The organism is Enterobacter asburiae, assembly GCF_007035645.1.
Classification (GTDB): Bacteria; Pseudomonadota; Gammaproteobacteria; order Enterobacterales; family Enterobacteriaceae; genus Enterobacter; species Enterobacter asburiae_B.
The window spans coordinates 3209519-3324152 of record NZ_AP019632.1 but is presented as its reverse complement, the minus strand read 5'-3'; the positions used below and the strand labels follow the sequence as shown (position 1 = coordinate 3324152).

The following is a 114634-nucleotide window of genomic DNA, read 5'->3' as shown; positions in this document are numbered from 1 at the left end:
GATTATGCGTCCGACCCTGACCATGCCTGCGTTAACCAAATTCATCGACGGTACCGGCCCGGTCTGGACCGGTAACCTGTTCCCGTTCCTGTTTATCACCATCGCCTGCGGCGCGGTGTCGGGCTTCCACGCGCTGATCGCATCCGGAACCACGCCGAAGATGCTGGCGAATGAAAATCAGGCCTGCCTGATCGGCTACGGCGGCATGCTGATGGAATCCTTTGTCGCCATTATGGCGCTGGTCTCGGCCTGTATCATCGACCCGGGCGTGTACTTCGCGATGAACAGCCCGATGGCGGTACTGGCACCGGCTGGCACCGTTGACGTGGTGGCGTCCGCCGCGCAGGTGGTGAGCGGCTGGGGCTTTGCGATTACCCCTGATACGTTGACGAGCATCGCCAGTGAAGTGGGCGAGCAGTCGATTATCTCCCGTGCGGGCGGAGCGCCGACGCTGGCGGTCGGCATGGCGTATATTCTTCACGGCGCGCTGGGCGGGCTGATGGACGTGTCGTTCTGGTATCACTTCGCCATCCTGTTCGAGGCGCTGTTTATCCTGACGGCGGTGGATGCGGGAACTCGTGCGGCGCGCTTTATGCTGCAGGACCTGCTGGGGGTGATCTCCCCGAACCTGAAGCGTACCGATTCGCTCCCGGCTAACCTGCTGGCGACGGCGCTGTGCGTGCTGGCGTGGGGCTACTTCCTGCACCAGGGCGTGGTCGATCCGCTCGGCGGGATTAACACCCTGTGGCCGCTGTTTGGTATCGCCAACCAGATGCTGGCGGGCATGGCGCTGATGCTCTGCGCGGTGGTGCTGTTCAAGATGAAGCGCCAGCGTTACGCCTGGGTGGCACTGGTGCCAACCGCCTGGCTGCTGATCTGTACTCTGACGGCGGGCTGGCAGAAAGCCTTCAGCCCGGACAACAAGGTGGGCTTCCTGGCGATCGCCAACAAGTTCCAGGCGATGATCGACAGCGGCAAGATCCCGGCGCAGTACACCGAGTCGCAGCTGTCCCAGCTGGTGTTTAACAACCGTCTGGATGCCGGGCTGACCATCTTCTTTATGGTGGTGGTCGTGGTGCTGGCGTTGTATTCTCTCAAGACCGCGCTGGCGGCGTTGAAAAACGATCAGCCAACGGCGAAAGAGACGCCGTACGAGCCGATGCCTGAAAACCTGGAAGAGATTGTGACCCAGGCGAAAGGGGCGCACTAACCTTTGTGCCGGGTGGCGGCTTCGCCTTACCCGGCCTACATTTCTTCTCCGCCCTCTCCCCCCGGGAGAGGGCCGGAAACAAACGAGAAACTGATTATGTTCGACACCCTTTCCAAAGCAGGTAAGTACCTGGGCCAGGCCGCCAAAATGATGATTGGCGTGCCGGACTACGACAACTACGTCGAGCATATGCGCGTCAACCATCCGGACCAGACGCCCATGACCTACGAAGAATTTTTCCGCGACCGCCAGGACGCCCGCTACGGCGGCAAGGGCGGGGCGAAGTGCTGTTAACCCTCTTTCGGTAAATAGAGGCTGATCTGTTCCTGCCTGCAGCCGTAGATCGCTGCCAGCTTTTCACGGGTGCGCTTTTGCGGACGGGAGTCGAGCGCTTCCAGCTGCGACACGGCGGACTGGGCGATGCCGAGTTTTTCCGCCACCTCCTGCTGGGACATGCCGCGCAGGATACGCCACGCGGCCTGCAGGCTGACGTTCTCGTTATGCATGACGTCGCACACTTCACCAGGTAATCCTACGTCATCATAACAATCGTGTTCGACTTCAATATCCTCTAGATCATCATCGGTTTCGTCGTCGATTTCTGCCATCTGTAAGCACATACGAAAGTATTCATCATAGGGAATAACGACGTACTGCGCTTTTCCGTCATCGTCCTTAATTAGCTGAACAGCCATAGGGGGCTTTCTCCTCGTGAAGGTAGGTCGTTGATGTTCTGCGCTTGACGGCCAAAACATAACAATGGTTATCGGGATCGTTCCGAAGTGTAATCAGAATGCGGTAATCGCCAACGCGTAGCCGGAAATGATTTTCTGTTGCCGATATTTTTTTGATATCGGGCCGGGGAGCTGAGCGATCGTCCAGCTCAGCAAGTTTTGCTTTGATTCTTCGCTGATATCGGCCATCGATTTTGGAAAACTCTTTCTTTGCATTCTTTGACCAGACAATCTTCATCCGTACCTCCACTGTACGCCCACACAAAGTATAAGGAAATAATAAGGCTATTAGATAAATTCCGAATTTCTAATGGGGTACTGTAGAGCGGGGAAATAACCGGAGAAAGCGGCAAAACGCGAACCGTCGAGGGCGCTCGGAAACGCCTCTGTCGGACGACAGAGGCTTGCAGTGAGATTGCGATCAGGCGTTCAAACCGCCGTCCACGTCCAGGCCGGTACCGGAGATCTGCCCGGCCGCCGGACTGGCAAGAAACGTGACCGCCGCCGCGACGTCTTCCGGCTGACCGTAATGACCCAAAGCAATAAGCTGACGCTGAGAGTCAGCCTGTTCCCCGTCTTCCGGGTTCATATCGCTGTTGGTGGGCCCGGGATGTACCAGGTTAACGGTAATGCCGCGCGGCCCTAAATCACGAGCCAGCCCGCGGGTGAGGGAATTCAGCGCCGATTTGGTCATCGAGTAAACGGCAATGCCCGGCTGCGCCACGCGGTTTGCCAGACAGCTGCCGATGTTGATAATGCGCCCGCCGTCGGACATGTGCACCAGCGCTTCCTGAATGGCGATCACCACGCCGCGAATGTTGACGTTGATTAGGGCGTCAATGTCCGCCAGCGTCATGGACTCCAGCGGGCCGCCGCGCGCGATCCCGGCGTTGTTGACCAGAATGTCCAGCCCGCCAAGGGAACGCGCCGCATGGGTGACGGCATCCTGAATCGCCTGCGCGCTGGCGCTGTCGGCCTGCACGGCTTCGCTGTGTCGCCCCAGCGCCTTAATCTCATCGGCGACCGCCTGGGCTTTATCGGCAGATTTTTCATACGTAATAATCACATCCGCACCGGCGCGCGCCAGCGACAGGGCAATCGCACGACCCAATCCGCGGCTGGCGCCGGTAACCAGCGCCTTTTTACCTGTTAAATCGATCTGCATGATGACCTCGTTACGAGAGTGGTAAGAATCATCATTAGGTATAGCCTGTCGGCGCGATCAACGGCTGAAGGATTCTACTTTCTCAAACGCGGCGCGCAGAACGTCAGGCGTTAACGTAACAGGTAAATAGTGAATCGACTCCACCGGGCGCAGGGTGTGGGCGATGACCCGATCCAGCTCGTCGCGGTTATTGATGTCGACGTCCAGCTCGCGAAGCGTGGTCGGCAGGTTAAAACGCTGGTAAGCCGTCACCAGCTGCGCCAGCACGTCGTCCTGGCCGAGCAGGGCGCTCTGCACCAGAATGCCGTAGGCCACCTTGGTGCCGTGCAGGTATTTCTCCGTCTGCGGCAGCACGGTTAAGCCGTTGTGTACCGCATGCGCCGCCGCCACGCGCGTATAGCGTTCGCCCAGGCCGCCGACCATCCCGCCGCCGGCGATGATTGCATCCACCACGTCCCGGAACGCCTGCGTCTGTTCGCCGCGCTGCTGGTCGGCCAGCGCCTCTTCGCTGCGCGCCAGCAGCACGTCGCGGATCGCCAGCGCGCCGTTAATGCCCAGCCGCACGGTCAGCGGCAGGTTCTCCGGCTCAGGTGCCAATACCACCGCTTCGTACCACTTCGCCAGCGTATCGCCGATGCCCGCCAGCAGATACTCCGCCGGAGCGTTAAGGACGATCTGCGGCTCCACCAGCACCAGGAAGTTGGCGTCGTCGAAGATCTCAAAATGCAGCGCCTGACCGGCATCGTTGTACCAGACGGAGAGCGGAGTCCACGCCGCGCAGGTGGCGGCAATGGTGGGGATGCCCACAAACGGCACCCCTAAGCGGCGCGCCACGGCCTTGACGGTATCCATCACCGCGCCGCCGCCGACGCCAATCACCACGCTGGCGTCGCTGCCGGATTCATTCACCAGATGGGTGACGTCGCGCTCGCTGCAGTGGCCTTTAAACAGCAGGCGTTTCGCTCCCGGCGCGTTAAAGCTCTCGGGCAGGAAAGGGCGCGCGCCTTCGATAGCGCGCTCGCCGTAAATCCACACCGCGCGGGAGAGCTGCTGCGGGGTAAAGAAGTTATCCAGCTGCGCAAGGCTTCCGGGATGAGAGAAGTAGTTCGCCGGGCCAGGCACGACGCGGATATCGGTGTTGCTCATGATGGTGTCCTTTTTGCGGAAGCGCTAACCCGATGTTATGTCTGGACATCCGGATGGCTAATAATATTTCGCTTTAACTTATGCCTTTTCCGTCGTTGTCAGTCAACCAGAGCTGTGAAAAATTCGATAAATCAGAAGAGTAATGAAGGATTTACGCGGATGGTTTCCAGTCGCCTTGAGATGCGCGGTATCAGCCTGGCCTTTTCCGGCTTTCAGGCGCTGTCGCGCGTGAATTTCACCTTAACCGGCGGATCCGTACACGCGCTGACCGGTGCCAACGGCGCGGGAAAATCGACCCTGATGGCGGTGCTGTGCGGGACGCACGACCACTATGAGGGCGAGATCAGCATCAACAACCAGCCGGTGAGCATCCGCGAACCGCTCGATGCCAAACGGCTGGGGATCCACCTTGTGCAGCAGGAAGTGGACGTAGCGCTGATCCCGGGGTTAAGCATTGCCGAAAACATCATGCTCGACCAGCTGGCGCTGCCGGGGCATCGCTTCAGCTGGCGCGCGATCCGCCAGCAGGCGAGACAGGCGCTGGCGCAGCTCGACGTGACGCTGGACGTTCGCCGTTCCATCGACGGCTGTTCGCTGGCCGAAAAGCAGCAGATTTTGCTGGCGCGGGCGCTGTCCCATCACTGCCGTTTTTTGATTCTTGATGAACCCACCGCGCCGCTGGACGCGCATGAGAGCGAGCGCCTGTTTGCGGTAGTGAGACGTTTAAAGCAGCAGGGCATCGGCGTGGTGTTTATCTCTCACCGCATTCACGAGCTGAAGGCCATCTGCGACACCCTGACGGTGCTGCGCGACGGCAAGCTGATCGAGTCCGGCCCGATGGCCGATCTTAGCGGCGAAGCGATCGTCGAGAAGATGCTCGGCCACGTGCTGAGCGATATCTATCCGCCCGCGCGGCCGCCGCACGGCGACGAAACGCTGTTACGCGTTGAGGGGCTTCACGACGACGCGCTGCTGAAAGATATCTCCCTGCACCTGCGCAAAGGCGAAATTCTCGGGATTGCCGGGCTGGCGGGGGCGGGGAAAACCGAACTCTGCAAGGCGCTGTTTGGCGCCACCAAGAGCCGCGTGGCGCGCGGTGAGCTGAATCATCAATCCTGGCAGCCGCGCGACCCGGCCGACTCCGTGCTGCGCGGTCTGGCGCTGGTGCCGGAGGAGAGGCGGAAAGAGGGCATTTTTATCGACGAGCCGGTGAGCATGAACCTCGCCGTGTGCGCCGATAACAGCTTTTCGCGCTGGAGCCTGTTTGGCCATCGTCAGGCGTGGCGCTGGGCGGAAGAGGTCATCGCCCGCGTCGGCGTGCGCGCGCGTGGGCCGGGGCAGGTGCTGCGCCGTCTCTCCGGCGGCAACCAGCAGAAGGTCGCCATCGGTAAATGGCTGCGGAATGACGCCAGCGTGCTGATATTCGACGAGCCGACCAAAGGCGTGGACGTGAAGGCCAAAACCGACCTGTTCCAGCTGATTGACGGCCTGGCGCGCGAGGGCAAAGGGGTGATTTACGCCTCGGGCGAGTTTGCCGAACTGGTCGGGCTGTGCGACCGCATCTGCGTGCTGTGGGACGGGCGCATCGTGGCGGAAATCGCCGGGGCCGAGGCCCGCGAAGAGACACTACTTTATTATTCAACCGGAGGAACGGCGTCGTGAGCAAGGCCCTTTCAGTGAACGCGGCGGCGTCTGGCCGCCAGCAGATTTTCGATTTTCTCTACAGGTGGGGCATGCTGTTAACCGTCGTCGCGCTGGTGGCCGTCTTTGGCCTGGCGTCGGACAGCTTCCTCGATCCGAACAACATCATCAATATTCTGCGCTCGATTGCCATCGTGACGGTGATTGCCATTGGCGTGTCGATCTCGTTGACCATCGGCGGGTTCGATCTCTCCGTGGGATCCACCGCCTCGCTGGCGAACGCGCTGGTGATTTCCCTTTTCGTCTGGCACGGCTTTGGCACCACCGAGTCGATTTTGATCACCCTCGCGCTCTGCACGCTGGTGGGGCTGTTTAACGCTTTTCTCATTGTCATCCTGCGTATTCCGGACATGCTGGCGACGCTTGCCAGCCTGTTTGTGATCCAGGGCGTGGCGATGACCTACAGCTACGGCGGGTCGATTACCGAGAACATGGTGCTGCCGAGCGGCGACATGGCGGAAGGGACCATTCCGGCGGCGTTCAGCCTGCTGGGGCAGGTGCCGACCATCGTGATCGTCATGCTGGTGGTGACCGTGCTGGCGCAGCTTGGCCTGTCGCTCACTACGCATGGCCGACGCATGTACGCCATCGGCGGCAACCCCGAAGCGGCGCGCCTCTCCGGCATTCGCACCACGCGCTACAAGGTGGCGGCCTACGTGATTGCCTCGCTGCTGGCGGGTCTGGGCGGGATTTTGCTGGCTTCACGCATCGGCTCGTCGCAGGTGAATGCGGGCGGCGGATACCTGATGGATGCGGTGGCGGCGGCGTGGATTGGCTTCTCGCTGGCCGGATCCGGCAAGCCGAACGCGCTGGGAACCCTGGTTGGGGCGGTCATTCTCGGCGTGCTGTCGAACGGGCTGGTGATGCTCTCCGTACCGTATTACGCCATGGACATTATAAAAGGGCTGGTGCTCGCGGTAGCGCTGGCGATTACCTACATACAAAAACGCTGACAACACAACGGGATAAAAAATGAAAAAGATTGCACTCTCTTTGGTGGCACTTGGGTTGCTCACGGCTCTGCCAGGCTTCGCGGCCACGCCCGCGCCGCTTCCGGCAGCCATTGCGAACCATGACGGCCCGATCCGCATCGCGGTGATCCGTAACCTCGGCTCAGATGACAACACCACGCAGTTTATTGCTGGCGCAATTCAGGAAGGGAAAAAGCTCGGCTTTAAGGTCAGCACCTTTTTAAGCAACGGGGACGACGCCAAATTCCAGGACTTTGTGAACCAGGCCATCAGCCAGAAGTACGACGGGATTATTCTCTCTCAGGGGCGCGATCCGTACTCCACCGCGCTGGTGAAGAAAGCGGTGGATGCCGGGATCAAAGTCTCCGTCTTTGATACGGCGGTTAACGGCGAGATCCCTGGCGTGACCGTCACCCAGCAGGACGATGCCTCCCTGACGAACCTCTCCTTCGGCCAGCTGGCGAAAGATTTCAACGGCAAGGCCAATATCGTCAAGCTGTGGGTGGCGGGCTTCCCGCCGATGGAGCGTCGTCAGGCGGCCTATAAAGAGCTGCAAAAGCAGTATCCGGACATCAAAGAGCTGGAGTCTATCGGCGCCGTGTCCTCTGACGTGCAGGGCGATACCGCCAACAAGGTGGGCGCGATCCTGGCGAAATACCCGAAAGGCAAAATTGACGCCATCTGGGGAACCTGGGACGCCTTCAGCCAGGGCGCGTATAAGGCGCTGAAAGAGAACGGCCGCACCGAGATTAAGCTCTACAGCATCGACATCTCTAACCAGGATCTGCAGCTGATGCGCGAGCCGGGCAGCGCGTGGAAGGTGAGCGTGGCGGTGGATCCGAAGCTGATTGGCGCGACTAACGTGCGTCTGGTGGCGAACAAGATTGCCGGGGAAGCCACGCCTGCGACCTACGATTTCAAAGCGGCGGCCATTCCTCAGGCGCTGCTGACCGCCCAGCCGGGCCCGGTGAACGTGGCGTCGCTGGGGAAAATCATTCCGGGCTGGGGCCAGACGGAAGATTTTATCGCGCCGTGGTTTGCGACGCTGGAAGCGAAGAATAAATAAAACCAGGCCGGGTGGCGTCAGGTGCGGCCTGATGCCCTCATCCCGGCCCTCTCCCACAGGGAGAGGGGGAAAACCCAAAGGAGCTAACGGTGACGCAAGTACCCCTTCCAGAATACAGCCGCAATATGCGGCTGATTGGCCATAGCGATCAGGGCGGTCGCCCGGACGGCGTGCAGCTGATGGTCCATCGCGGTTTCGCCTATATCGGCCATATGGTGTCGCAGGGATTTTCGATTGTCGACGTGCGCGACCCGAAAAACCCGAAAGCGGCGGGCTACGTGCCCGCGCCGCCCGGCACCTGGAACGTGCATCTGCAGGCGCATGACGACCTGCTGCTGGTGATTAACGCCCGGGATCTGTTTGCCGATGCCCGCTTTGCCGACGAGAAGGTCTACTACACCCGCCAGGTGGGGGAGACCGTCAGCGACGTGCAGGACAAAGGCTGGAGCGCCGGGCTGCGGGTGTTTGATATCTCCACGCCCGACAGGCCGCGCGAAATCGGCTTTCTGTCGCTGAGCGGCATCGGCATCCACCGCATCTGGTACGTCGGCGGCCGCTGGGCGTATGTGTCAGCGCTGATCGACGGCTTTACCGACTACATCTTCCTGACCATCGATCTGGCCGATCCGCGTAAGCCTGAAGTGGCGGGGCGCTGGTGGCTGCCGGGGATGAACCAGGCCGAAGGGGAGAAGCCGAACTGGCCGGAAGGGAAACGCTACGCGCTGCATCACGCGATTATCGCGGGCGATACCGCCTACGGCAGCTGGCGCGACGGCGGCCTGACGCTGCTGGACGTGAAGGACCGCACCCGGCCGAAGCTGATTAGCCACCGCAACTGGAGTCCGCCGTTTGGCGGCGGGACGCACACCGCGCTGCCGCTGCCGGACCGCGATTTGCTGGTGGTGCTGGACGAAGCGGTGCTGGATAACCAGGAGGACGGCGAAAAGCTGATCTGGCTGTTTGATATCCGCGAGCCGTCGAACCCGGTCAGCATCTCGACCTTCCCGCAGCCGGATGAAACCGACTACGTGGCGAAAGGGGCGCATTTTGGCCCGCATAACCTGCACGAGAACCGGCCGGGGAGCTTTGTCAGCTCGACGCTGATTTTTGCGACCTATCAGAACGCGGGGGTGCGTGCATATGACATTTCCAATCCGTATCGACCGGTGGAAACCGGTGCGCTGGTGCCCGCCGCGCCGGAGAGAATGATGGACACGCGGCCAAATCGCCCGCAGGTGATCCAGTCGTGCGACGTGTTTGTGGATGCGCAGGGGATAATTTACAGCACGGATTATAACGGCGGGCTGTCGGTGATTGAGTATCTGGGATGAGTGCGGTTTGATGCCCTCACCCCGGCCCTCTCCCACAGGGAGAGGGAGAAAACCAAATGTAATCAGCTGTACTGACGCACCCGTGCCACCAGATCTTCGGCGCTGTCGATGCGGTCGGCAATGACTATCAGCGCTTTACCGAGCGTTATCGCGTGGCGCAGGCACTCGTGGCGCATCGCCTCGTCCTGGATGGTGTCGATATCCGCGACGTGGGAAAGCCCGACGCTGCGGCGAATGAGCTCGGTGCCGCAGAAGCCGATGGCGTCATGCCAGACCTTTTTCAGGAACGCGGAGGCATAGTCCGGCGCGCCGAGCGCGGCGTCGCGCGTTTTCTCGTTTGCCAGCGCCTGGAAGCGTTCCGCGAAGGTGTTCCACAGCTCCTGAATATCGGTCAGGCGCTGCTCGCGCGCGGCGGCGGCATCGCGAATGCCCAGATGCCCCGGCAGGCCGCAGAAGTTCAGCAGCAGGTTGCCGATGGCGGTACCGACGTCAAAGCCAATCGGGCCAAAGTAGCCGAACTCGGCGTCGATGGCCTTCAGGCTGCCGTCAGCCACAAAAATCGAGCCGCTGTGAATATCGCCGTGCAGGAGCGCTTCGGCGTGCGAGAAGAAGCGGTGCTTCAGGGAAGCTACGGCAATTTTAAGCTGAGCGTCGTCGCGCAGGTCCGCTACGTCATTTTCCAGCTCGGCCGGGTAGCTGTTGCGTTCGTGGATCTGGTACGGATCGTTGAAGAACAGATCTTCGGTGATCTCGCACATCTCCGGGTTGATGAATTTCGCCACCTGCGCTTTTTTCGCGTGCGGGTGCAGGTAGAAATCGCTGGTGTGGAACAGCGCGTGCGCGAGGTATTCGCCCAGCTGACGGGCCGCCTGCGGGTAGTAATTGTTTTTAATCAGCTCGCCGCGCCAGATGCGATGGCTGGAGAGATCTTCCATCACCATCACCGCCAGCTCCGGGTCAAAGTGGTGGATTTTCACGGTGTGCTGCGGGCTGTGCTGGTAGTGCTCGACCAGCGTTTGCGCTTCAAGGCGGGCGCGGTCCAGCGTCAGCGGCCATGACTCGCCGACGCAGCGGACGTAGGGCAGCGCCTGCTTAACGACGATGCGGCTCACGCCCGCGCCGTCGAAAATTTTGAATACCAGATTGAGGTTGCCGTCGCCTACTTCCTGCGCCTCTACCAGCGATGAAGGATCGTCAAGTCCGCCAAACTGCCTGGCATACTCCACGGCGTCCTGAGCGGTAAAGGTACGGTATTGCGACATGGCCTGCTCCTCACGAGTTTTCTAATTAAGACATGTAGACGTCTATACATCTGGATTTCATCCTGACACAATGTGCTACAACAACGCAACAGGGAATTAACGACATGCAGACATTACAGACGACCAGCCTGCGGGTGGCGGATAATCAGCTCTTTATTCTCGACCAGCAGGCGCTTCCGCAGGAGAAACGCTGGCTGGATGCCTCGACGGTAGAGGCGCTGGTCGGGCATATCCACGCCCTGCGCGTGCGCGGCGCGCCGCTGATTGGTCTCTCTGCAAGCCTGCTGCTGGCGCTGCTGGCGGAAAACGGCAAAAGCCGCGACGAGCTGGCGGCGGCGCTGGAAACCCTGCGCGCATCCCGCCCGACGGCGGTGAACCTGATGAACAATCTCGACCGCATGAAGCTCGCCCTGTGGCAGGAAGATTTTGTACCGGCGCTGGTGGCCGAAGCGCTGCGCCTGATTGACGAAGACAAACGTCTTTGCGACGCGATTGCCAAAGCCGGCAGCGCGCTGGTGAAGCCCGAAAGCCGTCTGCTGACCCACTGCAACACCGGCGGGCTGGCAACGGCGGGCGTTGGCACCGCATTGGGCGTGATTGCCCGTGCGCATCAGGAGGGTAACGTCAGCAACGTCTGGGTGGATGAAACCCGTCCGCTGCTGCAGGGCGGCAGATTGACCGCGTGGGAGCTTGGCGAGCTGGGCGTGCCGTATCAGCTGATTACCGATTCCATGGCCGCCAGCCTGATGGCAAAAGGGCTGGTGGACGCCGTGTGGGTGGGCGCAGACCGCATTGCCGCCAACGGGGACGTGGCGAACAAGATCGGCACCTATTCCCTGGCGGTGCTGGCGAAGTTCCACGGCATTCCGTTCTACGTTGCCGCCCCGCAAACGACCCTCGATCCGGACTGCCCGAACGGGGACGCGATCCCGATTGAGCAGCGCGCCGCCAGCGAGGTGACGGGCGTGGCCGGAAGCTTTGGCGCGGTGCAGTGGGCGCCGGAAAACGCGCAGGTCTATAACCCGGCGTTTGACGTCACACCTGCCTCGCTGATCAGCGGCTGGGTGCTGGATACGGGCGTAGTCACGCCGGAAGCGGTGGCAAACGGGAAATTCGCCTGAGTCCGGCTATCCTTTAAGGGGTTCCCTTGAGAGGACAATATCGTGACGCTGGATCCTGAAACTGACTTAAAACTGGAGCGCGTGGTGGATGCACCGCGCGACCTGCTGTGGCTGTGCTGGACCACGCCGGAACACATCAAAAACTTCTTCATTCCTGCTCCCCATAAGGTGACCGAATGCGATCTCGATCTCCGCGTGGGCGGGCGGTTCAACACCGTGTTTGAGGTGGACGGTCAGCGGATGGATAACCGGGGCGTATTTCTTGAAATCGACCCGGGTAAAAAGCTGGTCTTTACCGACGGCTATACCGAAGGCTGGAAACCGGCCGAAAAGCCGTTTATGACGGCGATCCTGCTGCTGGAGGATGTGGGCGAGGGCAAGACCCGCTACACGGCGATTGCGCGTCATCCGACGAAGGAAATCCGCGAGCAGCATGAGCAGATGGGCTTCCACGAAGGGTGGGGGATTGTGCTGGATCAGCTGGTGGGGTATGTGAAAGGACTGGAGCGTTGAAGCTCGAGCGGCCTGATGCCCTCACCCCGACCCTCTCCCACAGGGAGAGGGAGCAAACACTAAAAACGGCAGCTCTAGCTGCCGTTTTGCTTTTACCTATGCCAACCGTGGATACGCATCCGCGATGGCATCGCCCGTAAACTGCGCCACCCAGCCTTCCGGATTGTCGAAAATACGAATGGCGGTAAAGTTCGGCTCTGAGCCCATATCAAACCAGTGCGGCGTGCCCGCGGGTACGGAAATCAGATCGTTTTTCTCGCACAGTACCTGATATACCTCATCGCCAATGTGCAGGCAGAACAGCCCCGCGCCTTCCACGAAGAAGCGCACTTCGTCTTCGCCGTGGGTGTGTTCGTTCAGGAACTTCGCGCGCAGCGCCTCTTTCTGCGGGTTGTCGGCGCGCAGGCTGATCACGTCCCAGCTCTGATAGCCTTTTTCCGCCACCAGCTTGTCGATCGCATGCTGATACGCCGCGATCACGGCTTCGGGCGCGGGATCGTGTCCTAAATCGCGATCCGCAGCCCAGCGTTCAAACCGCACGCCTTTGGCGTTGAGCTGCTGGGCGATCTCGGCGGCGTCGGTGCTGTACCACTGGTGTTGACTGGCGTCTTTATCGGAATAAATGGTCAATGCGCTCATGAAGGGATCTGCTCCGGATTAATCTCGTCAAACTGGTGGACCTGATGGTGATGGCTTGCGCCGTCATCATCACCGCGAATCAGCTGCAGGGTGCGAAAACCTGCCTGTTCAGCCGCGTCCAGCTCCTGATGAATATCGGACAGGAACAGGATCTGCGACGGGGAGATGCCCGTTTGTGCCGCAATGTTCTGATAGGACTGCACCTCGCGCTTGGCGCCGATGTGGGTATCAAAATAGCCGCTGAACAGATGAGTAATATCACCTTCGTCGCTGTAGCCAAATAACAGTTTCTGCGCGGCGACGGAGCCAGAGGAATAAACATAGAGATCAATCCCTTGCGCTTTCCACTTTTCCAGCGCAGGCAGTACGTCCGGGTAGAGGTGGCCGGTAAAGTCGCCGTTCACGTAGCCGTCATGCCAGATGATCCCCTGCAGGGCTTTGAGCGCCGTGGATTTGCGGTCTTCATCCATAAAGGCAAACAGGGCGTCGATAAGCTCGCTGACGCTGGCGTGCGGGTTACCGATTTCATCACGCAGGTTGTCCAGAATGGATTTGACCGGCTCGGCGTACTGCTGCGCGGTCACGAAGGCCGCCAGCCGCTCACGCGCGTAGGGGAACAAAACGTCATGGACAAAACGGATATCGCTGGTGGTCCCTTCAATATCCGTCACAATCGCGCGAATCATACTCTCTCCAGTTGTCGTAAACGCATTTCGCATTCAAATAAGAATTCTAGTCCTTCCAGATGACGGCGGGCCTCGGCCACGTCGCGTCCCCAGCAGGTTAAGCCATGACCGCGCAGAAGAAAACCATAATTAAGCGGGCGTTCCTGTGCGTAATGGGCGATTCGGGAGGCGAGGGCGTCAATATCCTGGTCGTTATCGAAGACCGGGATAGCCACCGTATCCAGATGCGTGGTCTGCCCGGTGAGGGATTTTTGCATCTCAAAGCCGCTGATGTTGAGCTCGGCTTCTTTGACCAGACGCGACAGCACCGTGGCGTTGACGGTATGAACGTGCAGGACGGCGTTGGCTTCCGGGAACAGGCGATAAATCAGCGTGTGAAGACCGGTTTCCGCCGACGGCCTGCGGCCAGACGGCGCGCGGTTGGTGGCAATTTCAACCTGCAGAAAATCCGCCGTTGTCAGGCTGCCTTTGTCTTTGCCGGATTCGCTGAGCCAGCAGAGGCGCTCGTCCTGACGCACCGACATGTTGCCGCCGGTGGCGGGTGCCCAGCCTTTGGCGCCAATCCAGCGGCAGGCGTCGACAAGATGTGTGAGTTGCAGGTTGTCTGTCATTTCCTTTTACCCTCGCGGCCAGGAATATTCATATGGTTTAGACGTCTAAGCGTCTTGATTGCCAAAGACTAACATCGTGTTATAGTGGCAGCAACATAAGTATTACAAGCAGGCACGACACAATGAGCAATAACGCATTGATTCCTCAGAGTAAACTTCCCAATCTCGGTACTACCATCTTTACGCAGATGAGCGCTCTGGCGCAGCAGCACAACGCCATTAACCTTTCTCAGGGATTCCCGGATTTCGACGGCCCGACCTATCTGCAGGAGCGCCTGGCGTACCACGTGGCGCAGGGGGCGAATCAGTATGCGCCGATGACGGGCGTGCAGGCGCTGCGGGAAGCCATTGCGGATAAAACGGCGGAGCTGTACGGCCATAAGCCCGATGCGAACAGCGATATTACGGTGACGGCAGGGGCGACCGAAGCGCTCTATGCGGCCATCACCGCGCTGGTGCGTACGGGCGATGAAGTTATCTGCTTTGATCCGAGCTACGACAGCTATGCGCCTGCGGTTGAACTCTCCGGCGGCGTGGTGAAACGCGTGGCGCTCCAGCCGCCGCATTTTCGCCCTGACTGGCAGGCGTTTGCTGCGCTGCTGAGCGACAAAACCCGCCTGGTGATCCTGAATACCCCGCACAACCCGTCGGCGACGGTGTGGCAAAAGGCCGATTTCGCCGCGCTGTGGCAGGCGATTGCGGAACGTGAAATTTACGTGCTGAGCGATGAAGTCTACGAGCACATCTGCTTTGCAGAAGAAGGACACGCCAGCGTGCTGGCCCATCCGCAGCTTCGCGAGCGTGCTATCGCCGTCTCGTCATTCGGTAAGACTTACCATATGACCGGCTGGAAAGTGGGCTACTGCGTCGCACCGGCGGCTATTAGCGCCGAGCTGCGCAAGGTGCACCAGTACCTGACCTTTGCAGTGAACACGCCGGCTCAGCTGGCGCTGGCGGATATGCTGCGCGCCGAGCCGGAGCACTATCGCGAGCTGCCGCATTTCTATCGTGAACGTCGGGATCTGTTTGTGACGGCGCTCAGCAAAAGCCGTCTGGAGATTTTGCCCTCAGAAGGGACCTATTTCCTGCTCGCCGACTACAGCGCGATATCGGATCTGGACGACGTGAGTTTCTGCCAGTGGCTGACGAAAGAGGTGGGCGTAGCCGCCATTCCGCTGTCGGTATTCTGCGCCGATCCCTTCCCGCATAAGCTGATTCGTCTTTGCTTTGCGAAGCAGGAATCGACGCTGCTGGCGGCGGCAGAGCGCCTGAACACGCTCTGATTATTTCACCGTCCAGGCTTCTGAGTAACGACGGTCTGCAAACAGCTCCAGCAGACCGTTGATTTGCTTGAGGCGCAAGACTTCATCGCCGTCCATTCCCAGCTCCTTGCTTATTCTCTCGTCATTCCAGCCAAGCTGCACCAGCTCGCGAACGATCTCCGACATAGCGTTAATCTGGTGTCGACCCCGCGCCCGGTTGTGACGAATAGTGGCAGCCATACGGTCATGTTTATCCTGTCGGTCCTGGCGCAGGAAGGTCACAGGGAGATAACCCTTGAGCTGGTGCTTCAGTGCCGCCCGATTTGTACCGATTTCATGGCGATGAAAACCATCCACAATTTCGTAGTGTTGCGGTTCACTTTCTGTCACAACGATAGGTTGGGTGAATCCATCGAGTTCCAGCGACTTACTGAGCAGCCTTTTTTCTGGCGGGGCAACATTATTGGGGTTGTAGTCGTTAGCGGTAATAGCGTCCTGTCTGATCCAGAGGACGCAGTCTATCGGTTGCGCACGAAACGGACTGTGTTTATGGATCGCTTCACGAAAAGCATTTATGGCGTTAATGCGTTCCTCTTCGGGAAGTGACTGAAGGTACGTTTCCATCTCGTTGATTAGTTTTTGTCGCATAATATGCCCCACTCCTTGCGTTTCGCCTTCACTCTGTCGCTGTAGCGCTGATAATGTTTGGGTTTATTTGGGCTGAACGATAGCGCCCTGCACCAGTAGTCGTTATTCAGGAGAACCTTACAAATACGGCGCCATGAGGGAACATCTTTGGCACCGATATCACCGTCCTGCGTATCGGGAATCTCCTCTGTGCCTCTCTTCTGATACCAGTGCAGATAAATGGCGATTTTATTGCGGTAATGCTCAGCCGTATTTTGCGGCATGCTGTCGAGGAGCAGCATGGCATATTCGCGCCAGCACAGGTGTTCGGGTTTCAGAATTTTTCGGTGACCATAAAAATGGTTATCGTGTCCGGCGTACATCCCCCCGCTGCGCGCACCGCTCACGCGCTCACACATGGCCGCCCAGCGATCGGGCTCAACAACGTGGTAGAGCCATAATCCCTGGCGCTGTTCCGGACCAAAGGGTTCACAAATCCGCATGTAGCGTAGCGGCACGCCGGCCAGAAACATCAGGTCATAGAGTGGGTTATAGCAACACCCTGATTTGGCGAACCAGGTCCATATATCGGCGGTTTTCCAGTCGTAGAGAGGGTAGATATACCAGGCATGTCCTCCCGGTGCGACGGTTGTCCAGGGTTTATCGTCGGCAAACCGCTGTTTACGCGCCGACGCGACAGCCAGAAAACGGTTGTATGACTCATCGGCGCGGATGCCAATCAGTACCGCCGCCGGGCGATTGCGAGAGAACCAGTCGGAGAAACCGCGGACAAAGGTTTCAAACGTCATGCCTGGCTGGTAGAAGGGAAAAAAAGTGGGATCGGTTATCGCATCGTCAGGAGGCTTGCGGACCCATTGTGTGCCGGGTTCCCAGCATTGCCATTCCGGCTGGAATTGCGACAGTGAATTTTGCGTTGTCAGGGGGAGCGCGACCCACCAGAAATGGTCGATGACATCGCTGTACAACTCGCGCATATGTTCCACATGGATAATGGTATGGGAAAACTGCGCTTCCCAGTCGATAAAGAGCACATCTATTTTGATGTTCATCAGTCGCGCCTGCTGGGCAACCAGATGCAGCATGACGGTGGAGTCTTTACCTCCTGAAAAAGAAACACAGATTCTGGGTAAGTTTTCGAGCGTCCATTTTATTCGCTCCCGAGCAGCGGTAAGAACATCCTGATTTAAAGGGTATTTATAAATTGACATGCTTATTCTCATCCTGAGGAATAAATACCTGACTGTAGCGTCAATACTAATAAGAGGATTATATCAGTCAATAATTAATTGGATATGTAACGGTTATGCCGCGTAATTCTATAACGGTGGTGTATGTTTTAACGGTGTGGTTCCCATTTTGTGCGAGAACCACAGCAATATCTCACGGTAAGGATATTTCTTCAATAAAACTCGCGAATGCCGAGCTATTGAGCGCGGAACGATTGTACATCATGTAAATATCAATGCTGGGGAATTGAATGTCAGTTTCCACTTTTCGCAGGTTGAGGGCTGGCCCATATTGTTCGAAGGCCGGCGCGGGCACTAATCCTATGAGGTCGGACGAACCAATCACCGACAGAAGGGATATAAAAGAGTCGCTGCGATAGACGATATTTCTTTCGGTTAACAGGTTTTCGGCCTTTTCCTGATAGTCTTTGAAGCTGTTTTCATCGTTCAGGTAGGCGGTGAAGTTTTCATTCAGAATCTCTTCACGCGTGGGATTTTCACTGAGACGGGGATGGCCCTCCCGACAAACGAGGACGAAAGGAAGTTTATGGTAGAGGCTACAGGCGACAGAATGATTGGTAGAAGAAGAAAACGAAAATATCAGGTCGGCTCTTCTGTAGGCTAAGAGATCTTCTGCAGAATCAGACGAAAGAAAAACATCATGTAATTCAATTGAATAGTTATGATTTTCCATCAGCAGCTTTATAGGGTCAAGCGTTGCTTTCGTACTCATAAAATGCGGGCAATAAATGACAAAGTTCTTCTTCAACCCGCTGCTGTGCATGATATTGATAGTCTGCTCCAGCTGGTTCAGGTTCTGTTCCAGATGATGATGCAGATTGACGCCGACGGTCGTGGGCGTGATCCCTTTACCGGAACGGATAAACAGAGGATCGTTGAGTTGTCCTCTCAGACGCTGCAGTGACTGGCTCACGGCAGAGGGTGTGATATACAGCGTCTCGGCGGCTTTACTGATACTAAGGTGCTGGTAAATGCACTCGAAAATGACTAACAGATTAAGATCGAATTTTTTAAGGTCATACAGGTTTGCCATGTTTCGTCCTGAGGGTACTGCGTTTGCTGTGGTTATCATATAACTGATAACAATAGTTTAAGGCTAACCATTTATAACTCTATAGGTTAGCTCTCTTAGTTTTAAATTAAATCATCTTAATATATCACGGTGGCAGATTATTGAAATAGCGCTTCAAAAGCGATTAAGACAATTTTATCTTAAGAAAGGGAACAATGATTTTAAATAACAACTGTCATTTATATATTGCGATAGTTTTATAATAAAAATAAATTTATAACGCACCGTAATGATGTTCGGCACAACCTATCACAGCCATAGGCAGGAATGCCTCTCTTATGGATTGCTCAATCCCTGTGCGGGTGGTGTAATCAAACGGCTGTTACCGCCTTGATATAAAGGGTTGTAGAGCGCAACGCAACGCCAGTCTCGGCTGGCACTGAATGTACCTGCGGGGAATTCAGGTATCAGGGCCGCCCGTTGAGGCGGCCTTTTTACTTTCAGGCTTTCCTGTAAAAGGTTCACCTTGTTGTCTTGTCGACGTTGTAAGGTTTGGCTGATTGATTTGATAAAGCATACGCATTAGCCCCGATGAATAAAGTTGGTTACCTTACACCTCAACGAAAACACGGAGGAAGTACAGATGTCTTTGATTAACACCAAAATTAAACCTTTCAAAAACCAGGCGTTCAAAAACGGTGAGTTCATCGAAGTTACCGAGAAAGATACCGAAGGCCGCTGGAGCGTCTTCTTCTTCTATCCGGCTGACTTTACCTTCGTTTGCCCGACTGAACTGGGTGACGTTGCAGACCATTACGACGAACTGCAGAAGCTGGGCGTAGACGTTTACTCTGTCTCTACCGATACCCACTTCACCCACAAAGCATGGCACAGCAGCTCCGAAACCATCGCGAAAATCAAATACGCGATGATCGGCGACCCGACTGGCGCCCTGACCCGTAACTTCGACAACATGCGTGAAGATGAAGGCCTGGCTGACCGCGCCACCTTCGTTGTTGACCCGCAGGGCATTATCCAGGCTATCGAAGTTACCGCTGAAGGTATCGGCCGTGATGCTTCTGACCTGCTGCGTAAAGTGAAAGCCGCTCAGTACGTGGCTTCTCACCCAGGCGAAGTGTGCCCGGCGAAATGGAAAGAAGGCGAAGCGACGCTGGCTCCATCCTTAGATCTGGTTGGTAAAATCTAAGTTTTGCCCATTCGGTAATCAATGGGCGCACCCCGCGCCCATTTCATTCCAGCACCATGATGCAAGTTGCATTCAGGCCGCCCGTATAAGGCAGCTTGCATGATGACGTCTTAAGAGAGGGAAGAACAATGCTCGACACTAACATGAAAACCCAGCTCAAGGCCTACCTTGAGAAACTGACCAAACCCGTTGAGCTGATTGCCACGCTGGACGACAGCGCCAAATCGGCAGAGATCAAGGAACTGCTGGCGGAGATCGCCGAGCTGTCGCCGAAAGTGACCTTCAAAGAAGACAACGCGCTGCCGGTCCGTAAGCCCTCTTTCCTGATTACCAACCCAGGATCCGACCAGGGACCGCGCTTTGCCGGCTCGCCGCTGGGTCACGAATTTACCTCACTGGTGCTGGCGCTGCTGTGGACCGGTGGTCATCCGTCAAAAGAAGCGCAGGCGCTGCTGGAGCAGATCCGCGATATCGACGGTGATTTCGAATTTGAAACCTATTACTCGCTCTCCTGCCACAACTGCCCGGACGTGGTGCAGGCGCTGAACCTCATGTCGGTTCTGAACCCGCGCATCAAGCACACGGCGATTGACGGCGGTACCTTCCAGAATGAAATCACCGATCGCAACGTGATGGGCGTTCCGGCGGTCTACATGAACGGCAAAGAGTTCGGCCAGGGCCGCATGACGCTGACTGAAATCGTTGCCAAAGTGGATACCGGTGCTGAAAAACGTGCGGCGGAAGAGCTGAACAAACGCGATGCTTACGACGTGCTTATCGTCGGTTCCGGCCCTGCGGGCGCGGCGGCAGCGGTGTACTCCGCGCGTAAAGGTATTCGTACCGGCCTGATGGGCGAACGCTTCGGCGGCCAGGTGCTCGATACCGTGGACATCGAAAACTACATCTCCGTGCCGAAGACCGAAGGCCAGAAGCTGGCGGGGGCGCTGAAGGCGCACGTCAGCGACTATGACGTAGACGTGATCGACAGCCAGAGCGCCAGCAAGCTGGTTCCGGCAGCGGTCGAGGGTGGTTTACACCAGATTGAAACCGCGTCCGGCGCGGTGCTGAAAGCGCGCAGCATTATCATTGCCACCGGCGCGAAATGGCGCAACATGAACGTTCCGGGCGAAGATCAGTACCGTACCAAAGGCGTGACCTACTGTCCGCACTGCGACGGCCCGCTGTTTAAAGGTAAACGCGTGGCGGTGATCGGCGGCGGTAACTCCGGCGTTGAAGCGGCTATCGACCTGGCGGGGATTGTTGAGCACGTTACCCTTCTGGAGTTCGCTCCAGAGATGAAGGCCGACCAGGTTCTGCAGGATAAAGTTCGCAGCCTGAAAAACGTCGACATCGTACTGAACGCGCAGACCACGGAAGTGAAGGGCGACGGCAGCAAAGTGACCGGCCTGGAATACCGCGACCGCGTGAGCGGCGACGTGCACAGCGTTCAGCTGTCAGGGATCTTCGTGCAGATTGGTCTGCTGCCAAATACCACCTGGCTGGAAGGCGCGATTGAGCGCAACCGCATGGGCGAAATCATCATCGATGCGAAATGTGAAACCAGCGTGAAAGGCGTGTTTGCGGCGGGCGACTGCACCACCGTGCCGTACAAACAGATCATTATCGCCACGGGCGAAGGGGCGAAGGCGTCTCTGAGTTCCTTTGACTATCTGATTCGCACCAAAACCGCATAACAGAAGAAAGTAAGGCTACACCTGCAATAGCGAGAGGCCACCGGAAGGTGGCCTCTTTTTTTATCTTACGACCATCACCGGTATATGGGTGTGGCGGATCACGCTGGAGGCGTTAGAGCCCAGCAGATGCGTGGTAATGGATGGGTTGCGCGAACCGATGACCACCACGTCTGCTTTCAGTTCGTTCGCCAGTTCGTTTACCGCATCGCGAACGCTGCCGAATCTGACGTGCGTTTTGATGCGCGAAGGGTCGATGCTGAAGTGGCTGACCATGGTTTGCAGGCGAGTTTCCGCTTCATGCTGCAAATGCTCCTCGAAGCGACGCACGTCGGCGGCAAAGCGGTGCAGGCTCAGGCTGGCGGAGCCCGGCAGTACGTGTAAAAGATGGATAACACCGTCCTGCTGCGCCAGGAACTCCGCATGGCGTACGGCTTTGTCGCTCAGCTCCATCTCAAAAACATCAACCGGCATAATGATTCTCTGATACATACCCGTTTCTCCTTGTTTATAAACGCTGAACTCATTCAACCATAAAATAGATATGGTTTCTGTAAGCGCCCCGTCAGTTTTCTTAAGTTGCCAGGATAAATCTCAAAAGGCCCGTATTCCGGGGCAGACCCTCAGGGGTAGCTACCCTTATACACTTACCTGGAACCTTTCGGAGGTCGCATGAAAGCACTTACGTATCACGGTCCGCACCATGTACGCGTCGAGAATGTCCCCGATCCCATCATCGAACAGCCCGACGATATCATTCTGCGCGTCACGGCCACGGCTATCTGCGGCTCCGATTTGCATCTCTATCGCGGAAAGATCCCGAAGGTGCAGCACGGCGATATTTTTGGCCATGAGTTTATGGGGGAAATCGTCGAGTGCGGCGCAGAGGTGAAGAATTTGCAAAAAGGGGATCGGGTGGTGATCCCCTTTGTCATTGCCTGTGGGGACTGTTTCTTCTGTCGGTTGCAGCAATACGCGGCCTGTGAGAATACCAATGCCGGGCAGGGCGCCGCGCTGAACAAAAAGCAAATTCCCGCCCCGGCCGCGCTGTTTGGCTATAGCCATCTCTACGGCGGCGTGCCGGGGGGACAGGCGGAATATGTCCGCGTGCCAAAAGGCAACGTCGGGCCGTTTAAGGTCCCGCAACTCCTCTCTGATGATAAGGCACTGTTCCTGTCCGATATTTTGCCAACGGCCTGGCAGGCGGCAAAAAATGCGCAGATTGAAAAAGGCTCAAGCGTTGCGGTTTTCGGCGCCGGGCCGGTGGGGCTACTGACCATTGCCTGCGCGCGGCTGTTAGGGGCCGAGCAGATCTTTGTTATCGATCACCACCCGTACCGTTTGCGATTTGCCGAGGCGCGTTACGGCGCAATCCCCATCAACTTTGATGACGATAACGACGCAGCGGAAAAAATCATCGAGCAGACCGCTGGCCAGCGCGGCGTTGACGCCGTGATTGATGCGGTAGGGTTCGAAGCGAAAGGCAGCACCACGGAAACGATCCTCAGCAATCTTAAAATTGAAGGCAGCAGCGGCAAAGCGCTGCGGCAGTGCATTGCTGCCGTTCGACGCGGTGGCGTGGTTAGCGTACCCGGCGTGTACGCCGGATTTATTCATGGCTTCCTGTTTGGCGATGCCTTTGATAAGGGGCTGACGTTTAAGATGGGCCAAACGCACGTCCATGCCTGGCTGGGTGAGCTGCTGCCGCTGATCGAAAAAGGGCTGCTTACCCCGGAAGAGATCGTGACCCATTATCTTCCCCTTGCCGATGCGGAACGCGCCTATAAGGTATTCGAAAAACGGGAGGAGGAGTGCCGGAAGGTGATTCTGGTCCCTGGCGCAGAAACGCCCGAGGCCGCAGAGCAGAAAGTTAAGGGCCTGGTGAATGCTTTCCCCGGTGGGGTTGCATGAATACTCGCCTAGCTGTGGCGTTCAAGATAAAGCACGGCCAAGACGATAATCGCCGCAATAATCAGAAAAATAAGTGTGATAGCCAGTATCTCACTCATGACCGTCCCCACGGCACCAAAACAGATTAAGCGTGGATTAAGGGCTTTTTGCGCGATATAAGAAAATGGGGTGAATTTACGGAAAGAGGATGCAGCCGCATCCTCTGTGCAAAGCGGGGGCGCTTGTTCAGAAGTGGTTAACGCAGGTAATCGCCCGCGGCTTCTGGCTGGTAGAGCAACGCCAGCACTTCAAGATGGGCAGAGGCGCCGCCCGGCAATTCCCAGTGGATGGTATCGCCCGTGCGCAGGCCCAGCAGTGCGGCACCCACAGGCGCAAGAACAGAAAGCTGTGCGCTGCTGTCGGTCATCTGAGCCGGGTAAACCAGCGTGCGGGTCAGCTCTTCACCGGTGGTCAGGTTGCGGAATTTTACCTGGCTGTTCATGGTGACCACGTCATGCGGCATCGTCTCAGGCGTGCACATCTGCGCCCGGTCGAGCTCCTCATTCAGGGCGTCGGCCACGGGAAGTGAGGCAAACTCCGCTTTTTCCAGCAGCCTGTCGATACGTTCTGCGTCGAGCTCGTTGATGATAATTGTAGGTCTGGACATTTTTACTCCATGTCGTTAATGCTGCGCGTAACGCAGAAACCAATCCAAAAGAAAACCCTCGCCGTCTGGCAGCGAGGGTTTAACTCTCCCGATGATACTGGCTGAGCGCGCAAGTTTGAAGTGATGAAGGTCACATTCATGGTCCATATGAATTTTCGCTGAAATTTATTCAGTCTTCATTCCGGGCGGAATACGTTACGCTGAGTGTCCTGAACCCGGGCTTTGCGCGAAGCGCTATTCGCGTCAGCCCACCAACGAGAGAGAACTATGTACTTCTACCAACCGTCTCAGGGGCACGGCCTGCCGCACGATCCGCTGAACGCCATTATTGGTCCACGTCCGATCGGCTGGATCTCCTCATGCGACAAGGCCGGTCAGCTCAACCTCGCACCGTATAGCTTCTTTAACTGCTTTAACTATCGCCCGCCGATCATCGGCTTTTCCAGCAACGGCTGGAAGGACAGCGTGCGTAATATTACCGAAACAAAGGAGTTTGTCTGGAACCTGGCGACGCGCGATCTCGCGCAAGCGATGAACCAAACCTCTGCGATGCTTCCGCACGATCGGGATGAATTCAGCTTTGCCGGGCTAACACCAGCGGCGAGTCAGCTGGTCAAAGCGCCCCGCGTCGCCGAAAGCCCGGTGAACTTTGAGTGCCGCCTGTCGCAGTGCATTCAGCTTACCGGTGCTGACGGCACACCGGTCGATACGTGGCTGGTGCTGGGGGAGGTGGTCGGTATCCATATCGCCGAAACGCTGCTGGAAGAGGGGATTTACCAGACGGCGAAAGCGCAGCCCATCCTGCGTGCGGGTGGGCCGACGGCGTATTATGGCATCAGTGACGACAACCGGTTTGATATGGTGCGTCCGGGCGCGGATCAGTAGCCGGCTTTATCAATCACGAACTGTTTTCCGCAGTTACCCGGATGTGGCTGCGGGGCAAATGACGCCGCAGAAAGCGGGTTGTTAATGGTGTCCGCCTTCAGCGAAACCTGCATCTCGGTCAGATACGCCGGATTGCCGTTGCAGGTGAGCTTAATCGCTTTGATGTTTTCTTTTCCCCAGCTTTTGGCAACGGCACCGTCAAAGTCGCTGCGATTGACGGTTTTCCCGTAATTATCGGCGAGGAATTTACCGACCGCGCTGTCTTTAACTTCCTGATTCATCCGCACCATCGTGCCGAAATAGGCATCCGGATCGAAACCAAAGCAGACGCCATGTTTGGCATATTCATAACGTTCCAGGCAGGAATTACCGCCCGCGCCCGGCATCACGTCGTTGAGCTTTGCGGCTGCGGAAAGCGACAGTCCGGTTTCGGCGGCATCGCATTTGCGGCTGGCCTTCACTTCCGGCATGTTCGGAATGGGGCGCGTGGCGCAGCCAAAACGCATCCACCGACGTTCATCCACGCCGCGGGCGGCAATGGATTTTGGCAGGCCAGGCCATAGCCCGTGGACGGTCAGAAAATCGGCTTTATTATCGCGCTCTTTTTGCAGGCGACATTCGTCAGGTTCATTGCGGTTGCGTTCGACCATGCTCTGGCAAAACCCGGTTTGCCAGGACAGAGCCAGCACATAGCGATCGAAATCGCCATACTGTGTTGCCTTCAGCGGTTCCGCCTGTGCGGAGAAGAGACAGAGAGCAAGCGCCATTGCGCCAGACGGGATGACGATATCCTTCCTGAACATATGATTTCCTGATCGAATGAGCACGATTAATTTCTGGAAGTTATTAAAGCACAAAAAGCGCCCGCAGGCGCTTTTTGGATATCCCTATTTAGCTTAGGCCGCGCCGGGTACCAGCACTTCCGTGGCGATAATCACGATAATCAGACCAACTATAACGGGCACCGAGGTGCGTTTGACGACTTCGAATGGCGAGATTTTCGCCATCCCGGCAACGGCGACGACCACACCCGACACCGGCGAAATGGTACGGCCCAGGTTTGACGCCTGCAGCATGGGAATGGAAAGGTAGGCCGGGTTAATACCGGAGGAGTGAGCCAGTTTCGGGATCATCTCAACGAAAGCGTAGAAAGGCGCATTACCGGAACCGGTGGTCATCGCCGCCAGCATGGTGAGCACCACCAGAACCAGCATCAGGATAATACTGGCGGAGCCGAACGAGGTGGCGATAGAAATCAGGCTCTGGATAAAGCCGATCGTGCTCAGACCCTGGGCAAAAACGCCCGCTGCAACCAGCAGGATCACCACGCCAGCGAAGGCATCCGCCATACCGCGATACGCAACTTCCAGACCCGAGAAGACTTTTTGCGTGTTAAAACCGCGCACAAACTCCAGCACGGCGGCCAGCAGCATGCAGATGACCAGAATGGTGATGATGTGCAGCTGTGGACCCCATTTTCCGTCAAAAATCAGCACTCCGACGATCGGGGTGAAGGGCAGAATGGCATAGAACGCGGGAGCGGTCGTGGTGATTTCACTCACGTCCATCATTTCATGGCTGATGTTTTCTTTCTTATCGAGATAGCGCTGCCAGAAGAAATGCGCGATCCCCATGCCCATGATGGCAACAATTGAGATCGGTAACGTGGTTTTAAAGGCGAAGTCGATGAGTGACATCTCCGCCGCCTTTGCCGCCAGCACAACGTCGCCGGAGGTCGGGGAGAGAATAATCGCTGCCGGAGACGCGCAAATTGCCGCGGCCGCGCCACGGCTGATACCGACGTTCACCATGACCGGGAACAGCGTCGCCATGAGCAGTACGCCAAGCCCGGTAGCCGACGAAACGGCCAGTGACATCAGGCAGGCGAGGAAATAGGCGGCGACCATTAGCAGATACGGCGAGTTGATGTATTGCAGGGGTTTAGAGGCAAGCTTAACGACCATGTCGTTGGCGCCAATATGGGTCATGTAGGCTGCAAAACCGCACAGCATCATGATCATCATGCCCAGATCGCCGCCGCGGCTCATGAGCAATATTTTAATGTATTCAACAATATCTGTAGCCGTGTAACCGGTGCTGGTCGCGCTGGCAGGTAACACCTGGTGCCCCATTATTGCGCTGATAATCAGCAGCGTTAGACCGCCGACAAATAATACGCCCGTGGCCGAGTAGCCTTTAATGATGTAGCGTGCGACGCCGACAATGACGACGACTCCAATAAGGAGTTCGAATAACGTAAGCATGATTTCCCCTGTATCTCTGCTGCAATGGAGCACAAAAAATCAAAAAAAAGAAGGATGAAAATGTGCCGAATAATTGGCCTGTTCTTGCTGATTAAAATCAATAAACAGACGACTAAAGAACAGAACAACCGTCTTTTTGCCATGGCCCATACATTTATGTCATGAGGGTCTTGACCGTCAGAAATAGCGCAACATGTCCTAATAATGATAACAAATTGTTAATGTTTTGTGTGGTTTTACATATCACTGATTCAGAACATTAAATGGGTAAAGTCACACCCCTTGTGGGTTTATTTTGAACGCATCGCCGCCTTTCCTTAAGAATATTCCCGAAAAGAAGCTGAATAATTAGGAATAACGCCGATGTCGTTAAGCTTTGATTCAAGTACTTTATGGTAAACTTTGCCTCGAATACTAAGAATGGTAATTGCATTGTGATTGTACGTAATACATTTTTCTCTATTTTGTTGTTTATTTTTGGGCAGTTAACGTTTTGTTCTGTTGCACAGGCAGAAGGCAACGCGACGGATAAAGGCTGGTTCTCAACCTTTACGGATAATGTTTCCCAGACATGGACGGCACCTGAACATTATGATCTCTATGTCCCGGCAATAACGTGGCATGCGCGTTTTGCTTATGACAAAGAGAAAACCGATAAATACAACGAGCGTCCGTGGGGCGCGGGTTTTGGCCAGTCGCGCTGGGATGAAAAGGGAAACTGGCATGGCATCTATCTGATGGCCTTCAAAGACTCGTTTAATAAATGGGAGCCGATTGGTGGGTATGGCTGGGAAAAAACCTGGCGCCCCCTAGCGGACGAGAACTTCCACGTCGGTTTGGGCTATACCGCCGGGGTTACTGCACGTGATAACTGGAAATACATTCCAATCCCGGTGCTGCTGCCTTTAGCCTCTATTGGCTATGGCCCCGCAACGTTCCAGATGACCTACATTCCGGGTACGTACAACAACGGTAACGTTTACTTCGCCTGGATGCGTTTTCAGTTTTAACTGACAAAACGTTACATGCTGGTGAAAAAACGCGCAGACGTTGATTCATAAGCGATAAAAATCTGTCAGTGAAAATTAACGCGACTTTAGTCACTTTTTATCAAAGATCCGCTGGACAAAAGGTCCCACAATTGATGTACTGATAACCGACACAGCATTTGTGTCGTTTTTTAATGTAAAGGTAATTTTGATGTCTAAGATTAAAGGTAACGTTAAGTGGTTTAATGAGTCCAAAGGATTCGGTTTCATTACTCCTGAAGATGGCAGCAAAGACGTGTTCGTACACTTCTCTGCAATCCAGTCTAATGGTTTCAAAACTCTGGCTGAAGGTCAGCGTGTAGAGTTCGAAATCACTAACGGTGCCAAAGGCCCTTCTGCTGCTAACGTAATCGCTCTGTAATTCAGACGCGTCAGCAAGAATTTCAAAACCCGCTCACTGAGCGGGTTTTTTTCGTTTTGAATCAGCCAAGCAGATACATTTTCAGGAAGTTGGCAACGATCAGCACGCTCAACAACACCATTCCTGCGCTCATCAGACTCTGTTTCATTCTGTCACCCTCGTTCAGTACTGCATCCAGAGTGACAGAGAAAAATTAAGCCAACATTAACGGTTCGGCTGTTAATGCGCGCTTGCGGAAGAAAATAGCCAAAATGCGATCCCCGTCATCGCAAAGGAGCCGAGCATATTGATAGCCATATTCATCAGCGCCCAGCCGACACGGCCTTCCTGAAAGAGAAAAACCGTTTCCGCAGAAAAGGTTGAGAAGGTGGTCAAACCGCCGCAGAATCCGGTGGTAATCAATACTTTCCACATTGGGTCGATGTGCGTCATTCGGTTAAACCAGGCCAGCCCCATACCAATGATAAAGGCACCAATCAGGTTTGCGGCAAGTGTCCCCATAGGAATCGCCTGATGCAGGGGGTTAAACCGCATACTCAGAAACCATCGCGCAACGCTACCCGTTCCCCCACCAATAAAAACGGCTAAAAGTAGTTGTAACACGCTAAATACCTGCTATTTGATGTGTAAGAGTAGCGAGTTTAACGCCGTTTATGATGAGGGGACAAATATGTATGTAGCGGTAGGGCAATTTGTGGTCACGCCTGACTGGCATGAGAATGCGAGAACATGCGTCAACCTGATGATGCAGGCCCGGCAGAAAGGCGCGTCGCTGCTGGTTCTCCCCGAGGCGCTGCTGGCCAGAGATGATAACGACCCGGATTTATCCGTGAAGTCCGCGCAGCCGCTGGACGGTGAATTTGTGCAGCAGCTGCTTGACCAGAGCGCGGGCAATACGATGACTACGATCTTAACGATCCATGTTCCCTCCACGCCGGGTCGCGCGGTGAATACGCTCGTGGCGATTCGTGACGGGGCTATCGTGGCACGTTACGCCAAGCTTCACCTCTATGATGCGTTCAGCATCCAGGAGTCGCGACGCGTTGACCCCGGAGACAATATCCCACCGCTGCTGGAGATTGACGGATTTAAGATTGGACTGATGACCTGCTATGACCTGCGTTTTCCCGAGCTGGCGCTCCATCTGGCGCTGCAGGGGGCGGACGTACTGGTACTGCCTGCCGCGTGGGTCAAAGGGCAGTTAAAAGAGCATCACTGGGCAACGCTGCTTGCGGCACGCGCGCTGGATACAACCTGCTATGTCGTTGCCGCAGGGGAATGTGGCACGAAAAACATCGGGCAAAGCAGGGTGGTTGATCCGCTGGGGGTGACGATCGCCGCCGCCGCTGAAGCCCCGCATGTGCTGGTGGCGGAGATAAACTTAGAGAGAATTGCGCTTGCGCGTCAGCAATTACCCGTTCTTCGCAATCGTCGGTTTGCGCCACCGCAATTATTGTGATGTTTTTTTCAACAATACTTGATTCACCTTGTTACAGATTGCTATTGTGTGCACGCGCAAAATGACCGTTAATACAGTCAGGTTTTGGCGCTGAATGCAGCCTGTTTTAAGTAAAGAAGGTATCTATGGGTGAGATTAGTATTACCAAACTGCTGGTGGTTGCCGCACTGGTCGTCCTGCTGTTTGGTACCAAGAAGTTACGCACGCTGGGTGGTGACCTGGGGGCTGCCATCAAAGGCTTTAAGAAAGCGATGAACGATGATGATGCAGCGGCGAAGAAAAGCGCCGAGGATGACGTCCCGGCAGACAAGCTTTCTCACAAAGAGTGACAGCAACGCCTGAGTGCTTGCGAAAAAAAACCGGCTCATGAGGCCGGTTTTTTTGTATTACTGTAAATGAATATTACAGCATTATTTAACTTCTTCGCCTTTAGCCTGCATATCGGCATGGTATGAGGAGCGAACGAATGGGCCGCAGGCAGCGTGGGTGAAGCCCATCGCCATCGCTTCGGCTTTCATTTCATCGAACTCGTCCGGGCTCACGTAGCGCTGTACCGGCAGGTGGTGACGGCTTGGCTGCAGATACTGTCCCAGGGTCAGCATGGTCACACCGTGGCGGCGAAGATCGCGCATCACCTCGATGATTTCATCATTGGTTTCACCCAGGCCCACCATCAGACCAGACTTGGTCGGAATATGCGGATGCGCTTCTTTGAAACGCTCCAGCAGTTTCAGGGACCAGTTATAGTCAGCGCCCGGACGGACCTGACGGTAAAGACGCGGCACGTTCTCCAGGTTGTGGTTAAACACATCTGGCGGCGTCGCGGTCAGGATATCCAGCGCGCGGTCCATACGGCCGCGGAAGTCAGGCACCAGCGTCTCGATTTTGATGTTAGGGCTTTTCTCGCGAATGGCCGTAATACAGTCGGCGAAGTGCTGAGCACCACCATCACGCAGGTCGTCACGGTCAACGGATGTGATAACCACATAACGCAGCGCCATGTCAGCGATGGTCTGCGCTAGTTTCTGGGGTTCGTTAGCATCAGGCGCGACTGGACGGCCATGAGCAACATCGCAGAACGGGCAGCGGCGGGTACAGATAGCACCCAGAATCATAAACGTCGCGGTACCGTGATTGAAACATTCAGCAAGGTTCGGACAAGAGGCTTCTTCACACACGGAGTGAAGACCATTCTTGCGCATCGCCGCTTTGATCCCCTGGATACGCGAAGAGTCGGCCGGAAGTTTGATTTTCATCCATTCCGGTTTTCTTAACAGCGCCTCGCGCTCTGTAGCCACGTTTTTAACCGGGATAAGGGCCATTTTATCGGCATCGCGGTATTTAACACCGCGTTCCATCACAATGGGTTTACTCATAGCGTGCGTGTTCCAGTTGCGAATATCGAAGGAAAGCGTTCCAATTCAAGGGAATGTTGTATTTATCAACTATTTTTGAACGAACGACAGGCAGTATATCATTGAAACGGTCGTTAAAGCAGCCTGCCAGATCGCCAATTTGTAAAATAGTTGTTGTTTTGTGCCTTTTGCCCTGCGGGTTGCAGGGACTTGTGCTGGCTAAACCTGTCAGAAGGCCTGACGGATGATGCGGATGACGTTTTCCAGGACCGGATCGCGCAAACTCAGCTTGTTGTAATGCAGTGAAATCTCGATAGATTCCGCATTAAGCTGGCTGAGCGGGATGCTTTCCAGCGGCCAGCATTTTTGTAGCAGGCTGTACAGGCGTGATGGCATAACGCACAGCATATCGCTGCTGCCGATCAGGGATGCGGTGGTAAACATATTGTAACTGCTGAAGCTGATCTGGCGTTCCGGGAAAATTTCATCAATACGCTGACGAAGTGCATGATTAGATTGCCCTTCGGTCATGAAAGACGAGTGGTCGTAGTTGCGCAGGTTTTCGATGGTTAACGGCTGGCTAAGAGCAGGATGCTGCTGGCGGCAAACCAGCACCAGGTTATCCGCATAAAGCACATTTTGCCCCAGCGCTCTGGCACTGAAGCTGCCGCTTTCAATAATCAGGTCCGTCTGGAACTGGGCAAGCTGAATGTCAGGTTCATTGAGAGGCACATTGCGAAGCAGGAGCTGCGGAGCATGCTCTTTTACGGCCTGGAAGATCGCTGGCATCACCAGCACCCCGACAGAAGGGGAACAGCCGATGGTGATGGTTCGCTGCTTATCATAGCTCCCGGTTAAGTCCAGTGCGCCCAGAATCGACTCCAGCCCCTGGCTGATGTACTCGTGGAGATGCGTGGCGTAAGCCGTCGGCGTTACCCCCTGGCCCTTACGGATAAATAACGGGTCGGGAAATATAGCGCGTAGCTTTTGGATTGACTGGCTTATTGCTGATGGCGTGAGATTAAGAATTTTCGCAGCGTTAACGATACCCTTATGGACATATACCGCCTCAAAAATAGTCAGTAAATTGAGATCAATATTACGTAAAGTCCGAAAAATTTGCGGCTTGTCTTCGCCACCGGGTTCATTCAGTCGTTTGGCTGGTAAATTATTATACTCCACGCTTTCACTCCGTATACATTCACAATATGAATGATAGTTGAATTTATTTATTATGCTTGTAGAGATTCGTAAAGTGTTGGTTTTGTTTCACTTGTTTATCAATGGCAAACGGTTGTGTGATAATTGCTCACCTTACTTATGCCGTGTTTGCCATGCTTGCTGGAGGCTAAATAATATGTGGCGGTAATATTCGGGCGCTTCGAAAATATAGAATCTGTGGATTATTGTAAAGTGCAAAAGCTGTAAATAAACAGTGGCCCGCCAAATTATCGAGCCATGTTGTATGATGTATTAAGCAGGGATATATTCGTATGGGGGATTGTTAAGTAGCGCTAACATCTGCTTTAAAAGCACGGGACGAATATGTTCTGGCGTAGCGGTTTCAACCCACTGACGCATTTGCGTCATTTCCATGCCGGCGTAGCCGCAGGGGTTAATGCGCTGGAAAGGCGCAAGGTCCATATTAATATTCAAGGCCAGGCCATGGAATGAGCAGCCTTTACGAATACGCAGCCCCAGTGAGCAGATCTTCATTTCCCCAACGTAGACGCCCGGCGCATCGGCGCGCGGATGCGCGTCAATACCATATTCCGCCAGCGTGTTGACGACAGTTTGTTCCAGTAAGGTAACCAGTTCACGCACGCCCAGCTTTCTGCGCTTCAGATTGAGCAGGACGTACATCACCTGCTGACCGGGCCCATGATAAGTGACCTGACCGCCGCGATCGCTCTGAATAACCGGGATATCTCCCGTCATTAACAAATGCTCTGCTTTACCCGCCTGGCCCTGCGTAAATACCGGCAGGTGTTCGACCAGCCAGATCTCATCCGGGGTGCTGTCATCGCGTGAATCGGTGAAGTCATGCATAGCCTGGGAGACAGGCTCATAAGGTTGCAGCCCGAGGTGACGGACCAGAATTTTATCCTGATACAAAACTGCGTCTCCGAAGACGAGGGACAAAAGGTGTGGAGGAGTATATCACAGCGGGGGAGAGGGGTTACCCGGCAAACCGGGTAACCGCAAAGGGACTACAGCACCATACGAACAATTTCGATATTGCCGAGCTCTTCGTACAGCGTTTCAACCTGCTCAATGTGTGTCGCAGTGATGGTAATAGAAACCGAGTGGTAGTTGCCCTTGCTGCTTGGTTTTACTGACGGAGAGTAGTCACCCGGCGCATGGCGCTGTACCACTTCAACCACCTGATCAACCAGCTCAGGTTTCGCCAGACCCATTACTTTGTAGGTAAATGAGGTTGGGAATTCAAGCAGTTCGTTAAGTTTGGTTTTCATGTCAGCTCCGGCGTAACGTCAAAAAATAATAACTCCCACGTCAGGTGGGAGTTATCAGGATACTTAGTATATGGGGATCAAAATCACACTTTCAAGTGTTCAATTTTTAACCAAACCAGTGGTGGAACATCAATTTAATGTAATCAATGATTTTGCCGAAGAAATTGCCTTCAGGAATTTCTTGCAGGACAACCAGCGGACGCTGATCGATCGTTTTTCCATCCAGCTGGAAGTTGATCGTACCCACAACCTGGTTTTTCTGTAGCGGGGCATGCAGCTCGGTGCTGTTCAGCACGTAGCTGGCTTTCAGATCCTTCATGCGACCGCGTGGAATGGTCAGGTAGAGATCTTTATCAACGCCGAGTGAAGCACGGTCGTTGTCGCCGAACCAGACGGGTTCAGACGCAAACTCTTTGCCTGCTTTCAGTGGGTTCACGGTTTCGAAGAAGCGGAAGCCCCAGGTCAGCAGTTTCTTGCTTTCTGTTTCACGACCTTTAAAGGTACGGCCGCCCATCACGGCAGAGATCAGACGCATCTGACCTTCAGTGGCAGAGGCCACCAGGTTGTAGCCCGCTTTATCGGTGTGGCCAGTTTTGATGCCGTCAACGTTCAGGCTGTTATCCCACAGCAGGCCGTTACGGTTGGTCTGACGAATACCGTTGAAGGTGAACTCTTTCTCTTTATAGATAGAGTATTCATTCGGTACATCGCGGATCAGCGCCTGACCAATCAGGGCCATGTCACGTGCGGAGCTGTACTGACCGTCTGCGTCCAGTCCGTGTACGGTCTGGAAATGGCTGTTTTTCAGACCCAGTGCGTTAACGTAGCTGTTCATCAGGCCCACGAAGGCATCCTGGCTCCCGGCGGCGAAGTCGGCCATCGCCACGCAGGCATCGTTACCAGACTGCAGGTTGATACCGCGAATCAGCTGGGAAACAGGAACCTGCATACCCGGCTTCAGGAACATCAGAGAGGAACCTTTGAAAACAGGGTTCCCGGTTGCCCACGCATCGTTACCGATGGTGACCAGATCCGATTCTTTGAATTTACCTGCCTTCATCGCCTGGCCGATAACGTAGCTGGTCATCATTTTGGTCAGACTGGCCGGGTCACGGCGGGCATCGGCATTCTGTTCTGCCAGCACTTTGCCAGAGTTGTAATCGATCAGGATGTAGGATTCCGCGTCGATTTGCGGAACGCCAGGGATCATGGTCTTGATATTCAGGTCATCGGCGTGAGCTGCAGAGAGCGCAGCAGCGCAAAGGGCCGTGGTCAGCGCCATGCGCTGCACAAAACGAGCAGAAAAAGTGGTCTTCATGGTCAGAACTACGACATCCGTGATGGAATTAAAAAAAGTGCCTTACTATAGCAAATGCTATTCAGGCAGGCATCCGACTTTAAGCATGAGTTTGTGAATGTGTTTTACACTAACTGACAATTCGGATACCGCCGGTTAATTATTTCGCAACAGCGATAAATGACTGAAGTTGAGCTTCATTCTGCAGACGCTGCTGCAGGGACGCGGCCTGCGATTTGCTGGCAAACGGCCCCATCTGAATGCGCCAGACCGCGCCGTTCTGCTCAACGCGTCCCGGTACGCCAAACTGCTGGCTCAGACGCTGTTGATACTGCCTGGCCCGGGCCTGATCGCTCACTGCGCCTACCTGAACCACATAGCTGCCGCTGGCCGCTGCTGGAGCCGCTACCACCGCACTTTGCGTGGCTGCAGGCGCCGTTACGGGAGCCGGCTGGGTTACTGGTGCCGCAACGGGAGCAGGGGCTGGAGTCGGCTCACTGCCTTCCAGCACGCCCGAGGCTAAGGTCGTCGGTGCGCCAAGAAAGCCACTACTCTTTACCGGCGCGCCGGTAGAATCCTCGCTTTGCAGCGTGTCATTGCTGATCGGGCGTATTTCTCCCCCCGGCTGAGCAGGCTCTGCCGGAGACGAGACGCTTCCCATTCCGCCGTCAAGATTTGGGCGGTCAGGAAGGGCATAGGTCTGTTTTGCCACCGTCGTACACGCGGTACCCGGCCCGGAGAGCGAACCATCCTGTGCGACGATAATCGGATCAATACGGACTTTGGTGTTGTTCGAGGTGTTCAGGCGATCGGCAGACGCGCGCGACAGGGAAATCACCCGGTCATTTCCGTAAGGACCACGGTCGTTGATCCGCACGACGATCATACGGCCATTCGCCAGGTTGGTGATACGAGCGTAGCTCGGGATCGGCAGCGTCGGGTGTGCTGCCGTCAGCTGCATTGGGTCGAACGCTTCCCCGGAAGCCGTCAGGTTACTGCCCGGCTCGGCATCATAAATGGCGGCAAAGCCCGCCTGACTGAAACGGGAAGGATCCTGAACAATTTTATAGCTTTTGCCGTCGCGCTGGTAATCCTGATTGGCACTGGCATTCAGCGGTTCATAAACGGGATCGGCACCGCTGATTTCAACGATCGGGCCATTACACACCGCAGGCTGCGGCGGCGCGACGGTTGCCTGTTGCTGACCATCATCACTTGTGCAGGCCGCAAGTAAACTTGCCGCGATGCAGATCCCCAGCCACTGCTTACGCATTCCGATCCCCTTATTTTTATACGCTTTTTGACAACATTTTTCTGTGGGTATGGATCGACATCACGATACCAAACCCGGCCATCAACACGATCAGTGCCGAGCCTCCGTAACTCACCAGCGGCAGCGGTACGCCTACCACCGGCAGAATACCACTCACCATACCAATATTTACGAAGACATAAACGAATAAAATCAGCATCAACCCGCCAGCCATGACGCGACCAAAGGTGGTTTGCGCGCGTGCTGCAATCCACAATCCCCGCATGATCAGCAGTACGTACAGCGCCAGCAATATTAAGATGCCAACCAGCCCCAGCTCTTCCGCCAGTACGGCGAAGATAAAGTCGGTGTGGCGTTCCGGTAAAAATTCCAGCTGTGACTGCGTGCCGTGCAGCCAGCCTTTACCGCGCAGGCCGCCGGAGCCAATCGCAATCTTGGACTGAATAATATGATAGCCCGCGCCCAGCGGATCGGTTTCCGGATCGAGCAGCATCATGACGCGCTGGCGCTGGTAATCATGCATCAGGAAGAACCAGAGGATAGGAATGAACGCTGCAATCAGCACCACCGCGATGCCAATCAGGCGCCAGCTCAGTCCCGACAGGAAAAGGACAAACAGGCCGGAAAGGGCGATAAGAATTGAGGTGCCAAGGTCAGGCTGCGCCGCAACCAGCAGCGTCGGCAGGAAAATCAGCACCAGCGCGATGGCGGTGTTTTTCAGCGACGGCGGACAGACGTCGCGGTTGATAAAGCGTGCCACCATCAATGGAACGGCGATTTTGGCAATTTCCGAGGGCTGGAAGCGGACAACGCCCAGATCCAGCCAGCGCTGCGCCCCTTTTGAAATGGCGCCAAACGCATCTACCGCAACCAGCAAAATAATACAGAAGATGTAGAGATAGGGCGCCCAGCCTTCGTAGACGCGCGGCGGGATTTGCGCCATCACCACCATGATGATCAGACCCATGGCGATCTGGCCGATTTTGCGCTCCATCATGCCGATGTCCTGGCCGCTGGCGCTCCAGATAACCAGGGCGCTGTACACCAGCAGAGCCAGCAGGATCAGCAGCATGGCTGGGTCGATGTGGATTTTATCCCACAGCGATTTTTTATTTGGATTATCCGTCATGATTATTGGTCCTCCGCCGCAGCGGCGGCCGGGTTTTCAGCCGGCAGTTCGGTGTTGTTATCACCCAGCATAATGTGGTCAAGGATCTGGCGCATGATGGTACCTACTGCTGGCCCGGCACCGCCGTTCTCCAGAATCATCGCCACCGCGACCTGCGGGTTATCATAAGGGGCAAACGCCGTCATCAGCTTATGGTCACGAAGACGTTCAGCAATGCGGTGCGCGTTATAGGTTTCGTTGGCTTTCAGACCAAATACCTGCGCAGTACCGGATTTAGCGGCTACTTTGTACGGCGTACCGGCGAAGTATTTATGCGCGGTACCGTTCGGGCGGTTTGCCACGCCGTACATACCGTCTTTCGCAATTTCCCAGAAGCCGGAATGGATGTCACCCACCGGGGCCTCGTGCGGCTGGTTCCACGGTACTTTTTTGCCGTCTTCAACCGTGCTCTGTAGCAGATGCGGCACTTTTACCACGCCGTCATTGATGAGGATCATCATGGCCTTGTTCATCTGAAGCGGCGTTGCCGTCCAGTAGCCCTGACCGATACCTACCGGAATGGTGTCACCCTGATACCACGGTTTTTTAAAGCGCTTCAGCTTCCATTCACGCGTTGGCATGTTGCCAGAACGTTCTTCTGAAAGGTCCACGCCGGTGTAATGCCCGTAGCCGAATTTGCTCATCCACTCTGACAGGCGGTCGATACCCATGTCATACGCCACCTGATAGAAGAAGGTATCCGCAGATTCTTCCAGTGATTTGGTGACGTTCAGATGACCGTGACCCCATTTTTTCCAGTCACGATAGCGCTTATCTGAACCCGGCAGCTGCCACCAGCCCGGGTCAAACAGGCTGGTATTACGGTTGATGACGCCGGCACTCAGCGCAGAGACCGCCACGTACGGTTTAACCGTGGATGCCGGCGGGTAAACCCCTTGCGTCGCGCGGTTGACCAGCGGCGTGTTCGGGTCATTCAGCAGACCGGAATAGTCTTTACTCGAAATCCCATCAACAAAGAGGTTCGGGTCATAGCTAGGCATGGAGACCATTGCCAGGATGCCGCCGGTACGAGGATCGGTGACCACAACGGCTGCACGGCTGCCCGCCAGCAGGGTTTCGATATACTGCTGAAGCTTGAGGTCGAGCGTCAGATAGACGTCATGCCCCGCCTGAGGCGGCACTTCTTTCAGCTGACGGATCACGCGTCCACGGTTGTTAACCTCAACCTCTTCATAGCCGGTTTGCCCGTGCAGAACGTCTTCGTAGTAACGTTCGATCCCCAGCTTACCGATATCGTGCGTAGCAGCGTAGTTGGCCAGCTTGCCGTCTTTATCAAGGCGGTCGACGTCTTTGTCGTTAATCTTGGAAACGTAGCCAATCACATGCGTCAGCGCGGAGCCGTAGGGATAGTAGCGACGCTTATATCCCTTCACTTCCACGCCGGGGAAGCGGTACTGATTCACCGCAAAGCGGGCCACCTGGACTTCCGTCAAATTGGTTTTAACCGGAATCGAGGTGAAGCGGTGAGAGCGGGCGCGCTCCTTTTTGAAGGCCGCGATATCGTCATCGTTAAGATCGACAACGCTTTTCAGCGCTTCCAGCGTATCCTGAACATTATCGACTTTTTCCGGCATCATCTCGATTTGATAGATGGTTCGGTTCAACGCCAGTGGGGTGCCGTTACGATCGTAAATAATGCCGCGGCTGGGTGCGATAGGCACCAGCTTAATACGGTTTTCGTTTGAACGCGTCTGGTAGTCGGTAAAGCGGACAATTTGCAGATTATAGAGGTTGGCGATCAGCACGCCGGTAAGCAGCAAAATCCCGGTAAAGGCGACCAGCGCCCGGCGCACAAACAGCGCGGACTCAGCCGTATAGTCGCGAAAAGAATTCTGTAGTTTCATCCGCTGCTTAATCTACCCTGGTCAGTCATTACTCGCGGTGATAGGGGTGGTTGGTAGTAATGCTCCACGCGCGATACAGGCTTTCTGCCACCAGTACCCGAACGAGCGGGTGGGGAAGCGTCAGCGCGGAGAGGGACCAACTTTGTTCAGCCGCCGCTTTGCAGGCAGGGGATAACCCTTCTGGTCCGCCAATCAACAGACTGACGTCACGGCCATCCTGCTTCCAGCGCTCCAGTTCTTGTGCCAGCTGCGGCGTATCCCAGGGTTTACCTGGAATATCGAGGGTGACGATGCGGTTTTTGCCAGCGGCAGCCAGCATCAGTTCGCCCTCTTTATCGAGAATACGTTTGATATCCGCGTTCTTGCCGCGCTTCCCGGCGGGAATTTCCACCAGTTCGAACGGCATGTCTTTTGGAAAACGACGCAAATATTCAGTAAAACCGGTTTGTACCCAGTCCGGCATTTTGGTGCCGACGGCGACCAGCTGCAACTTCACGCATTAACCCCAGAGTTTTTCCAGCTCATACAGGCGACGGCTCTCGTCCTGCATGACGTGGACAATCACATCGCCGAGGTCGACTACCACCCAGTCAGCCGTCGCTTCACCTTCAACACCCAGCGGCAACAGCCCTGCTGCACGCGATTCCTGAACCACGTGATCGGCAATTGAAACAACATGACGCGTCGATGTACCGGTGCAGATGATCATGCAGTCGGTAATACTGGATTTACCCTTAACGTCGATAGCGATGATGTCCTGACCTTTCAGGTCATCAATTTTGTCAATAACAAAATCCTGGAGTGCTTTACCCTGCAAGTTTTCCCCCTGGGGTGAATGAGATTGTAAAACTTTGAATTCGTAGCCAGACAGTATACCTGAACTCACGCCTGCGTCGGGACAAATGTCTCCGGCCGGGCTTTTGAAGGCGGGTATCATCCCACCCTCCGCCTGAGATTGCATTGCCATTTTTGTAAAACAATTTCTGTAAAGCAATGATCGGCGGGAAAGTCTGGCAGCGGAGAATAACAGTATGGCTTACCCTGTCAAGGCGGGATAAACAATAAGCCGCTTTTTATGCTCTCCGGCTATTCATCTGCGCTTTTCTGATACAAACCGTGCGCATGGATATAGGCCAGCACCGGAGATGGCAGCAGATCGTCACACGCTAAACCCTGCTGTAAACGCTCGCGAATGAGGGTTGCAGAGATATCAAACCACGGCGTTTCCGCCAGATAGATCTTCCCGGCAGGCTGGTTGTGAAGATCTTCAACATTATCGGTGAGGTGGTCTTCCAGCCACTGCTGGTACTGCTCTTCGCGCATGGTCAGCGGATAGCCGGGACGGCGGCAGACGAGCAGGTGGCTGTTCTCCAGGATGGTTTCATACTGATGCCACGTAGGGAAATTCAGCAGAGAATCCTGGCCGATGATAAAGGCAAGCGGCTGGTCTGGCCCTTGTTCGGCGCGCCACTCCTGAAGCGTCTGAGACGTCCAGGAGGGCGTGTCGCGACGCAGCTCACGCTCGTCAAGTCGGAATAGCGGTTTATCTGCGATGGCAAGGGCAAGCATCTCTTTTCGCTGCTCGCTGGTCGCCTCGGGTTGTGGACGATGGGGCGGGACATTGTTGGGCATGATGGTGACGCGCTGAAGGCCGATCAGATTTGCCAGAATTTCAACTGGCTTCAGGTGCCCGTAATGTACCGGGTCGAAGGTGCCGCCATATAAGGCCTGTAAAGAATGCATGCTATCCATCAATAAAAACGTCTGCCAGCGCCTTGTGGCAGAGCAGGAGAGAAAGACTTTCCAGCTCCGCCCAGACCGACTGGCCATAATCTTGCTTTAACGTGAGCTCAGCGCGCATCAGAAGCTGCACTGCCTGACGAAGCTGTTCATGACTCAGGCGGTTGACGGCCTCGGTGATCAAAGCCCGGCGATTTTGCCACACGCGGTGTTTATCAAACAGCGAACGCAGCGGCGTATGGGCCGACTGACGCTTGAGCGTAATCAGCAGCAATAATTCGCGCTGCAGCGTACGCAGCAGAATAACCGGTTCGCTCCCTTCGAGACGCAGCTGTTGCAAAATATGCAGGGCGCGTTTGCTTTTCGCCGACAGCAGCGCGTCCACCCAGTGGAACGGCGTGAAGTGCGCCGCGTCGTTAACAGCCTGCTCGACGCGCGGTAAGGTCAGCTTGCCATCCGGCCAGAGCAGGGAGAGTCTGTCCAGCGCCTGCGCCAGGGCCAGCAGGTTACCTTCATAGCAGTAGCAGAGCAGTTGGTTCGCCGCATCATCCAGCTGAAGGTTGTTCTGCTTCGCTCTCGCTGCCACCCATTTGGGCAGATGCGCCTGTTCAGGTGTCTGACAGGTGACCTGCACCGCGTGGGCTGCGAGTTGGGTGAACCACGCCGCATTTTCCTGCGCTTTGGTGAGCTTGTTGCCGCGCACAATCAGCAGCAGATCGCTGTGAAGCAGGCTGACCAGCGTGGCCAGCTGTTCATTGATGGCCGCGTTAGGGCCGTTTTCCGGCAGCAGGATCTGAATAGTCTGGCGCGACGCAAAAAGGCTCATCGCCTGACAGAGTGAGAAGAGGGCATTCCAGTCGGTGCTGTTATCCAACTGGACAGTGTGGTGTTCATCGAAGCCCTGAGAGGCGGCTTCATGCCGCACGGCATCCAGGCTTTCCTGAAGCAATAACGGATCGTTTCCAAGAAGCAGATACGCCGCGCGCAGCCCTTCTTTGAGCTGCGCGCGGAGTTGTTCAGGATACAGCCTGATCATCATTTACCCAGAGAGTTAGCAGCAGGAAGCGTGCCGGCAACTGGTTTTTCAACAATGTCAGAGCCTTGTCGGGTAGACGCTGCAATACCTGGCAGTTTACGGATCAGCTGTTCCGCCGCCTTGTCGTACATTTCGTTGATGATAATCTGCTGTTCGGCATCTTTTGCCAATGCCGTCTGCGGGTTATCGAAGAACGAACGGAACACTTTCGTGCTGATCGGATAGATGTCTTTACCCGGGATCAGGACCGCTGCGTTGACCGTCAGCACCATCTGATATTCAGCTGTACGACCGTCCTGGAAGATAGAGGCCGTATCTCTCGACAGACCTCCTCCGATGATACGCAGAGACGGTACATCCTGGCGCAGCGTTTGTTTCTCAACAAGCTCAACGCCGTTCAGACGCAGCTGATTACGAACTGCCCGGCTGAGTGGACCATTCGGATCCGATGAGTCGAAAATCATCGTTTTCATCTCAGCAGGCACTGCCGTGGTATTGCGCAGGTGCCAGCCACAGCCAGCGGTGACAAGCACCGCCAGTGATAAGAGTATTGTTGCCAGTTGTCGCACGTTTCCTCCCGCGCTTAGCCAACGACCAGATTGAGCAGTTTACCCGGTACGTAGATCACTTTACGTACGGTAACGCCCTCAAGATATTTTGCGACCAGAGGTTCCTGGCCCGCGCGCTCGCGAACCTGTTCTTCGGTTGCATCGACCGCCACGGTAATTTTACCGCGGACTTTGCCGTTTACCTGGACCACAACCAGCGTCGTGTTTTCCACCATCGCGGCTTCGTCAGCCTGCGGCCACGGCGCGTTGTCAATATCGCCTTCGCCTTTCAGCTCCTGCCACAGGGTGAAGCTGACGTGCGGAGTGAACGGGTTCAGCATGCGAACGACGGCCAGCAGCGCTTCACGCATTAAGGCACGATCCTGCTCGCCGTCCTGCGGAGCCTTCGCCAGCTTGTTCATCAGTTCCATAATAGCCGCAATTGCGGTATTGAAGGTCTGACGACGACCAATATCATCGGTCACTTTCGCAATCGTTTTATGAACATCGCGACGCAGCGCCTGCTGATCTTCAGTCAGTGCGGCGGCGTTCAGCGCCGGGGCATCGCCCAGTGCAGTGTGTTCGTAAACCAGTTTCCAGACGCGTTTCAGGAAGCGGTTCGCGCCTTCCACGCCGGACTCCTGCCATTCCAGGGTCATGTCCGCCGGAGAGGCAAACATCATGAACAGACGCACGGTGTCCGCACCGTAACGCTCAACCATTACCTGCGGATCGATGCCGTTGTTTTTCGACTTAGACATCTTGCTCATGCCGGTATAGACCAGTTCATGACCTTCGGCGTCTTTCGCCTTAACGATACGGCCTTTCTCGTCGCGCTCGACGATCGCATCAACCGGAGAAACCCAGTTACGCTCGCCGTTAGCACCGACGTAATAGAACGCATCTGCCAGTACCATGCCCTGACACAGCAGCTGTTTTGCTGGTTCGTCAGAGTTCACCATGCCTGCATCGCGCATCAGTTTGTGGAAGAAGCGGAAGTAGAGCAGGTGCATGATGGCGTGTTCGATGCCGCCGATATAGATATCAACCGGCAGCCAGTAGTTTGCCGCATCGGAATCGAGCATACCGTCCTGATACTGCGGGCAGGTGTAGCGCGCATAGTACCAGGATGACTCCATAAAGGTGTCAAAGGTGTCGGTTTCACGCAGCGCAGGCTGACCGTTGACGGTGGTTTTTGCCCACTCAGGATCGGCTTTGATCGGGCTGGTGATACCGTCCATGACCACGTCTTCCGGCAGGATCACCGGGAGCTGATCTTCCGGCGTTGGCATCACGGTGCCATCTTCCAGCGTCACCATTGGGATTGGCGCGCCCCAGTAACGCTGACGGGACACGCCCCAGTCGCGCAGACGGAAGTTAACTTTACGCTCGCCCACGCCCAGAGAGGCCAGCTTATCGGCGATGGCGTTGAAGCCCTCTTCGAAGCTCAGGCCGCTGAATTCACCAGAGTTGAACAGGGTGCCTTTTTCGGTCAGCGCTTGTTCGGACAGGTCGGGTTCAGAACCATCGGCGGCCAGAATAACGGCTTTAATCGGCAGGCTGTATTTGGTGGCAAACTCGTAGTCGCGCTGATCGTGGCCCGGAACGGCCATTACCGCGCCTGTACCGTACTCCATCAGCACGAAGTTCGCTGCCCAGACAGGGATCGCTTCGCCAGTCAGCGGATGCTTCGCATAGAAGCCTGTCGCGACGCCTTTTTTCTCCATCGTCGCCATGTCGGCTTCGGCCACTTTGGTGTTGCGGCACTCGTCGATGAAGGTGGCCAGCTCCGGGTTGTTCTCTGCCGCTTTCTGCGCCAGCGGGTGACCTGCGGCTACGGCCAGGTAGGTCGCGCCCATGAAGGTGTCCGGGCGGGTGGTGTAGACAGTCAGGGTCTGGTCATAGTTCTCAACGTTGAAGGTAATCTCCACGCCTTCAGAACGGCCGATCCAGTTGCGCTGCATGGTCTTAACAGTATCTGGCCAGTGGTCGAGGTTATCCAGATCGTTCAGCAGCTCATCAGCGTAAGCGGTGATTTTGATAAACCACTGTGGGATCTCTTTACGCTCAACTTTGGTGTCGCAGCGCCAGCAGCAGCCGTCGATAACCTGTTCGTTCGCGAGAACGGTCTGGTCATTCGGACACCAGTTAACGGCAGAGGTCTTCTTATACACCAGGCCTTTTTTATACAGCTCGGTGAAGAACTTCTGCTCCCAGCGATAGTATTCCGGGGTACAGGTTGCCAGCTCGCGGCTCCAGTCATAGCCAAAGCCCAGCATTTTGAGCTGGTTTTTCATGTACGCGATGTTGTCGTACGTCCACGGCGCCGGTGCGGTGTTGTTTTTGACCGCCGCGCCTTCCGCAGGCAGACCGAACGCATCCCAGCCGATAGGCTGCAGAACGTTTTTACCCAGCATGCGCTGGTAGCGTGCAATCACATCGCCGATGGTGTAGTTACGCACATGGCCCATGTGTAGTCGACCAGAAGGATAGGGAAGCATCGACAGGCAGTAATACTTCTCTTTGCTCTCGTCTTCGGTTACTTCAAAGGTGCGCTTCTCGTCCCAGTGTTGCTGGACTTTTGATTCTATCTCTTCCGGGCGGTATTGCTCTTGCATGGCAGCCAGTGGTCCTGTTTTCAATACAGCTACAAATGTAGCCAATGGATGTGGTCATTCAGATCCGCATAGCATAGCCCAAACGCCCGCGTCAAAACAGCCTTTCGCACAAATGCGCTTTGCAGGAATTTACCGGGTCTGTGCTTCACCTGACAAAGCGTCGATGAAATAAGGTCTATTATTAGAAATAGTTACTTACCCGGGAGGCAAAATGATGAACAAGGTTGCTCAATTTTACCGCGAACTGGTGGCGACACTGACGGAACGGCTGCGTAACGGCGAGCGAGATATCGACGCGCTGGTGGAGCAAGCGCGTGCCCGCGTGACGCAAACGGGTGAGTTAACGCGAACCGAAGTGGAAGAGGTGACGCGCGCCGTGCGTCGCGATCTGGAAGAGTTCGCGCGCAGCTACCAGGAGAGCCAGGAGGAGGTCACGGACAGCGTTTTTATGCGGGTGATTAAAGAGAGCCTGTGGCAAGAGCTGGCCGACATCACGGATAAAACGCAGCTGGAGTGGCGCGAGGTCTTTCAGGATTTGAACCATCACGGCGTGTATCACAGTGGTGAGGTGGTCGGCTTGGGAAATCTGGTGTGTGAGAATTGCCACCATCATATTGCGGTATATACGCCGGATGTCCTGCCGCTGTGTCCGAAATGCGGCCACGATCAGTTCCAGCGTCGGCCGTTTGAGCCCTAAATAAAAGCAAAACTTTCTGCTCCCTCTCCCCCTGGGAGAGGGCGGGGGGGGAGGGCGTCAGGCCGCAGAATAGTAAGCCAGTCTCTCCGCCAGCAAATCCACAAACGCCTCGCGGTCGATGTCCACCATCACCGTGGTATTCGGTTTATTTCCCGTCAGCGAGTAGTAATCCACCACCGTCATTCCCTGGGTGTATTTTCCCTGCGTCTCAACACCAACCCATCTGTCCACCGTAGTGAACATCTCCGGCTTCAGTAGCCAGGCAATGGTGCACGGGTCATGCAGCGGCGCGCCGTGGAAGCCCCATTTCTCTGCTTTGTGATACTCCATAAAGAAGTCGAGCAGCTCGGCCACGGTTGTCGCGACCGTATTACCCACGGAGCGGAATCGCTCAATATCGTCCGCCATAATCTGCGCGCGGTGGGTAACGTCCAGCCCCGCCATTACAATTGGTAAGCCGGACTGGAAGACGATTTCCGCGGCTTCCGGGTCGACAAAGATGTTGAACTCCGCCGCAGGCGTCCAGTTCCCCAGCCCCATGGCCCCGCCCATAATCACAATTCGGGCAATTTTATTATGCAGCTCAGGATGGCTGTTCAGCAGCAGCGCAACGTTGGTTTGCGGTCCGGTTGCCACCAGCGTTACCGGTTCTGCACTCTCACGTAGAACCTTCGCCATCAGCTCCACGGCGGTACAGTTTTGCGGCGTGAAACCCGGCTCCGGAAGTGCCGGACCGTCCAGCCCGCTTTCACCATGAACGTTGTCGGCAATAATCAGCTCGCGCATCAGCGGCTTCACGGCCCCGCCGGCGACAGGAATGTCGGTGCGTTTGAGCAGCGTGAGCATGCGCAGCACGTTGCGCAGGGTTTTGTCCGGCGTCTGGTTTCCGGCGGACGAGGTGACGGCTTTTACCTCGAGTTCAGGGGATGCAAGAGCGAGGACGAGCGCGATCGCGTCGTCATGACCCGGATCGCAATCGAGAATAATAGGCTGTGCCATAGCGTTCTCCATACGTAGCGTTATTTTGTGACAAGGTTAACGCTGCAATGTGACGCCGACGAGAGGAACTGAGTGAAAGCGTGAAGCAGTGCGCAATCCGCAGATTGCGCACCGGGAAGATTAGTGCAGGATTTTCGCGAGGAAATCTTTCGCACGCTCTGATTTCGGGTTAGCGAAGAACTCTTCTTTCGGTGAGTCTTCGACAATTTTCCCTTCGTCCATAAAGATTACGCGGTTGGCCACTTTACGGGCAAAGCCCATTTCGTGGGTCACCACCATCATGGTCATCCCTTCGTGCGCCAGCTCGACCATTACGTCCAGCACTTCATTGATCATCTCTGGATCGAGCGCCGACGTTGGCTCATCAAACAGCATTGCCACCGGATCCATGCACAGCGCGCGGGCGATCGCCACACGCTGCTGTTGGCCGCCAGAAAGCTGTGCCGGGAACTTATCGGCATGCGCCGAAAGCCCAACGCGTTCCAGGAGCTTCAGACCTTTCTCGCGCGACGCTTTTTTATCACGCTTCAGCACTTTTACCTGCGCCAGCGTCAGGTTCTCAATAATGGAGAGGTGAGGGAACAGCTCAAAGTGCTGGAACACCATGCCAACGTGAGAGCGAAGCTGGGCGAGATTAGTTTTCTTATCGTTGACTTTGGTGCCGTTGACAACGATCTCACCCTGCTGCACTGGCTCCAGTCCGTTGACGGTTTTAATCAGCGTCGATTTACCGGAGCCGGACGGCCCGCATACCACCACTACGTCGCCTTTTTTGACTTCGGTGGAGCAGTCGGTCAGCACCTGAAAGTGCCCATACCATTTAGAAACATTTTTCAGGGAAATCATTATACCGTCCTTTTCTTCAGCCAGCTGACCAACAGCGACGCGCTTAAACTAATCACAAAATAGACCGCACCCGCAAAGAGCACCATCTCGACCTGCGTACCATCACGTTCACCGATGGTTGACGCGGTACGGAAGAAGTCTGCCAGACTCAGAACGTAGACCAGCGAGGTATCCTGGAACAGCACGATGCCCTGGGTCAGCAGGAGCGGAACCATGGCGCGAAACGCCTGCGGCAGAATAATGAGCTGCATGGACTGCCAGTGCGTCATCCCCAGCGCCAGCGCGGCGCTGGATTGCCCGCGGGAGATACTCTGAATGCCCGCTCGGATAATCTCCGAGTAGTAAGCGGCCTCGAACATTGAGAACGCCACCATGGCGGAGATCAGACGGATATCGGTTTTCGGCGACAGCCCCAGCACGTTCTGCAGGAAGCCGGGCACAATCAGGTAAAACCACAGCAGCACCATCACCAGCGGGATGGAGCGGAACACGTTAACGTAGGCGGTCGCAAACCAGGCGAGCGGCTTAAAGCTCGACAGGCGCATAACGGCCAGCAGGGTGCCCCAGACGATACCAATGATGATGGCAATAACGGTGATTTTTAAGGTAATCACCAGGCCATCAAGCAGGTAAGGCATGGATGGAACGATAGAACTCCAGTCAAATTCGTACATTATTTGCCCCCCAGATTACCCGGCAGGCGGATTTTGCGTTCAACCAGGTTCATCACCAGCATGATGAAAGCGTTAATCAGAACATACGCGAGCGTGATCGCGGTGAAGGATTCCCACGCGTGAGCGGAATAATCCAGCAGCTTGCCCGCCTGCGCGGCCATGTCGACCAGGCCGATAGTCGAGGCGATGGCCGAGTTTTTCACCAGGTTCATCATCTCGGAGGTCATCGGTGGAACGATAACGCGGTAGGCGTTAGGCAGCAGCACGTAGCGGTAGGTTTGGGGCAGCGTCAGGCCCATTGCCAGGCCCGCGTTTTTTTGTCCGCGCGGCAATGACTGAATGGCGGCACGCACCTGCTCGCAAACGCGCGCAGCGGTAAACAGCCCCAGACACATCATGGAGGAGACAAAGAACTGCACGTTCGGATCCAGTTCCGACTTGAACCACATGCCAATATTTTCCGGCAGCAGTTCCGGGATGACCAGATACCAGGTAAAGAATTGCACGATCAGCGGAACGTTACGGAACAGTTCCACATACAGGGTGCCAAGCGTTGAAAGAAAACGGTTAGGGACGGTGCGCAGAATACCGAACAGAGAACCGACAAGAAACGCGATAATCCACGCCGTTATCGATAGTGCCACGGTGACCTGAAAGCCGCTCCACAGCCAGCCAAGATAGGTGGTGTTGCCGAACGGGGCTTGTTGCAGGAATATGCCCCAGTTCCAGTCTATTGACATAATAAACTCCAGAAAAAAAAGGGTAGCAGCGCTACCCTCGAAGATTGGTGAGAAGCTCATTTTTCGCGCTGAGTGGGGAACGACCACTCAACGTATAGTCTGTCCATGCTTCCCGACAATCGAGAGGGCAGGAGATCCCGCCCCTGTTGTTCTAATTAGTTAAGAGCCTTGTCATTTGGAGATTTGAACAGCGCTTTCATGTCGTCAGACAGTTCAAAATTCATGTTCAGGTTTTTTGGTGGAATCGGGTTCTTGAACCATTTGTCGAACCATTTTTCCGCTTCGCCGGAGGTCTGCACCTGAGCGATGGTGTCATCGATCAGCTTTTTGAACTGCGGATCGTCTTTACGCAGCATACAGCCGTAGGCTTCTTTGGACTGCGCGGTACCGACGATATCCCAGTTGTCTGGTTTCTTCGCTTTCGCACGTTCGCCCGCCAGCAGGGCGTCATCCATCATAAACGCGACGGCACGACCGCTTTCCAGGGTACGGAAGGAGTCGCCATGGTCTTTCGCGCTGATGATGCGCATATCCATTTTCTTCTCGTCGTTCAGCTTGTGCAGCAGCACTTCTGACGTGGTACCGGAGGTCACAACAACCGCTTTGCCTTTCAGATCAGCGAAGTCTTTGATCTCACCGCCTTTCTTCGTCAGCAGACGGGTGCCCACGACAAAGATGGTGTCAGAGAAGGCAGCCTGTTTCTGACGCTCGAGGTTGTTGGTGGTGGAGCCACACTCGAAGTCAAAGGTGCCGTTTTGCAGCAGTGGAATACGGTTCTGTGAAGTGATTGGGATCAGCTTCACCTGCAGGTCAGGTTTGTTCAGCTTTTTCTTCACAGCTTCAACGATGGCGTTGGAGTAATCCTGTGAATAGCCCACGACTTTTTGCGTGTTGTCGTAGTAAGAGAACGGGACTGAAGATTCACGGTGGCCGACCACGATGACGCCGTTTTTGGCAATCTTGTCGAGAGTGCTGCCTGCTGCCGGAGCATCTTCAGCGTGAACCACGCCTGCAGACATTCCCATAACCAGCATTGCTGTGGCCAGTTTACGTAATTGCATACCCAACTCCTTTTTTATCAGCGCCAGCGACGCATTGATACCCATTGTGATGTTGTTATATCTCGCGCAGTGCGAGTGCAGTGTTATGCAAGCTTGTTAACATTTAGTCTGGCTTAATGTAAAGATTTTGCTGCGTTATTGTTTATTTTTGCGAAGCGCGCCGCACCATTCAGAGGCAAATATCTCCCGTTGCACCGTTTCGGTGCTACCGATGATCTACGCTGGTGCGACAAAGTTGCACGTTAAGCCAAACTGCGTTTACCTGAATAAACAAAGCAATAGGCGTGCCAGAATGGGAGTCTGGAGAAAATTGTCGGGTGGCGGCTACGCCACCCGACAACAGAAGGGAAGGTTATTTCCGACGCTGACGCAGGCTCATCAGCACCGCGCCAAAGCCGAACAGCACGGTCAGTATCCACAGCGGCCAGTTGCCGGTGCGCGCGTATGGCGTCAGCCCGGTGGTTGGCGTGACTTTAGTGGTCAGTACCTCACGGGTAAACTGCGGGATCATCGCCTGAATCTCGCCCTGCGGACCAATCACGGCGGTGATGCCGTTGTTGGTGCTGCGCAGCAGCGGACGCGCCAGCTCCAGAGAGCGCATACGTGCCATCTGGAAGTGCTGCCACGGGCCGATTGACTTACCAAACCAGGCGTCGTTGGAGATGGTCAGCAGATAGTCAGTATCCGGGCGGAAGTTATCGCGTACCTGCTCGCCGAGAATGATTTCGTAGCAGATGGCCGCCGTCAGGGCCAGGCCGTGCGCGTGCAGCTGAGGCTGTACGTACGGGCCGCGGCTGAAAGAGGACATCGGCAGGTCAAAGAACGGGGCCAGCGGGCGCAGAATCGACTCCAGCGGGACAAATTCACCAAACGGCACCAGGTGGTTCTTGTTGTACCGGTCAGTGGAGTGGTAGCTGTACTCGCTATCTTTCCCGAGCGTAATGATGCTGTTGTAGGTGTCGTAGCGGTTCTGCTGATTCAGACGCGCATCGACAATCCCGGTGATCAGCGTGCTGCCGTGCGCCAGCAGCAGGTCGTTCATCATGTTGAGGAACGGCTGCTGGTTAATTTCCAGATCGGGGATCGCAGATTCCGGCCAGATAATCAGCTGTGATTTACCCATCACCTCTTCGGTGGCGTTGGCGTAGATCTTCAGCGTATTCAGCAGCTCCTTCTCATCCCACTTCATAGACTGCGGAATATTCCCCTGCACCATGGACACCTGCAGGGTGCGCTCTGGCTCAGGCGTGAACCACTGGATATAGCGCAGCGGGAAGGGCAGGGCGAACAGCACCAGCGCCACAGCCAGCGGTTTCCAGCTGCGTGTGACCAGGGCTAATACCAGCAGGCCGCTGACCACCATCAGCAGGAAGTTGATGGCCTCAACGCCCATTACCGGTGCCAGCCCTTTCAGCGGGCCGTCAATCTGGCTGTAGCCGAACTGTAGCCACGGGAAGCCCGTCAGCACCCAGCCGCGCAGGAACTCGGTTATTTGCCAGACCACCGGCGCGGCAATGGCGACGCGCAGCCAGGTGGTTTTTGGCCACAGGCGAGAAAGGATGCCGGCGAACAGACCGGTATAGAGCGAGAGATACGCGGCGAGCAATACCACCAGGAAGACGTTGACCGGGCCTGGCATACCGCCAAACTGGGCGATGCTGACATAAACCCAGTTGATGCCTGAGCCAAACAGCCCAAGTCCCCAGAAGTAACCGATGGCCGCAGCCTGTACGGGACGACGATTCAGGGTCAGGCCCTGAAGCCCCATCAGGGAGAGAATGGCCGCGGGCCAGATATCGTAAGGAGAGAAAGCCAGCGTACCGCTGGCTCCAAGTAACAGCGCCAGCAGCAAACGGACGCGCTGGCGTTCAAGCAGTGGGGCAAATGCCATTTACATTAATCTTCCAGTTTTGGCACCGGTGAGTCGTCCGGTGTTCTGACGTGAACCTGTATAATACGTCGGCTGTCGGCCATTGCCACTTTGAACTGGTAACCGTCGATGTCAACGGTCTCACCGCGCGCCGGGAGGTGGCCAAAGGCCTGCATCACCAGCCCGCCAATGGTATCGACTTCTTCATCGCTGAAGTGGGTACCGAAGGCGTCGTTGAAGTCCTCAATCGAGGCCAGCGCACGCACGGTCCAGGTGTGGCGGCTAAGCTGACGGAAGTCGATATCTTCTTCTTCGTCGTACTCGTCTTCGATTTCGCCCACGATCAGCTCAAGAATATCTTCGATCGTGACCAGACCGGAAACGCCACCAAATTCATCAATAACAATCGCCATGTGGTAACGCTGAGAGCGAAACTCTTTCAGCATCCGATCCACACGTTTACTTTCCGGCACAACCACGGCCTGGCGTAACACTTTTTCCATGCTGAAGGCTTCGGCATCGCTGCGCATAAACGGCAGCAGATCTTTGGCCATCAAAATCCCTTCGATGTGATCTTTGTCTTCGCTGATGACCGGGAAACGCGAGTGGGCGGATTCGATGATCACATCGAGGCACTCGTCCAGCGTCTGGTTACGTTTCAGGGTGATCATCTGCGAACGGGGGATCATGATATCGCGAACGCGCTGGTCGGCGATGTCCATAACCCCTTCGAGCATTTCGCGCGTATCTTCGTCGATAAGGTCGTTCTGCCCGGAATCACGAATCAGCTCCAGCAGTTCATCACGGTTTTTGGGTTCGCCGTGGAAAAGCTGGTTCAGAATGAGGGAGAAAAATCCCTTTTTACTGGTTGTCGTGTCGCTACTGTGTGAATTGTCGTCGCTCATGGCGTTTGTTAAGGGTTCTCTTGTTAGTTCAACGTTTACCGCCACGCGATATCCTTTCGTGGCGGCATGTGAGTCCGTCAGGTGACGGACTATTCTTTCTCGGCAATGTACGGATCCTCATAGCCCAGAGCAAGCATTATCTCTGTCTCGAGGGACTCCATCTCTTCCGCTTCGTCATCTTCAATGTGATCGTAGCCGAGCAGGTGCAGGCTGCCGTGTACCACCATATGCGCCCAGTGGGCCTCAAGCGGTTTTTGCTGCTCTTTGGCTTCCTGTTCAACCACCTGACGGCAGATGATCAGATCGCCCAGCAGCGGCATCTCAATGCCCGGCGGCGCTTCGAACGGGAATGAGAGCACGTTGGTCGGCTTATCTTTCCCGCGATAGGTCAGGTTAAGCTCATGGCTTTCTGCTTCATCCACCAGGCGAATCGTGACTTCTGATTCTTCCTGAAACTGAGGAATAACGGCATCCAGCCATTTCTGAAACTGTGCCTCATCTGGCATGCCGGAATTGTCTTCACAGGCCAGCTGTAAATCGAGGATCACCTGACTCATTTCTGTTCTTGCTCCTGCGCTTCGCGCTTACGTTCTGCGGCCAGTTCGGCCTTACGCTTCTGATCCGCCTCTTCCCAGGCTTCATAGGCGTTAACGATACGCGCGACCACCGGGTGGCGTACCACGTCTTCACTGTGGAAGAAGTTAAAGCTGATTTCGTCGACCTCGGCCAGCACCTCAATGGCGTGGCGCAGGCCGGATTTGGTGCTGCGCGGCAGGTCGATCTGGGTGACGTCACCGGTAATGACCGCTTTCGAGTTAAAGCCGATACGCGTCAGGAACATCTTCATCTGTTCGATGGTGGTGTTCTGGCTCTCATCGAGAATGATGAACGCATCGTTCAGCGTACGACCGCGCATGTAGGCGAGCGGGGCCACTTCGATAACGTTACGCTCAATGAGCTTCTCAACCTTCTCAAAGCCGAGCATCTCGAACAGCGCATCGTATAACGGGCGCAGATACGGGTCGACCTTCTGGCTCAGATCGCCCGGCAGGAAGCCCAGCTTTTCGCCCGCTTCAACGGCCGGACGGGTCAGCAGAATACGACGGATCTCCTGGCGTTCCAGCGCATCTACCGCAGCGGCAACGGCCAGATAGGTTTTACCCGTACCCGCAGGGCCCACCCCGAAGGTGATGTCGTGGTCGAGGATATTGGCGATGTACTGCGCCTGGTTTGGCGTACGCGGCTTAATAACGCCACGTTTGGTCTTGATGTTAATGGCCTTGCCGTAGTCCGGCACGCTTTCCGCGCTTTGCTCAAGCACGCGCGCCTCTTTAATGGCGAGGTGAATTTGTTCCGGTTCGATATCCTGAATTTCGCCGCGCATGGGTGATGTATCCACATACAGGCTACGCAGAATGTCCGCAGCGGCGTTGACGCAGATAGGGCGTCCGGTAAGTTTGAAATGATTATCGCGACGATTGATTTCGATACCCAGACGTCGCTCCAGTTGTTTGATGTTGTCATCAAACGGCCCGCACAGGCTCAGCAGGCGAGCGTTGTCTGCTGGCTCAAGGCTAATTTCACGCGTATCTATATTCAAACTGTTCCTCTTTAATTGGTTAACTGACCCATTGCGATAGGACGTAATAAAACGGTCATTACCGAAATTATTCACGCCACAGAATAAAGGCGCAAGCGTTGCGGAAGATATTGGGGACGATGAGAGGAAATACAAGGCCTGCCGGAAAGGCAGGCCAGGAGGATTAAGGCTGGTAAATCCCCACGCCAGAATCGTTTTCTTTACGGGTACGAGAGATCACGGATTCCGGTGACTCGGCAATACGCAGGCCCATTTCGTCCTCGGTGCGTACCAGCTTCGCGCGCAGCGAGTTGGTCAGCACTTCGACAATCTCGACGTCCACGAATTTACCGATCATATCCGGTGTGCCTTCAAAGTTCACCACGCGGTTGTTTTCGGTACGACCAGAGAGTTCCATAATGCTCTTGCGGGAGGTGCCTTCCACCAGAATGCGCTGAACGGTGCCGAGCATACGGCGGCTCCACGCGTTGGCCTGCTGGTTAATACGCTCCTGCAGAATATACAGACGCTGCTTTTTCTCTTCTTCCGGCACATCGTCAACCATATCGGCCGCAGGTGTTCCAGGACGCGCAGAGAAGATGAAGCTGTAGCTGACGTCAAAATTCACTTCACCGATGAGCTTCATGGTGCGCTCGAAGTCATCAGCAGTTTCGCCAGGGAAGCCGACGATAAAGTCGGAGCTGATCTGGATATCCGGACGGGCTTCACGCAGCTTGCGAATGGTGGACTTGTACTCCAGCACCGTATGCGGGCGGCCCATCAGGTTCAGCACGCGGTCAGAGCCACACTGAATCGGCAGGTGCAGGAAGCTCACCAGCTCTGGCGTATCGCGATACACGTCAATGATGTCGTCGGTAAACTCCATCGGATGGCTGGTGGTAAAGCGAATGCGGTCGATACCGTCAATCGCGGCCACCAGACGCAGCAGTTCGGCAAAGCTGCCGGTGGTGCCGTCGTAGTTTTCCCCGCGCCAGGCGTTCACGTTCTGGCCCAGCAGGTTCACTTCGCGAACGCCCTGTGCGGCAAGCTGCGCAATTTCAAACAGAATATCGTCTGCCGGACGGCTGACTTCTTCACCACGGGTGTAAGGCACCACGCAGTAAGTGCAATATTTGTTGCAGCCTTCCATGATGGAGACGAAGGCGGTCGGGCCATCGGCGCGCGGCTCCGGCAGACGGTCAAACTTTTCGATTTCCGGGAAGCTGACGTCAACGACCGGGCTACGGTTGCCGCGAACCTGATTGATCATCTCCGGCAGGCGGTGCAGGGTCTGAGGGCCAAAGACGATATCCACATACGGGGCTCTCTGGCGGATCAGCTTACCTTCCTGCGATGCGACGCAGCCACCCACCCCGATGATCAGATCCGGATTTTTTCGTTTGAGTAGCTTCCAGCGGCCTAACACGTGAAAGACTTTTTCCTGCGCTTTTTCACGAATCGAACAGGTGTTCAGCAGCAGCACGTCCGCTTCTTTCGCATTTTCAGTCAGCTTGTATCCGTGGGTTGAATCCAGCAGATCGGCCATCTTGGATGAATCGTATTCGTTCATCTGACAGCCCCAGGTTTTTATATGGAGTTTTTTAGTCATCGACTTGCTCAGCTCAGGATTGCAAGCCGCGTATTGTAATGCTTTGGTGGGGTTGTGACCAGTATGAAGGTTATGTGTCTCAGGACCGCAAAAATCCGGTAAACTTAAGGGATTCTCCAATAAGGAAAATTGACCATGACACTCCTACACACCGAAGTTGCCGTTGTCGGCGGCGGTATGGTCGGCGGCGCGCTGGCGCTGGGGCTGGCGCAGCAGGGATTTGAGGTAACGGTAATTGAACAGGCTGCTCCGCCGGCCTTCGATCCCGCGAGCAAACCGGATGTGCGCATATCCGCGATCAGCGCGGCGTCCGTCGATCTGCTGCGCGGGCTGGGCGTCTGGGAGGCGGTGCTGGCGATGCGCGCCCATCCTTACAGCCGTCTTGAAACCTGGGAGTGGGAAAATGCCCACGTCGCGTTTGATGCCGCTGAGCTGAAGCTGCCGCGCCTGGGTTATATGGTGGAAAACAATGTGCTCCAGCAGGCGCTCTGGCTGGCGCTGGAGGCGCATCCGAAGGTGACGCTGCGCGTTCCGGCGTCGATTAAGGCACTGCATCCTCACGAGAGCGGGTATTTGCTGACGCTCGACAGCGGCGATGAACTGGCCGTTAAGCTCGTCGTCGGAGCGGATGGCGCTAACTCGCAGGTCAGACAGATGGCGGGAATTGGCGTTCATGCCTGGCAGTATGAGCAGTCCTGCATGCTGATTACCGTCGAGTGCGAGCATGCGCCGGGTGAAAGCACGTGGCAGCACTTTACGCCGAATGGCCCGCATGCGTTTTTACCGCTGTTTGATAACTGGGCATCGCTGGTCTGGTACGACAAACCGGCACGCATTCGTCAGCTGCAGGGGCTTTCAATGGAACAATTGCAGCGGGAAATCCGCCTGCATTTCCCGGGCCGTCTGGGCAACGTGACGCCGGTCGCTGCAGGTGCATTTCCGCTCACGCGCCGCCATGCTTTGCAGTATGCCCGTGAAGGGCTGGCGCTGGTGGGCGATGCGGCACACACCATTCATCCGCTGGCCGGGCAGGGCGTGAACCTGGGGTACCGTGATGTCGATGCGTTACTGGATGTGCTGAGCAGCGCCCGCGGGCACGCGGAAAACTGGGCCAGCCATCAGATCCTGAAGCGTTACCAGACGCGACGCATGGCGGATAACTTTATTATGCAGTCGGGGATGGATCTGTTTTATGCCGGGTTCAGCAATGACTTAGCCCCGGTGCGCATTCTGCGTAATATTGGATTGATGGCAGCGGAACGTGCCGGTGGTCTGAAGCGTCAGGCGCTGAAATACGCGCTGGGACTCTAATCTTTTGCCCCTCTCCCAGTGGGAGAGGGGCAGGGTGAGGGCATCAGGCCGCACCATCCTGAACAACAAAAACAAAAAAGCCCGCAGAGCGGGCTTTTTTGTTACTTAAGTGGCTGGGGTGCAGGGATTCGAACCCCGGAATGCTGGTATCAGAAACCAGAGCCTTACCGCTTGGCGACACCCCAATTGCGTTAAACAAACTGCTTAACGACTTTTTAAATTGGCTGGGGTACGAGGATTCGAACCTCGGAATGCCGGAATCAGAATCCGGTGCCTTACCGCTTGGCGATACCCCAACAATTTGTCTTGATTACCGAAAAATCGACAATCTTAATTTGGTGGCTACGACGGGATTCGAACCTGTGACCCCATCATTATGAGTGATGTGCTCTAACCAACTGAGCTACGTAGCCAGTACTGCAATCTTCGATGGCTGGGGTACCTGGATTCGAACCAGGGAATGCCGGTATCAAAAACCGGTGCCTTACCGCTTGGCGATACCCCAATACCGCGGAGAACCGCAAAATCGAAGAAATATGGCTGGGGTACCTGGATTCGAACCAGGGAATGCCGGTATCAAAAACCGGTGCCTTACCGCTTGGCGATACCCCATCCGTGCAACGCTTACCCGGGAATGGTGCGGGAGGCGAGACTTGAACTCGCACACCTTGCGGCGCCAGAACCTAAATCTGGTGCGTCTACCAATTTCGCCACTCCCGCAAAAAAGATGGTGGCTACGACGGGATTCGAACCTGTGACCCCATCATTATGAGTGATGTGCTCTAACCAACTGAGCTACGTAGCCATCTTTTTTCGCGTTACCTTATCGGCGTTGCGGGGCGCATTATGCGTATAGACCCTTGCAGCGTCAACACCTTTTTCAACGAAAATAGCCGGAATGTGACTGTTTGGTTAGGTTGCGAACAGCGTGGCCGAATATTCGGCAATTATTGGTTATTAATCAGATTTAGACGGTGAAATGTGAGGCAAAAAAATCAGGCCCCTGAGGGGCCTGATTGCGATCTGAGTGATTATTTGTAGGCTGACTGATGAACGCCTACCGCGCGTCCTGACGGATCGTTCATGGATTTGAAAGATTCATCCCATTCAATCGCTTTGGCAGAAGAGCAGGCGACGGACGGGCCACCCGGTACGCACTCCGCGGCACTCGGAACCGGGAACAGCTCTTCAAAAATTTCACGATACAGATAGGCCTCTTTCGAGCCCGGCGTGTTGTACGGGAAGCGGAAGCTCGCGGTTTCCAGCTGTTGGTCAGAAACCTGTTTCGCCGCGACCTCTTTCAGGGTGTCGATCCAGCTATAACCAACGCCATCAGAGAACTGCTCTTTCTGACGCCATGCCACGCTCGCCGGCAGGTAGGATTCAAAACACTCACGCAGGATATGTTTTTCCATTTTGCCGTTGCCGCACATCTTGTCCTGCGGGTTGATGCGCATCGCCACGTCGAGGAATTTCTTATCCAGGAACGGCACGCGCGCTTCCACGCCCCAGGCCGACATCGCTTTGTTGGCACGCGCACAGTCGAACATGTGCAGCGCCTGCAGCTTACGCACGGTCTCTTCGTGCAGCTCTTTGGCGTTCGGCGCTTTGTGGAAGTACAGGTAGCCGCCAAACACTTCGTCAGAACCTTCACCGGAGAGCACCATCTTGATGCCCATCGCTTTGATCTTGCGCGACATCAGGTACATCGGCGTTGAGGCGCGGATGGTGGTCACGTCATAGGTTTCAATGTGATAGATCACATCGCGGATCGCATCCAGACCTTCCTGCACGGTGAAGTGAATCTCATGGTGCACGGTGCCGAGGTGGTTCGCCACTTCCTGCGCGGCTTTCAGGTCAGGTGCGCCTTCCAGGCCAACGGCAAAAGAGTGCAGCTGTGGCCACCAGGCTTCTGAGCGCTCCTGATCTTCCACGCGACGGGCCGCGAATTTCTTGGTGATCGCGGAGATCACGGAGGAGTCCAGACCGCCGGAGAGCAGCACGCCGTAGGGCACGTCAGACATCAGGTGGCTTTTCACGGAGTCTTCCAGGGCCTGGCGCAGCTCGGCTTTGTCCGTGACGTTGTCTTTTACCGCATCATAGTCGAACCAGTCACGCTGGTAATAGGAGCGGATCTCGCCGTCTTTGCTCCACAAATAGCTGCCCGCCGGGAATTCTTTAATGGTGCGGCATACCGGCACCAGGGCTTTCATTTCAGAGGCAACGTAGAAGTTGCCGTGCTCATCGTGGCCCATGTACAGCGGGATAATGCCGATGTGGTCACGGCCAATCAGGTACGCGTCTTTTTCGCTGTCGTACAGGGCGAAGGCGAACATGCCCTGCAGGTCGTCCAGGAACTCGGGCCCTTTCTCCTGATACAGCGCCAGGATCACTTCACAGTCAGAACCGGTCTGGAACGCGTAGCGGTCGCCGTATTCGGCGCGCAGCGCCTGGTGGTTGTAGATTTCACCGTTGACAGCCAGCGCGTGCGTTTTTTTCTCGTTATACAGCGGCTGTGCACCGGCGTTGACGTCAACAATGGACAGACGTTCGTGAGCCAGAATCGCTTTATCACTGGCGTAAACGCCTGACCAGTCTGGTCCGCGATGGCGCATCAGGCGGGACAGTTCGAGTGCCTTTTTACGCAGTTCGCCCGCGTCAGTTTTAATATCCAGTACGCCAAAAATTGAACACATAACCTTCTCCGTTAACCCTGTTGCTTTGTAATGTTGCTTGCTTATGAAAATGCCGCAAAGGGGCAGGGCGCGCAAGCGTTTTACGGGTGAAAACGGAAAAAGTGCAATAGTGATTGCGGAATAGTGAAAAAAGAGTATGCCATGAATTCTTTTATTGATGATTATGCAATAAAGCGTGCTTTTTGTTAGATGTGGTTTTATTTGTGCAGGCCATAAATGAAAAACCACGCCTTGAGGCGTGGTTCGGTATCAGATGATGTCGATTTCATCGACGGAGGGGTAAATCCAGCTTGGCCGGAACGGCATCGAATCAATGTCATCAAGTTGAGACACGCCGGAGAGGACCAGAATCGTCTCCAGACCCGCCTGGAATCCGGCCAGAATATCGGTGCGCAGGTTGTCGCCGACAATAACGGTTTCTTCAGAGTGGGCCTGCATCTTGTTGAGCGCGGCACGAATGATCCACGGGCTCGGTTTACCGACCACAAACGGCTGACGACCTGAGATTTTTTCGATACCGGCGCACAGCGCGCCGCAGGCCGGATAAAAACCACGGCCGTGCGTATCCGGGTTGGTCGCGATAAAGCGTGCGCCGCTGGCGACAAAGTATGCTGCCTTATGCATCATCTCCCAGTTAAAGGAACGCGTTTCGCCGACAATCACGAAGTCCGGGTTCACGTCAGTGATGGTAAAGCCAGCTTTGTACAGCTCGTGTATCAGCGCACCTTCACCCACCACGTAGGCTTTTTTACCTTCCTGACGCTTCAGAAAATCCGCCGTGGCCATTGCCGAGGTATAAAACACGCTGTCCGGAACGTCGACGCCCGCCGTGGCAAAGCGGTTAGCCAGATCCTGACCGGTTTGGGAAGGGTAGTTCGTGAGCAGAACCAGAGGCATTCCTTTGTCGATGATGCGGTGAAGAAACTCCGCAGCACCCGGCACGGCAACGTTGTCGTGCATCAGCACGCCGTCGATATCACAAATTACATTCTTAATGGTCATGGACAGTCCGACATCAAAAAAAGAAGGCGTTACTATAAGGTCCGATCAACTTTCCAGCAAATGCTGCAGCAGAATTCCGTTGAGCATGGCGCGTTTGACCAGCGCGAACGCGCCAATCGCCGAGCGATGATCAAGCTTTGAACGAACCACTGGGAGGTTCTGGCGGAATGCTTTCAGCGCCTGGGTGTTAATACAGCCTTCAATGGCGGGGAGCAGCACCTTTTCCGCCTCCACAATTTCACCGGCGATCACCACTTTCTGGGGGTTAAACAGGTTAATGGCGATGGCGATGGTTTTCCCCAGATGGCGGCCTACCTGCTCAATCACTTCACAGGCCAGCGCGTCGCCTTTATTGGCGGCTTTGCAGATGGTGCCTATCTTGCAATCGTCCAGCGTGACGCGGCTTTGGTAACCCTGTTCAAGGAGATGGCGAACGCGCTGCTCAATGGCCGTGTTGGCGGCAATCGTTTCAAGGCAGCCGAAGTTGCCGCAGTGGCAGCGCTCCCCGAGGGGTTCAACCTGGATGTGGCCGATCTCGCCGACGTTACCGTTGCGACCAATAAAAATACGGCCGTTAGAGATAATACCGGCGCCCGTTCCGCGGTGAACGCGCACCAGAATAGAGTCTTCACAGTCCTGGCTCGCACCAAAGTAGTGCTCTGCCAGCGCCAGAGAGCGAATGTCGTGGCCCACAAAGCAGGTCACCTTAAAACGCTTTTCCAGCGCGTCGACCAGCCCCCAGTTTTCAACCTGAATGTGCGGCATATAGCGGATCACGCCGCTTTCCGGGTCGACCAGTCCGGGCAGAATCACGGAGATGGCAATGAGTTCACGGATCTTGCGCTGACAGCTTTCAATAAACTGCGCAATGGTATTCAGCAGCGCATGCTCCAGCGTCTCCTGGGTGCGCTCCGGAAGAGGGTAGTGCTCTTCCGCAATGGCTTTACTGCTCAGATCGTACAGCGTGAGCGTGGTGTCATGGCGGCCCAGACGGACGCCAATGGCCTGAAAATTGCGGGTTTCGGTAATAATGGAGATCGCGCGGCGGCCCCCGGTGGAGGCCTGCTGATCGACTTCTTTGATCAGACCGCGCTCAATGAGCTGGCGGGTAATTTTTGTCACGCTGGCGGGAGCAAGCTGGCTTTGTTCGGCTATCTGAATTCGCGAGATTGGTCCGTGCTGGTCAATCAGGCGGTATACCGCCGCACTGTTAAGTTGTTTAACGAGATCGACATTACCGATTTGAGCTTGTCCGCCAGGTGTCATACTTTTACTTACTCAGTGACGACCTCGTTACCATTAACGATGGTCTTAATAATTTTATAATCGTGTGTGAATGCCGTCAGGTTTGCAACCATACCTGGTGCAATTTCGCCGAGCTGTTTATCCACGCCCATTGCGCGCGCCGGATAAAGGGTGGCCATACGCAGGACTTCATCAAGCGCAATCCCGCAATGTTCAACCAGGTTACGCACCCCTTCAATCATGGTTAAAGAGGAACCGCTCAGCGTACCGTTTTCATCCACACACAGTCCATTGCGGTAGTATATTGTTTTACCGGCAAAAATGAACTGCTCAATATTTGCACCTGCCGGTGCGGTGGCATCCGTCACCAGACAAAGCTTGTCACCTTTCAGCCGCTTAGCGTTGCGAATGTTGGTGTAATCGACGTGTAAGCCGTCAGCAATAATGCCGCAGTAAACGTCTGGCTCATCCAGAATCGCCCCGACCAGACCCGGTTCACGGCCTGTGATATACGGCATAGCGTTGTAAAGGTGCGTTGCGAAAGTAATGCCCGCGCGGAAACCGGCTTTCGCTTCTTTCAGCGTCGCGTTTGAGTGACCTGCTGAAACGATAATCCCGGCACCAGCCAGTTTGCTGATGACATCCGTACCCGTCATTTCAGGCGCCAGCGTCACTTTGGTGATCACATCGGCGTTCGCACACATGTAGTCAACCAGCTCCGCATCAGGTTTACGCACGTAATTCGGGTTATGCGTTCCTTTCTTGACCATATTCAGCCATGGCCCTTCAAGGTGCAGACCCAGCGCCTGATTAGGGTGTTTGGCCAGGTATTCGCGCATCACGCGGATACCCTGCTTCATGAGATCATCACTGCTGGTGATGAGTGTTGGCAAATAGCTGGTGCAGCCCGATTTCTCGTTGGCTTTCTGCATGATCTCCAGCGTTTCGACCGTCACCGCATCCGCGGTGTCATTGAATTGCACACCGCCGCAGCCGTTGAGCTGTACGTCGATGAAACCGGGGGAGATTACTGCTCCATTGAGTGAGCGCTGTTCAATCTCCGGCGGCAGTTCTGCCAGCGGGCAAACACGTTCAATCAGGCCATCAGCGATAACAATCGCATGGTCATCCAGAATTTCATGGCCGGTATAAATCCGACCGTGGGTTAAAGCGTACATAACGACCCCCGGTTAAAAAAGCGGCCGCCTCTTGATGAAGAGGCGGTTATTCAATTACAGACCTTTGATGTTCTCAGCTTCTAACTCGTTGAAGTATTTCAGCGTTTTTACCTTCAGTTCCATCGTGGACGGTTCGTCGCATACGATGACGGATTTAGGATGCAGCTGCAGACAGCTGATGGTCCACATATGGTTAACGTTGCCTTCAACGGCAGCCTGGAGCGCTTGCGCTTTCACGCCGCCCAGCACCAGAATCATCACTTCTTCGGCATCCAGCAGGGTGCCTACGCCTACGGTCAGGGCGTATTTTGGAACCTGGTTAACATCGCCGTCAAAGAAGCGGGAGTTTGCCACGCGCGTGTCATGGGTCAGCGTTTTAATACGGGTGCGGGAAGCCAGAGATGACGCCGGTTCGTTAAACGCGATATGACCATCATTGCCTACACCACCCATGAACAGGTGGATCTTACCGTAAGAACGGATTTTTTCTTCATACTGACGGCATTCTGCGTCAATATCAGGCGCGTTTCCATTCAGCAGGTTAATATTTTCAGATGGAATATCAACGTGATCAAAGAAATTGCGGTGCATAAAGCTATGGTAGCTTTCCGGGTGGTCTTTCGGTAAGCCAACGTATTCATCCATATTGAAGGTCACAACATGTTTAAAGCTAACCTGGCCTGCTTTATGCATCTCAACCAGCGCCTTATAGGCGGTCAGCGGCGTGCCGCCTGTCGGAAGTCCAAGAACGAAAGGACGATCGGCGGTCGGTTTAAAGGCGTTAATACGGTTAACGATATGGCGAGCGGCCCATTTACCGACTTGTTCAGCAGTTGCCAGGGGAATCAGTCTCATTGTTCACCTCAAGAGTTTAAGTAGAAGAGTGGGCGGATGGCTATCGGGACCTGATACTTAAGCGTAACCTGGAAACTTTCAGGCCGGATCAATCCGTCTTGATTTTTTGAATGATAAAATAAGTTTTCGCTGTTAGCCAGTATGAGGGAGGGTGAATAACGATATTTGGTGACAAAAATCACAAAAAGTACGCGTTTAATTTGCGATACGAATTAATTTTTCACACACTCACAATGCCAGTGAAGCATCAACTGTATCTATAGTTCGTGACACAATAAAAAACAGAGCTGAGAACATGCCTTAAACGGGGTCTCATAGGGGGAAGAAAGTGAGTATTCTAGGTTATTTACAAAAGGTTGGCCGCGCGCTTATGGTGCCGGTCGCCACGCTGCCTGCCGCAGCCATCCTGATGGGTGTCGGCTACTGGATCGACCCCAACGGCTGGGGTAATACCAGCGCGCTGGCGGCGTTCTTTATCAAGTCAGGTTCCGCCATTATCGACAACATGTCCGTGTTGTTCGCGATTGGTGTGGCTTACGGTATGTCCAAAGACAAAGACGGCGCCGCTGCGCTGACCGGTTTTGTCGGTTTCCTCGTGTTAACCACCCTCTGCTCGCCTGCAGCGGTGGCCATGATCCAAAAAATTCCGGCGGACCAGGTTCCGGCGGCGTTCGGTAAGATCAGCAACCAGTTTGTCGGTATCCTTGTGGGTATCATCTCCGCCGAACTGTATAACCGCTTCAGCAGCGTAGAGCTGCCAAAAGCGCTCTCCTTCTTTAGCGGTCGCCGCCTGGTTCCTATCCTGACCTCGTTTGTGATGATCGTTGTCGCGTTCATCATGATGTACGTCTGGCCGATGATCTTCGACGGTCTGGTGAACTTCGGTGAGCACATCCAGAAACTGGGTTCTGTCGGTGCGGGCGTGTACGCGTTCTTCAACCGTCTGCTGATCCCGGTTGGTCTGCACCACGCGCTGAACTCCGTATTCTGGTTCGACGTTGCCGGTATTAACGATATCCCTAACTTCCTGGGTGGCGCACAGTCCATCGAAGCAGGTAAAGCGGTTGTCGGTATCACCGGTCGTTACCAGGCGGGCTTCTTCCCGATCATGATGTTTGGTCTGCCGGGTGCTGCGCTGGCTATCTACCACTGCGCGCGTCCAGAGAACAAAGCAAAAGTGCTGGGTATCATGATGGCGGGGGCGTTCGCGGCCTTCTTCACCGGTATCACCGAGCCGCTGGAGTTCTCCTTCATGTTCGTGGCGCCGGTTCTGTATGTGATCCACGCCGTGCTGACCGGTATCTCCGTGTTCATCGCTGCCAGCATGCACTGGATTGCCGGTTTCGGCTTCAGCGCCGGTCTGGTGGATATGGTGCTGTCGTCCCGTAACCCGCTGGCGACCCACTGGTGGATGCTGATCCCGCAAGGTCTGGTGTTCTTCGCGATCTACTACATGGTGTTCCGTTTCACTATCACCAAATTCAACCTGATGACCCCGGGTCGTGAACTGGCCGTGGCCGGTAGCGAAGCGGATGGTCAGGATGTGAACGTGAGCGGTGCTCAGGATCAGGACGTTTCAGGCCTGGCGCGTCAGTACATCGCCGCTGTCGGCGGTTCTGACAACCTGACCGGTATCGACGCCTGTATCACTCGTCTGCGTCTGAACGTCAAAGACTCTTCCCTGGTGAACGAAGCGCTGGCCAAACGTCTGGGTGCTTCCGGCGTTATCCGCCTGAACAAAACCAGCGTGCAGATTATCGTTGGCTTCGTGGCAGAGAAAATTGCTAATGCCATGAAAACCACTGGTCCGGTAGCCGCAGCAGAAGCTTCTGCCGCACCTGCCGCCGCGCCAGCGGCTGCAAAACCGCAGGCGGTACCGAACGCCAAAACGGTAGCCGCGCTGGTTTCACCGGTAACAGGTGAAGTGGTTGCGATTGAGCAGGTGCCTGACGAAGCCTTCGCCAGCAAAGCGGTTGGTGACGGTGTGGCGGTGAAACCAACGGAAAAAACCGTTGTGTCTCCGGCGGCCGGTACCATCGTGAAAATCTTCAACACCAACCACGCGTTCTGCCTCGAAACCGAAAATGGCGCGGAGATCGTTGTCCACATGGGTATCGATACCGTTGCGCTGAACGGTCAGGGCTTTACTCGCCTGGTGGAAGAGGGCGCTGAAGTGGTGGCCGGGCAGCCGATTCTGGAAATGGATCTGGACTTCCTGAACGCCAACGCGCGCTCCATGATAAGCCCGGTCGTTTGCAGCAACATCGATGACTTCAGTGGCCTGGTCATTCAGGCGAAAGGTCTGGTTGTTGCGGGGCAAACGCCGCTGTATGAGATTAAAGGCAAGTAATCGCTCCTGAGTAGAGTCATGCCTTAAGCGGCGGGGGATATCCTCCGCCGCTTTTTTTTGCAGCAAAAGCCCCCATTATTTTCTTCAGAGACGTTTTAAGGGTTGTCACTACGTCCGGCTTATAAGATCATATGCCGTTATACGTTGTTTACGCTTTGAGGAATCCACGATGAGTGAGGCAGAAGCCCGCCCGAGTAACTTTATTCGTCAGATCATCGATGAAGATCTGGCCAGTGGTAAGCACACCACAGTTCATACCCGCTTCCCGCCGGAGCCGAACGGCTACCTGCATATCGGGCATGCAAAGTCCATCTGCCTGAACTTTGGCATTGCACAAGACTACCAGGGACAGTGCAACCTGCGTTTCGATGACACCAACCCAGTAAAAGAAGACATCGAATACGTTGAGTCCATCAAGAATGACGTGCAATGGCTGGGCTTCAACTGGTCTGGCGATATCTGCTACTCCTCTGACTATTTTGATCAGCTGTACGCCTACGCGGTTGAACTGATCAACAAGGGTCTGGCGTATGTTGACGAACTGTCTGCTGATGAAATCCGTGAATATCGCGGTACGCTGACCGCCCCGGGCAAAAACAGCCCGTTCCGCGATCGCAGCGTGGAAGAGAACCTTGCGCTGTTTGAAAAAATGCGTGCCGGTGGCTTCGAAGAAGGCGAAGCGTGCCTGCGTGCCAAAATCGACATGGCGTCTCCGTTCATCGTGATGCGCGATCCGGTGCTGTACCGCATCAAGTTCGCGGAACACCATCAGACCGGCAACAAGTGGTGCATCTACCCGATGTACGACTTTACCCACTGCATCAGCGATGCGCTGGAAGGCATTACGCACTCCCTGTGTACGCTGGAGTTTCAGGACAACCGTCGTCTGTACGACTGGGTTCTGGACAACATCACCATTCCTGTACATCCGCGCCAGTACGAGTTCTCTCGTCTGAATCTGGAATACACCGTGATGTCCAAGCGTAAGCTGAACCTGCTGGTGACCGACAAGCACGTTGAAGGCTGGGATGACCCACGTATGCCAACCATCTCTGGTCTGCGCCGTCGTGGTTACACTGCCGCCTCTATTCGTGAGTTCTGCAAACGCATCGGCGTGACCAAGCAGGACAACACCATCGAGATGGCCTCCCTTGAATCCTGCATTCGCGAAGATCTCAACGAAAACGCCCCGCGCGCGATGGCCGTTATCGACCCGGTGAAGCTGGTTATCGAAAACTATCCGCAGGGTGAAAGCGAGCTGGTCTCCATGCCTAACCATCCGAACAAACCGGAAATGGGTAGCCGTGACGTGCCGTTCAGCGGTGACATCTGGATTGACCGCGCTGACTTCCGCGAAGAAGCCAACAAGCAGTACAAGCGTCTGGTGCTGGGTAAAGAAGTGCGTCTGCGTAATGCCTACGTCATCAAAGCCGAGCGCGTAGAGAAAGATGCGGAAGGGAATATCACCACCATCTTCTGTTCATATGACGCTGAAACGCTGAGCAAAGATCCGGCGGATGGCCGCAAGGTGAAAGGCGTGATTCACTGGGTGAGCGCTTCCCACGCGCTGCCGGTAGAAATCCGTCTGTACGATCGTCTGTTCAGCGTGCCTAACCCAGGTGCAGCGGAAGACTTCCTGGCGACCATCAACCCGGAATCTCTGGTGATCAAGCAGGGTTATGCGGAGCCTTCTCTGAAAGCCGCTGAAGCGGGCAAAGCGTTCCAGTTCGAACGTGAAGGTTACTTCTGCCTGGACAGCCGTTACAGCACGGCGGAAAAACCGGTATTCAACCGTACCGTAGGCCTGCGTGATACCTGGACGAAGATCGGCGAATAATATTGCTGCTCTGGTCAATGAGAGACAAACGCCGCACTATGCGGCGTTTTTTTATTTTACGATCAGGGTATTAAGACAGGGCCTAAAAAGGCGTCATAAAAATATCAGGTCAATGAGGTGCTACTTATTTTTCAAAAAAAAGTTTGTATCATTGCGGAAATTAAAAAGGTTATAAAAAAGGAAAGAATTCTCACGTCTAGCTACTGAAATACCTGATAATTCCCCGCCATTCCTCGCCTCCTCACAAATGTTACAAAGCGCTACCAATTATGTGCACTTCGTCATAGTCCTGACTTTTGTCCGCTAAAAAGCATTGATAATTCGCGTCGCGAAAAATAACCTAAAGACGGTAGTTAATTCGAGGGTATTTAAAGCTACCCCTGACCATTTGGTCTTTTTTATTTACGCCGCTTCAGGCGTTTTAATTCGTCAAAGAGGAATAATCTATGCGTACGTTCAGTGGCAAACGTAGTGCGCTGGCGCTGGCTATTGCCGGTGTGACAGCAATGTCGGGTCTGGTGGTGACACCAGAGGCGAAAGCGGCGGGCTTCATCGATGATTCTACCCTCACGGGCGGTATTTATTACTGGCAGCGTGAACGTGACCGTAAAGACGTCACCGAAGACAAATACAAAACCAACCTTTCTCACTCCACCTGGAATGCCAACCTGGACTTCCAGTCAGGCTATGCCGCGGATATGTTCGGTCTGGATATTGCTGCGTTTACCGCGATTGAAATGGCGGAAAACGGCGACAGCGCCCACCCGAACGAAATTGCCTTCTCCTCCAGCAACAAAGCCTATAAAGAAGACTGGTCCGGGGATAAGAGCGGCATTAGCCTTTACAAAGCCGCTGCAAAATTTAAATACGGTCCGGTCTGGGCGCGCGGTGGTTATATTCAGCCAACTGGCCAGACTCTGTTAGCACCGCACTGGAGCTTTATGCCGGGTACCTATCAGGGTGCCGAAGCCGGGGCGAACTTTGACTACGGTGATGCGGGTGCGTTGAGCTTCTCCTATATGTGGACCAACGAGTACAAAGCACCGTGGCACATCGAGATGGACAAGTTCTACCAGAACGATAAAAAAACCAAAGTCGATTACCTGCACTCGCTGGGCGCGAAGTACGACTTCAAAAACGATCTGGTGCTGGAAGCGGCATTTGGTCAGGCACAGGGCTATGTCGATCAGTATTTTGCCAAGGCCAGCTATAAATTTGATGTCGCGGGTAGCCCGCTGAGCACCAGCTACCAATTCTACGGTACGCGCGACAAGGTCAGCAACGGTGGCGTAAACGACATTTATGACGGCACCGCGTGGCTGCAGGCGTTAACCTTCGGCTACAAGGTCGGTCAGGTTGATTTGCGTCTGGAAGGCACATGGGTGAAGGCAGAAGGGCAGCAGGGCTACTTCCTGCAGCGTATGACCCCGACCTACGCCTCCTCCAACGGTCGTCTTGATATCTGGTGGGATAATCGCTCAGACTTCAACGCCGACGGCGAGAAAGCGGTCTTCTTCGGCGCAATGTATGACCTGAAAAACTGGAACCTGCCTGGCTGGGCGGTGGGCGCTTCTTACGCTTACGCCTGGGACGCAAAACCTGCCGATATGGCCACGCCGGACGCATACTACGATCCCAACTATCGCCTGAAAGAGTCTTCCTACAGCCTTGATGCTATCTATACCCTGCAGGATGGCCGTGCGAAAGGCACGATGTTCAAACTGCACTTCACCCAGTATGACAACCACTCCGATATCCCGAGCTATGCGGGCGGTTACGGCAACATCTTCCAGGATGAGCGTGACGTGAAATTCATGGTTATTGCCCCATTCACCATCTTCTGATGAACGCACCGGCGGGCTGAGTCCCGCCGGCATGGAGACTGCACATGATGAAAAAAATTGTAATCGTCGCGTTGCTGGCATCAGGGCTGGTGGCGTGTGCTCAGAATCAGGCGCCGAAAGAGGACTCCCGTCTGAAGGAGGCGTATAGCGCCTGCATAAATACTGCGGAAGGATCGCCGGAGAAAATTCAAGCCTGTCAGAGCGTGCTGAACGTGCTGAAGAAAGAGAAAGCGCATGAGCAGTTCGCGACGCAGGAAAACGTCCGCGTGATGGATTACCAGGCCTGTATTCAGGCGCGTAAAACCGGTAACGATCAGGAAGTGGCGAAGCGTTGCGACCAGATTTGGAAAGAAATACGAAGCAATAACAGTAACTAATTCGCTGTTATCATGCCCGGTGGCTCTGCGCCACCGGGCTTTTTTTAGGCAAAAAAAAGCCAGCCTTGCGGCTGGCTGAGAGTATGAATCTTATTATTTCGCGTCGTGCGCGTGATCGTCTTCGCGGCAATCGCCCTCAGCGCAGTGACCGTAAAGGTACAGGCTGTGGTTTGTCAGGCGGATGCCATGACGCGCAGCGATTTCACGCTGGCGCGCTTCGATGGAATCATCGCTGAATTCAATGACCTTGCCGCAATCGAGGCAGATCAGGTGATCGTGGTGCTGCTGCTGGGTCAGTTCGAAAACGGATTTACCGCCTTCGAAATTATGACGGGTAACAATGCCCGCGTCATCAAACTGGTTCAGCACGCGATAGACGGTAGCCAGCCCAATCTCTTCACCCATGTCGATAAGACGTTTATAAAGGTCTTCCGCACTGACATGGTGATTGTCTGGACCCTGAAGCACTTCAAGGATTTTTAACCGAGGAAGCGTAACTTTCAGGCCAGCCTTCTTTAATGCGGTATTGTTGTCAGTCATGCGGAATCTGTCCTGTTGCTAAACGATTCACTTCTGTAGGAAGTGACAGAAAATGCACCCGGGATAATGCGTCTCATTATAGAACTGCCATGGCTAAATGAAAACTGCAAGTCTCAGGCAAAATATGCTTATAAAAACGTGGTATCACCAACAAACTTGCTCAATGGAAAACCACGTTTTATCAGGGAGACATTGTACAGGTCTGGGCGAAAAAGTTAAAAGATTGTAGCGATTAATTTAATCGGTTTGACCTGGAGCATGGGCGCAACCGCAGTTGCGCCGCGATAAAATCAGGCGTTCAGAATATCATCCAGGTGCAGTTCTTCGCGGATCTGCTTCACCCACTTCTCAACGCGATCTGCGGTCAGTTCTGGCTGACGGTCTTCGTCGATGGCCAGGCCTACGAAATGATCGTCATCGGCCAGGCCTTTAGACGCTTCGAAGTGGTAACCGGCGGTCGGCCAGTGGCCTACGATAACCGCGCCGTTCGGCTCAATGATATCGCGGATGGTGCCCAGCGCGTCACAGAAGTATTCGGCGTAGTCTTCCTGATCGCCACAGCCAAACAGGGCGACCAGCTTACCGTTGAAGTCCACTTCTTCCAGCGTCGGGAAGAAATCATCCCAGTCGCACTGGGCTTCACCGTAGTACCAGGTTGGGATACCCAGCAGCAGAATGTCATAGCCCTCCAGATCTTCTTTGCTGCTCTTGGCGATGTCATGCACATCAGCAACGTCTTTACCGAGCTGTTTTTGAATGTTTTTTGCGATATTTTCGGTATTGCCGGTATCACTGCCAAAGAAAATGCCGATGATTGCCATGAGTAAAATAACCTCTTGAAACTTAATAGTATGGTGGCGCAATTCGGCCACGGATAAGGGCAATAATAGCAGAACTGGCAACCCTGCGGAAACAGCTATCGCGCAGGACTGCACTCTGTGCTACATGAAAAGGGTGATAAAGGGGATTTTCAGACTTATGCCTGGCTGCGTAACGTCTCAAGCTGGACGAGCAACATCTCTTCAATGAGCTCGCTGCGGCTGATATTTCGCGCGTCAGCCAGCTCGTTCAGCGCGTCGACGGCGTCGGCGTTAAGCTTCAGTTCGACACGCTTAAGCCCACGATTTTTATCGCGTTTAAGCTGGTTGCGTTTATTGATACGCAGCTGTTCATCGCGCGAAAGCGGATTCGTCTTGGGTCGTCCCGGGCGACGCTCATTCGCGAACAGATCTAGTGTCGTACGGTCCGTTTGTTCTTTGGCCATGATTCTGAGACTTCGGGGGAAACACGCCGCCCTGCTAATGCCCGGGCGATAAGCGCGCCATCATACATCACCAAAAACGGCACGCCAACGACTGGAAGCCCGCAGCCTTCCAGTCGCTTTCTTTTTAATCAATTTGCAGTATCAGCAAGATAGCGGCGAATGGCGCGCAGTACGGCATCCGGTTTTTCCGCATGCACCCAGTGCCCGGCACCGGCAATCACGTGGGCGCGAGCCTGCGGGAATTGGGCCAGCAGCGTGTCGCGGTACGCGTCGGTAACGTAAGGTGAGTTTCCGCCGCGAATAAAGAGAGTAGGGTATGGCCAGGCGGGGACGGTTTCCCAGCCCACGATGTTATTGTATTGATCCCAAAGCACCGGCACGTTAAAACGCCATTGCCCGTCAACAAACGACTTCAGCAGGAACTGCACGACGCCTTCTTCTTCAAGATATTCACGCATGACGGCAGCCGCCTGTTGGCGCGTCGCGACACCCGCTTCTGTGACCGCATTGATGGCGGCAAAAATCTCGTCGTGACGACGGACGTCGTAATCCACGGGCGCGACGTCAATTACCACCAGGCCGCTAATACGGTCCGGGGCCAGTGCCGTCAGGGCCATCACCGCTTTGCCACCCATTGAATGCCCGATGAGGGTCACCTTTTGCAGGTCGTTGGCATCCAGCGTATCCAGCAGATCCTGCGCCATCGCCGCGTAGGTCATCTCGTCGGAACGCCCGGAAAGACCATGATTGCGCATATCGACCTGTAAAATATCGTGGTCGGTAACCAGATCGCGCGCCAGCACGCCCAGGTTATCCAGACTGCCAAAAAGCCCGTGAACCAGTACGATGGGAGAATTATTGTTCGGCGATTGTGCAGTTTGCGCTCGGGTATTCAATTTCATGGCAAAGTTCTTTTTTTACGTATGTCAGGTTAGGGTATCATGTTGACCATTCTGCCGCCCGGCTGCAAGGTTCCAGTTTAATCTGACTTTTGCTGCCAACCTGGTTTGACGCTATCCGCTGTTGGGATTTGACCTTATAATCCCAATGACTTGTATTCAGATAAGATATCGCACTGGATTAAGATGAAAACAATCGAAGTTGATGACGAACTCTATCAGTATATTGCCAGCCAGACGCGGCATATCGGGGAGAGCGCGTCCGACATTTTACGGCGCATGCTTAAAATTTCCGCCGCTTCACAGCCTGCTACCCCAGTCACCAAAGATGTCGTGTCTCAGCCGAGCGTTATTGCACAAGCAAAACCTGCCGTGACGCCGGCAAAAGATAAAGTGCGCGCGATGCGCGAGCTGCTGCTCTCCGATGAATACGCGGAGCAGAAAAAGGCGGTTAACCGCTTTATGCTGGTGCTGTCTACACTTTACTCACTGGATAACAAAGCGTTTGCTGAAGCGACCGAGTCGCTTCACGGCCGTACTCGCGTCTATTTCGCGGGCGACGAGCAGACGCTGCTGCAAAATGGCAATCAAACCAAACCCAAACATGTTCCTGGCACCCCGTACTGGGTGATCACCAATACCAATACGGGCCGCAAGTGCAGCATGATTGAACACATCATGCAGTCCATGCAGTTCCCGGCGGAATTGATTGAAAAGGTTTGCGGTACAATTTAACCCTTGCATCAGAAGGACCCGGTAATGGCAAATCACAGCCGTGCAGGCCAACCTGCACAACAAAGCGATTTGATTAACGTCGCTCAGCTGACCGCGCAGTATTACGTGCTGAAACCGGTCGTGGGCAACGCAGAACACGCAGTGAAGTTTGGTACATCTGGTCACCGCGGCAGCGCGGCGCGCCACAGCTTTAACGAACCGCATATTCTGGCCATTGCTCAGGCCATTGCGGAAGAGCGCGCTAAAAACGGCGTTACCGGTCCGTGCTACGTGGGGAAAGATACCCATGCCCTGTCTGAACCGGCGTTCATCTCTGTTGTGGAAGTGCTGGCGGCAAACGGCGTCGATGTGATTGTTCAGGAGAACAATGGCTTCACCCCAACGCCTGCGGTCTCTAACGCCATCCTGGTGCACAACAAAAAAGGTGGCGCGCTGGCGGACGGTATCGTTATCACGCCATCCCACAACCCGCCGGAAGACGGTGGTATCAAATACAACCCGCCTAACGGTGGCCCGGCCGACACTAACGTCACCAAAGTGGTGGAAGATCGTGCGAACGCGCTGCTGGCTGACGGTCTGAAAGGCGTGAAGCGTATTTCTCTGGATGCTGCCATGGCGTCCGGTCACGTGAAAGAGCAGGATCTGGTTCAGCCGTTCGTGGAAGGGCTGGCGGATATCGTCGATATGGCGGCCATCCAGAAAGCCGGTCTGAAGCTGGGCGTGGATCCGCTGGGCGGCTCCGGTATCGAATACTGGAAACGTATCGCCGAGCACTACAAGCTGGATCTGACCATCGTGAACGATCACGTCGATCAGACCTTCCGCTTTATGCACCTGGATAAAGACGGCGCGATCCGTATGGACTGCTCCTCCGAGTGCGCGATGGCGGGCCTGCTGGCGCTGCGTGATAAATTCGATCTGGCGTTTGCTAATGATCCGGATTATGACCGTCACGGTATCGTCACGCCTGCCGGGCTGATGAACCCGAACCACTATCTGGCTGTTGCAATTAACTATCTGTTCCAGCACCGCCCGCAGTGGGGCAAAGAGGTGGCCGTCGGTAAAACGCTGGTTTCCTCCGCGATGATCGACCGCGTGGTCGAGGCGCTGGGCCGCAAGCTGGTGGAAGTGCCGGTCGGCTTCAAATGGTTCGTTGACGGTCTGCACGACGGCAGCTTCGGCTTCGGCGGTGAAGAGAGCGCGGGCGCATCTTTCCTGCGTTTCGACGGGACGCCATGGTCAACTGATAAAGACGGCATCATCATGTGCCTGCTGGCGGCGGAGATCACCGCGGTCACCGGTAAGAACCCGCAGGAACACTACAACGACCTGGCGGCACGCTTTGGTGCACCAAGCTATAACCGTATTCAGGCTAGCGCGACGTCAGCTCAGAAAGCGGCCCTGTCCAAACTCTCTCCGGAGATGGTCAGCGCAAGCACCCTGGCAGGCGATCCGATCACCGCGCGTCTGACGGCGGCACCGGGCAACGGCGCATCCATTGGTGGTCTGAAAGTGATGACTGAGAACGGCTGGTTCGCCGCGCGTCCGTCCGGTACGGAAGATGCGTATAAAATCTATTGCGAAAGCTTCCTCGGCGCTGAGCACCGTCAGCAGATTGAGAAAGAAGCGGTAGAGATTGTCAGCGAAGTGCTGAAAAACGCGTAAGTGCGGTATGGGTGCGGGCTGATGCCCTCACCCCGGCCCTCTCCCACAGGGAGAGGGAGAAAACACTAAAAACGGCAACCCCTGGGTTGCCGTTTTGCTTTTACCTAACTATGTTTGTTCTTCAATTCAAACCGCGGTGACACCAGACCGTACAGCGTCCAGCCCATAAAGGTCACCATTGCCCCGTAGAGCATCGCTTCCTGGCCGGATGAGTAGAGCGCATAAAAGCTGTAGATTGCCCCGATCAGCGCCACGATATTGGCCGCACGCGCTTTGCGTGGATCCACCTTCGCCACCTTCTGAATGATCACCAGCGCTGCCATCGACAGAATATACGGAATGATGTTCGTCACCACCGCCAGGTTGACCAGCACGTTGAACTGGCTGTTCAGCGACGGGCTAATGGTCATCAGCGACAATCCGCTCTGGAAGATAACAATCGCCAGCATGCCCTGCACCGGCGCATCCGCTTTGGTCACGCGGGAGAAGATTTTTGGGAAGTAACCTTCATCAGCCGATGATTTAAACACCTGTGCGATGGTGAACTGCCAGCCGAGGAGTGAACCGCAGCAGGACATCACCATCAGCCCCATGATCACTTTCCCGACCTCAGGCGTGAACATCTGCGCGAAGGCCAGCCCAAACGGCGCCGTAGAGTTTGCCAGATCCATGTTTGGCACAATACCCGCAATCACGTTAGTCGAGACGATATAGATCACCGCCGCGCCCAGCGTGCCGCCGAGGACCGCAATCGGCACGTTCTTTTCCGGATTCTCTACCACTTCCGCGTTCGCACAGGCGGATTCCAGACCCAGGAAGGCCCAGAGCGTCATGGCGATAGAAGAGCCGACCGCGGTAAAGAACGGCACGTGGTGCGGGTTCCAGGAGTTGGCGTAGAGTGTCGGGCTGAACCAGAACCAGCCGATGATGCACAGGCCGACAACCGGGATAATCACGCCCCAGACGGTGATGCTGGAGAGCTGCCCGGTGATGCGCGCGCCGCCAAAGTTAGCCACGGTACAGAGCCACAGCACGCCGATGGTCGCCAGCCCAATTTGCACCGGGCTGAGCGTCGCGCCAAACAGCTCCGTACCGTAACCCACGGCGGAGATGGCAATCGCCACGTTGGCGATCAGCAGCGACACCCCGTAGGTATAGTTGGCCATAAAGTTGCCCGACTTGCCAAAAGCGTATTCGGCATAGCCGCCCATGCCGCCTGACTTACGGCTGAACATTCCGCACTTGGCAAACGCCCACGCCAGCGCCATTGAGCCGACTGCCGTCACCAGCCAGGATATGATAGAGATGGTGCCCACCTCTGCCAGTTTGGTGGGCAGCATGATAATCCCGGAGCCCATCATGTTCACCATGGTGAGGATGGTCAGCTGCACCACGCCCATCTTGTTGGACTTACTCATAATTTCTCTCCTTTCAGCAGCGCGGGCTGAGCGGCGGGTTGTTTGATGACGTTACAGCGAACCTGTTTGCGACCCTCACACTCCTCGACGTACACACCCTGCAGCTCCGGCGCGAAGCCCGGCAGCAGGTTGATGCCTTCTTCCAGCGCGGCAAAGTAGCGCAGCACGGAACCGCCCCAGACTTCCCCTGGAACCACGCACAGTACCCCCGGTGGATAAGGAAGGGCGCCTTCGGCGGCGATGCGGCCTTCCGCGTCGCGCAGTGAGACCAGTTCAACCTCACCGCGCAGATAGGCGTAGTTTGCGTCCTGCGGGTTCATCATCACGCGTGGGAAGTGAGACTTGCGGAACATCTCTTTCTGCAGCTGTTTCACGTTGTGGCGGGCGTACAGGTCATGCATTTCCTGGCAGATCTGGCGCAGGGTGTAATCCGCGTAACGTTCCGGATGTTGTTTGTAGAGAGAAGGCAGGACGTCTTTCAGCGGAACATCGCTCTCGAGCAGTTTTTCGAAGCGCACCAGCTGCGCCACCAGCTGCTGCAGTTTGCCCATATCTTCCGCAGGCGTGAGCAGGAACAGGATCGAGTTGAGATCGCATTTTTCCGGCACGATGCCGTTTTCACGCAGGAAGTTGGCGAGGATAGTGGCGGGCACGCCGAAGTCGTCATACTCCCCGGTGCGGGCGTTAATACCCGGCGTGGTCAGCAGGAGCTTGCACGGGTCGATAAAATACTGATGCTCAGCGTAGCCTTCAAAAGCGTGCCAGTTTTCACCCGGTACGAAGTGGAAGAAGCGCAGATCGGTCGCAATTTTCGCCGTGTCCCAGCTTTCCCACGGGAGGCCATCCACCGTTTCCGGCACGAAGGGGCGCAGATACCGACAGTTCTCCAGAATCAGCTTGCGCGCTTCGATACCGTTCACCACGCAGTCCATCCACATGTTGCGGCCGCTCTGGCCCTCATGCATACGGGCATTAATGTCCAGCGCAGCGAACAGCGGATAAAATGGGCTGGTGGAGGCGTGCATCATAAAGGCATTATTCAGCCGCTTGTGCGGGACATAGCGCTGTTGCCCTTTGATATGGCTGTCTTTCTTATGAATTTGCGAGGTCTGCGAGAAGCCGGCCTGCTGCTTATGTACGGACTGGGTGACCAGGATCCCCGGATCGTTTTCGTTCAGCTCCAGCAGCAGCGGAGAGCAGTCGGCCATCATCGGAATAAACTGCTCGTAACCCACCCAGGCGGAGTCAAACAGGATGTAATCACACAGGTGTCCAATCTTATCCACCACCTGACGAGCGTTATAGATGGTGCCATCGTAGGTACCCAGCTGGATCACCGCCAGGCGGAACGGACGCGCATCGCGTGCACGGCCAGGCGCCACCTCTGCCACCAGCTCGCGCAGATAATTTTCTTCAAAGCAGTGGGCGTCAATGCCGCCAATAAAGCCGTACGGGTTGCGCGCGGTTTCCAGATAGATCGGCGTTGCGCCAGCCTGGAGGAGGGCACCGTGATGGTTGGATTTGTGGTTGTTACGGTCGAACAGTACCAGGTCGCCCGGGGTGAGCAGGGCGTTAAGCACCACTTTGTTGGATGACGAGGTGCCATTCAGCACGAAGTAGGTCTTATCAGCATTAAAGACTTTTGCAGCATGCTGCTGGGCGATGCACGGTGCGCCTTCGTGGATCAGCAGATCGCCCATCGCCACGTCGGCGTTACACAGGTCGGAGCGGAAAAGCGTCTCACCAAAGAAATCGACAAACTGATTACCGGCTGGATGGCGGCGGAAGAACTGACCACCCTGATGCCCCGGGCAGTCAAACGCGCTATTGCCCTGCTTCACATAGTCGACAAGGGCGCGGAAAAACGGCGGGCGCAGCTGGGTTTCATACTTCTGGGCGGCCGCTTCCAGCTGGCGTCCATAAAAGTCGTTGCTGGTGTCTGAATACTCAAATACGCCATGAATGCGCGATAAATAGTCTGCCGGGATGAACTCTTCTTTGTGCGTCGCGACAAAAACAGGAATGCCAAAACCGGTGGCTTCTATTTCGTCCAGGATACCGCTGGCAATATCCGTGACCGCCAGAACAATGGCGGCAACATCAATATAATCAGAGGCGCGGACATCTACCAGTTCACGCTGGGTAGTAAAGCAATCCGGACATGCACGGCTGGCTGCGATTTTTAAACTTTTCATCTTTCTCTCTTTATTTTAGGTAATAAGCGTCCCTCGATTTCTTGCAAGAAAGAAATCGATAATTTACCGGAAAAAAAGCAAAGGGTGGCCGCTGATTAAAATCAGTGAATTGCTTTTTTGATGATTGAAATTCAGTCCGCCCGGTGCGGATGAGTCTGAATTAAAATGAATGAGCGCACGAGTTCACAGGCAATGGCCTGTAAAATAAGGTATTTCAGGATAACCTGTAAGCGAGTGCGCCAGAAGTCGAAGGACTACCGGGCATTAAAGAGATGAAAGTCAAAGCAGTTTCGGTGGGCAAACATCATGATATGTGTTGTCCGCCTTATATGGGGCATTAAGCGATTGTTGTTTTCCATGTTTCATTTTCCTTTCAGTAATTGAAAGCATGGTCATTTTATCCAGGGAAAGACGATTAACCGTGAGGTAGATCACCGTTAACCGATCAAATCAGAAATAAATATTCGTTTTAGATGAATATCGCAGATCAAAATTCTGATTTGTTGATGATGCGTTAACAGGTTGTGTTGTCAATGTTTTAAATGAGCGAAAATAGCCCGTAAAAATAATTTATGGGTTATTTGTGAAATATTGCCTGAGGGATTTCGTTTTTATTTAAAAATAAAATGAATAGTTATTCAAAGCATAAACCGATAACCGATACCGGTTTCAGTTAATAAATGGCGGGGGCGAGCGGGGTCAACTTCGAGTTTCTGACGAAGGTGTCCCATATATATGCGTAAATAATGACTATGTTCCACCGCGTTGGGCCCCCACACCTGACTTAACAGCTGGCGTTGGGTGAGTACCTTGCCGTGGTTGTTGAGCAGTACGGCGAGCAGGCGAAATTCTATTGGCGTCAGATGGATTTCTTCTTCACCGCGCACAATACGCCGCGCGGCCAGGTCAACCCGGATATCCCCAAACGTGTAGGTTGGGTCAGCTGGCGTGGTTGCGCTGTGGCGACGCAGCGCCACGCGAAGGCGAGCCTGAAGCTCGCCGATACCAAAAGGTTTAATCAGATAGTCATCTGCACCGGCATCCAGCGCCGCGATTTTATCCGTCTCTTCAGTACGCGCGGAGAGCACGAGGATCGGCATCTGGCTCCACTGACGCACTTCCCGGATAAAATCGATGCCGTCGCCGTCCGGCAAACCAAGATCGAGGATCACCAGGTCCGGCTTGCGGGTGGCGGCTTCAATTAAACCCCGTTGAAGCGTGCCCGCATCATGAACGCGCAGACCGTCCCCTTCCAGCGCAGCGCGCAGAAAACGGCTAATGGCGATCTCATCTTCAACAATCAGAACGTTGATCACAAATCCTCTGGTAATTCATTAAGTTCTGGCGGGGTTTCCAGAGGAAGTGTAACACAAAACCGCGCGCCGCCTTCCGGACGATTCTCTACGGAAATGGACCCGCCATGGACGTCAATGATCGCCTGGCAAATCGCCAGCCCAAGGCCCACGCCCGGAATGGCCGACTCCTTATTGCCGCGCGCGAATTTTTCGAAAATAGCCAGCTCCTGCCCGGCGGGAATGCCGGGTCCGGTATCCCAGACGTCAAGGCGAAGCGTGCCGTCGTCCACCGTCGCATCCACGCCAATTTGCGCGCTGGCGCCCGCATATTTGCCGGCATTTTCCAGCAGGTTGATCAGCACCCGTTCAAACAGCGGACCATCAACGTGAATTAAGGTCAGGGGCTCGGGCATGTTCAGCGCAATATGCCGCCCGCCCAGGCCGGGTTCGAGCATTTTCAGGGCGCTGCCCACTACCTCTTCAAGCGTGAGCCACTCTTTTTTGAGGTTAAAACCGCCTGACTGGATACGCGCCATATCGAGCAGGTTATTCACCAGACGCGTGGTATTCAGCACATGCTGACGGATCTCGCTGGCCTGAAGGGCGTGTTTAGAGCCTTCGGCCGCCAGGTCCAGCGTCAGGATTTCTGACTGACCAAACAGGACGGTGAGCGGGGTTCGCAGATCGTGAGAGAGCGCCGCCAGCAGCGAGTTACGAATGCTTTCACGCTCGCTCGCCAGCCTGGCCTGCTCTTCGCTGGCGGTGAGGGCCAGCCGCTCCAGCGCGCTGGCAACCAGCAGCGTAAAGGTCTCCAGCAGCCGCTGCTGTTCGGGGATCATCAGCTGGCGCAGGTTTGAGGGCTCAACAATCACCAGCCCCTGATTTTTATCGGCGCTGCGCAGCGGCAGAATTTGGTAGGGCACGCCGGGCAAGGTGTCGGTCCCTGCGCCCGCAGGCAGCCCTTTATCAAAGCTCCAGCGCGCGATGGCTTCGTCCCAGGGCGTCATGCCTGAGGCCGACGTCAGCGGGCGCAGCTTGCCGTGTTCGTCCGGGAGCAAAATCAGGTTGCTGGCATGAAACGTCGAGCGAATGAACTGCTCGCTGGTCTGCACGATATCCAGCGGCGTGCGGCCCACCGCCAGCGATTTCGACATCTCATAGAGATGGCGCGTGCGCTGTTCGCGATAGCGGGCAATACGCGCCTGGTAGCGCACGCCCGCCGTCAGATTCCCGATTACCAGCCCGACGGTGAGCATCACCGCGAAGGTGAGAATGTACTGCACATCCGATACGGCGAGCGTCCCGCGGGGGGCAATAAAGAACAGATCGAAGCTGATGACGTTAATCACCGTCGCCAGTACCGACGGCCAGCGCCCGTAAAAGAGCGCCACCACCACTACGCCAAGCAGGTAGATCATCACCAGGTTGGCGGCATCAAACGCGATCAGCCACTGGCTGGCAATCACGGTAATCAGGGCGCAGAGCACGACGGCGACAAGACAGCCGCGCAGCTGAATGCGCCATTTATCGCTGAAGGCACGGCTGTCCGGCGCGCGGCTGGGTAACGGCGTGGGCTTATCATCCAGCGCCACGATCACCAGGTCCAGATCCGGTGCGCGGCGGGCCAGCTTGTCGGCAAACGATTCGCGGCTAAACCAGCGGCGATGCTGGCGACGGCCAATCACGATTTTCCCCAGATTGTGCTCACGGGCGTAGCGCAGGATGGCTTTATCTTCCTGAGGGTCGGAAAGGGTGGCGGTTTCGGCACCCAGCTCCTGCGCCAGGCGAAGCGAACTCAATATCGCGCGGCGCTGGTTCTCGGGGAGCGCGTGCAGCTGCGGCGTTTCGACATACACCGCATGCCAGACGCTGCCAAATTTGGCTGCCAGGCGCGCGGCGGTGCGGACAAGCTTTTCATTGCCGCTGCCGTGGCCTACGCACAGCAGGATGGCATCTCGCGTATGCCAGACGCGCTCCTGGCCCTGCAGGTCGCGCCAGGCGCGCATCTGATCGTCGACGCGATCGGCAGTACGACGCAGGGCCAGCTCGCGCAGGGCAATCAGGTTGCCTTTACGGAAGAAATGTTCGATGGCGCGCTCGGCCTGGCCGGCAATATAAACCTTGCCTTCGTGCAGGCGCTGGCGCAAATCGTCGGGGGGAAGGTCGACCAGCACCACTTCATCGGCGGAATCAAAGAAGGGGTCGGGCACCGTCTCGCGCACCTGAATGCCGGTCACGCCGCTGACCACGTCGTTCAGGCTTTCGAGATGCTGAACGTTAACCGTCGTGAATACATCGATGCCGGCTTCGAGCAGCTCTTCTACATCCTGCCAGCGCTTTGGGTGGCGTGAGCCTGGCGCATTGCTGTGCGCCAGTTCGTCCATCAGGATAAGGGCGGGACGGCGGGCGAGGGCGGCATCGAGATCGAATTCGGTGACTAGCCGACCGCGGTGGCTGATACGGCGGGGCGGCTGGGTGGCCAGCCCCTTCAGCAGCGATGCGGTCTCTTTGCGTCCGTGGGTTTCTACCACGCCAATCAATATATCGAGCCCCTGCGCCCGAAGCCGCTGGGCTTCCGTCAGCATGGCGAAGGTTTTCCCGACGCCTGCGCAGGCGCCAAAGAAAATTTTCAGTTTGCCGCGATGGGCTTCGGCCGTCTGTTCGAGCAGCCTGTCCGGATCCGGGCGCATGGGCTCGTCGGTCATTTAGTTTTTCCTTAGCGCGTCCAGCGCCAGATTCAGCTCAACAATATTCACCACGGGCATGCCGATAAAGCTGACCAGCGGCTTTTGCGTGTGCTCTGCAACCAGCTGGCTAACCTGTTCGACGGTCAGCTGACGGGCCGCGGCGACGCGCGGGATTTGCCATGCCGCGGCTTCCGGCGTCAGGCTGTAGTCCAGCCCGCTGGCCGAGGCGGTCACCAGCTCTACGGGCACCTCACGGCTGGCCTGCGGATTAGCGGCGCGCAGGGCTGCCACGCGCTCAGCAACGGCTTTGTCCAGCTCGGGGTTGCTGCCCGCCAGGTTACTGCCGCCGGATGCCATCGGATTATACGGGCTTTCGGCAGTGGCGGAAGGGCGCCCCTGGAAGTAACGGGCATCCGTAAAGTTCTGACCAATCAGGCGCGAACCGCGGTTTTCACCGTTTTGCATAATCAGCGAGCCGTTGGCCCGATCCTTAAACCACCACTGTCCCAGCGCGGTGGTCACCAGCGGGTACAGCCCGCCGGTAATGAGAGACAGCAGAATAAACAGAAGTATAGCGGGGCGTAACATCGTCATTTGATTCACCTTTTAAACCAGGCCGAACAGCGTCAACAGCAGGTCGATAACCTTGATACCGATGAAAGGCACCACCAGCCCGCCCAGGCCGTAAATCCACAGGTTGCGGCGCAGCATGGCGGCGGCGGTGAGCGGCTTATAACTCACGCCTTTTAGCGCCAGCGGGATCAGGAAGACAATAATCAGGGCGTTAAAGATCACTGCGCTCAGAATGGCCGATGCCGGAGAGTGCAGGTGCATCACGTTCAACGCGTTTAATTGCGGGTAGGTCGCAGCAAACGCCGCCGGAATGATGGCGAAATATTTCGCCACATCGTTGGCGATACTGAACGTGGTCAGCGACCCGCGCGTCATCAGCATCTGCTTGCCGATGTGCACCACTTCAATCAGCTTGGTCGGGTTTGAGTCGAGGTCGACCATGTTGCCCGCCTCTTTTGCCGCCTGGGTACCGGAGTTCATCGCCACCGCCACGTCGGCCTGCGCCAGGGCAGGGGCGTCGTTGGTGCCGTCGCCCGTCATCGCCACCAGACGGCCTTCCGCCTGATACTGACGAATCAATGCCAGTTTCGCTTCCGGTGTGGCTTCAGAAAGAAAATCATCCACGCCCGCTTCGGCGGCAATCGCCGCGGCGGTAAGACGGTTATCCCCGGTGATCATCACCGTTTTGATCCCCATTTTACGCAGCTGGGCAAAGCGCTCCTTGATGCCGCCTTTGACGATATCCTTCAGGGCAATCACTCCCAGCACGTGTGCCCCTTCGGCCACCACCAGCGGCGTCGCCCCCTGACGGGCCACGCTTTCGACCAGGCTGTCCACTTCCGGTGGGAAGTGGCCGTTGTTGGCCTCAATGTGGCGACGGATGGCGTCAACAGAGCCTTTACGGATCATGCGATCCTGAATGTTAATGCCGCTCATGCGGGTTTGCGCCGTGAAGGGCACGAAAGTGGCGTGCAGGCTCTGAACGTCGCGCTGGCGCAGGTTAAAGCGCTGCTTGGCGAGGATCACGATACTGCGGCCTTCCGGGGTTTCATCGGCAAGCGAAGAGAGCTGCGCGGCATCCGCCAGCGTTTTTTCATCCACGCCCGGGGCGGGCAGGAAATCTGACGCCTGGCGGTTACCGAGGGTAATGGTCCCGGTTTTATCCAGCAGTAAGACGTCCACGTCACCGGCGGCTTCCACCGCGCGCCCGCTGGTGGCGATGACGTTGGCACCGAGCATACGGCTCATGCCGGCTACGCCGATGGCTGACAGCAGGCCACCAATGGTGGTGGGGATCAGGCAGACCAGCAGCGCCACCAGCACCGTGATAGTGACCGCGGTGCCGCCATAGGCGGAGAACGGCCACAGGGTCGCGGTTGCCAGCAGGAAGACGATGGTCAGGGCCACCAGCAGGATGGTCAGGGCAATCTCGTTCGGCGTTTTACGACGCTGGGCACCTTCCACCATGGCGATCATCCGGTCGAGGAAGGTTTCCCCCGGGTTAACGCTACACTGGATCACCAGCCAGTCGGAGAGAATGCGCGTCCCGCCCGTCACGGAGGCGAAATCGCCGCCGGATTCACGGATAACCGGCGCGGACTCCCCGGTAATGGCGCTTTCATCCACCGAGGCGCCCCCTTCGATGACTTCACCGTCGCAAGGGATAATGTCACCGGCTTCCACCAGCACCACATCGCCTTTACGCAGTTCATCAGCCGGAACGTGGTCCATCTGCGCGCCGTATTTCGGTTCACGTAGCTTGCGCGCGAAGGCGGTTTTCTTCACCCCTTTCAGGCTGTTGGCCTGGGCTTTACTCCGGCCTTCCGCCAGCGCTTCTGCAAAGTTGGCGAACAGCACGGTAAACCACAGCCACAGGCTGATGGCGCCGGTAAACGTTGCATTTCCCGGCATGTGGCCCGTTCCCATGGCAATCGCCAGGGCGGTGGTCAGGACGCTTCCCGCCCAGACAATAAACATCACCGGGTTGTGCCACTGCACGCGCGGGCTCAGCTTTTTCACCGCATCCATGAGCGCCTGGCGAACTAATGACGGTTCGAACAGGGCCAGTTGTTTACGACTCATGACAATTTCTCCGCAAAATCAGCGTAAAGAGAGGTATTCCGCGACCGGGCCTAACGCGAGGGCGGGGATAAAGGTCAGGGCGCCGACCAGTAACACGGTACCCGTCAGCAGGCCGATAAACAGCGCGCCGTGGGTCGGTAATGTCCCGGTGGTGGTCGGTTGGATTTTTTTATTCACCAGCGATCCGGCAATCGCCAACACCGGCACAATGATCCCAAAGCGACCCACAAACATGCAGAACGCCAGCAGGCAGTTCCAGAACGGTGAGTTGGCGCTTAAGCCCGCAAACGCGCTGCCGTTGTTGTTGGCGGCAGAGGAGACGGCATACAGCACTTCGCTAAAACCGTGAATGCCGGGGTTAAAGATGCCGCTGCGTCCGGTCTCGGTCATCAGCGCCAGCGCGGTGCCGAGCAGCACAAGCGCAGGGGTGACCAGAATCGCCAGCGCGGTTAATTTCATCTCGCGGACGTCGATTTTTTTACCGAGGTATTCCGGAGTGCGGCCAATCATCAAACCGGCAATAAATACCGCCAGCAGCACGAACAGCAGCATGCCGTAAAGACCCGAGCCCACGCCGCCAAAGACGACTTCGCCAATCTGCATCAGCCACATCGGGATCATGCCACCCAGCGCCGTAAAGGAATCATGCATGGCGTTGACTGCCCCGCACGAGGCCGCCGTGGTGACTACCGCATACAGGCTGCTGGCAAGAATGCCAAAGCGGCTCTCTTTACCTTCCATATTGATATTGCTGTTGGCCCCCAGCTGCATGAAATGGCCGTTGCCGCTCCATTCAGCCCACATCACCAGCGCCACGCAGACTACAAAGATAAGTGACATCGTCCAGAGCAGGGTGCGGCCCTGACGTCGATCGTTAACCACGTCACCAAAGGCGAAGCAGAGCGCGGCGGGGATCAGGAAAATCGCCAGCATCTGCACAAAATTGGTCAATGCGGTAGGGTTTTCAAACGGATGCGACGAGTTGGCGTTGAAGAAGCCACCTCCGTTCGTCCCGAGCATTTTGATGGCTTCCTGTGACGCTACTGGCCCCATCGGCAGGAGCTGTTTTGCACCTTCCAGCGAGGTATAGGGCGCGTAAGACATCAGGTTTTGCAGGGTGCCCTGCTGGATGAAGAACAGCGCGATCAGCAGCGCAATTGGCAGCAGGATCCACAGCGTAATGCGGGTCAGATCCACCCACGCGTTACCCAGGGTATTGATTTTCTGACGCGCAAACGCACGCGTCAGCGCGAAGATCACCGCGATACCGCTGGCGGCCGAGAGGAAGTTTTGCACGGTTAACCCGACCATCTGGCTGAAATAGCTCAGCGTGGTTTCACCGGCGTAGGACTGCCAGTTGGTGTTAGTGACAAAGCTCACCGCCGTGTTCAGCGCAAGATGCCAGGACAGGCCCGGTAACTGTTGCGGATTCAGCGGCAGGATGCCCTGCAACATCAGCATGGCAAAAAGCGCAATGAGCCCAACGATATTCAGCAGCAGAATGGCGATCAGATACTGACGCCAGTTCATCTCCCGATCGTCTATTCCCAGCACGCGCCAGATCCCTTTTTCAACGCTTCCCGTGCCGGGCAAAGGAACGTTGTTGATCAATCGTGCCAGTCCCGATCCCAGTGGCCTTGCCAGAATGAACAGTACCACTAAGAAGCTGGCAATAAGCAGAAACGCCTGAGCAGCCATCAGAAGGCCTCCGCATTTATCAGGGCATAGACCAGATAACCCAATAACAGGAACACCAGCACGATGCCGGCAATAAGACCTGCACTCACAATCCACCTCCAGGTGACTTTCGTTGTTGTACTAACGGTAGGATTTCCGGCGCAAAGATTTCGCAAAAATGGGGAGGGCGGGTGTAAAAAAAGTATAAAAATGGCAAAGCCCACAATTTAACTATTGATAAGTAAACTGTTAACTTTTTTGTAACTTAATTACGGCGTGAATGTAAATATTCACTAAATGGGCAAAAATAAGTGGTCGGATGAGTAGTAAAATTACAAACAAAGCGATATTATTTTAGCCAGGTCACAGATTTTGAATTTTCCGGATGACGTTTCCGGCCAACTATAGGGGAGAAAATATGGATCTTTATAAAGAGTATCCGGCTCATATCGTGTTCTTGCGCCGCGCTTTCGCCGTAGTGGCTGGCGTGCTGGCTCTGCCGGTGATGCTGTTCTGGAAAGATCGTGCACGTTTTTACAGCTATCTGCATCGCGTCTGGGCGAAAACCAGCGAGAAGCCGGTGTGGATGGATCAGGCCGAGAAAGCGACCTGCGATTTCTACTGATACTAAGACTACACATAGCAATAAAAAAAACCGCCACATTACTGTTGGCGGTTTTTTTTGTCCCTCGGGATTCGCGGTCCGTTGGGTGATCTTGCAGCCCCTACCCGGGGTTTTAATCATACCTTCCTGTAAGCAGATGGCAATCCCTCGAAGCCTTTATAAATTCCTAATTTTATTCGAGTATCTTACCTTCGCAGCGGATGTTAATTATGATGCTGCGTCCCTTTCCGCCATCTCGCAAATGGGCATCGGTCCTGGGAAAGGTGTACTTACAGCCGTAAAGCAGCCCGCCTACCCGGGCTTGTGTCCACCGACTTATCACCGGTGGTGAACGGTGGAGCGGTTAGCAGCAGGGACCGCATAATGAAACGCTATTTTTGCATCGCGTTCATTGTCGCCAGCGTACTCGTTGTAAAGAGCGATGAACCTAATGGGTTTGTCGCGTTAACCACGATAGCGCAGGACAAGTAGCGCTAAGGCCGCTTCGGGCGGCCTTTTTTATTTCATCCCGTCTACACTTCATGGCAAAGTAGTTCAATGCATGCTTTTTCCTTTTACGGCATGCCCTTACGGACATAATGGATAATTGCCTGGAGTTTTATGCCCACCCATCTGGTTTGGTTTCGCGCGGACCTGCGCGTACATGACAACATCGCCCTTGCGGCAGCCTGCCGCGCCAAAGACGCTAACGTACTGGCCCTGTTTATGGCCACGCCCGAGCAGTGGCGGCAGCACGATATGGCCCCCCGGCAGGCGGCCTTGCTCCGGGCGTATCTGAACGATCTGCAGCACTCGCTCGCTGGAAAAGGCATACCGCTTCTCTATAAAGAGGTGAGTGATTTTGCCGCACAGCTTCAGACGGTGCAGGAGATATGTAAGCAGCACAACGTCACGCATCTTTTTTACAACTATCAGTACGAATTCAACGAGCAGCAGCGCGACCGTCAGCTGGAGAAGATGCTGGAAGGGGTGGTCTGCGAAGGGTTTGATGACAGCGTGATGCTGGCGCCGGGCAGCGTGGTGACCGGCAACCACGAGATGTATAAAGTTTTTACGCCGTTTAAAAATGCCTTTATCAAACGTCTGAAAGAGGCGCTGCCGGAGTGCGTTGCCGCGCCTGCCGTACGAGGCGAAGCCATAAAGGTTCTGCCTGAGCTGACGTTTGATTACCCTCAGCAGCCGTTTGATAAAACGCTGTTCCCCGCCGATGAGAAATCGGCCATCGCCCAACTGCGCCAGTTCTGCAAGCAGGACGCGGGATATTACGACGCGCGTCGGGATTTTCCCGCCATCGAGGGCACCAGCCGCCTGTCGGCCTGTCTGGCGCTGGGCGCGATCTCACCGCGCCAGTGTTTGCATCGCCTGCTGGCGGAGCAGCCGCAGGCGCTGGAGGGGGGCGCAGGGTCTGTCTGGCTGAATGAACTTATCTGGCGCGAGTTTTATCGTCATCTGATGACCTTTCATCCAGGTTTATGTAAGCATCGGCCCTTCATTGGCTGGACCGATAATGTAAAGTGGCAATCGAATGATAAGCAGCTTAAAGCCTGGCAAAGCGGGCAGACGGGTTACCCGATAGTCGATGCCGCCATGCGTCAGCTTAACGAGACGGGGTGGATGCATAACCGCCTGCGGATGATTACCGCCAGCTTTCTGGTGAAGGATCTGCTTATCGACTGGCGTATCGGAGAGCGCTATTTTATCTCTCAGCTGATCGATGGCGATCTCGCCGCGAATAACGGCGGCTGGCAGTGGGCAGCCTCTACCGGCACCGATGCCGCGCCCTATTTCCGGATTTTTAATCCGACCACGCAGGGGCAAAAATTTGATGCGGACGGCGAGTTTATCCGCCGCTGGGTTCCTGAACTTAACGCTATACCTGCTAAAGCGATCCACGAACCGTGGGCATGGGCGGATAAACAGCGTGTAAAGCTGGATTACCCTCGTCCGATTGTCGACCATAAACAGGCGCGTGTCGCCACGCTGGCGGCGTACGAAGCTGCCCGCAAAGCATAAGAGAGTGATGATGAAAAACAGCGAACTGGAAAGCCTGATTAACGAAAAACTGAACAGTACCTCTTTCAGCGATTACGGCCCGAACGGGCTCCAGGTTGAAGGTCGTGAGACGGTGCAAAAAATTATCACCGGCGTGACGGCAAGCCAGGCGCTGCTGGACGAGGCCGTTCGTCAGAACGCCGACGCGGTGATTGTTCATCACGGTTACTTCTGGAAAAACGAATCGCCGATTATTCGCGGGATGAAGCGCAATCGTCTGAAAACGCTGCTGGCTAATGACATCAACCTGTACGGCTATCATCTGCCGCTGGATGCGCACCCGGAGCTCGGCAACAACGTCCAGCTGGCGCAGCTACTGGGGATTACCGTGATGGGGGAAATTGAACCGCTGGTGCCGTGGGGCGAGCTGGCGATGCCGGTTCCGGGGCTGGAGCTGGCATCGTGGATTGAAGCGCGCCTGGGCCGTCGTCCGCTGTGGAGCGGTGATACCGGTCCGGATACGGTGAAGCGTGTCGCATGGTGTACCGGTGGCGGTCAGGGCTTTATCGACAGCGCCGCGCGTTTCGGCGTCGATGCTTTTATCACCGGCGAAGTTTCCGAGCAGACCATTCATTCGGCGCGTGAACAGGGGCTGCATTTTTACGCGGCTGGCCATCATGCCACCGAGCGCGGCGGCATTCGCGCCCTCAGCGAGTGGCTGACGGAAAATACCGATCTGGATGTGACCTTTATTGATATCCCTAACCCAGCCTGACGAGAGGTAGTTAAGTGCAGCGAGCGCGTTGTTATCTTCTGGGTGAAACCGCCGTGGTTCTGGAGCTTGAACCACCGGTGACGCTTGCCACGCAAAAGCGTATCTGGCGGCTGACCCAGCGTCTGGCCGAACTACCGGAGGTGGTTGAAGCCATTCCGGGGATGAATAACATCACCGTGGTGCTGCGTAGCCCGCATACCCTGGCGCTGGATGCCATTGAGCGTTTGCAGCGCTGGTGGGAAGAGAGCGAGGCGCTGGAGCCGGAATCGCGCGCCATTGAGATCCCGGTCGTTTATGGCGGTACGGGTGGGCCGGATCTTGGCGTGGTGGCAGACCACTGCGGATTAACCGAAAAGCAGGTTGTTGAGCTGCACAGCTCGGTTGACTACGTGGTCTGGTTCCTGGGGTTTCAGCCCGGATTCCCGTATCTGGGCGGGTTATCTCCCCGGCTGCATACGCCACGCCGTGCCGAGCCGCGCGTGAGCGTGCCGGCGGGAACGGTGGCTATCGGCGGCGAGCAGACCGGCGTTTATCCCCTGACATCGCCCGGCGGCTGGCAGCTTATTGGGCATACCGCTACACCGTTATTTGAACCCGGGCTGGAGACGCCAATACTCCTGCGTCCCGGCGATACCCTTCGCTTTATCCCGCAGAAGGAGGGGGTATGTTAACGCTTATTCGCGCCGGGCTTTACACCTCCGTACAGGATGCCGGGCGCTTTGGTCTTCGCCAGTCGGGCGTGAGCTACTGCGGTGCGCTTGACCGTCCTTCGCTGGAGATTGCTAACCTGCTTGTGGGCAACCCAGGCAGCACGGCGGCGCTAGAAATTACGCTGGGTCAGTGTGTGATTGAGTTTGGTCAGGAGACCTGGTTTGCCTTAACCGGCGCAGGGTGTGATGCGACGCTGGATGGCAAAGCGGTGTGGACCGGCTGGCGGCTGCGGGCGAAAGCCGGGCAGCGCCTGACGCTCAAACGTCCGCTGCACGGCGTGCGTAGCTATCTCGCGGTGGCTGGCGGCATCGACGTGCCGGAGGTATTAGGTTCATCGAGTACCGATCAAAAAGCCGGGATCGGCGGTCACGAAGGACGTTTGTTGCGCGACGGCGATCGGCTGGCAATCAAAGCCTCCGCGCGCCATTTCTCGACCACGCAGGGCGTAAAACAGCTGCTGTGGGGAAACCAGATCCGCGCCTTACCGGGGCCGGAATATCATGAGTTCGACGAGGCTTCTAAAGAGTCCTTCTGGCGCGCGCCGTGGAAGATCAGCCCGCAGAGTAACCGCATGGGCTACCGCCTGCAGGGTCAGCCGCTGACCCGCACGACGGACCGGGAACTGCTCTCCCACGGTTTATTGCCGGGGGTTATTCAGGTGCCGGGGAACGGTCAGCCCATCGTGTTAATGAACGATGCGCAAACTACCGGCGGTTATCCGCGCATTGCCTGCATCATTGAAGCGGATCGCTACCATCTGGCGCAAATTCCCCTCGGTCAGCCGATTCACTTCGTGCAGTGTTCGCTGGAGGAGGCGCTAAAAGCGCGGCAGGATCAGCAGCGTTATCTCGAGCAGCTGGCGTGGAGGCTTGATGGTAAAGATTGATTTGAACGCCGATCTGGGGGAGGGAAGCAGCGCTGATGCGGAACTGATGACCCTGGTCACCTCGGTCAATATCGCCTGCGGCTTTCACGCGGGGGATGCCCAAACCATGCTGGAGAGCGTGCGTAATGCTATTAAAAACGGCGTCGCGATTGGGGCTCACCCCAGCTTTCCCGATCGGGAAAACTTTGGCCGCACGGCGATGGATCTTCCCCCTGAGACGGTCTACGCGCAGGTGCTCTACCAGATCGGCGCGCTGGAGGCGATGGTGCGCGCCCAGAACGGCGTGATGCGCCACGTGAAGCCGCACGGCATGCTTTACAACCAGGCGGCGAAAGATGCGGATCTGGCGGACGCCATTGCCCGCGCGGTGTGGGACTGCAGCCCGCAGCTGATCCTTGTGGGTCTGGCGGGAAGCGAGCTGATTCGCGCCGGACAGCGGCTGGGGCTGACCACGCGTCAGGAAGTGTTTGCCGATCGGGGATACCAGCCGGACGGCAGCCTGGTGCCGAGGACGCAGGCCGGGGCGCTGATTACCGATGAAGGCAAAGCGCTGGCGCAGACGCTGGAGATGGTGCGCGCCGGGCGGGTGACCGCCGTGGATGGAACAGCGGCAAACGTTCAGGCCGATACGGTATGTTTACACGGCGACGGCGAGCATGCGCTCCAGTTCGCACGCCGCTTGCGGGCAGCGTTTTCTGAAGAGGGTATCCTCGTCAGCGCCGAATAATGACGATAAGGACACAAAAATGCCTGAAGGTCCGGAGATCCGCCGCGCGGCGGATAGCCTGGAGGCGGCGATAAAGGGCAAACCCCTGACGGATGTCTGGTTTGCTTTTCCTCAACTGAAACCGTTTGAATCACAGCTGGTGGGCCAGACGGTGACCCATATTGAAACGCGCGGCAAGGCCTTGCTCACGCACTTTTCACATAACCTGACGTTATATAGCCATAACCAGCTTTACGGCGTCTGGCGCGTGGTGGAGGCGGACGAGCTGCCGCAAACCACCCGCGTGCTGCGCGTCAGGCTGCAAACGGCGGATAAAGCGATCCTGCTCTATAGCGCGTCGGATATCGAAATGTTAACGCCGGAGCAGCTGCTGACGCACCCGTTCCTGCATCGGGTCGGGCCGGACGTGCTGGACATGCGCCTGACGGCAAGCGACGTGAAGGCCCGGCTGCTATCCCCTAAATTCCGCAACCGGCAGTTTTCCGGGTTATTGCTCGATCAGGCTTTCCTGGCTGGTTTAGGCAACTATTTGCGGGTTGAAATCTTATGGGAAGTCGGGCTGGCGCCGCAGCATAAAGCGTCTCAGCTGAGCGATGAACAGCTGGAGGCGTTATCCCACGCGCTGCTGGATATTCCGCGGCTGTCGTACAACACGCGCGGCGTGGTGGATGAGAACACGCATCACGGGGCGCTGTTCCGGTTCAAGGTGTTTCATCGGGCGGGGAAAAAGTGCGAGCGATGCGGCGGGATTATTGACAGGATTATGCTCTCTTCGAGACCCTTTTACTGGTGCCCGCACTGCCAGAAATAAAAGTAAAACGGTAACTCAGGGGTTACCGTTTTTAAGGTGTTCACCCTCTCCCTGTGGGAGAGGGCCGGGGTGAGGGCATCAGGCCGCACCCAACTCCTGTTAGCGCTTAATATCAGACTTAAAATCACGCTGCTCGTAGCCGGTGTACAGCTGACGAGGACGGGCGATTTTCATGCCTTCGCTGTGCATTTCGTTCCAGTGCGCAATCCAGCCTACGGTACGGGCCATGGCGAAGATCACGGTGAACATGGAAGACGGAATGCCCATCGCTTTCAGAATAATGCCAGAGTAGAAATCGACGTTCGGGTAGAGTTTCTTCTCGATGAAGTACGGGTCGTTCAGCGCGATGTGTTCCAGCTCCATCGCCACTTCCAGCAGGTCATCTTTGGTACCCAGCTCTTTCAGCACTTCGTGGCAGGTCTCACGCATAACGGTAGCGCGCGGGTCGTAGTTTTTGTAAACACGGTGACCGAAGCCCATCAGGCGGAAGGAGTCATTCTTGTCTTTCGCACGACGCACGAACTCAGGAATGTGTTCAACGGTGCTGATCTCTTCCAGCATCTTCAGTGCCGCTTCGTTCGCGCCACCGTGCGCCGGTCCCCACAGGGAGGCGATGCCCGCAGCGATACAGGCGAACGGGTTCGCGCCTGAAGAGCCCGCGGTACGGACGGTAGAGGTAGAGGCGTTCTGTTCGTGGTCAGCGTGCAGGATCAGAATACGGTCCATCGCGCGTTCCAGCACCGGGTTCACTTCGTACTCTTCGCACGGCGTGGAGAACATCATGCGCAGGAAGTTACCCGCGTAGGAGAGGTCGTTGCGCGGATACACAAACGGCTGGCCGATGGAGTATTTGTAGCACATCGCCGCCATGGTAGGCATTTTGGACAGCAGGCGGAACGCCGCGATATCACGGTGACGTGGGTTATTCACGTCAAGGGAGTCGTGGTAGAACGCCGCCAGCGCACCGGTAATCCCGCACATCACCGCCATCGGGTGAGAGTCACGGCGGAACGCATGGAACAGACGGGTAATCTGCTCATGGATCATGGTGTGACGGGTCACGGTGGTTTTGAATTCATCGTACTGCGCCTGCGTCGGTTTTTCGCCGTTCAGCAGGATGTAGCACACTTCCAGATAGTTGGATTCGGTGGCTAACTGATCGATGGGGAAGCCGCGATGGAGCAGGATACCTTCGTCACCGTCAATGTAGGTGATTTTGGATTCGCAAGATGCGGTAGAGGTAAATCCAGGGTCAAAGGTGAACACACCTTTAGAACCCAGCGTACGGATATCAATAACATCCTGACCGAGCGTGCCTTTTAGCACATCCAGTTCAATAGCAGTGTCACCATTTAGGGTGAGCGTTGCCTTTGTATCAGCCATTTACGGTCTCCTTAGCGCCTTATGCTTAAGACTGCGCTTTACCGGATTTGCTTTCAGCTGTTAATCACCGTTACCAGATTGTTATTTGGCTTACCGCTCAGCTCACGAGGACAAACCAGGGTACAGAGCTATGGCGCCTTGCAGGTAAACGAATGAAATATCAGTGAAACAACAGCAAATCAGCGTTTTTGCAGTCCGAATTATTCAAACCTGTATATCACTAATAACTGTCCTGATAACTTCGGTCAATACCATCACACTGTTACATAACTATTTGTCAGGTGAAAGAGAGACCTCATAACTTTTGCGCATTATATGCCTTTTCTGATGACGTTTGTAACAATATTGTTTAACATTTGTCAAATCAGATGATTAAAAATTAAAAAGATGTTGTTATCGTGACCCTGATCACTGTTCCAGAGAAAACCCGACAAACTGTATGTAGGTTAATTGTAATGATTTTGTGAACGGCCTATACTGCCGCCAGGTCTCCGGAACACCCTGCAATCCCGAGCCACCCAGCGTTGTAACGTGTCGTTTAAGCATCTGGAAGCAGTGTTTTGCATGACGCGCAGTTATAGAAAAGGAACGCTGCTTGACCCGCATCGCAGTCCGGAGGAAGGAAACAATAAGAACAGCATGTGGGCGTTATTCATGATAAGAAATGTGAAAAAACAAAGACCTGTCAATCTGGATCTCAAAACGATCCGGTTCCCTGTAACAGCAATAGCGTCCATTCTGCACCGTGTTTCTGGTGTGATTACGTTTGTGGCGGTCGGTATTTTGCTGTGGTTACTGGGCACCAGCCTCTCTTCCCCTGAAGGATTCCTCCAGGCCTCCGCCATCATGAACAGCTTCTTCGTGAAATTCATCATGTGGGGCATTCTGACCGCGCTGGCGTACCACGTTGTCGTCGGTGTTCGCCATATGCTGATGGACTTTGGCTACCTGGAAGAGACTTTCGAAGCCGGGAAACGCTCCGCTAACATTTCATTTGTGATTACTGTCGTGCTTTCACTTCTCGCAGGAGTTCTCGTATGGTAAGCAACGCCTCCGCATTAGGACGCAACGGCGTACATGACTTCATTCTGGTCCGTGCTACCGCCATCGTTCTCACTCTTTACATCATCTATATGATCGGTTTCTTCGCGACCAGCGGCACGCTGACGTGGGAAATCTGGAGTGGGTTCTTCGGATCCGCCTTCACCAAAGTGTTCACCCTGCTGGCTCTGTTCTCCATCCTTATTCATGCCTGGATTGGTATGTGGCAGGTGTTGACCGATTACGTTAAACCGCTGGCGATTCGCCTCCCACTGCAGCTGGCCATTGTTGTTGCACTGGTGGTTTACGTTATTTATGGATTCGTTGTGGTGTGGGGTGTGTAATGAAACTGCCAGTCAGAGAATTTGATGCTGTTGTAATTGGTGCCGGTGGCGCAGGTATGCGTGCCGCACTGCAAATTTCCCAGAGCGGCCAGACCTGTGCGCTGCTCTCTAAAGTTTTCCCGACCCGTTCCCACACTGTGTCTGCGCAGGGCGGTATCACCGTTGCGCTGGGCAACTCCCATGAAGATAACTGGGAATGGCACATGTACGACACGGTAAAAGGTTCCGACTACATCGGCGACCAGGATGCCATCGAATATATGTGTAAAACCGGCCCGGAAGCGATTCTGGAGCTGGACCACATGGGTCTGCCGTTCTCCCGTCTGGAAAATGGCACCATCTATCAGCGTCCGTTTGGCGGCCAGTCGAAAAACTTCGGCGGCGAGCAGGCGGCACGCACCGCGGCGGCGGCTGACCGTACCGGTCACGCACTGCTGCACACCCTGTATCAGCAGAACCTGAAAAACCACACCACCATCTTCTCCGAGTGGTACGCGCTGGATCTGGTGAAAAACGCCGATGGCGCAATCGTCGGCTGTACCGCGCTGTGCATCGAAACCGGTGAAGTGGTTTACTTCAAAGCTCGTGCTACCGTGCTGGCTACCGGCGGCGCAGGCCGTATCTATCAGTCCACCACCAACGCCCACATCAACACCGGTGACGGTGTCGGCATGGCTATCCGCGCGGGCGTGCCGGTGCAGGATATGGAGATGTGGCAGTTCCACCCAACCGGTATCGCCGGTGCGGGCGTTCTGGTAACAGAAGGCTGCCGCGGTGAAGGTGGCTACCTGCTGAACAAACACGGCGAGCGCTTCATGGAGCGTTATGCCCCGAATGCGAAAGACCTGGCGGGTCGTGACGTGGTGGCGCGTTCCATCATGATCGAAATCCGTGAAGGTCGCGGCTGTGACGGCCCATGGGGTCCACACGCCAAGCTGAAGCTCGACCATCTGGGTAAAGAAGTTCTGGAGTCCCGTCTGCCGGGCATCCTGGAACTGTCCCGCACCTTCGCACACGTCGACCCGGTGAAAGAGCCGATTCCGGTTATCCCAACCTGCCACTATATGATGGGCGGTATTCCGACCAAAGTGACCGGTCAGGCGCTGACCGTAAACGAGCAGGGCGAAGACGTGGTCATTCCTGGCCTGTTCGCGGTAGGCGAAATTGCCTGCGTATCCGTACACGGTGCAAACCGTCTGGGCGGCAACTCTCTGCTGGACCTGGTGGTGTTTGGTCGTGCAGTCGGTCTGCATCTGCAGGAATCCATTGCCGAGCAGGGCGCGCTGCGTGACGCGACCGACGACGAAATTGATGCCTCTCTTGAGCGCCTCAACCGCTGGAACGGTAACCGTAACGGCGAAGATCCGGTGGAAATCCGTAAAGCGCTGCAGGAATGCATGCAGCACAACTTCTCGGTATTCCGCGAAGGCGACGCGATGGCCAAAGGTCTTGAGCAGCTGAAAGCGATCCGCGAGCGTCTGAAAAATGCCCGTCTGGACGACACCTCCAGCGAATTCAACACCCAGCGCGTTGAGTGCCTGGAGCTGGATAACCTGATGGAAACCGCGTTCGCGACGGCGATGTCGGCAAACTTCCGTACCGAAAGCCGTGGCGCGCATAGCCGCTTCGACTTCCCGGATCGTGATGACGAAAACTGGCTGTGCCATTCCCTGTATCTGCCAGAGTCGGAATCCATGACGCGTCGTAGCGTCAACATGGAACCGAAACTGCGTCCGGCGTTCCCGCCGAAGATTCGTACTTACTAATGCGGAGACAGGATAATGAAACTCGAATTCTCAGTTTATCGTTATAACCCGGATGTTGATGACGCTCCGCGTATGCAGGACTACACCCTGGAAGCGGAAGAAGGTCGCGACATGATGCTGCTGGATGCGTTAATCCAGCTGAAAGAAAAAGATCCTACGCTGTCGTTCCGCCGCTCCTGCCGTGAAGGGGTTTGTGGCTCTGACGGTGTGAACATGAACGGCAAAAATGGCCTGGCCTGCATCACGCCAATTTCAGCGCTGCAGCGTCCTGGTCAGAAAATTGTTATCCGTCCTCTGCCAGGCCTGCCGGTCGTGCGTGATTTGGTGGTAGACATGGGGCAATTCTATGCACAATATGAGAAGATTAAGCCTTACTTATTGAATAATGGGCAAAATCCACCCGCTCGCGAGCACTTACAGTCTCCTGAGCAGCGTGAAAAACTCGATGGGTTGTACGAGTGTATTCTCTGCGCATGCTGTTCAACGTCCTGCCCATCGTTCTGGTGGAACCCGGACAAGTTTATCGGCCCGGCCGGTCTGCTGGCTGCCTATCGCTTCCTGATCGATAGCCGCGACACCGAAACCGACAGCCGTCTGGAAGGGCTGAGTGACGCTTTCAGCGTATTCCGCTGCCATAGCATCATGAACTGCGTCAGTGTGTGTCCGAAGGGGCTGAACCCGACGCGCGCCATCGGCCATATTAAGTCGATGCTGTTGCAGCGCAGTGCGTAAGTAGTGAGAGGGGAGCGCTGTTCCCCTCACCCTAACCCTCTCCCCAAGGGAGAGGGGACAGTTTGCAGAAACCTTTAAAAACTGCCCTGAAGTCTAGACAGTTTCTAAAGGTTCCTTCGCGGGCCACAAAGAGCTCGCAGGTGAACCCCGGCACGTACACGTGGTGTGCGTGGTAGTTTCTACGGCGAAAGTAAGCATAAAAATGCTTAAGGGATCACGATGCAGAACGGCGCAATGAAAGCCTGGCTGGACTCTTCTTTCCTTTCTGGTGCGAACCAGAGCTGGATTGAACAGCTCTATGAAGACTTCTTAACCGATCCTGACTCAGTGGACGCAAACTGGCGTTCCATGTTCCAGCAGTTGCCTGGCACAGGGGTCAAACCGGATCAATTCCATTCCAAAACACGTGATTATTTCCGTCGTCTGGCGAAGGATGCCTCACGTTACTCTTCTGCGATTTCCGACCCTGACACTAATGCGAAGCAGGTTAAAGTCCTGCAGCTTATCAACGCTTATCGCTTCCGTGGTCACCAGCATGCGAATCTCGATCCGCTGGGACTGTGGCAGCAAGACCGTGTGGCCGATCTCGATCCGGCGTATCACGATCTGACCGAGGCCGATTTCCAGGAAAGCTTTAACGTAGGTTCCTTTGCCATCGGCAAAGACACGATGAAGCTGGGCGATCTGATTGACGCGCTCAAGCAAACCTACTGCGGCTCCATCGGCGCGGAATACATGCACATTACCTCTACCGAAGAGAAACGCTGGATCCAGCAGCGCATCGAATCCGTAGCGGGCCACGCGACCTTCTCGGCAGACGAGAAAAAACGCTTCCTGAACGAACTGACCGCAGCGGAAGGGCTTGAGCGCTATCTGGGCGCGAAATTCCCGGGCGCAAAACGCTTCTCGCTGGAAGGCGGCGACGCGCTGGTGCCGATGCTGAAAGAGCTGATTCGTCACGCAGGCAAGAGCGGCACCCGTGAAGTGGTACTGGGCATGGCGCACCGTGGTCGTCTGAACGTGCTGGTCAACGTGCTGGGTAAAAAACCGCAGGACCTGTTCGACGAATTCGCGGGCAAACATAAAGAACACCTCGGCACCGGCGACGTGAAGTACCACATGGGCTTCTCGTCGGATATCGAAACCGAAGGCGGTCTGGTTCACCTGGCGCTGGCGTTTAACCCGTCACACCTGGAAATCGTTAGCCCGGTGGTTATCGGTTCCGTGCGTGCGCGTCTGGATCGTCTGGACGAGCCGAGCAGCAATAAAGTGCTGCCAATTACCATCCACGGCGATGCGGCGGTAACAGGGCAGGGCGTGGTTCAGGAAACCCTGAACATGTCGAAAGCGCGTGGTTATGAAGTGGGCGGTACCGTTCGCATCGTGATCAACAACCAGGTGGGCTTCACCACCTCTAACCCGCTGGACGCGCGTTCTACCCCGTACTGCACCGACATCGGTAAGATGGTGCAGGCGCCAATCTTCCACGTTAACGCGGATGACCCGGAAGCCGTTGCTTTCGTTACCCGTCTGGCGCTGGACTTCCGTAATACCTTTAAACGCGATGTGTTCATTGACCTCTTCTGCTACCGCCGTCACGGCCACAACGAAGCGGACGAGCCAAGTGCAACCCAGCCGTTGATGTATCAGAAAATCAAAAAACACCCGACCCCGCGCAAAATCTATGCTGACAAGCTGGAGAGCGACAAAGTGACGACGCTGGAAGATGCGACCGAAATGGTCAACCTCTACCGCGACGCGCTGGATGCGGGTGAATGCGTGGTGAAAGAGCTGCGCCCGATGAACATGCACTCCTTTACCTGGTCGCCGTACCTCAACCACGAGTGGGATGAGAGCTACCCGAACAAGGTTGAGATGAAGCGCCTGCAGGAGCTGGCTAAACGCATCAGCACCGTACCGGACGCTATCGAGATGCAGTCTCGCGTGGCGAAAATCTACGCTGACCGTCAGTCCATGGCGGCAGGCGAGAAGCTGTTCGACTGGGGCGGCGCTGAAACGCTGGCTTACGCAACGCTGGTTGACGAAGGCATTCCTGTTCGTCTGTCCGGTGAAGATGCGGGCCGTGGGACCTTCTTCCACCGTCACGCGGTTGTTCACAACCAGTCCAACGGTTCAACCTATACCCCGCTGCAGCACGTGCACAACGGTCAGGGCCAGTTCAAGGTCTGGGACTCCGTGCTGTCTGAAGAAGCGGTTCTGGCCTTCGAATACGGTTATGCCACCGCTGAACCACGCACCCTGACCATCTGGGAAGCGCAGTTCGGTGACTTCGCCAACGGCGCGCAGGTGGTTATCGACCAGTTCATCTCCTCCGGCGAGCAGAAGTGGGGCCGCATGTGTGGCCTGGTAATGCTGCTGCCGCACGGTTATGAAGGTCAGGGTCCGGAGCACTCCTCCGCGCGTCTGGAACGTTATCTGCAGCTCTGCGCCGAGCAGAACATGCAGGTCTGCGTGCCGTCCACCCCGGCTCAGGTCTACCACATGCTGCGTCGTCAGGCGCTGCGCGGTATGCGCCGTCCGCTGGTGGTGATGTCGCCGAAATCCCTGCTGCGTCACCCGCTGGCGGTGTCGAGCCTGGAAGAACTGGCGAACGGAACCTTCCTGCCAGCCATCGGTGAAATTGACGAGCTGGATCCGCAGGGCGTGAAGCGCGTGGTGATGTGTTCTGGTAAGGTTTATTACGACCTGCTGGAACAGCGCCGCAAGAACGATCAGAAAGATGTCGCCATCGTGCGTATCGAACAGCTTTATCCGTTCCCGCATCAGGCGATGCAGGAAGTGCTGAAACAATATGCTCACGTACATGATTTTGTCTGGTGCCAGGAAGAGCCGCTCAACCAGGGCGCATGGTACTGCAGCCAGCATCATTTCCGTGAAGTGATTCCATTTGGGTCAGCCCTGCGTTATGCAGGTCGCCCGGCCTCCGCCTCTCCGGCGGTAGGGTATATGTCCGTTCACCAGAAGCAGCAACAAGATCTGGTCAATGACGCGCTGAACGTCGATTAATTAAAGGATACAAAATGAGTAGCGTAGATATTCTTGTTCCCGACCTGCCTGAATCCGTAGCAGATGCGACCGTCGCTACCTGGCACAAAAAACCAGGCGATGCCGTTAAGCGCGATGAAGTGCTGGTAGAAATCGAAACTGACAAAGTGGTACTGGAAGTACCGGCTTCGGCGGATGGCGTTCTGGACGCGGTGCTGGAAGATGAAGGTACCACCGTAACCTCTCGTCAGATCCTCGGTCGCCTGCGTGAAGGCAACAGCGCGGGCAAAGAGTCCAGCGCGAAATCTGAAGAGAAAGCCTCTACGCCGGCTCAGCGCCAGCAGGCTTCTCTGGAAGAACAGTCTAACGACGCCCTCAGCCCGGCGATCCGTCGCCTGCTGGCTGAACACAGCCTTGACCCGGCAGCCATCAAAGGCACCGGTGTGGGCGGTCGTCTGACCCGCGAAGACATCGACAAACACCTTGCGAAAGCGCCTGCTCAGGCAGAAGCGAAAGCCCCTGCGGCAGCACCAGCAGCACAGCCTGCTCTGGGTGCCCGCAGCGAAAAACGCGTGCCGATGACCCGCCTGCGCAAGCGTGTGGCCGAGCGTCTGCTGGAAGCGAAAAACTCCACCGCGATGCTGACCACCTTCAACGAAGTGAACATGAAGCCAATCATGGATCTGCGCAAGCAGTACGGTGACGCGTTTGAAAAACGTCACGGCATCCGTCTGGGCTTTATGTCCTTCTACGTGAAAGCGGTAGTTGAAGCGCTGAAACGCTACCCGGAAGTGAACGCGTCTATCGATGGCGATGACGTGGTTTACCACAACTATTTCGACGTCAGCATGGCGGTTTCTACTCCACGCGGCCTGGTCACCCCGGTTCTGCGTGATGTGGATACCCTGGGTATGGCTGACATCGAGAAAAACATTAAAGAGCTGGCTGTAAAAGGCCGCGACGGCAAGCTGACCGTAGACGACCTGACCGGCGGTAACTTCACCATTACCAACGGCGGCGTATTCGGCTCGCTGATGTCTACCCCGATCATTAACCCGCCGCAGAGCGCGATCCTGGGTATGCATGCCATTAAAGATCGCCCTATGGCGGTAGACGGTAAAGTTGAGATCCTGCCGATGATGTACCTGGCGCTCTCGTACGATCACCGCCTGATCGACGGCCGCGAGTCCGTGGGCTTCCTGGTCGCGATTAAAGAGCTGCTGGAAGATCCAACCCGTCTGCTGCTGGACGTCTAGTTTTGCAGTCTTGCCCGGCGGCGTATGGCTGCCGGGCCAATAAAAGCACGACCTAACGATTACCTGAAGGATGGATAGAACACATGAACTTACATGAATATCAGGCCAAACAGCTGTTTGCCCGGTATGGCTTACCGGCTCCGGTGGGTTATGCCTGTACTACCCCGCGTGAAGCAGAAGAAGCCGCATCTAAAATCGGTTCCGGCCCTTGGGTAGTTAAGTGTCAGGTTCACGCTGGTGGCCGTGGTAAAGCGGGCGGTGTGAAGGTTGTTAAGAGCAAAGAAGAGATTCGTGCGTTTGCTGAACATTGGCTCGGCAAGCGTCTGGTAACGTACCAGACAGATGCGAACGGCCAGCCGGTTAACCAGATCCTGGTTGAAGCGGCGACCGATATCGCGAAAGAACTGTACCTGGGCGCGGTTGTTGACCGTAGCTCCCGTCGCGTGGTGTTCATGGCGTCTACCGAAGGCGGCGTGGAAATCGAAAAAGTGGCGGAAGAAACCCCGCACCTGATCCACAAAGTGGCAATCGATCCGCTGGCAGGTCCAATGCCTTACCAGGGTCGCGAGCTGGCGTTCAAACTGGGCCTGGAAGGCAAGCTGGTTCAGCAGTTCACCAAGATCTTCATGGGTCTGGCGAACATCTTCCTGGAGCGCGACCTGGCGCTGATCGAGATCAACCCGCTGGTGATCACCACCCAGGGCGACCTGATCTGCCTCGACGGCAAGCTGGGCGCTGACGGCAACGCGCTGTTCCGCCAGTCCGATCTGCGCGAAATGCGCGATCAGTCTCAGGAAGATCCGCGTGAAGCGCAGGCTGCACAGTGGGAGCTGAACTACGTGGCGCTGGACGGCAACATCGGCTGCATGGTTAACGGTGCGGGCCTGGCAATGGGCACCATGGACATCGTTAAGCTGCACGGCGGTGAGCCAGCAAACTTCCTCGACGTAGGCGGTGGCGCAACCAAAGAGCGCGTAACCGAAGCGTTCAAAATCATTCTCTCTGACGACAACGTGAAGGCCGTTCTGGTTAACATCTTCGGCGGCATCGTTCGTTGCGACCTGATCGCCGACGGTATCATCGGTGCGGTAGAAGAAGTGGGCGTGAACGTTCCGGTGGTTGTGCGTCTGGAAGGTAACAACGCTGAACTCGGCGCGAAAAAACTGGCTGACAGCGGCCTGAATATTATTGCAGCGAAAAGTCTGACGGATGCAGCTCAGCAGGTTGTTGCCGCAGTGGAGGGGAAATAATGTCAGTTTTAATTAATAAAGATACCAAGGTTATCTGCCAGGGCTTCACCGGTAGCCAGGGGACTTTCCACTCCGAACAGGCAATTGCCTACGGCACGCAGATGGTTGGCGGCGTAACGCCAGGTAAAGGCGGTACCACGCACCTGGGCCTGCCGGTATTCAACACCGTGCGTGAAGCCGTAGAAGCGACGGGCGCAACCGCGAGCGTGATCTACGTTCCGGCACCGTTCTGCAAAGACTCCATTCTGGAAGCGATCGACGCAGGCATCAAGCTGATCATCACCATCACTGAAGGCATCCCGACGCTGGATATGCTGACCGTGAAGGTGAAGCTGGATGAAGCAGGCGTGCGCATGATCGGCCCGAACTGCCCTGGCGTTATCACCCCGGGCGAATGCAAAATCGGCATCATGCCGGGCCACATTCACAAGCCGGGGAAAGTGGGCATCGTGTCCCGTTCCGGTACGCTGACCTATGAAGCTGTGAAGCAGACCACCGATTACGGCTTCGGCCAGTCCACCTGCGTGGGCATCGGCGGTGACCCGATCCCTGGCTCTAACTTCATCGACATCCTGAAGCTGTTCCAGGAAGATCCACAGACCGAAGCGATCGTGATGATCGGTGAGATCGGTGGTAGCGCGGAAGAAGAAGCCGCTGCTTACATCAAAGAACACGTGACCAAGCCAGTTGTCGGTTACATCGCGGGTGTGACCGCGCCGAAAGGCAAGCGTATGGGTCACGCAGGCGCGATCATCGCCGGTGGTAAGGGTACGGCTGATGAGAAATTCGCAGCGCTGGAAGCCGCAGGCGTGAAAACCGTTCGCAGCCTGGCGGATATCGGCGAAGCACTGAAATCCATCATTAAGTAAGTCCTCTCTGCTCCCCGAAAGGGGGGCGTTGAAGTATAAAAATGTCCGTTTCGACATGGTTGGCCGCTGTAAAGCGGCCTTTTTTATTGCCTGCCGGGCATCATGCAATAGTCACTAAATGGTGTTAATTAGAGAGGGGGATAAAAGTAAAATAATTGTTATTTATTTACCTTAAAGAGAGCGGATGGAAAAAAACGAAAAAACGCACTAAAATTTATGTCCTGAATAAATTAGGCATTCGGGCTTCTGAGTTAATAAAAATCAATTCTGTTTATATTCATCAATCGACTTGATAACCTTAATTGTATTTTATATACATATCTTTAACATGGTTTTTACTATGTTCACCGCATCAAAACACATTTAACACAACGGATTGTTTTTGATTTAAATCAATGTTTAATCCTTGGAAAAACCCATCAAAAGGCGGTAAATTGTCCCCGATCAAAATGGCCGAAAAGTGGTAATTTTGCTATAAATTGATCGCCGTCGAAAAACGTAAATGTGATTCAATAAAAACCTGTTTATTGTAAGGGTTTTGCAGCGTATTATATTTGCGGGATCAATTTGAGTTTTTTATTAACGTATTTGTAACCTCACGTCATCGTTTTTATCCTCCTTCAGGGTAATAACGACGACAAGGATGCGAATAATTTGTATTGGGGCATGCGTGTGGATCTCTCTCTGACGGGGTTCACTCTCGGAGTCTTCATGCGATGAGCAAGGAGTCATGATGTTAGATATAGTCGAACTGTCGCGCTTACAGTTTGCCTTGACCGCGATGTACCACTTCCTGTTTGTGCCACTGACGCTCGGTATGGCGTTCCTGCTGGCCATTATGGAAACGGTATACGTTCTCTCCGGCAAACAGATTTATAAAGATATGACCAAGTTCTGGGGCAAGTTGTTTGGTATCAACTTCGCGCTGGGCGTGGCAACCGGTTTGACCATGGAGTTCCAGTTCGGGACTAACTGGTCTTACTATTCCCACTATGTCGGGGATATCTTCGGTGCGCCGCTGGCCATTGAAGGTCTGATGGCATTCTTCCTCGAATCCACCTTTGTAGGTCTGTTCTTCTTCGGCTGGGACCGTCTGGGTAAAGTCCAGCATATGGCGGTGACCTGGCTGGTGGCATTAGGTTCGAACCTGTCCGCGCTGTGGATTCTGGTGGCGAACGGCTGGATGCAGAACCCTATCGCGTCTGATTTCAACTTCGAAACCATGCGTATGGAGATGGTCAGCTTTGCCGAGCTGGTCCTGAACCCGGTTGCACAGGTTAAATTCGTTCACACCGTCGCTTCTGGCTACGTGTGCGGCGCGATGTTTGTACTGGGCATCAGCTCTTACTACATGCTGCGCGGTCGTGACTTCGCGTTTGCTAAGCGCTCCTTTGCTATCGCTGCAAGCTTCGGTATGGCTGCAATCCTCTCTGTTATCGTTCTGGGTGATGAATCCGGTTACGAAATGGGTGACGTGCAGAAAACCAAACTGGCCGCCATCGAAGCCGAATGGGAAACCCAACCGGCGCCTGCTGCCTTTACGCTGTTCGGTATTCCGGATCAGGACGCGCAGGAAAACCGCTTCGCCATTCAGATCCCTTATGCGCTGGGTATCATCGCCACCCGTTCTGTTGATAAGCAGGTGACCGGTCTGAAAGAGCTGATGGTTCAGCACGAAGAGCGTATCCGTAACGGTATGAAAGCTTACTCGCTGCTGGAACAGCTGCGTGCCGGTTCTACCGACCAGGCCGTTCGCGACCAGTTCAACAACGTGAAGAAAGATCTGGGTTACGGTTTGCTGCTGAAGCGTTATACCCCGAACGTTTCTGATGCGACAGAAGCGCAGATCCAGATGGCAACCAAAGACTCGATTCCACGCGTTGCGCCACTGTACTTCGCATTCCGTATCATGGTGGGCTGCGGCATCATCATGCTGCTGATCATTGCGGCGTCCTTCTGGTCCGTGATTCGTAACCGCATCGGCGAGAAAAAATGGCTGCTGCGCACCGCGCTGTACGGTATTCCACTGCCGTGGATCGCGATCGAATCCGGCTGGTTTGTTGCGGAGTACGGCCGTCAGCCATGGGCGATTGGTGAGGTACTGCCAACGGCGGTAGCGAACTCGTCCCTGACAGCGGGCGACCTGATCTTCTCCATGCTGCTGATTTGTGGTCTGTACACCCTGTTCCTGGTGGCTGAACTGTTCCTGATGTTCAAGTTCGCGCGCCTTGGCCCAAGCAGCCTGAAAACCGGTCGCTATCACTACGAGCAGTCCACTGCGACTACTCAGCCGGCACGCTAAGACAGGAGTCATCAAATGATCGATTATGAAGTATTGCGTTTTATCTGGTGGCTGCTGGTTGGCGTTCTGCTGATCGGTTTTGCCGTCACGGATGGTTTCGACATGGGGGTGGGGATGCTCACCCGTTTCCTCGGTCGTAATGACACCGAGCGTCGAATCATGATCAACTCCATCGCCCCTCACTGGGACGGTAACCAGGTGTGGCTGATCACCGCTGGCGGCGCGCTGTTCGCTGCCTGGCCGATGGTCTACGCGGCTGCGTTCTCCGGCTTCTACGTGGCGATGATTCTGGTGCTGGCCTCTTTATTCTTCCGTCCGGTTGGTTTCGACTACCGTTCCAAGATTGAAGACACCCGCTGGCGCAACATGTGGGACTGGGGCATCTTCATCGGTAGCTTCGTTCCACCGCTGGTGATCGGCGTGGCGTTCGGTAACCTGCTGCAGGGCGTACCGTTCCACCTGGACGAATACATGCGTCTTTACTACACCGGTAACTTCTTCCAGCTGCTGAATCCGTTTGGCCTGCTGGCCGGCGTGGTGAGCGTGGCGATGATCATCACTCAGGGCGCAACCTATCTGCAGATGCGTACGGTTGGTGAACTGCACCTGCGTTCTCGCGCGACGGCTCAGGTCGCTGCGCTGGTGACGCTGGTCTGCTTCGCACTGGCCGGTGTGTGGGTGGTGTACGGCATTGATGGTTATGTGGTGACCTCTGCAATTAACCACTCGGCACCGTCTAACCCGCTGACCAAAGAAGTGGCGCGTCAGGCTGGCGCATGGCTGGTGAACTTCAATAACACCCCTGCGCTGTGGGCGATCCCGGCTCTGGGCGTATTGCTGCCGCTGCTGACCGTGTTGACGTCTCGTCTGGAGAAAGGCGCGCTGGCGTTCGTGTTCTCTTCGCTGACCCTGGCGTGCATCATCCTGACGGCGGGTATTGCGATGTTCCCATTCGTCATGCCATCCAGCACCATGCTGAATGCTAGCCTGACCATGTGGGACGCAACGTCCAGCCAGCTGACGCTGAACCTGATGACGTATGTTGCTTGCGTGTTCGTACCGATTATCCTGCTCTACACCACCTGGTGTTACTGGAAAATGTTCGGTCGCATCACTAAAGAACATATCGAAAGCAACACCCACTCTATGTACTAAGTAAGGAGCTGAATATGTGGTATTTCGCATGGATTTTAGGGACGCTTCTTGCCTGTGCATTTGGTGTCATCACTGCCCTGGCGCTTGAGCACGTCGAAGCGACCAAAGCGGGTGAAGAAAAACACTGATGAATATTATCGCGACGCTTTACGCGGTAATGGACAAGCGCCCGTTACGGGCGCTTTCTTTAGTGATGGCATTACTGCTGGCAGGTTGTATCTTCTGGGACCCTTCGCGCTTTGCAGCGAAAACCAGCGAGCTTGAAATCTGGCACGGCTTTCTCATTATGTGGGCGGTCTGTGCAGGTGTGATCCACGGCGTCGGCTTTCGTCCGAAAGCCATTCACTGGCAGGGAATTTTTTGCCCGCTGATTGCCGATCTGGTGCTTCTTGCCGGTTTGATTTTCTTCTTCTTCTGAATAAGAAATGTCCGTTAACGTTATGGGCTTACCCGAGCCCATAAAAATTTACTCTCCGTTTACTTTCTCCCATTCCCAACCCTCTTTCCCGCGCGTATAGTAGCGAAGTTTAAAAGCATTAACTTTTGTTGCATTACCGGGATGTAAAGTGAATACAACGCTGTTTCGATGGCCGGTTCGTGTCTATTACGAAGATACCGATGCCGGTGGTGTGGTTTACCACGCCAGCTACGTTGCTTTTTATGAACGGGCACGCACAGAGATGCTGCGCCATCATCACTTTAGTCAACAGGTGCTGTTGGCTGAGCGAGTTGCCTTCGTGGTACGCAAGATGACGCTTGAGTATTTTGCGCCTGCCAGACTCGACGATATGCTCGAAGTCCAAACTGAAATTACATCAATGCGCGGGACCTCACTGGTTTTCACGCAGCGGATAGTCAACGCAGAGAATACCGTACTGAACTCAGCTGAAGTGCTGATTGTTTGTGTTGATCCAACCATAATGAAGCCTCGTGCGCTTCCTAAGTCTATTGTCGCGGAGTTTAAGCAGTGACTGACATGAATATCCTTGATTTGTTCCTGAAGGCAAGCCTTCTGGTTAAACTTATCATGTTGATTTTGATTGGTTTTTCAATCGCATCCTGGGCCATCATCATCCAGAGAACGCGTATCCTCAATGCCGCTGGCCGTGAAGCTGAAGCGTTTGAAGATAAGTTCTGGTCGGGTATTGAGCTTTCTCGTCTGTATCAGGAAAGCCAGGGACGCCGTGAAAACCTTACAGGCTCCGAGCAAATTTTTTATAGCGGTTTCAAAGAGTTTGCTCGTCTGCATCGTGCAAACAATCATGCGCCGGAAGCGGTTGTAGAAGGTGCCTCGCGTGCGATGCGTATCTCTATGAACCGTGAGCTGGAAAATCTCGAAACGCATATTCCATTCCTCGGCACTGTCGGTTCCATCAGCCCGTATATCGGCCTGTTTGGTACCGTGTGGGGGATCATGCACGCCTTTATCGCGCTGGGCGCGGTGAAGCAGGCGACGTTGCAGATGGTTGCACCGGGTATCGCTGAAGCACTGATTGCGACCGCTATCGGTCTGTTTGCGGCAATTCCTGCGGTTATGGCTTACAACCGTCTGAACCAGCGCGTGAACAAACTGGAACTGAACTACGACAACTTTATGGAAGAGTTCACTGCGATTCTGCACCGTCAGGCGTTTACCAGCACCGAGAGCAACAAGGGGTAAACCATGGCCAGATCGCGTGGACGAGGTCGTCGCGAGCTCAAGTCCGAAATCAATATCGTTCCACTGCTGGACGTCCTGCTGGTACTGCTGCTGATCTTCATGGCGACAGCGCCAATCATTACTCAGAGCGTGGAAGTGGATCTGCCGGATGCGACAGAATCACAGGCGGTGAGCACCAATGACGATCCTCCGGTTATCATTGAGGTTTCCGGCGTAGGGCAATACAGCGTCGTGGTAGAGAAAGATCGTATGGATCAGCTGCCGCCTGAGCAGGTTATTGCTGAAGCGCAGCGTCGTCTGGAGTCAAATCCGAAAACGGTCTTCTTAATCGGTGGCGCGAAAGACGTACCCTACGATGAAATTATTAAAGCGCTGAACTTGCTACATAGTGCGGGTGTTAAGTCAGTTGGCTTAATGACCCAACCTATTTGATCATCCGCGTAGTTTTTGGGAACCGATAGTGTCAAAGGCAACCGAACAGAACGACAAGCTTAAGCGAGCGATAATCGTCTCCGCAGTGCTGCACGTGATTCTCTTTGCAGCGCTGATCTGGAGTTCGTTCGACGAGCATATTGATGCATCAGCCGGTGGCGGTGGAGGGTCTTCCATTGACGCCGTGATGGTGGATCCCGGTGCGGTAGTACAGAACTATAATCGCGAACAGCAGCAGAAGGCGAGTGCCAAACGGGCTGAAGAGCAGCGTGAAAAACAGTCGCAACAGCAGGCGGAAGAACTGCGTGAAAAGCAGGCCGCAGAGCAGGAGCGTCTGAAGCAGCTTGAGAAAGAGCGTTTGCAGGCGCAGGAAGCTGCGAAAGAGCAGGCGGAACAGCAGAAGCAAGCCGAAGAGGCCGCGAAGAAAGCACAGGAACAGCAAAAGCAGGCGGAAGAGGCGGCAGCAAAAGCCGCAGCGGACGCGAAAGCACAGGCTGATGCCCAGGCAAAATTAGCGGCAGAAGCGGCGAAGAAAGCCGCTGCTGATGCTCAGAAGAAAGCTGAAGCGGAAGCCGCGAAGAAAGCCGCTGCCGATGCTCAGAAGAAAGCTGAAGCGGAAGCCGCGAAAAAAGCCGCTGCCGATGCTCAGAAGAAAGCCGAAGCGGAAGCCGCGAAAAAAGCCGCTCAGGAAGCAGAGAAGAAAGCTGCTGCCGAGGCCGCGAAGAAAGCGGCTGCTGCTGAGAAAGCGGCTGCAGAAAAAGCTGCCGCCGCTGAAAAAGCCGCTGCCGATAAAAAAGCTGCAGCTGAGAAGGCTGCCGCCGATAAGAAAGCTGCAGCTGAGAAGGCCGCTGCCGATAAGAAAGCTGCTGCTGATAAAGCGGCGGCCAAAAAGGCCGCGGCTGCTGAAAAAGCCGCTGCTGCCGCAGGGGTTGACGATCTGCTGGGCGATTTAAGCTCCGGTAAGAATGCACCGAAAACGGGCGGTGGGGCGAAAGGAAACAACGCAGCGCCGACGGGAAGTGGTAACACTAAGAGTAACGGTGCGACAGGGGCTGAAATCAACGGTTATGCCGCGCAGATTAAATCCGCTATTGAAAGCCGATTCTATGATGCATCTTCCTATACCGGTAAAACGTGTACGTTGCGTATAAAACTGGCTCCGGACGGCATGCTGCTGGATATTAAGTCTGAAGGTGGCGACCCGGCTTTATGTACTGCGGCCCTGGCTGCAGCGCGTCAGGCGAAGATGCCTAAACCGCCGTCTCAGGCAGTTTACGAAGTCTTCAAAAATGCGCCGCTGGACTTCAAACCTTAAGTTACATTTTCCCCGTGCAAACGGGGAAAAATAGACCAGGTTTAGTCACAGGGTTCTGGTAGTTTTGTCTATTTGAGTTTGTTAACATTCTGCTAAATTATCGTGGGTAAGGTTACCCGGATAAGGGAGATATGATGAAGCAGGCATTACGTGTAGCATTTAGTTTTTTAATGCTGTGGGCAGCAGTACTGCACGCAGAAGTACGTATCGAGATCACCCAGGGGGTGGACTCGGCACGCCCAATCGGTGTTGTTCCGTTCCAGTGGGCCGGTCCTGGCGCTGCACCTGAAGATGCCGGTGGCATCGTGGCGGCTGACCTGCGTAACAGCGGTAAATTCAACCCGTTAGATCGTTCTCGTCTGCCTCAGCAGCCGGGCAGCGCGCAGGAAGTACAGCCTGCAGCATGGTCTGCACTGGGTATTGATGCCGTGGTTGTGGGTCAGGTTACGCCTAACCCGGACGGCTCTTACAACGTGGCCTGGCAGCTGGTGGATACCGGCGGTGCACCGGGTACCGTTCTGGCACAGAACTCTTACAAGGTCACTAAGCAGTACCTGCGCTACGCGGCACACGCTGCCAGCGATGCGGTATTTGAAAAACTGACCGGCATTAAAGGGGCGTTCCGTACCCGTATTGCTTATGTGGTGCAGACCAACGGTGGTCAGTTCCCGTATGAGCTGCGCGTATCTGACTACGACGGCTACAACCAGTTCCTGGTGAAACGTTCTTCACAGCCGCTGATGTCTCCAGCCTGGTCTCCGGACGGTTCTAAACTGGCCTATGTAACCTTCGAAAGCGGCCGTTCAGCGCTGGTTATCCAGACGCTGGCAAACGGTGCTGTTCGTCAGGTGGCGTCTTTCCCACGTCACAACGGTGCACCTTCCTTCTCTCCGGACGGGTCTAAACTGGCGTTTGCGCTGTCAAAAACCGGTAGCCTGAACCTGTACGTGATGGACATTGGCTCTGGCCAGATCCGTCAGGTGACCGACGGTCGCAGCAACAACACTGAACCTTCATGGTTCCCGGATAGTCAAAACCTGGCGTTTACTTCTGACCAGGCTGGCCGTCCACAAATCTATAAAGTCAACATCAACGGCGGTGCTCCGCAGCGTATTACCTGGGAAGGTTCGCAGAACCAGAACTCAGACGTGAGCAGCGACGGTAAATTTATGGTAATGGTGAGCTCCAACGGTGGGCAGCAGCACATTGCCAAACAGGATCTGGTAGCGGGTGGCGTTCAAGTTCTGTCGTCAACGTTCCTGGATGAAACGCCAAGTCTGGCACCTAACGGCACGATGGTAATCTACAGCTCTTCTCAGGGGATGGGATCTGTGCTGAATCTGGTTTCTACAGATGGGCGTTTCAAAGCGCGTATTCCGGCAACTGATGGACAGGTAAAATCACCTGCCTGGTCGCCGTATCTGTAAATAATAATTAATTGATTACTAAAGGAATCATAGAAATGCAACTGAACAAAGTGCTGAAGGGGCTGATGATCGCTCTGCCTGTAATGGCAATCGCAGCGTGTTCTTCTAACAAGAACGCCAGCAATGACCAGAGCGGCGAAGGCATGATGGGTGCCGGCACCGGTATGGACGCGAACGGCAATGGCAACATGTCTTCTGAAGAGCAAGCGCGTCTTCAGATGCAGCAGCTGCAGCAGAACAACATCGTTTACTTCGATCTGGATAAATACGACATCCGTTCTGACTTCGCTGC

General features: G+C 55.4%; 110 protein-coding genes and 7 tRNA genes (2 of these 117 cut by a window edge). 50 read left to right on the top strand and 67 right to left on the bottom strand.

What is annotated here, in order from left to right:
- Both cstA and FOY96_RS15925 read left to right on the top strand, forming a co-directional pair.
- Positions 1 to 1210, top strand: the 3' portion of a protein-coding gene (gene cstA / locus FOY96_RS15930) for a pyruvate/proton symporter CstA (RefSeq protein ID WP_033144900.1). Its footprint begins 896 nt before the window's first position; 1210 of the gene's 2106 nt are visible here — the last part of the coding sequence; the start codon falls outside the window, past its left edge; it ends in the stop codon at positions 1208 to 1210.
- A gap of 96 nt (positions 1211 to 1306) precedes the next feature.
- Positions 1307 to 1504 carry a YbdD/YjiX family protein gene (locus tag FOY96_RS15925; RefSeq protein ID WP_006809671.1) on the top strand — a complete coding sequence of 66 codons (198 nt, stop codon included), beginning with the start codon at positions 1307 to 1309 and terminating at the stop codon, positions 1502 to 1504.
- On the opposite strand, the gene FOY96_RS15920 is transcribed toward FOY96_RS15925, so the two are convergent.
- From FOY96_RS15920 to FOY96_RS15905, 4 genes are all read right to left on the bottom strand, one after another.
- On the bottom strand, positions 1501 to 1905 hold the full coding sequence (locus FOY96_RS15920; RefSeq protein WP_143347400.1) for a helix-turn-helix domain-containing protein: 405 nt from the start codon (positions 1903 to 1905) through the stop codon (positions 1501 to 1503). The two genes, FOY96_RS15925 and FOY96_RS15920, sit on opposite strands and share 4 nt — an antisense overlap.
- Complete coding sequence (locus FOY96_RS15915) at positions 1886 to 2182, bottom strand: type II toxin-antitoxin system RelE family toxin (protein ID WP_143347399.1); 297 nt, start codon at positions 2180 to 2182, stop codon at positions 1886 to 1888. The genes FOY96_RS15920 and FOY96_RS15915 overlap by 20 nt, the downstream gene beginning before the upstream one ends.
- A 183-nt stretch (positions 2183 to 2365) precedes the next feature.
- Positions 2366 to 3109, bottom strand: coding sequence for an SDR family NAD(P)-dependent oxidoreductase (locus FOY96_RS15910; RefSeq protein ID WP_032661029.1), 744 nt, complete (start codon positions 3107 to 3109; stop codon positions 2366 to 2368).
- A 57-nt stretch (positions 3110 to 3166) separates the two neighbouring features.
- Positions 3167 to 4255, bottom strand: a complete 1089-nt coding sequence (locus FOY96_RS15905) for an oxidoreductase (protein ID WP_033144903.1) — start codon at positions 4253 to 4255, stop codon at positions 3167 to 3169.
- Positions 4256 to 4414: 159 nt separating this feature from the next.
- On the opposite strand from FOY96_RS15905, the gene FOY96_RS15900 reads away from it, so the two are divergent.
- The 4 genes from FOY96_RS15900 to FOY96_RS15885 all read left to right on the top strand — a co-directional run bounded on the left by FOY96_RS15900 (position 4415) and on the right by FOY96_RS15885 (position 9324).
- Positions 4415 to 5917 carry a sugar ABC transporter ATP-binding protein gene (locus tag FOY96_RS15900; protein ID WP_143347398.1) on the top strand — a complete coding sequence of 501 codons (1503 nt, stop codon included), beginning with the start codon at positions 4415 to 4417 and terminating at the stop codon, positions 5915 to 5917.
- A complete protein-coding gene (locus tag FOY96_RS15895) occupies positions 5914 to 6909 on the top strand; it encodes an ABC transporter permease (RefSeq protein WP_023334863.1) in 996 nt (331 codons plus the stop codon). The genes FOY96_RS15900 and FOY96_RS15895 overlap by 4 nt, the downstream gene beginning before the upstream one ends.
- Positions 6910 to 6928: 19 nt before the next feature.
- A complete protein-coding gene (locus tag FOY96_RS15890) occupies positions 6929 to 7993 on the top strand; it encodes a sugar ABC transporter substrate-binding protein (RefSeq protein ID WP_023310718.1) in 1065 nt (354 codons plus the stop codon).
- 89 nt (positions 7994 to 8082) lie between these two features.
- Positions 8083 to 9324, top strand: a complete 1242-nt coding sequence (locus FOY96_RS15885; RefSeq protein WP_033144907.1) for an LVIVD repeat-containing protein — start codon at positions 8083 to 8085, stop codon at positions 9322 to 9324.
- A 62-nt stretch (positions 9325 to 9386) separates the two neighbouring features.
- Here FOY96_RS15885 and mtnK read toward each other — a convergent pair whose 3' ends face one another.
- Positions 9387 to 10586, bottom strand: a complete 1200-nt coding sequence (mtnK, locus tag FOY96_RS15880; protein WP_143347397.1) for an S-methyl-5-thioribose kinase — start codon at positions 10584 to 10586, stop codon at positions 9387 to 9389.
- 104 nt (positions 10587 to 10690) lie between these two features.
- On the opposite strand from mtnK, the gene mtnA reads away from it, so the two are divergent.
- Together mtnA and FOY96_RS15870 are read left to right on the top strand one after the other, a co-directional pair.
- A complete protein-coding gene (gene mtnA, locus FOY96_RS15875) occupies positions 10691 to 11707 on the top strand; it encodes an S-methyl-5-thioribose-1-phosphate isomerase (protein ID WP_143347396.1) in 1017 nt (338 codons plus the stop codon).
- Between the two features lie 42 nt (positions 11708 to 11749).
- Positions 11750 to 12220 carry an SRPBCC family protein gene (locus FOY96_RS15870; protein WP_032641748.1) on the top strand — a complete coding sequence of 157 codons (471 nt, stop codon included), beginning with the start codon at positions 11750 to 11752 and terminating at the stop codon, positions 12218 to 12220.
- A gap of 96 nt (positions 12221 to 12316) precedes the next feature.
- On the opposite strand, the gene FOY96_RS15865 is transcribed toward FOY96_RS15870, so the two are convergent.
- From FOY96_RS15865 to FOY96_RS15855, 3 genes are read right to left on the bottom strand one after another with little or no spacing between them, the layout of a single operon-like run.
- Positions 12317 to 12859, bottom strand: a complete 543-nt coding sequence (locus FOY96_RS15865) for a 1,2-dihydroxy-3-keto-5-methylthiopentene dioxygenase (RefSeq protein ID WP_047061331.1) — start codon at positions 12857 to 12859, stop codon at positions 12317 to 12319.
- The gene (gene mtnC / locus FOY96_RS15860) at positions 12856 to 13545 is read right to left on the bottom strand and encodes an acireductone synthase (RefSeq protein WP_143347395.1); all 690 of its coding nucleotides are present in this window, start codon (positions 13543 to 13545) and stop codon (positions 12856 to 12858) included. Before mtnC ends, FOY96_RS15865 begins: the two co-directional genes overlap by 4 nt.
- The gene (locus tag FOY96_RS15855) at positions 13542 to 14156 is read right to left on the bottom strand and encodes a methylthioribulose 1-phosphate dehydratase (protein ID WP_033144913.1); all 615 of its coding nucleotides are present in this window, start codon (positions 14154 to 14156) and stop codon (positions 13542 to 13544) included. The genes mtnC and FOY96_RS15855 overlap by 4 nt, the downstream gene beginning before the upstream one ends.
- A 122-nt stretch (positions 14157 to 14278) precedes the next feature.
- Between FOY96_RS15855 and FOY96_RS15850 the strand changes: the two genes are divergently transcribed.
- A complete protein-coding gene (locus FOY96_RS15850) occupies positions 14279 to 15439 on the top strand; it encodes a pyridoxal phosphate-dependent aminotransferase (protein ID WP_033144914.1) in 1161 nt (386 codons plus the stop codon).
- Here the strand turns inward: FOY96_RS15850 and FOY96_RS15845 are convergent, their stop codons facing one another.
- From FOY96_RS15845 to citR, 3 genes are all read right to left on the bottom strand, one after another.
- Entirely contained in the window at positions 15440 to 16066 is a 627-nt protein-coding gene (locus FOY96_RS15845; protein WP_033144915.1) for an IbrB-like domain-containing protein, read from the bottom strand.
- Positions 16051 to 17274 carry a phosphoadenosine phosphosulfate reductase gene (locus FOY96_RS15840; protein ID WP_143347394.1) on the bottom strand — a complete coding sequence of 408 codons (1224 nt, stop codon included), beginning with the start codon at positions 17272 to 17274 and terminating at the stop codon, positions 16051 to 16053. Before FOY96_RS15840 ends, FOY96_RS15845 begins: the two co-directional genes overlap by 16 nt.
- A 172-nt stretch (positions 17275 to 17446) precedes the next feature.
- Positions 17447 to 18346, bottom strand: coding sequence for a DNA-binding transcriptional repressor CitR (gene citR, locus FOY96_RS15835; protein WP_143347393.1), 900 nt, complete (start codon positions 18344 to 18346; stop codon positions 17447 to 17449).
- A 622-nt stretch (positions 18347 to 18968) separates the two neighbouring features.
- Here citR and ahpC point away from each other — a divergent pair.
- Both ahpC and ahpF read left to right on the top strand, forming a co-directional pair.
- Positions 18969 to 19532 (top strand): alkyl hydroperoxide reductase subunit C, encoded by a 564-nt coding sequence (gene ahpC, locus FOY96_RS15830; RefSeq protein ID WP_008501015.1) that lies wholly within the window; start codon positions 18969 to 18971, stop codon positions 19530 to 19532.
- A gap of 128 nt (positions 19533 to 19660) precedes the next feature.
- Positions 19661 to 21226 (top strand): alkyl hydroperoxide reductase subunit F, encoded by a 1566-nt coding sequence (gene ahpF / locus FOY96_RS15825; RefSeq protein ID WP_058841803.1) that lies wholly within the window; start codon positions 19661 to 19663, stop codon positions 21224 to 21226.
- Between the two features lie 60 nt (positions 21227 to 21286).
- Here the strand turns inward: ahpF and uspG are convergent, their stop codons facing one another.
- Positions 21287 to 21715: a universal stress protein UspG gene (gene uspG, locus FOY96_RS15820; RefSeq protein WP_023310731.1), complete on the bottom strand. Its 429-nt coding sequence runs from the start codon at positions 21713 to 21715 to the stop codon at positions 21287 to 21289.
- 180 nt (positions 21716 to 21895) lie between these two features.
- On the opposite strand from uspG, the gene FOY96_RS15815 reads away from it, so the two are divergent.
- Entirely contained in the window at positions 21896 to 23134 is a 1239-nt protein-coding gene (locus tag FOY96_RS15815; RefSeq protein ID WP_032661072.1) for a zinc-dependent alcohol dehydrogenase, read from the top strand.
- A gap of 8 nt (positions 23135 to 23142) precedes the next feature.
- On the opposite strand, the gene yldA is transcribed toward FOY96_RS15815, so the two are convergent.
- On the bottom strand, positions 23143 to 23232 hold the full coding sequence (gene yldA / locus FOY96_RS23280; RefSeq protein ID WP_023310733.1) for a small membrane protein YldA: 90 nt from the start codon (positions 23230 to 23232) through the stop codon (positions 23143 to 23145).
- Between the two features lie 137 nt (positions 23233 to 23369).
- The gene (gene rnk / locus FOY96_RS15810) at positions 23370 to 23780 is read right to left on the bottom strand and encodes a nucleoside diphosphate kinase regulator (RefSeq protein WP_023310734.1); all 411 of its coding nucleotides are present in this window, start codon (positions 23778 to 23780) and stop codon (positions 23370 to 23372) included.
- A gap of 267 nt (positions 23781 to 24047) precedes the next feature.
- Between rnk and FOY96_RS15805 the strand changes: the two genes are divergently transcribed.
- The gene (locus tag FOY96_RS15805) at positions 24048 to 24665 is read left to right on the top strand and encodes a flavin reductase family protein (RefSeq protein ID WP_143347392.1); all 618 of its coding nucleotides are present in this window, start codon (positions 24048 to 24050) and stop codon (positions 24663 to 24665) included.
- Here FOY96_RS15805 and rna read toward each other — a convergent pair.
- Entirely contained in the window at positions 24659 to 25432 is a 774-nt protein-coding gene (rna, locus tag FOY96_RS15800; protein ID WP_400457684.1) for a ribonuclease I, read from the bottom strand. The two genes, FOY96_RS15805 and rna, sit on opposite strands and share 7 nt — an antisense overlap.
- A 129-nt stretch (positions 25433 to 25561) precedes the next feature.
- The gene (dcuC, locus tag FOY96_RS15795; protein ID WP_045887729.1) at positions 25562 to 26929 is read right to left on the bottom strand and encodes an anaerobic C4-dicarboxylate transporter DcuC; all 1368 of its coding nucleotides are present in this window, start codon (positions 26927 to 26929) and stop codon (positions 25562 to 25564) included.
- 392 nt (positions 26930 to 27321) lie between these two features.
- On the opposite strand from dcuC, the gene pagP reads away from it, so the two are divergent.
- Together pagP and cspE are read left to right on the top strand one after the other, a co-directional pair.
- Positions 27322 to 27939 (top strand): lipid IV(A) palmitoyltransferase PagP, encoded by a 618-nt coding sequence (pagP, locus tag FOY96_RS15790; protein ID WP_045142917.1) that lies wholly within the window; start codon positions 27322 to 27324, stop codon positions 27937 to 27939.
- Between the two features lie 190 nt (positions 27940 to 28129).
- Positions 28130 to 28339, top strand: coding sequence for a transcription antiterminator/RNA stability regulator CspE (cspE, locus tag FOY96_RS15785; protein WP_002439184.1), 210 nt, complete (start codon positions 28130 to 28132; stop codon positions 28337 to 28339).
- 219 nt (positions 28340 to 28558) lie between these two features.
- Here cspE and crcB read toward each other — a convergent pair whose 3' ends face one another.
- Entirely contained in the window at positions 28559 to 28942 is a 384-nt protein-coding gene (gene crcB, locus FOY96_RS15780; RefSeq protein ID WP_047061340.1) for a fluoride efflux transporter CrcB, read from the bottom strand.
- Between the two features lie 67 nt (positions 28943 to 29009).
- On the opposite strand from crcB, the gene FOY96_RS15775 reads away from it, so the two are divergent.
- Positions 29010 to 29798, top strand: a complete 789-nt coding sequence (locus FOY96_RS15775) for a deaminated glutathione amidase (protein ID WP_143347390.1) — start codon at positions 29010 to 29012, stop codon at positions 29796 to 29798.
- 125 nt (positions 29799 to 29923) lie between these two features.
- The gene (gene tatE / locus FOY96_RS15770) at positions 29924 to 30127 is read left to right on the top strand and encodes a twin-arginine translocase subunit TatE (protein WP_023310742.1); all 204 of its coding nucleotides are present in this window, start codon (positions 29924 to 29926) and stop codon (positions 30125 to 30127) included.
- Positions 30128 to 30208: 81 nt separating this feature from the next.
- Here tatE and lipA read toward each other — a convergent pair whose 3' ends face one another.
- From lipA to leuS, 14 genes are all read right to left on the bottom strand, one after another.
- Positions 30209 to 31174, bottom strand: coding sequence for a lipoyl synthase (gene lipA / locus FOY96_RS15765; protein ID WP_013097595.1), 966 nt, complete (start codon positions 31172 to 31174; stop codon positions 30209 to 30211).
- A gap of 207 nt (positions 31175 to 31381) precedes the next feature.
- Complete coding sequence (locus FOY96_RS15755) at positions 31382 to 32335, bottom strand: YbeF family transcriptional regulator (RefSeq protein WP_143347389.1); 954 nt, start codon at positions 32333 to 32335, stop codon at positions 31382 to 31384.
- A gap of 291 nt (positions 32336 to 32626) precedes the next feature.
- On the bottom strand, positions 32627 to 33268 hold the full coding sequence (gene lipB / locus FOY96_RS15750) for a lipoyl(octanoyl) transferase LipB (protein WP_033144925.1): 642 nt from the start codon (positions 33266 to 33268) through the stop codon (positions 32627 to 32629).
- Positions 33269 to 33363: 95 nt separating this feature from the next.
- Positions 33364 to 33627, bottom strand: coding sequence for a DUF493 family protein YbeD (ybeD, locus tag FOY96_RS15745; protein ID WP_006177135.1), 264 nt, complete (start codon positions 33625 to 33627; stop codon positions 33364 to 33366).
- Between the two features lie 106 nt (positions 33628 to 33733).
- On the bottom strand, positions 33734 to 34945 hold the full coding sequence (dacA, locus tag FOY96_RS15740; protein ID WP_032638844.1) for a D-alanyl-D-alanine carboxypeptidase DacA: 1212 nt from the start codon (positions 34943 to 34945) through the stop codon (positions 33734 to 33736).
- A gap of 139 nt (positions 34946 to 35084) precedes the next feature.
- Positions 35085 to 36197 carry an endolytic peptidoglycan transglycosylase RlpA gene (gene rlpA / locus FOY96_RS15735; RefSeq protein ID WP_143347388.1) on the bottom strand — a complete coding sequence of 371 codons (1113 nt, stop codon included), beginning with the start codon at positions 36195 to 36197 and terminating at the stop codon, positions 35085 to 35087.
- Positions 36198 to 36213: 16 nt separating this feature from the next.
- Positions 36214 to 37326 carry a peptidoglycan glycosyltransferase MrdB gene (mrdB, locus tag FOY96_RS15730; protein ID WP_023310746.1) on the bottom strand — a complete coding sequence of 371 codons (1113 nt, stop codon included), beginning with the start codon at positions 37324 to 37326 and terminating at the stop codon, positions 36214 to 36216.
- Between the two features lie 2 nt (positions 37327 to 37328).
- Positions 37329 to 39230: a peptidoglycan DD-transpeptidase MrdA gene (mrdA, locus tag FOY96_RS15725; RefSeq protein ID WP_032638848.1), complete on the bottom strand. Its 1902-nt coding sequence runs from the start codon at positions 39228 to 39230 to the stop codon at positions 37329 to 37331.
- A 28-nt stretch (positions 39231 to 39258) separates the two neighbouring features.
- Positions 39259 to 39726, bottom strand: coding sequence for a 23S rRNA (pseudouridine(1915)-N(3))-methyltransferase RlmH (rlmH, locus tag FOY96_RS15720; protein ID WP_023310748.1), 468 nt, complete (start codon positions 39724 to 39726; stop codon positions 39259 to 39261).
- A 3-nt stretch (positions 39727 to 39729) separates the two neighbouring features.
- Positions 39730 to 40047 (bottom strand): ribosome silencing factor, encoded by a 318-nt coding sequence (rsfS, locus tag FOY96_RS15715; protein ID WP_023334893.1) that lies wholly within the window; start codon positions 40045 to 40047, stop codon positions 39730 to 39732.
- A gap of 269 nt (positions 40048 to 40316) precedes the next feature.
- A complete protein-coding gene (gene nadD, locus FOY96_RS15710) occupies positions 40317 to 40982 on the bottom strand; it encodes a nicotinate-nucleotide adenylyltransferase (protein ID WP_033144928.1) in 666 nt (221 codons plus the stop codon).
- Positions 40975 to 42006, bottom strand: coding sequence for a DNA polymerase III subunit delta (gene holA, locus FOY96_RS15705; protein ID WP_058841809.1), 1032 nt, complete (start codon positions 42004 to 42006; stop codon positions 40975 to 40977). The genes nadD and holA overlap by 8 nt, the downstream gene beginning before the upstream one ends.
- Positions 42006 to 42575: an LPS assembly lipoprotein LptE gene (gene lptE / locus FOY96_RS15700; protein ID WP_039261260.1), complete on the bottom strand. Its 570-nt coding sequence runs from the start codon at positions 42573 to 42575 to the stop codon at positions 42006 to 42008. The genes holA and lptE overlap by 1 nt, the downstream gene beginning before the upstream one ends.
- Positions 42576 to 42589: 14 nt before the next feature.
- Positions 42590 to 45172: a leucine--tRNA ligase gene (gene leuS, locus FOY96_RS15695; RefSeq protein WP_033144930.1), complete on the bottom strand. Its 2583-nt coding sequence runs from the start codon at positions 45170 to 45172 to the stop codon at positions 42590 to 42592.
- A gap of 214 nt (positions 45173 to 45386) precedes the next feature.
- Between leuS and FOY96_RS15690 the strand changes: the two genes are divergently transcribed.
- The gene (locus tag FOY96_RS15690; RefSeq protein ID WP_032661386.1) at positions 45387 to 45869 is read left to right on the top strand and encodes a zinc ribbon-containing protein; all 483 of its coding nucleotides are present in this window, start codon (positions 45387 to 45389) and stop codon (positions 45867 to 45869) included.
- A 57-nt stretch (positions 45870 to 45926) separates the two neighbouring features.
- Here the strand turns inward: FOY96_RS15690 and rihA are convergent, their stop codons facing one another.
- The 10 genes from rihA to miaB all read right to left on the bottom strand — a co-directional run bounded on the left by rihA (position 45927) and on the right by miaB (position 56152).
- Entirely contained in the window at positions 45927 to 46868 is a 942-nt protein-coding gene (rihA, locus tag FOY96_RS15685) for a pyrimidine-specific ribonucleoside hydrolase RihA (RefSeq protein WP_045887719.1), read from the bottom strand.
- A 120-nt stretch (positions 46869 to 46988) separates the two neighbouring features.
- On the bottom strand, positions 46989 to 47714 hold the full coding sequence (locus FOY96_RS15680) for an amino acid ABC transporter ATP-binding protein (RefSeq protein ID WP_014883001.1): 726 nt from the start codon (positions 47712 to 47714) through the stop codon (positions 46989 to 46991).
- On the bottom strand, positions 47714 to 48388 hold the full coding sequence (gene gltK / locus FOY96_RS15675) for a glutamate/aspartate ABC transporter permease GltK (protein ID WP_014883002.1): 675 nt from the start codon (positions 48386 to 48388) through the stop codon (positions 47714 to 47716). The genes FOY96_RS15680 and gltK overlap by 1 nt, the downstream gene beginning before the upstream one ends.
- On the bottom strand, positions 48388 to 49128 hold the full coding sequence (locus FOY96_RS15670; RefSeq protein ID WP_023310756.1) for an amino acid ABC transporter permease: 741 nt from the start codon (positions 49126 to 49128) through the stop codon (positions 48388 to 48390). The genes gltK and FOY96_RS15670 overlap by 1 nt, the downstream gene beginning before the upstream one ends.
- A gap of 155 nt (positions 49129 to 49283) precedes the next feature.
- The gene (locus FOY96_RS15665; protein ID WP_008501049.1) at positions 49284 to 50189 is read right to left on the bottom strand and encodes an amino acid ABC transporter substrate-binding protein; all 906 of its coding nucleotides are present in this window, start codon (positions 50187 to 50189) and stop codon (positions 49284 to 49286) included.
- Positions 50190 to 50541: 352 nt separating this feature from the next.
- Positions 50542 to 52080: an apolipoprotein N-acyltransferase gene (lnt, locus tag FOY96_RS15660; RefSeq protein ID WP_143347387.1), complete on the bottom strand. Its 1539-nt coding sequence runs from the start codon at positions 52078 to 52080 to the stop codon at positions 50542 to 50544.
- A gap of 5 nt (positions 52081 to 52085) precedes the next feature.
- Positions 52086 to 52964, bottom strand: coding sequence for a CNNM family magnesium/cobalt transport protein CorC (gene corC / locus FOY96_RS15655; RefSeq protein ID WP_021242574.1), 879 nt, complete (start codon positions 52962 to 52964; stop codon positions 52086 to 52088).
- Between the two features lie 89 nt (positions 52965 to 53053).
- Complete coding sequence (ybeY, locus tag FOY96_RS15650) at positions 53054 to 53521, bottom strand: rRNA maturation RNase YbeY (RefSeq protein ID WP_008501052.1); 468 nt, start codon at positions 53519 to 53521, stop codon at positions 53054 to 53056.
- Complete coding sequence (locus FOY96_RS15645; protein WP_008501053.1) at positions 53518 to 54564, bottom strand: PhoH family protein; 1047 nt, start codon at positions 54562 to 54564, stop codon at positions 53518 to 53520. Before FOY96_RS15645 ends, ybeY begins: the two co-directional genes overlap by 4 nt.
- 163 nt (positions 54565 to 54727) lie before the next feature.
- A complete protein-coding gene (gene miaB / locus FOY96_RS15640) occupies positions 54728 to 56152 on the bottom strand; it encodes a tRNA (N6-isopentenyl adenosine(37)-C2)-methylthiotransferase MiaB (RefSeq protein ID WP_143347386.1) in 1425 nt (474 codons plus the stop codon).
- 135 nt (positions 56153 to 56287) lie between these two features.
- On the opposite strand from miaB, the gene ubiF reads away from it, so the two are divergent.
- On the top strand, positions 56288 to 57463 hold the full coding sequence (gene ubiF, locus FOY96_RS15635) for a 3-demethoxyubiquinol 3-hydroxylase (protein WP_143347385.1): 1176 nt from the start codon (positions 56288 to 56290) through the stop codon (positions 57461 to 57463).
- A 110-nt stretch (positions 57464 to 57573) separates the two neighbouring features.
- Here the strand turns inward: ubiF and FOY96_RS15630 are convergent.
- The 12 genes from FOY96_RS15630 to nagB all read right to left on the bottom strand — a co-directional run bounded on the left by FOY96_RS15630 (position 57574) and on the right by nagB (position 64439).
- A tRNA-Gln gene (locus FOY96_RS15630) sits at positions 57574 to 57648 on the bottom strand.
- A 36-nt stretch (positions 57649 to 57684) separates the two neighbouring features.
- Positions 57685 to 57759, bottom strand: a tRNA-Gln gene (locus FOY96_RS15625).
- Positions 57760 to 57799: 40 nt separating this feature from the next.
- Positions 57800 to 57876 (bottom strand) — tRNA-Met (locus FOY96_RS15620).
- Between the two features lie 17 nt (positions 57877 to 57893).
- Positions 57894 to 57968, bottom strand: a tRNA-Gln gene (locus FOY96_RS15615).
- Between the two features lie 32 nt (positions 57969 to 58000).
- A tRNA-Gln gene (locus FOY96_RS15610) sits at positions 58001 to 58075 on the bottom strand.
- A 23-nt stretch (positions 58076 to 58098) separates the two neighbouring features.
- Positions 58099 to 58183, bottom strand: a tRNA-Leu gene (locus tag FOY96_RS15605).
- An 8-nt stretch (positions 58184 to 58191) separates the two neighbouring features.
- Positions 58192 to 58268, bottom strand: a tRNA-Met gene (locus FOY96_RS15600).
- A 226-nt stretch (positions 58269 to 58494) separates the two neighbouring features.
- The gene (gene asnB / locus FOY96_RS15595; protein WP_023310762.1) at positions 58495 to 60159 is read right to left on the bottom strand and encodes an asparagine synthase B; all 1665 of its coding nucleotides are present in this window, start codon (positions 60157 to 60159) and stop codon (positions 58495 to 58497) included.
- Between the two features lie 249 nt (positions 60160 to 60408).
- A complete protein-coding gene (nagD, locus tag FOY96_RS15590; RefSeq protein ID WP_023310763.1) occupies positions 60409 to 61161 on the bottom strand; it encodes a ribonucleotide monophosphatase NagD in 753 nt (250 codons plus the stop codon).
- A gap of 45 nt (positions 61162 to 61206) precedes the next feature.
- Complete coding sequence (gene nagC / locus FOY96_RS15585; protein ID WP_021242995.1) at positions 61207 to 62427, bottom strand: DNA-binding transcriptional regulator NagC; 1221 nt, start codon at positions 62425 to 62427, stop codon at positions 61207 to 61209.
- 8 nt (positions 62428 to 62435) lie between these two features.
- Positions 62436 to 63584: an N-acetylglucosamine-6-phosphate deacetylase gene (nagA, locus tag FOY96_RS15580; protein ID WP_045887716.1), complete on the bottom strand. Its 1149-nt coding sequence runs from the start codon at positions 63582 to 63584 to the stop codon at positions 62436 to 62438.
- 54 nt (positions 63585 to 63638) lie between these two features.
- Positions 63639 to 64439, bottom strand: a complete 801-nt coding sequence (nagB, locus tag FOY96_RS15575; RefSeq protein ID WP_023310765.1) for a glucosamine-6-phosphate deaminase — start codon at positions 64437 to 64439, stop codon at positions 63639 to 63641.
- A gap of 328 nt (positions 64440 to 64767) precedes the next feature.
- Between nagB and nagE the strand changes: the two genes are divergently transcribed.
- The 4 genes from nagE (at position 64768) to chiQ (ending at position 70847) form a co-directional block, all read left to right on the top strand.
- Positions 64768 to 66789 (top strand): N-acetylglucosamine-specific PTS transporter subunit IIBC, encoded by a 2022-nt coding sequence (nagE, locus tag FOY96_RS15570; protein WP_075204761.1) that lies wholly within the window; start codon positions 64768 to 64770, stop codon positions 66787 to 66789.
- Positions 66790 to 66958: 169 nt separating this feature from the next.
- On the top strand, positions 66959 to 68626 hold the full coding sequence (gene glnS, locus FOY96_RS15565) for a glutamine--tRNA ligase (protein WP_094934387.1): 1668 nt from the start codon (positions 66959 to 66961) through the stop codon (positions 68624 to 68626).
- Between the two features lie 446 nt (positions 68627 to 69072).
- On the top strand, positions 69073 to 70470 hold the full coding sequence (gene chiP / locus FOY96_RS15560; RefSeq protein ID WP_023310769.1) for a chitoporin ChiP: 1398 nt from the start codon (positions 69073 to 69075) through the stop codon (positions 70468 to 70470).
- Positions 70471 to 70517: 47 nt separating this feature from the next.
- The gene (chiQ, locus tag FOY96_RS15555; protein ID WP_047061876.1) at positions 70518 to 70847 is read left to right on the top strand and encodes a ChiQ/YbfN family lipoprotein; all 330 of its coding nucleotides are present in this window, start codon (positions 70518 to 70520) and stop codon (positions 70845 to 70847) included.
- Between the two features lie 93 nt (positions 70848 to 70940).
- On the opposite strand, the gene fur is transcribed toward chiQ, so the two are convergent.
- The 4 genes from fur to ybfF all read right to left on the bottom strand — a co-directional run bounded on the left by fur (position 70941) and on the right by ybfF (position 73553).
- On the bottom strand, positions 70941 to 71387 hold the full coding sequence (gene fur, locus FOY96_RS15550; protein WP_014169146.1) for a ferric iron uptake transcriptional regulator: 447 nt from the start codon (positions 71385 to 71387) through the stop codon (positions 70941 to 70943).
- A 290-nt stretch (positions 71388 to 71677) separates the two neighbouring features.
- Complete coding sequence (fldA, locus tag FOY96_RS15540; RefSeq protein ID WP_172620521.1) at positions 71678 to 72208, bottom strand: flavodoxin FldA; 531 nt, start codon at positions 72206 to 72208, stop codon at positions 71678 to 71680.
- 155 nt (positions 72209 to 72363) lie between these two features.
- Positions 72364 to 72651, bottom strand: a complete 288-nt coding sequence (gene ybfE / locus FOY96_RS15535; protein WP_028019455.1) for a LexA regulated protein — start codon at positions 72649 to 72651, stop codon at positions 72364 to 72366.
- 128 nt (positions 72652 to 72779) lie between these two features.
- Positions 72780 to 73553 (bottom strand): esterase, encoded by a 774-nt coding sequence (ybfF, locus tag FOY96_RS15530; RefSeq protein ID WP_143347383.1) that lies wholly within the window; start codon positions 73551 to 73553, stop codon positions 72780 to 72782.
- A gap of 183 nt (positions 73554 to 73736) precedes the next feature.
- Here ybfF and seqA point away from each other — a divergent pair, with 183 nt between their 5' ends.
- Both seqA and pgm read left to right on the top strand, forming a co-directional pair.
- A complete protein-coding gene (gene seqA, locus FOY96_RS15525) occupies positions 73737 to 74285 on the top strand; it encodes a replication initiation negative regulator SeqA (RefSeq protein ID WP_048976302.1) in 549 nt (182 codons plus the stop codon).
- 24 nt (positions 74286 to 74309) lie between these two features.
- On the top strand, positions 74310 to 75950 hold the full coding sequence (gene pgm, locus FOY96_RS15520) for a phosphoglucomutase (alpha-D-glucose-1,6-bisphosphate-dependent) (protein ID WP_032649535.1): 1641 nt from the start codon (positions 74310 to 74312) through the stop codon (positions 75948 to 75950).
- Between the two features lie 104 nt (positions 75951 to 76054).
- On the opposite strand, the gene potE is transcribed toward pgm, so the two are convergent.
- The 9 genes from potE to kdpF all read right to left on the bottom strand — a co-directional run bounded on the left by potE (position 76055) and on the right by kdpF (position 87987).
- Positions 76055 to 77368 carry a putrescine-ornithine antiporter gene (gene potE / locus FOY96_RS15515; protein WP_143347382.1) on the bottom strand — a complete coding sequence of 438 codons (1314 nt, stop codon included), beginning with the start codon at positions 77366 to 77368 and terminating at the stop codon, positions 76055 to 76057.
- Positions 77365 to 79563 carry an ornithine decarboxylase SpeF gene (speF, locus tag FOY96_RS15510; protein ID WP_143347381.1) on the bottom strand — a complete coding sequence of 733 codons (2199 nt, stop codon included), beginning with the start codon at positions 79561 to 79563 and terminating at the stop codon, positions 77365 to 77367. The genes potE and speF overlap by 4 nt, the downstream gene beginning before the upstream one ends.
- Before the next feature lie 254 nt (positions 79564 to 79817).
- A complete protein-coding gene (speFL, locus tag FOY96_RS15505) occupies positions 79818 to 79922 on the bottom strand; it encodes a leader peptide SpeFL (RefSeq protein WP_003858645.1) in 105 nt (34 codons plus the stop codon).
- 279 nt (positions 79923 to 80201) lie between these two features.
- Complete coding sequence (gene kdpE / locus FOY96_RS15500) at positions 80202 to 80879, bottom strand: two-component system response regulator KdpE (protein ID WP_008501074.1); 678 nt, start codon at positions 80877 to 80879, stop codon at positions 80202 to 80204.
- Complete coding sequence (gene kdpD / locus FOY96_RS15495) at positions 80876 to 83563, bottom strand: two-component system sensor histidine kinase KdpD (protein ID WP_143347380.1); 2688 nt, start codon at positions 83561 to 83563, stop codon at positions 80876 to 80878. Before kdpD ends, kdpE begins: the two co-directional genes overlap by 4 nt.
- Positions 83564 to 84139, bottom strand: a complete 576-nt coding sequence (gene kdpC / locus FOY96_RS15490) for a potassium-transporting ATPase subunit KdpC (RefSeq protein WP_143347379.1) — start codon at positions 84137 to 84139, stop codon at positions 83564 to 83566.
- 12 nt (positions 84140 to 84151) lie between these two features.
- Positions 84152 to 86200 (bottom strand): potassium-transporting ATPase subunit KdpB, encoded by a 2049-nt coding sequence (kdpB, locus tag FOY96_RS15485; protein WP_039261299.1) that lies wholly within the window; start codon positions 86198 to 86200, stop codon positions 84152 to 84154.
- Positions 86201 to 86218: 18 nt separating this feature from the next.
- The gene (kdpA, locus tag FOY96_RS15480; RefSeq protein WP_094934382.1) at positions 86219 to 87898 is read right to left on the bottom strand and encodes a potassium-transporting ATPase subunit KdpA; all 1680 of its coding nucleotides are present in this window, start codon (positions 87896 to 87898) and stop codon (positions 86219 to 86221) included.
- A complete protein-coding gene (kdpF, locus tag FOY96_RS15475) occupies positions 87898 to 87987 on the bottom strand; it encodes a K(+)-transporting ATPase subunit F (RefSeq protein WP_014069365.1) in 90 nt (29 codons plus the stop codon). Before kdpF ends, kdpA begins: the two co-directional genes overlap by 1 nt.
- Before the next feature lie 308 nt (positions 87988 to 88295).
- Here kdpF and FOY96_RS15470 point away from each other — a divergent pair, with 308 nt between their 5' ends.
- The 7 genes from FOY96_RS15470 (at position 88296) to nei (ending at position 94404) form a co-directional block, all read left to right on the top strand.
- Entirely contained in the window at positions 88296 to 88502 is a 207-nt protein-coding gene (locus FOY96_RS15470) for a YbfA family protein (protein WP_023310781.1), read from the top strand.
- A 600-nt stretch (positions 88503 to 89102) separates the two neighbouring features.
- Positions 89103 to 90515, top strand: coding sequence for a deoxyribodipyrimidine photo-lyase (gene phrB, locus FOY96_RS15465; protein WP_143347378.1), 1413 nt, complete (start codon positions 89103 to 89105; stop codon positions 90513 to 90515).
- A gap of 10 nt (positions 90516 to 90525) precedes the next feature.
- The gene (locus tag FOY96_RS15460; RefSeq protein WP_023310783.1) at positions 90526 to 91269 is read left to right on the top strand and encodes a type 2 GTP cyclohydrolase I; all 744 of its coding nucleotides are present in this window, start codon (positions 90526 to 90528) and stop codon (positions 91267 to 91269) included.
- Between the two features lie 14 nt (positions 91270 to 91283).
- Positions 91284 to 91940 (top strand): 5-oxoprolinase subunit PxpB, encoded by a 657-nt coding sequence (gene pxpB / locus FOY96_RS15455; protein ID WP_039261304.1) that lies wholly within the window; start codon positions 91284 to 91286, stop codon positions 91938 to 91940.
- On the top strand, positions 91934 to 92866 hold the full coding sequence (gene pxpC / locus FOY96_RS15450) for a 5-oxoprolinase subunit PxpC (protein ID WP_033144949.1): 933 nt from the start codon (positions 91934 to 91936) through the stop codon (positions 92864 to 92866). The genes pxpB and pxpC overlap by 7 nt, the downstream gene beginning before the upstream one ends.
- A complete protein-coding gene (gene pxpA, locus FOY96_RS15445; protein ID WP_039261305.1) occupies positions 92853 to 93593 on the top strand; it encodes a 5-oxoprolinase subunit PxpA in 741 nt (246 codons plus the stop codon). The genes pxpC and pxpA overlap by 14 nt, the downstream gene beginning before the upstream one ends.
- Before the next feature lie 19 nt (positions 93594 to 93612).
- Complete coding sequence (nei, locus tag FOY96_RS15440) at positions 93613 to 94404, top strand: endonuclease VIII (RefSeq protein WP_039261307.1); 792 nt, start codon at positions 93613 to 93615, stop codon at positions 94402 to 94404.
- A gap of 99 nt (positions 94405 to 94503) precedes the next feature.
- On the opposite strand, the gene FOY96_RS15435 is transcribed toward nei, so the two are convergent.
- The gene (locus tag FOY96_RS15435; protein ID WP_023334930.1) at positions 94504 to 95787 is read right to left on the bottom strand and encodes a citrate synthase; all 1284 of its coding nucleotides are present in this window, start codon (positions 95785 to 95787) and stop codon (positions 94504 to 94506) included.
- A 639-nt stretch (positions 95788 to 96426) separates the two neighbouring features.
- On the opposite strand from FOY96_RS15435, the gene sdhC reads away from it, so the two are divergent.
- The 18 genes from sdhC to pal form a co-directional block, all read left to right on the top strand.
- A complete protein-coding gene (gene sdhC, locus FOY96_RS15430; protein ID WP_020684965.1) occupies positions 96427 to 96831 on the top strand; it encodes a succinate dehydrogenase cytochrome b556 subunit in 405 nt (134 codons plus the stop codon).
- Positions 96825 to 97172 carry a succinate dehydrogenase membrane anchor subunit gene (gene sdhD / locus FOY96_RS15425; RefSeq protein ID WP_008501088.1) on the top strand — a complete coding sequence of 116 codons (348 nt, stop codon included), beginning with the start codon at positions 96825 to 96827 and terminating at the stop codon, positions 97170 to 97172. The genes sdhC and sdhD overlap by 7 nt, the downstream gene beginning before the upstream one ends.
- On the top strand, positions 97172 to 98938 hold the full coding sequence (sdhA, locus tag FOY96_RS15420; protein WP_023310789.1) for a succinate dehydrogenase flavoprotein subunit: 1767 nt from the start codon (positions 97172 to 97174) through the stop codon (positions 98936 to 98938). Before sdhD ends, sdhA begins: the two co-directional genes overlap by 1 nt.
- Before the next feature lie 15 nt (positions 98939 to 98953).
- Positions 98954 to 99670 carry a succinate dehydrogenase iron-sulfur subunit SdhB gene (sdhB, locus tag FOY96_RS15415; RefSeq protein ID WP_008501090.1) on the top strand — a complete coding sequence of 239 codons (717 nt, stop codon included), beginning with the start codon at positions 98954 to 98956 and terminating at the stop codon, positions 99668 to 99670.
- Between the two features lie 219 nt (positions 99671 to 99889).
- Positions 99890 to 102697 (top strand): 2-oxoglutarate dehydrogenase E1 component, encoded by a 2808-nt coding sequence (gene sucA / locus FOY96_RS15410; RefSeq protein ID WP_033144953.1) that lies wholly within the window; start codon positions 99890 to 99892, stop codon positions 102695 to 102697.
- Between the two features lie 14 nt (positions 102698 to 102711).
- Positions 102712 to 103932 (top strand): 2-oxoglutarate dehydrogenase complex dihydrolipoyllysine-residue succinyltransferase, encoded by a 1221-nt coding sequence (gene odhB, locus FOY96_RS15405; RefSeq protein WP_008501093.1) that lies wholly within the window; start codon positions 102712 to 102714, stop codon positions 103930 to 103932.
- 83 nt (positions 103933 to 104015) lie between these two features.
- A complete protein-coding gene (gene sucC / locus FOY96_RS15400) occupies positions 104016 to 105182 on the top strand; it encodes an ADP-forming succinate--CoA ligase subunit beta (RefSeq protein ID WP_023310791.1) in 1167 nt (388 codons plus the stop codon).
- Positions 105182 to 106051, top strand: coding sequence for a succinate--CoA ligase subunit alpha (gene sucD, locus FOY96_RS15395; RefSeq protein WP_136486347.1), 870 nt, complete (start codon positions 105182 to 105184; stop codon positions 106049 to 106051). Before sucC ends, sucD begins: the two co-directional genes overlap by 1 nt.
- A gap of 733 nt (positions 106052 to 106784) precedes the next feature.
- Positions 106785 to 108353 carry a cytochrome ubiquinol oxidase subunit I gene (cydA, locus tag FOY96_RS15390; RefSeq protein ID WP_023310795.1) on the top strand — a complete coding sequence of 523 codons (1569 nt, stop codon included), beginning with the start codon at positions 106785 to 106787 and terminating at the stop codon, positions 108351 to 108353.
- Positions 108354 to 108368: 15 nt separating this feature from the next.
- Entirely contained in the window at positions 108369 to 109508 is a 1140-nt protein-coding gene (cydB, locus tag FOY96_RS15385; RefSeq protein WP_047061368.1) for a cytochrome d ubiquinol oxidase subunit II, read from the top strand.
- 14 nt (positions 109509 to 109522) lie between these two features.
- Positions 109523 to 109636, top strand: coding sequence for a cytochrome bd-I oxidase subunit CydX (gene cydX, locus FOY96_RS15380; RefSeq protein ID WP_003858598.1), 114 nt, complete (start codon positions 109523 to 109525; stop codon positions 109634 to 109636).
- Positions 109636 to 109926, top strand: coding sequence for a cyd operon protein YbgE (ybgE, locus tag FOY96_RS15375; protein ID WP_014831116.1), 291 nt, complete (start codon positions 109636 to 109638; stop codon positions 109924 to 109926). The genes cydX and ybgE overlap by 1 nt, the downstream gene beginning before the upstream one ends.
- A gap of 148 nt (positions 109927 to 110074) precedes the next feature.
- Positions 110075 to 110479 (top strand): tol-pal system-associated acyl-CoA thioesterase, encoded by a 405-nt coding sequence (gene ybgC, locus FOY96_RS15370; protein ID WP_003858593.1) that lies wholly within the window; start codon positions 110075 to 110077, stop codon positions 110477 to 110479.
- Positions 110476 to 111168, top strand: a complete 693-nt coding sequence (tolQ, locus tag FOY96_RS15365; protein ID WP_008501101.1) for a Tol-Pal system protein TolQ — start codon at positions 110476 to 110478, stop codon at positions 111166 to 111168. Before ybgC ends, tolQ begins: the two co-directional genes overlap by 4 nt.
- A gap of 3 nt (positions 111169 to 111171) precedes the next feature.
- Positions 111172 to 111600, top strand: a complete 429-nt coding sequence (gene tolR, locus FOY96_RS15360) for a colicin uptake protein TolR (RefSeq protein WP_003858589.1) — start codon at positions 111172 to 111174, stop codon at positions 111598 to 111600.
- Between the two features lie 28 nt (positions 111601 to 111628).
- A complete protein-coding gene (tolA, locus tag FOY96_RS15355) occupies positions 111629 to 112915 on the top strand; it encodes a cell envelope integrity protein TolA (RefSeq protein WP_029740419.1) in 1287 nt (428 codons plus the stop codon).
- Positions 112916 to 113049: 134 nt separating this feature from the next.
- Positions 113050 to 114342, top strand: a complete 1293-nt coding sequence (tolB, locus tag FOY96_RS15350) for a Tol-Pal system beta propeller repeat protein TolB (protein WP_008501103.1) — start codon at positions 113050 to 113052, stop codon at positions 114340 to 114342.
- Between the two features lie 35 nt (positions 114343 to 114377).
- Positions 114378 to 114634, top strand: the 5' portion of a protein-coding gene (gene pal / locus FOY96_RS15345; RefSeq protein ID WP_003858578.1) for a peptidoglycan-associated lipoprotein Pal. Its footprint extends 265 nt past the window's final position; 257 of the gene's 522 nt are visible here — the first part of the coding sequence; its start codon is at positions 114378 to 114380; the stop codon falls past the right edge of the window.

Coding starts and splice junctions, on each gene's coding strand:
- uspG (WP_023310731.1), bottom strand. CDS start 21,715: ATGTATCAGAGAATCATTATGCCGGTTGATGTTTTTGAGATGGAGCTG.
- rna (WP_400457684.1), bottom strand. CDS start 25,432: ATGGCGCTTGCTCTCTGTCTCTTCTCCGCACAGGCGGAACCGCTGAAG.
- nagB (WP_023310765.1), bottom strand. CDS start 64,439: ATGAGACTGATTCCCCTGGCAACTGCTGAACAAGTCGGTAAATGGGCC.
- FOY96_RS15690 (WP_032661386.1), top strand. CDS start 45,387: ATGAACAAGGTTGCTCAATTTTACCGCGAACTGGTGGCGACACTGACG.
- odhB (WP_008501093.1), top strand. CDS start 102,712: ATGAGTAGCGTAGATATTCTTGTTCCCGACCTGCCTGAATCCGTAGCA.
- tolR (WP_003858589.1), top strand. CDS start 111,172: ATGGCCAGATCGCGTGGACGAGGTCGTCGCGAGCTCAAGTCCGAAATC.
- FOY96_RS15920 (WP_143347400.1), bottom strand. CDS start 1,905: ATGGCTGTTCAGCTAATTAAGGACGATGACGGAAAAGCGCAGTACGTC.
- nagA (WP_045887716.1), bottom strand. CDS start 63,584: ATGTACGCTTTAACCCACGGTCGGATTTATACCGGCCATGAAATTCTG.
- sdhC (WP_020684965.1), top strand. CDS start 96,427: ATGTGGGCGTTATTCATGATAAGAAATGTGAAAAAACAAAGACCTGTC.
- FOY96_RS15915 (WP_143347399.1), bottom strand. CDS start 2,182: ATGAAGATTGTCTGGTCAAAGAATGCAAAGAAAGAGTTTTCCAAAATC.
- leuS (WP_033144930.1), bottom strand. CDS start 45,172: ATGCAAGAGCAATACCGCCCGGAAGAGATAGAATCAAAAGTCCAGCAA.
- cspE (WP_002439184.1), top strand. CDS start 28,130: ATGTCTAAGATTAAAGGTAACGTTAAGTGGTTTAATGAGTCCAAAGGA.
- fur (WP_014169146.1), bottom strand. CDS start 71,387: ATGACTGACAACAATACCGCATTAAAGAAGGCTGGCCTGAAAGTTACG.
- ahpF (WP_058841803.1), top strand. CDS start 19,661: ATGCTCGACACTAACATGAAAACCCAGCTCAAGGCCTACCTTGAGAAA.
- ubiF (WP_143347385.1), top strand. CDS start 56,288: ATGACACTCCTACACACCGAAGTTGCCGTTGTCGGCGGCGGTATGGTC.
- FOY96_RS15680 (WP_014883001.1), bottom strand. CDS start 47,714: ATGATTTCCCTGAAAAATGTTTCTAAATGGTATGGGCACTTTCAGGTG.
- pgm (WP_032649535.1), top strand. CDS start 74,310: ATGGCAAATCACAGCCGTGCAGGCCAACCTGCACAACAAAGCGATTTG.
- mtnA (WP_143347396.1), top strand. CDS start 10,691: ATGCAGACATTACAGACGACCAGCCTGCGGGTGGCGGATAATCAGCTC.
- pxpA (WP_039261305.1), top strand. CDS start 92,853: ATGGTAAAGATTGATTTGAACGCCGATCTGGGGGAGGGAAGCAGCGCT.
- kdpD (WP_143347380.1), bottom strand. CDS start 83,563: ATGACCGACGAGCCCATGCGCCCGGATCCGGACAGGCTGCTCGAACAG.
- ybeY (WP_008501052.1), bottom strand. CDS start 53,521: ATGAGTCAGGTGATCCTCGATTTACAGCTGGCCTGTGAAGACAATTCC.
- speF (WP_143347381.1), bottom strand. CDS start 79,563: ATGAAAAGTTTAAAAATCGCAGCCAGCCGTGCATGTCCGGATTGCTTT.
- nadD (WP_033144928.1), bottom strand. CDS start 40,982: ATGGATAGCATGCATTCTTTACAGGCCTTATATGGCGGCACCTTCGAC.
- chiP (WP_023310769.1), top strand. CDS start 69,073: ATGCGTACGTTCAGTGGCAAACGTAGTGCGCTGGCGCTGGCTATTGCC.
- sdhD (WP_008501088.1), top strand. CDS start 96,825: ATGGTAAGCAACGCCTCCGCATTAGGACGCAACGGCGTACATGACTTC.
- pagP (WP_045142917.1), top strand. CDS start 27,322: ATGGTAAACTTTGCCTCGAATACTAAGAATGGTAATTGCATTGTGATT.
- glnS (WP_094934387.1), top strand. CDS start 66,959: ATGAGTGAGGCAGAAGCCCGCCCGAGTAACTTTATTCGTCAGATCATC.
- miaB (WP_143347386.1), bottom strand. CDS start 56,152: ATGACTAAAAAACTCCATATAAAAACCTGGGGCTGTCAGATGAACGAA.
- ybeD (WP_006177135.1), bottom strand. CDS start 33,627: ATGAAAACCAAACTTAACGAACTGCTTGAATTCCCAACCTCATTTACC.
- pxpC (WP_033144949.1), top strand. CDS start 91,934: ATGTTAACGCTTATTCGCGCCGGGCTTTACACCTCCGTACAGGATGCC.
- FOY96_RS15905 (WP_033144903.1), bottom strand. CDS start 4,255: ATGAGCAACACCGATATCCGCGTCGTGCCTGGCCCGGCGAACTACTTC.
- rnk (WP_023310734.1), bottom strand. CDS start 23,780: ATGTCCAGACCTACAATTATCATCAACGAGCTCGACGCAGAACGTATC.
- mrdB (WP_023310746.1), bottom strand. CDS start 37,326: ATGACGGATAATCCAAATAAAAAATCGCTGTGGGATAAAATCCACATC.
- ybgE (WP_014831116.1), top strand. CDS start 109,636: ATGAATATTATCGCGACGCTTTACGCGGTAATGGACAAGCGCCCGTTA.
- FOY96_RS15805 (WP_143347392.1), top strand. CDS start 24,048: ATGTACTTCTACCAACCGTCTCAGGGGCACGGCCTGCCGCACGATCCG.
- lipA (WP_013097595.1), bottom strand. CDS start 31,174: ATGAGTAAACCCATTGTGATGGAACGCGGTGTTAAATACCGCGATGCC.
- asnB (WP_023310762.1), bottom strand. CDS start 60,159: ATGTGTTCAATTTTTGGCGTACTGGATATTAAAACTGACGCGGGCGAA.
- sdhB (WP_008501090.1), top strand. CDS start 98,954: ATGAAACTCGAATTCTCAGTTTATCGTTATAACCCGGATGTTGATGAC.
- FOY96_RS15865 (WP_047061331.1), bottom strand. CDS start 12,859: ATGAGCGCATTGACCATTTATTCCGATAAAGACGCCAGTCAACACCAG.
- speFL (WP_003858645.1), bottom strand. CDS start 79,922: ATGGAAAACAACAATCGCTTAATGCCCCATATAAGGCGGACAACACAT.
- sdhA (WP_023310789.1), top strand. CDS start 97,172: ATGAAACTGCCAGTCAGAGAATTTGATGCTGTTGTAATTGGTGCCGGT.
- FOY96_RS15670 (WP_023310756.1), bottom strand. CDS start 49,128: ATGTCAATAGACTGGAACTGGGGCATATTCCTGCAACAAGCCCCGTTC.
- gltK (WP_014883002.1), bottom strand. CDS start 48,388: ATGTACGAATTTGACTGGAGTTCTATCGTTCCATCCATGCCTTACCTG.
- ybfF (WP_143347383.1), bottom strand. CDS start 73,553: ATGAAATTGAATACCCGAGCGCAAACTGCACAATCGCCGAACAATAAT.
- FOY96_RS15470 (WP_023310781.1), top strand. CDS start 88,296: ATGGATCTTTATAAAGAGTATCCGGCTCATATCGTGTTCTTGCGCCGC.
- nagC (WP_021242995.1), bottom strand. CDS start 62,427: ATGACACCTGGCGGACAAGCTCAAATCGGTAATGTCGATCTCGTTAAA.
- FOY96_RS15910 (WP_032661029.1), bottom strand. CDS start 3,109: ATGCAGATCGATTTAACAGGTAAAAAGGCGCTGGTTACCGGCGCCAGC.
- mtnC (WP_143347395.1), bottom strand. CDS start 13,545: ATGATTCGCGCGATTGTGACGGATATTGAAGGGACCACCAGCGATATC.
- FOY96_RS15855 (WP_033144913.1), bottom strand. CDS start 14,156: ATGACAGACAACCTGCAACTCACACATCTTGTCGACGCCTGCCGCTGG.
- sucA (WP_033144953.1), top strand. CDS start 99,890: ATGCAGAACGGCGCAATGAAAGCCTGGCTGGACTCTTCTTTCCTTTCT.
- rihA (WP_045887719.1), bottom strand. CDS start 46,868: ATGGCACAGCCTATTATTCTCGATTGCGATCCGGGTCATGACGACGCG.
- ybfE (WP_028019455.1), bottom strand. CDS start 72,651: ATGGCCAAAGAACAAACGGACCGTACGACACTAGATCTGTTCGCGAAT.
- FOY96_RS15925 (WP_006809671.1), top strand. CDS start 1,307: ATGTTCGACACCCTTTCCAAAGCAGGTAAGTACCTGGGCCAGGCCGCC.
- FOY96_RS15775 (WP_143347390.1), top strand. CDS start 29,010: ATGTATGTAGCGGTAGGGCAATTTGTGGTCACGCCTGACTGGCATGAG.
- FOY96_RS15840 (WP_143347394.1), bottom strand. CDS start 17,274: ATGTCAATTTATAAATACCCTTTAAATCAGGATGTTCTTACCGCTGCT.
- tolB (WP_008501103.1), top strand. CDS start 113,050: ATGAAGCAGGCATTACGTGTAGCATTTAGTTTTTTAATGCTGTGGGCA.
- rlpA (WP_143347388.1), bottom strand. CDS start 36,197: ATGCGTAAGCAGTGGCTGGGGATCTGCATCGCGGCAAGTTTACTTGCG.
- sucD (WP_136486347.1), top strand. CDS start 105,182: ATGTCAGTTTTAATTAATAAAGATACCAAGGTTATCTGCCAGGGCTTC.
- potE (WP_143347382.1), bottom strand. CDS start 77,368: ATGAGTAAGTCCAACAAGATGGGCGTGGTGCAGCTGACCATCCTCACC.
- cydB (WP_047061368.1), top strand. CDS start 108,369: ATGATCGATTATGAAGTATTGCGTTTTATCTGGTGGCTGCTGGTTGGC.
- FOY96_RS15665 (WP_008501049.1), bottom strand. CDS start 50,189: ATGCAATTACGTAAACTGGCCACAGCAATGCTGGTTATGGGAATGTCT.
- FOY96_RS15900 (WP_143347398.1), top strand. CDS start 4,415: ATGGTTTCCAGTCGCCTTGAGATGCGCGGTATCAGCCTGGCCTTTTCC.
- FOY96_RS15850 (WP_033144914.1), top strand. CDS start 14,279: ATGAGCAATAACGCATTGATTCCTCAGAGTAAACTTCCCAATCTCGGT.
- citR (WP_143347393.1), bottom strand. CDS start 18,346: ATGGCAAACCTGTATGACCTTAAAAAATTCGATCTTAATCTGTTAGTC.
- ahpC (WP_008501015.1), top strand. CDS start 18,969: ATGTCTTTGATTAACACCAAAATTAAACCTTTCAAAAACCAGGCGTTC.
- FOY96_RS15460 (WP_023310783.1), top strand. CDS start 90,526: ATGAAAAACAGCGAACTGGAAAGCCTGATTAACGAAAAACTGAACAGT.
- FOY96_RS15435 (WP_023334930.1), bottom strand. CDS start 95,787: ATGGCTGATACAAAGGCAACGCTCACCCTAAATGGTGACACTGCTATT.
- cydA (WP_023310795.1), top strand. CDS start 106,785: ATGTTAGATATAGTCGAACTGTCGCGCTTACAGTTTGCCTTGACCGCG.
- kdpA (WP_094934382.1), bottom strand. CDS start 87,898: ATGGCTGCTCAGGCGTTTCTGCTTATTGCCAGCTTCTTAGTGGTACTG.
- mrdA (WP_032638848.1), bottom strand. CDS start 39,230: ATGAAACTACAGAATTCTTTTCGCGACTATACGGCTGAGTCCGCGCTG.
- FOY96_RS15890 (WP_023310718.1), top strand. CDS start 6,929: ATGAAAAAGATTGCACTCTCTTTGGTGGCACTTGGGTTGCTCACGGCT.
- tatE (WP_023310742.1), top strand. CDS start 29,924: ATGGGTGAGATTAGTATTACCAAACTGCTGGTGGTTGCCGCACTGGTC.
- nei (WP_039261307.1), top strand. CDS start 93,613: ATGCCTGAAGGTCCGGAGATCCGCCGCGCGGCGGATAGCCTGGAGGCG.
- dcuC (WP_045887729.1), bottom strand. CDS start 26,929: ATGCTTACGTTATTCGAACTCCTTATTGGAGTCGTCGTCATTGTCGGC.
- cydX (WP_003858598.1), top strand. CDS start 109,523: ATGTGGTATTTCGCATGGATTTTAGGGACGCTTCTTGCCTGTGCATTT.
- seqA (WP_048976302.1), top strand. CDS start 73,737: ATGAAAACAATCGAAGTTGATGACGAACTCTATCAGTATATTGCCAGC.
- phrB (WP_143347378.1), top strand. CDS start 89,103: ATGCCCACCCATCTGGTTTGGTTTCGCGCGGACCTGCGCGTACATGAC.
- chiQ (WP_047061876.1), top strand. CDS start 70,518: ATGAAAAAAATTGTAATCGTCGCGTTGCTGGCATCAGGGCTGGTGGCG.
- FOY96_RS15845 (WP_033144915.1), bottom strand. CDS start 16,066: ATGCGACAAAAACTAATCAACGAGATGGAAACGTACCTTCAGTCACTT.
- corC (WP_021242574.1), bottom strand. CDS start 52,964: ATGAGCGACGACAATTCACACAGTAGCGACACGACAACCAGTAAAAAG.
- kdpB (WP_039261299.1), bottom strand. CDS start 86,200: ATGAGTCGTAAACAACTGGCCCTGTTCGAACCGTCATTAGTTCGCCAG.
- mtnK (WP_143347397.1), bottom strand. CDS start 10,586: ATGTCGCAATACCGTACCTTTACCGCTCAGGACGCCGTGGAGTATGCC.
- holA (WP_058841809.1), bottom strand. CDS start 42,006: ATGATCAGGCTGTATCCTGAACAACTCCGCGCGCAGCTCAAAGAAGGG.
- lnt (WP_143347387.1), bottom strand. CDS start 52,080: ATGGCATTTGCCCCACTGCTTGAACGCCAGCGCGTCCGTTTGCTGCTG.
- dacA (WP_032638844.1), bottom strand. CDS start 34,945: ATGAAGACCACTTTTTCTGCTCGTTTTGTGCAGCGCATGGCGCTGACC.
- fldA (WP_172620521.1), bottom strand. CDS start 72,208: ATGGCAATCATCGGCATTTTCTTTGGCAGTGATACCGGCAATACCGAA.
- FOY96_RS15815 (WP_032661072.1), top strand. CDS start 21,896: ATGAAAGCACTTACGTATCACGGTCCGCACCATGTACGCGTCGAGAAT.
- kdpC (WP_143347379.1), bottom strand. CDS start 84,139: ATGACGATGTTACGCCCCGCTATACTTCTGTTTATTCTGCTGTCTCTC.
- yldA (WP_023310733.1), bottom strand. CDS start 23,232: ATGAGTGAGATACTGGCTATCACACTTATTTTTCTGATTATTGCGGCG.
- sucC (WP_023310791.1), top strand. CDS start 104,016: ATGAACTTACATGAATATCAGGCCAAACAGCTGTTTGCCCGGTATGGC.
- nagD (WP_023310763.1), bottom strand. CDS start 61,161: ATGACCATTAAGAATGTAATTTGTGATATCGACGGCGTGCTGATGCAC.